Source organism: Halovulum dunhuangense (assembly GCF_013093415.1).
In the GTDB taxonomy this organism is placed as follows: domain Bacteria; phylum Pseudomonadota; class Alphaproteobacteria; order Rhodobacterales; family Rhodobacteraceae; genus Halovulum; species Halovulum dunhuangense.
Window position 1 is genome coordinate 1 of sequence record NZ_JABFBC010000001.1, and the last position, 111,565, is coordinate 111,565.

Here is a 111,565-nt window from a genome sequence, read left to right on the forward strand (position 1 = left end):
AGCAGAAAATGACAAAAAAATTGCAGTCCCATTCTAAGATCATGTTTTTGAACAATAATTTTTCAGGCGACCTGCCGCTGCCGTGTTCGGGCAGCCTTGCGCAGCGGCCGCCACGCCACCAGCCCCACCATGATTGCAAGGTAGAGGATCGGCTCGAGCGGCCAGGCTTTCACCAGCCACAGGTAATGCGCGGCCGCCCCGATGCTTGCGGGATAGACAAGCCAGTGAATCCGCCCCCACAGCGCCGAGCCGAGCCTTCTGACCGAGCGGTCGTTCGACGTGAGCGCCACCGGAATCAGCGCCAGCAGGCTGATCGCCCCTAGAATGATGTAGGGCCGCTTGGTCAGATCCTCGCCGATCTGCGCCCAGTTCAGACGCAGGTCCAGGAACAGGTACACGGCGAAATGCATCACAACGTAGAAGAAGGCGAGAAGCCCGATCATGCGCCGGAACCGGATCAGGTTGACCCGCGCCACCCACAGGATCGGGCTGACACACAGGCTTGCGACCAGCAGCTGGAGCGCGATCTTGCCCAGCTCGTGTTCCAGCGCCTTGACCGGCTCTGGTCCCAGCCCCCCGGTGAGGCCCAGGTACCAAAGCCATGCTGCCGGGATCACGCCCAGGACATAGCCCGGCCAGGTCGGAACCCGGCGCAGGCTGCCATTGATCCGCTGCGCGAGGGTCATCAGTAGAACTTCGACAGATCCATGCCGGCGTAAAGCCCGGCCACCTCGTCGGCATAGCCGTTGAACATCTCGGTATCGCGGCGCGCGGCGAACAGCCCGCCGCCCACAACGCGCTCTGTCGCCTGGGACCAGCGCGGGTGGCTCACCTCCGGGTTCACGTTGGAATAGAAGCCGTACTCGTTGGGCGCCTGGAGGTTCCAGGTCGCCGGCGGCTCGTCCTCTGTCAGGGTGATCCGCACGATCGACTTGATCGACTTGAAACCGTATTTCCACGGCACGACCAGTCGCAGGGGGGCGCCGTTCTGGTTCGGCAACTCCTCTCCGTAAAGGCCGTTCGCCAGGATCGTCAGCGGGTGCATCGCCTCGTCAAGACGCAGCCCCTCGACATAGGGCCAGTCGAGCGACTGGAAGAGACCCTTCTGGCCCGGCATCTCTTCCGGGCGCACCAGCGTCTCGAAGGCGACGTATTTCGCGGAACCAAGCGGCTCGACCCGGTTCAGCAGCGTTCGCAACTCGAAACCGATCCAGGGCACCACCATCGACCACGCCTCGACGCAGCGCAGGCGATAGATCCGCTCCTCCAGCGTTGCCGGGACCAGATCCTCCAGCGCATAGGTGCCGGGCTTCGCCACCAGCCCGTCGATCGTGACGGACCAGGGGCTGGTCGTCAGACCGCCGGCCAGCCGCTTCGGATCGTCCTTGCCAAGGCCGAACTCGTAGAAGTTGTTGTAGGAGGTGATGTCCTCGAAGCTGTTCAGCTCGCCCGGCCGCTCTCCGGCAAAGGGGCGGTAATCCAGCTTCGCCGCCGCCGTGCCTGGCAGCATCGACGCCCCGGCCAGCGCGGCGCCGCCCGCCATCAGGCTGCGACGGTCGAGATACACGTCCTTCGGTGTGATCTCGGAGGATCGGATCTTCGGCGCGTGTCTGATCAGCATGTCGGTCTCCCGCTTATCCTGTCTGTGTACTTAGCGCTTCAATGCCATCTTTCCGTGTTGCACGGTGTCACGATACCGCGCGCTCCCGCCGGCGTGATCCACTACCGGAAGATGCGGCCCGCCATTCAAAGGATATAGTTTGCCGGCATCCGGCAGACAGCAATAAGGCCCGCCCGGATTACCGGGCGGGCCTTTGCAACGAGGCGGGCAACGTGGCGCTCAGTGCACCGCCGCCACCTTCGGGCGTGCATCGTCCGAAAAAGCCTGCCCGTTGATGATCAGCCCCTCGGCACCCGTATCGACATGTGCCGTCTCTCCGTCGCGGATGTCGCCTTTCAGCAGCATCTCGGCCAGCGGGTTCTGCAGGTACTTCTGGATCACCCGTTTCAACGGGCGGGCGCCGTAGACCGGGTCGTAGCCACGGTCGCCCAGCCACTTTCGGGCTGCGTCCGTCAGCTCGAGACCGATCTTCCGCGCGCCCAGCCGCTTTTCCAGCAGGCCCAGCTGGATGTCGACGATGCCGGTCATGTTCTCGCGGCTCAGCCGGTCGAACACGATCTGCTCGTCGAGGCGGTTCAGGAATTCGGGGCGGAAATGGCCCCTGACCGCCGCAAGCACCTGCTCGCGCACCGCGCCCGCATCCGCGCCATCGGGCAATTCGCTCAGAAGATGCGAGCCAAGGTTCGATGTCAGGATGATCAGCGTGTTCTTGAAATCGACCACGCGCCCCTGTCCGTCCGTCAGCCGCCCGTCATCGAGCACCTGCAAGAGCACGTTGAACACGTCGGGATGCGCCTTTTCGACCTCGTCGAACAGGATCACCTGATAGGGCCGGCGGCGCACCGCTTCGGTCAGCACACCCCCCTCGTCATAGCCGACATAGCCCGGAGGCGCGCCGATCAGGCGGGCGACGGCGTGCTTTTCCATGAACTCGGACATGTCCACCCGGGTCATGGCGCTGTCATCGTCGAACAGGAACTCGGCCAGCGCCTTGGTCAATTCGGTCTTGCCGACCCCGGTCGGGCCGAGGAACAGGAAGCTGCCCATCGGCCGGTTCGGATCGCTCAGCCCCGCACGCGCGCGGCGCACGGCGTTCGAGACTGCGACCACCGCCTCGCGCTGGCCGATGACGCGGCGGCCCAGCGCCTCTTCCATGCGCAGAAGCTTGTCGCGCTCGCCCTCGAGCATCTTGTCGACCGGAACCCCGGTCCAGCGCTCGACCACTGCGGCGACATGCTCGGGCAGGACGCGCTCCTTGTCCGCGATCCCGCCGCTGCGGCTCTCGGCCTCGGCGAGCTGCTTCTCGAGCCCTGGGATCACGCCGAACTGCAATTCGCCCGCACGCGCCAGGTTGCCCTGGCGCTTGACGATCTCCAGCTCGTTGCGGGCCTGGTCCAGCTGTTCCTTCAGCGTCGCCTCGCCCCTCATCTTGTCACGCTCGGACTGCCACTGGGCGGTCATCGCGTCGGATTTCTCCTTGAGCACCGCCAGCTCCTCGGTCAGCGCGGTCAGCCTGTCCTTCGAGGCGGGGTCGTTTTCCTTCTTCAGCGCCTCGGCCTCGATCTCCTTCTGCAGGATCTCGCGGTCCAGGCTGTCCAGCGCCTCGGGCTTGCTGTCGACCTCCATGCGCAGGCGGCTTGCCGCCTCGTCCATCAGGTCGATGGCCTTGTCGGGCAGGAAGCGGTCGGCGATGTAGCGGTGGCTGAGCGTCGCCGCGGCCACCAGCGCCCGGTCCGAGATCGCCACCCCGTGATGGACCTCGTACTTCTCCTTGATGCCACGCAGGATCGAGATGGTGTCCTCGACCGTCGGCTCCTGCACGAAGACGGGCTGGAAACGCCGCGCCAGCGCCGCGTCCTTCTCGACATGCTTGCGATACTCGTCCAGCGTGGTCGCCCCGATGCAGTGCAGCTCGCCCCGCGCCAGCGCCGGTTTCAGCAGGTTCGACGCGTCCATCGCACCGTCCGCCTTGCCCGCGCCGACCAGCGTGTGCATCTCGTCGATGAAAAGGATGATCTCGCCCGCGGCGTGGGTCACTTCGTTCAGCACCGCCTTCAGCCGCTCCTCGAACTCGCCCCGATACTTCGCGCCGGCGATCAGCGCGCCCATGTCGAGCGCCATCAGGCGCTTGTTCTCCAGGCTCTCGGGGACGTCGCGGTTCACGATGCGCAGGGCCAGCCCCTCGGCGATGGCGGTCTTGCCGACGCCGGGTTCGCCGATCAGCACGGGGTTGTTCTTCGTGCGGCGGCTCAGCACCTGCATGGCGCGGCGGATTTCCTCGTCGCGGCCGATGATCGGGTCGATCTTGCCCTCGCGCGCCGCCTCGGTCAGGTCGCGGGCATATTTCTTCAGCGCCTCGAAACTGTCCTCGGCGCTGGCCGAATCCGCCGTGCGCCCCTTGCGCAGGTCCGCGATCGCGACTTCCAGCCCCTGCGGCGTGACACCGCCATCCTTGAGGGCGCGCCCCGCATCGGACTTGCCAAGCGCAAGCGCCACAAGCAGCCGCTCGACGGTAACGAAGCTGTCGCCGGCCTTCTTGGCCAGCGCCTCGGCCTCGCCCAGCACCTTGGCGGTAGCGGTGTCGATATAAAGCTGTCCGGCCCCCTCGACCTGGGGCTGCTTCGCGAGCGACGCATTCACCGCACCCTGCACGAAGGCCGGGTCGCCGCCCGCGCGGCGGATGAGGTTCGCGGCGAAACCCTGCTCGTCGTCGAGCAGCGCCTTCAGCAGATGTTCCGGAACAAGCCGCTGGTGGCTTTCGCGCGCGGCAATGGTCTGAGCGGCCTGCACGAAGCCGCGTGCACGCTCGGTGAACTTGTCGAAGTTCATCGCATTTCTCCTTGTCTGGCACCCGGGATACGCCCAACGCTGGCACGCCTCCCAGGCCTCTGCATTGAAATGGGTTCGTGTCCGCAGCCCTGCAAGACCCTTGCATCGCAACCGGCCCTGCGGCACACCCGGCCGGACCCAGCCCGGAGATACCGCCATGCAGAACCCCAACGATCGCCTCATCGTCGCGCTCGACCTGCCGAACGCGCTGGAAGGGCTGCGCATGGCCGAACGGCTCGGGCCCGACGTCACCTTCTACAAGATCGGACTGGGCATGCTGACCGGCGGGGGCCTCGCCCTTGCTGACGAACTCAAGCAGAAGGGCAAGCGCGTCTTTCTCGACATGAAGCTGTTCGACATCCCCGCCACGGTAGAGGCGGCGGTCACCGGGCTCTGCCGCTGGGACATCGACTTCCTGACCGTCCATGGCGACCCGAACGTGGTCTCCGCGGCCGCTGCGGGGCGCGGCGACAAGCAGACGAAGATCCTTGCGGTGACGGTGCTGACATCCTCGGACCGCACCGATCTGGACCTGGCGTTGATGCGCCCCGGATCGGTGGCGGATATCGTGCTGGAGCGGGCGCGGCTTGCCTTCCTTGCCGGCGCCGACGGCGTCATCGCCTCGGCCGAGGAAGCCCGCGCGATCCGCGATCTGCCAGAGGCCCGGGGCAAGCTGATCGTGACCCCCGGCATCCGCCCGCTGGGCAGCGCCAAGGGCGACCAGAAGCGTATCGCGACGCCCGCGGGCGCGATCAACAACGGTGCGGATCACATCGTGGTCGGCCGCCCCGTCTGGAACGCGCCCGACCCCGCCGAGGCCGCGCGGTCGATCCTGGCTGAACTGCCGTGACGCTTAACGCGGGACGGCCCGCCCGCTGACCGACTTCGCCGTCAGCTTGCGCGCCAGCACCATCTCTCTGGGCTGCCATGCATAGTCCGGGTCGCTCTTGACCGGCGCCCAGAACAGCACGCCACCCTGCCTCCACGGATCGAGCACCAGCCCCTCGGCATAGCCGTCGCCCGTTCGGCTGACGATCAGCGTGCTGTGATCGATGCGGAACGGGTTGTCGGCATTGGCGATGGCCCGATGCAGTGTCAGGGTCCGGAACCCCTCCTGCGCCAACCGCGCCTGCAGGTCGTCTGCCCACTGGTAGCACAGGCCGCGCGGCCGCAGGCCCAGATTCACCTTTGTGTTGTGGACAAGCGGCGGGTCCGTCACGCCATAGGCCAGCGCCAGGCTGTGGCTGTATTCCTTGGCGATCCGCGCCGCGCGCGCGGCCTCTTCCGGGTCCACGCCGGGCCCGAGATCGGCGATACCCCGCGTCAGCGCCTCGATCCCGGCAGCGGTCGGGGCGGGTGGCGGTCCTTCGGGGCGGGGGGCGCAGGCCCCCAGCAGCAAGGTCGTCAGCAAAAGGGCAAGGCGAAGCATCTGGTTCCGGTCGGCTCTGGCGTCTGCCCAGACTGTAGCGCCCCCGCGCCCACCGTTCCACGCCCCTTGCGCCAGTGCTATCGTGCCGGCATGGAAACGCTCTGCCGCGATTGCTGCCGCCTGATCCCGGCGCCGGGACGCTGCCCGCACTGCGGCAGCCCGCGGCTGCTGTCCCATCCGGAACTCACGCGGCTGTCGATCGCCCATATCGATTGCGACGCTTTCTACGCCTCGGTCGAGAAGCGCGACGATCCCGCGCTGCGCGACCGCCCGCTGATCGTGGGGGGCGGGCAGCGGGGCGTGGTGACCACCGCCTGCTATATCGCCCGGATCAAGGGCGTGCGGTCGGCCATGCCGATGTTCCAGGCCCTGAAACTCTGCCCCGAGGCCGCGGTGGTCCGTCCGCGGATGGATGCCTATGTCGCCGTTTCACGCCAGATCCGCGCCCTGATGGAAGATCTGACCCCGCTGGTCGAGCCGCTGTCGCTGGACGAGGCGTTTCTGGACCTGTCCGGCACCGACCGGCTGCATCATGCGCCACCCGCCGTGCTGATGGCGCGGCTGGTGCGCCGGATCGAAACAGAGATCGGCGTGACCGCCTCGGTCGGGCTGTCGCACAACAAGTTCCTCGCCAAGATCGCATCCGACCTGGAAAAGCCGCGCGGCTTCTCGGTGCTGGGTGTGGCCGAAGCGCCGGAATTCCTTGCGCGGCAGAAGGTCGGGATGATCTGGGGTGTCGGCGCATCGACCCGCGAAACGCTGGCACAGGACGGGATCCGGACCATCGCCGACCTGCTGCGCCGTGACCGGCGCGACCTGATCGCGCGTTACGGCCAGATGGGCGAACGGCTCTACCGGCTTGCTCGGGGGGAGGACACGCGCCCCGTATCGCCCGGATCGGCGGCGAAATCCGTGTCGAACGAGACGACTTTTTCACATGACATCACGGACCCCGACCTGCTGGACGGCCATCTCTGGAGGCTGGCGGACAAGGTATCGGCGCGGCTCAAGGCGCAGGACCTGGCCGGGCGCGTCGTCACGCTGAAACTGAAGCGCGCCGACCATCGCCTCCTGACACGCCGCGTGGCCCTGCCAGAGCCGACACAACTTGCGGGCGTGATCCATGCCAGTGCCGGGCCGCTGCTGGCACGCGCCCTGCCGGAAGCGCCGTTCCGGCTGCTGGGTATCGGACTGTCGGAACTGGGATCCGGCGCGCAGGCCGATCTGTCAGCGGATCTGCTGGACCCGGAGGCCAGGCGCCGGCACGCCGCCGAGCGGGCAGCGGACAGGATTCGCGCCCGTTTCGGCACGGATGCGATCGTGAAGGGGCGGGCACTGCGCTGATCATGCCGGCACAGGCGCTTGTGACCTGCCGCAGGTGCCTGTTTTTCGAACGAATGTGCCACAGGCTTGGGCAGTCAGCGCGCCTGGCGCATTTTCCGCACCTCATCACGTTCCGGCGCATTGACTATGCTGCGACGCACAATAATATCGGTCCAATGATGCGCTGCATCATACGCCCGTTCCGGGCGTTTCCTCCCCAGACTTGGGCCGCGCCTCGTGCGCGGCCTTTTTTTGTGGAGAGACAGGGCTATTCGGCAGCCAATGGGGTCGCCGCGTCGCCCAGCCGCGCCATCTGCGCAAGGATCGCGGAAAGCCGCGCCGCCACATCCTCGAAGCGGTCGTTCGGAACCAGCCGACGCTCATCCATGTAGAGCGCACGGTCGATCTCGATCTGAAGGGCATGCATGTTGCGCGACGGGCGGCCGTAATGCTGCGTGATATAGCCCCCCGCAAAGGGCGCATTGCGGGCCACGACGAAACCCTGCGCGGTGAACAACTCGGCCGCCGCCTCGATCACCCAGCGCGCGCAGGCCGCGCCGAAGCGGTCGCCCAGCACGACATCCGGCCGCCGCCCCCGAACCATCGGGGCGGAACACAGCGCGTCGTGCGGCATGGAGTGGCAGTCGAACAGAAGCGCCACGCCGAATGTATCGCGCTGGCGCGACAGAAGCGCCTCGAGCTGTTCGTGATAGGGGTGGTAGCCCAGGCGCAGCCGCTTGAGCGCCTCGCGCAGCGGGATCTTGCCCTGGCGGATCGGTCGCCCCTCGGCCACCACGCGCGGGATCACGCCCAGCCCGGCAGAGACCCTTGGATTGGCGCAACGCCGCTGCGCCCCGGCGATCAGGGCCGGATCCAGCTCGTCCGCGGCGCGGTTCACGTCGACATAGGCCCGTGGCAGGGTCGCCGCCAGAAGCGGCGCGCCATGATCCGGGGCCGCGGCATAGAGGCGGTCCACGAAGGCGTCCTCGGACGAACGGATCATCATGGGATCGAGATCCGCAGAGGCAAGGAAATCCGCGGGATAGGCCGTTCCCGAATGGGGCGAGCTGAACACCGCCGGAGATGTCCATTCGCGCGGTTCGCTCAGGATGAAAGGCTTTGTCACTGCCACGATGCTCCGGCTCGGTTGGAACGGAATGTAATGCAAAGCGGTGGCTGGCAAAAGGTCTTGAACCCGTCACCGACTCCTTTTATACGAACGCCTCACGCGGGGGTCGCTTCGGCCCTTGTGACCAGTTTCGGGCGTATAGCTCAGCGGGAGAGCACTTCGTTGACATCGAAGGGGTCACTGGTTCAATCCCAGTTACGCCCACCATTCACCCCGCCGCCGCAAGGCGCAAACCGCAACCAGGGCGCAGGCAACGCCGCGCGCCAAGAGAGACAAGGAGAACGACCATGAAGGTCAGGAACTCGCTTCGGTCCCTCAAGCAGCGCCACCGCGATTGCCGGATCGTGCGCCGCAAGGGTCGGGTCTATGTGATCAACAAGACCCAGCGCCGCTTCAAGGCCCGCCAAGGCTGAAACGCCGCCAGATAGATACGAAAAAGCCGCCCTCCGGGCGGCTTTCTTGTTTCAGGGCACCCACGGCAACCTTATCGCCCGCCCACCAGGCGCTGCATCGTATCGTTGTCCAGATAGCCGCTGACGGTCAGGCCGTTGCGGTCCTGGAAACTGCGGATAGCCCCGCGTGCCGTATCGTCGATGCGGCCATCGACCGTACCGGGATTGAAGCCCAGTAGCGCCAGCCGCGCCTCGATAAGCAGGATCGACGCGATGTTGAGACCCTGGCGACGCTCTTCCTCGCGGGCGCGTTCGACGGCGCGCTCTTCCTCCCTTGAGGCATCGCGCAGCGCCTCGATCCGATTCTCCGCGCGTTCGGCGAACATCCCGCGCGGGTAGCGGTCAAGATAGTCGCTATAGGCAGCGATCGTGTCCTGCGACTGCGCGGCGGCCCAGGTCTCGCGGTCGGCCCGCTCGCGCGGGGATTCGACGTCGCCGCCCAGCGCGACAATGCGTTCGCGCGCACGCTCGACGAACAGCCCGTCGGGATGCGCGTCGAGATAGCGGCGATAACCCGCGATCGTGTCTGCATCCTGGGCCCGCGCCCAGTCCTGCCGGTCGGCCCGCTCGGCCTCGAGCACGGCAATGCGCTCTTCGGCGCGCCGCGCGAATATCCCGCGCGGATAGCGGTCGAGATAGCGGCGATAGGCCTCGACCGAGTCGGTGCCCTGTGCCGTCGCCCAGGCGTCGCGGTCCGCGCGTTCCCTCGCGGCCTGCTCGGCGCGCGCGGCATCGGCGTCGCGCGCCAGCTGGTCGATCTCCCGGCGGGTCAGGTAGCCGTCCGCCTCGCGCCCGGCCTCTTCTTCCCATGCACGGATCGCGGCGCGGGTGCCGGGACCGAAGATGCCGTCGATCCCGCGGGTATTCTGGCCCAGCGCCGTCAGGTTGCGCTGGATTTCGCGCCGCTGTTCGACGCTCAGGCCCAGGGCCGCCTCCATCGCCTCGGGTGTCGCGGGCTCAGGCTCGGGGGATGGCGTCGGGGCCGGGGCGGCAGGCGTGCTGCCGGTGCGGCCCAGGCGCAGATCCGCGGAAAGATCACCCTCGAACACGACCCCGGCTGCCGTCGCGTCGATTGCCGTCGGCGGCAGACCGGCACCGATCATCGCCCCCGTCACCAGTCCGGACACCGTATCGGGCGCCCCCCGCATCACCACGACGCCGTCGGGAACGCTGAGCGTCAGGCCGGGCGCGTCCGGGGCGGCGGCCCGGCCAAGCGCCAAGAAGCTCTGCCCAGGGCTTTGAGTGGCGAAATCGAGAAACAGCCCGAGAGGCACGCCCGATGTCAGTAGCGCCGTACTGCTTTCCCCCTCCGCCTCGCGCGGAAGAAGGACCGGGACGCCGCCCGCCTGTTCCATCCGGCCGGTCAGGTGGATAACCAGGCGGTCGGCATCCTCAAGCTCGGCCTCGAAATCCTCGAGCAGGCGCGCGAGGTCAGCGCGGTCCAGATCGAAGCCCTCGGTTATGTCGTATCCCGCATCCCTGTAGGCGCGCACCCGCGCATCATGCGCGGGCTCCGCCCCCAGAAGCGCGCCGCTTTCGGTCAGAACCAGCGCCATGTCCGCCGCCCAGAGCGGCCCGGCCCCGAGAGCCAGCGCAAGCATCGAGGTCAGCGCGGTGCGTCGAGGGGTCATGGCGAGCATCCTTCATGTGTCAGTCATAACTGCGGCGATCGTCGATCACCTTGCCATCATTGGGCAAACTGCCCTGCGGCACAATCTCCACCCGGCCACGCAGCTTGAGAACGGCGGAAAGACTCTCGCCCAGCGCAGCCTCGTCCGCCGCGGCACCGTCAGCCTGGACCAGCATCGCGTCCTGCTCTCCCTCGCGGGTGACGACGATACGCAGCCGCCCCGCCTCCGGGTGGCGGGCAGCCAGTTGGGCGACCTGTTCGGGGCGCACGAACATGCCCTTGATCTTTGTCGTCTGGTCGGCCCGGCCCATCCAGCCCTTGATGCGCATGTTCGTTCGCCCGCAGGGACTTTCCCCCGGCAGAACCGCGGACAGATCGCCGGTGGCGAAACGGATCAGCGGATAGTCGGGGTTGAGCGTGGTCACCACGACCTCGCCCACCTCGCCGTCCGGGACCGGATCGCCGGTGCCGGGGCGCACGATCTCGACCAGCACCCCCTCGTCTACGATCATCCCCTCCATCGCGTCCGACTCGTAGGCGATCAGGCCCAGGTCGGCGGTGGCATAGCACTGGCGGCAGGTGATGCCGCGCCCCTCGTATGCCGCCCGCAGCGAGGGGAACAGCGCCCCGCCCGAGACGGCGGCCTTGCGGATCGACAGGCTCAGGCCCAGCGCATCCGCCCTGTCGAGGATCGCCTTCAGGAAATCGGGCGTGCCCGCATAGGCGGTGACGCCAAGCGCGGCGCCGGCCTGCGCCTGCAACTCCGTCTGTCCGGTGCCGGCTGGCACGACGGTCGCGGCCACCGCTGCGATGGCATTTTCGAACATCGCGCCCGCCGGGGTCAGGTGGTAGGAAAAGCAGTTCTGCACGATGTCGCCGGGGCCGATCCCGAGCGCGTGCAGGAAGCGGCCGAAGCGCCACCAGTCACGGGTCGTGTCGCCCGGCTCGAAGATGGGCCCGGGCGACATGTAGAGATGGTGGAACGCGGTCGCAGGCCGGGTGGCAAAGCCCCCCAGGGGCGGGTTCGCGGCCTGTGGTCCCATCAGGTCGGCCTTGCGCAACACCGGCAGCCGCGCCAGCGCCTGCCGGTCGGTGATCGTTGCGGCATCCACCTCTCCGAGAAGCGCCGCCATGGATGGCGCGCGTTCCTGTGCGTTGGCGATCTGCGCGGGCAGCGCGCGCGCCCAGTGCGCTTCGCGTTCCTCGGGGCTGCGGGTTTCCAGATCGTCGTAATGCGCCAAGCGTTCGGTCATCGCGCGCCTTTCTCTTTTTCGGTGATGCCCCACCCCCTTACGACAGCCAGCGTTTCCGGCGCCGATAGCTGCGCACGTCGCGGAAGGACTTCCGCCCCTTGTCGGACATGCCAAGGTAGAACTCCTTCACGTCCGGGTTCTCGCGCAGCTGTGTGGCGGGGCCATCCATCACGATCCGCCCCGACTCGAGGATATAGCCGTAATGGGCGAAACGCAGGGCGACGTTGGTGTTCTGCTCAGCCAGAAGGAAGCTGACACCCTCGTTCTCGTTCAGCGCCTTGACGATGCCGAAGATCTCCTCGACCAGTTGCGGCGCAAGCCCCATGGACGGCTCGTCCAGAAGCACCGTCTCGGGCCGGCTCATCAGGGCCCGGCCGATGGCGCACATCTGCTGCTCGCCGCCGGAGGTATAGCCGGCCTGGCTCTTGCGGCGCTCCTTCAGGCGGGGGAAATAGGCGTAGACCATTTCCAGATCCGCCGCGACCGCGCCCTTGCCGTCACGCCGGGTATAGGCCCCGGTCATCAGGTTTTCCTCGATGGTCAGGTGCTCGAAACAGTGGCGCCCCTCCATCACCTGGATGACGCCCTTCTTCACCAGGTCCGAGGGGCTGAGATTGCCCACCCTCTCGCCACGGTAGAGGATCGAGCCCTTCGTGATCTCTCCCCGCTCGGAGTGGAGAAGATTGGAAATCGCCTTGAGCGTGGTCGTCTTGCCCGCGCCGTTGCCGCCCAGAAGCGCGGTGACCCCGCCCTTTGGCACCGACAGGCTGACGCCCTTCAGCACCAGGATGACGTGGTTGTAGATCACCTCGATATTGTTGACCTCGAGCAGGGGCTGCTCGTCCGGGGTCGTGTCGCGCATCGGCTCCTCCGAGGGGTGCCGCGCCCCGCCATGGGGCGCGGCGGGTTGCGTCAGTTGCAGCTGCGCGGGGTGATGCCGCTTTCCGCGGCGAAGGCGGCGCTGTCCTCCTTCACGAGCACGTCGATCACGCTGCGATCGGCGGTCATGAAATCGGTGATCGCGTTCCACACCTTCGCCTCGGCGTCCCACTGCTGCACCAGCGCCTTGCCGGGGCCGGAATGGTTGGCACAGGTCACGGTGATCTCGGGGGCGAAATCGGGCAGCCCAAGCTCGGCCATCCGCGCCGAGGTGATCTCCAGCGCCTCCATCCCGTCGCGCATCATCGCGGGCGTGATGTCGGCCACGCCATGGATCTCCTGCGCCCTGCGCGCCGCCTCGGCGGCCAGCATCGCTGCATAGAGCCCACGGTTGTACTGCACCTGGCCGATGCTCTGCCCGTCACCGGCGGCAAGGCCCTTGTCCACGACATGGGTCTGGATGTCCTCGAAGATCGGGAAGCCGGTACCGACGCCGGTGAAGTTCACCGACTTGTAGCCATGCGCGCCCTGCCCTGCCGGCAGCACGTCGGGCTCGGCCCCGGACCACCACACGCCGATGAAGTTCTCCATCGGGTAGCGGATGTTCGCGGCCTCCTGCACGGCGACCTGGTTCATGACGCCCCAGCCCCAGAAGAACACGAAATCGGGCCGTTCGCGACGGATCTGAAGCCATTGCGACTTCTGCTCCTGCCCGGGGCTGTCCACCGGAATGAGGGTCAGGTTGTAACCCTCGTTCTTGGCGATCTCTTCCAGCGTGCGGATCGGCTCCTTGCCATAGGCGGAGTTGTGGTAGAGCAGCGCGATCGTCTTGCCCTCCAGGCTGCCGCCCGACACGTCCTTGGCGTGCTGGACCATGATCGCCGCGGCATCCCAGTAGGTTCCGGGATAGTTGAAGATCCAGTTGAACACGGTGCCATCCGCGGCCGAGGTGCGGCCATAGCCCATCGAGTGCATCGGGATCCCGTCGGCGGTCACCTTGGGGATCAGCTGGTAGGTGATGCCGGTCGAAAGCGGCTGGTAGACCAGCGCGCCCAGCCCCTTGGTCGCCTCGTAGCACTCGACACCCTTTTCGGTGTTGTAGGCGGTCTCGCATTCGGGCACCTGCACCCGCACGCCGCCGATGCCGCCATCCCGCTCGTTCAGAAGCGTGAAGTAGTCGGCATAGCCATCGGCGAAGGGGATGCCGCTCGCGGCGAAGGGGCCGGTCCGGTAGCTGAGCGACGGGAACACCAGATCCGCCAGCGCCGGGCTTGCGCCCATGACGCCGGCCAGCGCCAGCGTCGCCATTTTCTTCAGTCTCATGTCAATCCTCCCTTTGGATCGGTGATGTGCGCGCCCCGGGTTTTCCCGGTGGCTCATTTGGGCCCGCCCTAGTGCGGGAAGGGCCAGAGTCGCAGCTTCTCCTTCACGGTGCGCCAGAGGGCGGCCAGCCCATGCGGCTCGAGAATGAGAAAGACGATGATCAGCGCACCGAGGATGACGAACTCGAAATGCGCCGCGATGTCGGTGGGCCAGCCCAGGCCACCCACCATCACGTTCTTCAGGAACACCGGCAGCAGCACGATGAAGGCCGCCCCCGCGAAGGAGCCGAAGATCGAGCCGAGCCCGCCTATGATGATCATGAACAGTGCAAGGAAGGACTTGTTGATGCCGAAGGCCTCTCCGACCTCGACCGCGCCCAGATAGACCGAGAAGAACAGCGCGCCGCCGACGCCCACGAAGAAGGACGACACGGCAAAGGCCGACAGCTTGGCGCGGAGCGGGTTCACGCCGATGATCTCGGCGGCGATGTCCATGTCGCGAATGGCCATCCAGGACCGGCCCAGGCGGCCGCGCGTCAGGTTGCGCGCGACCCAGGCCATGGCGAACAGGATCACGAGGCAGAACAGGTATTTCGCTTCGGGCGCCGCGTTGGGGCCGGTCACGGCAAATCCGAGGACGGTCCGCTCCTGCGTGGTGATCTGGCCCGAGGCGGAGTAGTTGTAGAACCACGGCACCCGGTTGAAGAGCCAGACCAGGAAGAATTGCGCCGCCAGTGTCGCGACCGCCAGGTAGAAGCCCTTGATCCGAAGCGACGGCAGGCCGAACAGCATCCCCACCGCGGCGGTGACACCGCCCGACAGAAGCACGACGAACAGGATGTTCAGGTCCGGCACCGCCGTCATGATCTTGTAGGAGGCATAGGCGCCCACCGCCATGAACCCCCCGGTTCCCAGGCTGACCTGGCCGCAATACCCCGTCAGGATGTTCAGCCCGATAGCGATGATCGACCAGATCAGGAACGGGATCAGGACCGCGTTGGCGCTGTATTCCGTGATGAAGAGCGGAATGGCAAGGAAGGCCACCGCCAGCACCGCGTAATAGCGCCAGCGGTCAAATGCGATGGGAAAGGTCTGCCCGTCGGCCGCATAGCTCGTCTTGAAGTCGCCTGCCTCGCGGTAGAACATCGACTAGTGCCTCGCTCCCGTGTTCCCGGGCGTCTCGAACCAGGGAAAGACCTCGAACAATTCGCGGGCCCGCCACCACAGAAGCACGAGCCCGAGCACCAGCGCCGGCAGGAACCACAGCCCGAAGGCGGTTCCTCCGACCAGCAGCGCCAGCGCGAAGCCGCCCCAGACGACAAAGCGATCCGCGTCCGGGTGCCGCGGATCCATCATCGGCAGGAACTCCCGCAGGACGGCAAGACAGACGAGCGCCAGCGCCGCGATCATCGCGATACCCAGCACCGCGGCAGAGACAGGCCCCATGAACGGGCGCAGCAGAAGAAGCGCATAGGCGCCAAGGCCGGCCGCCACCACCACGCGAGGCGGCAGCGTCTCGTCCTCGGTGAACAGGCGGTCGATCAGCTTGCGCATCGTCCTCAGACCCTTTCGATGATCTTTTCGCCGAACAGGCCCTGCGGCCGGAACACGAGGAACAGAAGCGCCAGCACATAGGCGAACCAGTTCTCGGTCGCACCGCCGATCAGCGGGCCGACGGTGAACTCGAACAGCTTCTCGCCCACCCCGATGATCAACCCGCCCACGATGGCGCCGGGAATAGAGGTGAAGCCGCCCAGCATCAGCACCGGCAGCGCCTTGAGCGCGATCAGCGACAGCGAGAACTGCACCCCCAGCTTCGCACCCCACATGATGCCGGCGATCAGCGCGACGAAGCCCGCGATGGACCACACGATGACCCAGATGACCCGAAGCGAGATGCCCACCGACAGCGCCGCCTGGTGGTCGTCGGCCACCGCGCGCAGGGCGCGCCCGATCCGGGTGTATTGCGAGAACAGCATCAGCCCGATCACCAGCACCACGGCGATCATCGTGGCCCAGACGTCGAGCAGGTCGATATACATGCCGTAATAGTCGGTGCCCTCGGCTGCCCAGCCCATGGTCACTTCTTCCAGCCAGAAAGAGCCGCCCGACGGCAGGCCGACATCAAGCGACTTGATGTCCGAGCCCCACATCAGGTCGCCGAAGCCTTCCATGAAATAGGCAAGCCCGATGGTCGCCATGAACAGGATGATCGGCTCCTGGTTGACCAGGTGCTTCAGGACCAGCGCCTCGACCGCCCAGGCGAAAAGCACCATCACCGCCATCGTCAGCAGGATCGCCAGCAAGGTGGGCACGTTCCAGCCGAAGTCGTGAAGGTCGGTGCCCAGCGTCGCATTGATCAGATGCGCGAAAGGGATCTGCCCCTGCTGGATACCCACCAGCGTGAGGGCGGCGAACAGGGCCATGATGCCCTGCGCGTAGTTGAAGATGCCAGAGGCCTTGAAGATCAGCACGAAGCCCAGCGCCACCAGCGCGTAAAGCACACCGGCCATCAGGCCGTTCAGGATCACTTCCAGCAGATAAAGGAATTGCGGGCTCATTGACTCGGGGCGCTCCCTGCTGCGGGGTTTTCCTCGGTCCGGGTGAACAGGGCGCCCAGGCGCCCCTCGGGCAGGTTCGCGACATGGATGCGAACGTAGCCATCCGCGGCCGGCGCGTAGAGATAGAGCCCCCGCTGGTCGCGCGGGCCAAGCGGCAGTTCACCCTCCAGCACCAGGGCGCCGGAAGCGACCCTTTCGGCCAGCGCCGCCGACAGCGCGTCCCGGTCCACCCCCTCGGCCAGCACCTGGCACGCATGCGGCGCGGAGGGGCTGACGACCACGACGCCCGGATGCGAAGTGCGCCAGACGATCCCGTCGCCCGCCGGCAGCAGCGCGCTTGCCAGCGCCGGCTCGGCCGGACGGACGCCGAGGACGGGAAAGACCCCATCCGCGGCCAGCTTGGGCAGGCAGTTCTGTTCCATCGCCCGGATCATCTCCGTTGCCGCGTCCCTGTCACCGGCCACCTGCTGGGCGGCCGCGCTGCCCGCCACAAGCACGGCCAGCAGCATCATCACTCGCTGTCCCACACTCGACACCCTCGTTACGCCTGTTCCCGAAGCTTACACCCGTTTCGGGAATTCCCCCCGTCACATTCCGGGAGAAGGGCCCCCGAACCCGCCATCTGCCTCAATCATGTGCAACCCCCAGATAGGCGTCGATCACCTTGGGATCGTTGCGCACCTCATCGGGGGTTCCGTCACCGATCTTTGCCCCGTAATCCATCACCACCACCCGGTCCGAGATGTCCATGACGACGCCCATGTCATGCTCGATCAGCGCGATCGTGGTGCCGAACTCGTCGTTCACGTCCAGGATGAAGCGGCTCATGTCCTCCTTCTCCTCGACGTTCATCCCGGCCATCGGCTCGTCCAGAAGCAGAAGCTTCGGCTCGGCCGCCAGCGCCCGGCCGAGTTCCACGCGCTTCTGCAGGCCGTAGGGAAGCCGCCCGACCGGCGTCTTGCGGATGTGCTGGATTTCCAGGAAGTCGATGATCTTCTCGACGATCTCGCGGTTCGCCACTTCCTCGCGTTCGGCCGGGCCGGTCCACAGCGCCTGCTGCCACCACGGCGCGCGCATCTTGGTGAAACGGCCGGTCATGATGTTGTCGAGCGTGGACATCCCCTTGAACAGGGCGATGTTCTGAAAGGTGCGGGCGATCCCCAGATGCGCGATCTCGTGCGGCTTCATCGCCTTGCGGCGCTGGCCGCGGAACCAGATCTCGCCGTCCTGCGGGTGATAGAAGCCGTTGATGATATTGAGCATAGAGGACTTGCCCGCACCGTTCGGGCCGATGATGGCGCGGATCTCGCCCTCGCGGATGTCGAAGCTGATGTCCTTGATCGCGACGACCCCGCCGAACCGCAGGGTGATGTTCCGCAACTCCATCAGCACGCCGCCGATCTGGCGGCCATCGGGGGTCACGTTGCCTTCGGCGGTATCCAGGCTCATGCCGCGATCCATCTGGCTATGGGACGCAGGAACAACCCCGCCGCCAGCAGCGCCAGCAGCAGGAAATAGACCCGCACCGGGCGGATGTCGTATTCCTCGGTTTCCGGGTTGAAGCCCGTCAGCGCCCAGCCCAGCCCCACCTGAAGACCGCGTGGCGTAAGGCGGTTGCCGTCAAGGAACCACATCAGGCGCAGGGCGACATACCCCACGAAATAGGCGGCGATCAGCACCGCCAGCGTCAACGGGTGATAATCCGACAAGAGCAGCCAGCCGGTCGCACCCAGCAGGGCCAGCACTCCGACAAGGCGCAGCGCCGCGGCTTCCGCGTGCTGCCCGGGGCCCGGGTTGCGCGGGGTCATGCCGCCGCTCTCCGGGTATCGGCGGGCACCACGCGGGCGTCTCGGATCTCCAGCGTCGCCTTGATGCTGCCCTTTCGGCCATCCTCGTAGGTGACTTCGGTCTCGGTGTAGATACTGCTCGCCCCGCCATAGAGCGCCGCGATCAGTTCGGCGTATTTCTCCTCGATGATGCGCCGGCGGACTTTCTGGGTGCGGGTCAGTTCGCCGTCATCGGCGTCAAGCTGCTTGTGCAGGATCAGGAACCGGTGCACCTGGCAGCCCGACAGCATCTCGTCGCGGGCAAGGCTCTCGTTCACTTCCTCGACATGGCGCTGGAACATCTCGTAGACGCGCGGATGCGCCGCGAGTTCCTGGTAGCTGGCATACGCGATGTTGTTGCGCTCGGCCCAGTTGCCCACCGCCGTGAGGTCGATGTTGAGAAAGGCGCAGCACATCTCGCGCCCGGCGCCGAAGACCACCGCCTCCAGGATGTTGGGATAGAATTTCAGCTTGTTCTCGACGTATTTCGGCGCGAACAGCCGACCGTCGGCCAGCTTGCCCACATCCTTTGCGCGGTCGATGATCCGCAGATGGCCGGTGCCTTCCTCGATGAAGCCGGCATCGCCGGTGGCGACCCAGCCCTCGGCATCCTTGGTCGAGGCGGTGCTTTCGGGGTTCTTGTAATACTCCCGGAACACGCCGGGCGAGCGGTAGAACACCTCGCCATTCTCGGCGATGCGGATCTCGACCCCGGGCGTGGGCGTGCCCACGGTATCGACCCGCACGTCGCCATCGGCCTGCTGGGTGATGAACACGCTGGCCTCGGTCTGGCCGTAGAGCTGCTTCAGGTTGATGCCCAGCGAGCGGAAGAAATCGAACAGTTCGGGCCCGATCGCCTCGCCGGCGGTATAGCCGACCCGCACACGGCTCAGGCCCAGCGCATTCTTGAGCGGGCCATAGACCAGCGCCTCGCCCAGCCGGTAGTGCAGCCGGTCGACAGCCGAAACCGGCTTGCGATCCAGGATGCGCGGGCCGACCCTTCGGGCAAGTCGCATGAAATGGCGGTAAAGCGCCTGCTTGAAGCGCGCCGCATCCTCCATCCGGATGGTGACGTTGGTCAGAAGCCCCTCGAAGAAGCGGGGCGGTGCGAAAAAGAAGGTCGGCCCGATTTCCCTCAGGTCGGCCTGCATGGTGTCGGCGCTTTCCGGGCAGCAGACGCAGAAGCCGGTGCAATAGGCCTGCCCCACCGAAAAGATGAAATCCCCCACCCAGGCCATCGGCAGATAGGCAAGGACCGAATCCGCAGCGTTGAGCCCGTCCACCCCGGCAGAGGCGCGGGCGGTCCGGATGATGTTGTCATGGCTCAGCACCACGCCCTTCGGCCGCCCCGTGGTCCCGGAGGTGTAAAGCATGACGCAGGTATCATCGGCCGTCAGGGCGCCGCTTCGCAGGTCCATCTCGGCATCGAGTGCATGGGCCCGGCCCATTTCCTGCACGTCGCTGTAGCGGTGCAGATGGGAATGGTCGTATTTCCGCAGCCCCCTGGGGTCGAGATAGATGATGCGCTGAAGTCCGGGCAGGCGGCTCTGCACCTCCAGCACCTTGTCCACCTGCTCCTGGTCCTCGGCCACCACGAAGCGGGCGCCGCAGTGGTCCAGCACATAGGCCATCTCTTCGGCCACCGAGTCCTGGTACAGGGGAACCGGAATGCCGCCTGCCTTCTGCGTCGCGATCATCGCCCAGTAGAGATGCGGGCGATTCCGTCCGATCACCGCGACATGATCGCCCCGATCGAGCCCGAGCGCGATCAGCCCCTTGGCCAGGGCGTCGATCTCGGCCGCCACCTCGGTCCAGTTCCAGCCCTGCCAGATGCCGTATTCCTTCTCTCGATACGCGGGGCGCGCACCGAATTCGCGGACATTCCGCGCCAGCAGCTTTGGGAACGTGTCCAGCGCGCCGGACAGAGCCTGCGACGTCATCCGTTCTACCTCCCGTGTCGCAGGACGTTGCCTGCCGCCGCGCCCGGTTTTCCGGTTCGCGGTTTGCCTTTCCAAAGGCCACCACGGATCATGTTAGCAACAAAGTTTCGCAGGTCCATCGAAAAAATTGAACCATCGTTCATTTCCCCATTGCGGGTGACGGGCCCGACAAAAAATCACAGACTGCGACCAAGGAACCGGGCGCTGGCCGCGTCCAAGGGGCATGAGGATGGAGCCGAGCGATGCTGTTCTGGTGCGTGCCGCAAAGGCGGGGGACGGTCCGTCCTTCGGCCTGCTGGTCGCGCGGCACTACGACCGGATCTATCGCCTTGGCTACCGTGTCCTGGGCATCAGGGCCGAGGCCGAGGACCTGGCGCAGGACATCTGCGCGGCGCTGCCCGCAAGGCTGACGTCGTTCCGGGGCGAGGCCGCCTTCACCACCTGGCTGCACCGGCTGGTGCTGAACGCGGCGCGGGACAGATTGCGCCGGCAGGCCGCCAAGGCCCGCGCATCGGATGGCTGGGGCGAGGTCGAACATGCCCGCCGCGCCGAAGCGGCAGAAGCGCATGCAGCGCAGGCCTGGCTTGACGCGGCGCTGGCGGCTTTGCCCGGCGACCTGCGTGAAACCGTGGCGCTGGTGCTGGGCGAGGATCTGACCCATGCCCAGGCGGCCGAGGTGCTGGAGATATCCGAAGGCACCGTCAGCTGGCGCATGAGCGAGGTTCGCCGCCGCCTGCGCGCGCTGGCAGAAGAGGAGTTGCGAGCATGACCGAAGACCCGCTCGACCGCCTCCGGGGCGCGATGAAGGACGGCACGCCGCCTGCATCGGACGCGGCGCGCGACCGTGCGCTTCGCATCGCCGCGGAAAATTTTGCCCGCCACACCCAAGGATCGCAGGCGCAAGTGCGTCCCACACCAGACCGGCCCACGAAGGCGGCCGGGTTCTGGAAAGGAGTACGCGCCATGCTGAACACCCTGACCCCCACCCGCGCGCTGGTCGGCACCACCGCGCTGGCCAGCATCGCCGTCGCGGCGGTGCTGGTGCGGGACATCGACCCCACCCGCCCGGCCTTTGCGCCCAGCGAGTTCGACGCAAGCGACAGCCTTCTGGCCGAGCCGGCGATCAGCCCGCCGGCCCCGCAGGTCGTTCCGCCGCAGGCCCGCATGAGCAATGCCGCGCCCCCGGTTGCCGCGGTCAGCCCGATTGCGGAAAGCGACATGGCCGGCATGCCCATGCCTGAGGGCGAGCAGTTCCCGGAACTGACGGGCGCCGGGCTGAAGATCACGGCAGAGCATCCCGTCTCCACCTTCTCGATCGACGTGGACACGGCATCCTATGCGCTGCTTCGCTCCTCGCTCCAGGGCGGCTACAAGCTGCCCGCCGATGCAATCCGCATCGAGGAGATGCTCAACTATTTCGACTACGCCTATCCGCAGCCCGAGGGTGCCGACGCGCTGCGTCCGTCGGTATCGGTGGCGCCCACGCCCTGGAACCCGGACACGCGGCTTCTGCATGTGGCGATCACCAGCGCGATACCGGATGGCACGCGCCCCCCGCTCGACCTGGTGTTCCTGATCGACACCTCGGGCTCGATGGACATGCCGGACAAGCTGCCGCTTCTGCTGCGCTCCTTCGGCCTGCTGCTCGACCGGCTGGACGAGAATGACAGCGTCTCGATCGTGACCTATGCCGGGTCGGCGGGCATGGCGCTCGACCCGACACCGGCCAGCGAGCGGCAGACGATCCTCGCGGCACTCGGCCAACTCTCGGCCGGCGGTGGGACCGCGGGCGGCGCGGGGCTGGAAACGGCCTATGCGGTGGCCGAGCGCATGCAACGCGACGGGTCCGAGACGCGGGTGATCCTGGCGACCGACGGGGATTTCAACCTTGGTCTGTCGGATCCAGCGCGGCTGGAGGAATATATCGCGGAAAAGCGCGAAGGCGGCGTCAGCCTGTCGGTTCTGGGCTTTGGCCGCGGCAACATCAACGACGCGATCATGCAGAGCCTGGCGCAGAACGGAAACGGTTTCGCCGCCTATATCGACACCCTGTCCGAGGCCCGGCGCGTGCTGGTCGAGGACATGACCGCAAGCCTTGTCACCGCGGCAAGCGACGTGAAGGTGCAGATCGAGTTCAACCCGGCACAGGTCTCGGAATACCGGCTGATCGGCTACGAGACGCGGGCACTGGATCGCACGGATTTCGCGGACGATCGGGTGGATGCCGGAGAAGTGGGCGCCGGCCATCAGGTGACGGCGATCTACGAGATCACGCCGCGTGGGTCTGCCGCGGAACGCGCGCGCCCGCTCCGCTATGGAGAGGCGGCCCCGGTCGGCACCCCCTCGGACGAGCTGGCGTATCTTTCCCTGCGCTACAAGCAGCCCGGAGAGACGGAAAGCAAGCTGATCGATATGCCGATCCTGCCCGACGCCGCCGATATTCCCACCCGGGAGACCGAGTTCGCCGCCGCCGTCGCAGGCTTCGGACTGCTGTTGCGCGGCGAAGACCTGCCCGGATGGGACTGGCCGGAAGCCGAGGCGCTGGCACGCGGCGCCATCGGCGCGGACCCGTTCGGCTACCGGGCAGAACTGGTGCGGCTGATCGGTCTGGCCGGGATGATCGAATGAAAAAGGCCCGGCCGAAAGGCCGGGCCCCGTACAGAGGGACCTCAGGCGGCGATCAGTTCGCCGCTGGTTCCAGCGCCGGCGCCGTGGCGATCTCGATACGCCGCGGCTTCAGCTCTTCGGGCACCTCGCGGACAAGGTCCACATGCAGCAGGCCGTTCTCGGTCACGGCGCCGGTCGCGCGGACATGATCGGCCAGCTGGAAGCGCCGCTCGAAGGCACGGGTCGCGATCCCGCGGTGCAGGTAACGCCGGTCGCCATCCTCGGGCGCCTTCTTGCCGGAAATCACCAGCTGCCCGTCGCGGGCCTCGATCTCCAGTTCGGCTTCGGTGAACCCGGCCACGGCGACCGTGATGCGATAGGCGTTATCGCCGGTCTTCTCGATGTTGTAGGGGGGATATGTCTGCCCGCCGGTATCGTTGCTCAGGACGGTGTCGAGCATGTTGGCCAGCCGGTCGAAACCGACGGTCGAGCGGTACAGCGGGGAAAGGTCATAGCTACGCATGGTGCATCCTCCATCAGAAGCGATACGTTTCGCAGGGACCCTCCGGTATCGGACGGGTCCGGGTGTGTCGCCGGCCCCGACACGCGGCGACCGGCAACAGGAATTTGGGAAACCCCGCGCCGGGGTTCAAGAGGGGCGGATCAGCGGTCGATCTGCGGCAGCCCGTTGCTCGCGTCGCGCCCGAGCTGCAACGCGATGGAAGGGCGCGACCCGTCCTCGCTAGCGATGGTCGATCGGAATACCGGGTCGGTTTCCTCGAGCCGGGCAAGCAACGTCTCGAGCGGGGATCCGAGAGAGGCGGCCAGCGAAACCTCCTTCTCGCGCCACTGCGCCATCGCGGACACGATCGAGGCGATGCGCGGCCCGTCCTCGGACATGATGAAGGCCGGCGAGCCCGACGCGCCGAAGGTCACGTCGCAGGAATAGACCAGCACGTCACCGCGGATATCGAGCATGTTGCACTCTTCCTGCAGCGCCGGCGCATCCTCCCGCCCGGCAGCATAGCTGACCATCGTCACCCGGTCGCCCGAGCGGGGGTAGCGATGCGGCTGAAACGGCACGATGGTCGCGTTGCGGATCGGCAGGTCCAGTTCCACGATGGCAAGATCCGTCGCCACGCGCTTCAGCTTGTCCTCGTCGTCATAGCGGTACTCGTCATGCAGGATGAAGCGCCGCCCGCTCCGGGTCGCGGCGGCCCGCCCGTTGCGCAGCCCGGCCTGAAAGACGATGCGCTCGGGCGCGTAAAGCTCTCCGGTGCGGCGCGAGAACAGGCAATGGGCAGCTGTCAGCACATGGCGATCGGTGATCAAGGTGGCGGTGCAGAACCCCGCATCGGCCAGGTCCAGCCGCCCAACCCCTGCCCAGGCCCGAGCCTCGGTCGCATCGACCAGCAGGCGCGGCGCGCTCGGATCACTGGCGCCGGCCGGCAAGCCAAGCGTCGCAAGAGCCAGAAACGTTCCGATCAACCACCGCATGCAACCAGCATAAGCGGCAAGAAGGTTAACGGAAAATGATTTTCCGCAGGATTTGCCGCAGAAACTCGCGGCCTCACTCGGCCGCCAGCGGCACCCGCTGCTGCCACTTGCGCGGCACCGGGCCGCCGGTCGCCCAGTCCAGCAGTTCGACCGTGTGCACCACCGGGACCCCCGTGCCCGACCCGATCTGCATCATGCAGCCGATGTTGCCGGCCGCGATCACCTGCGGCGCCACCGCCTCCAGCGTCGCGACCTTGCGCGCCTTCAGCTCCTTCGAGATCTCGGGCTGCATCAGGTTGTAGGTGCCGGCACTGCCACAGCAAAGATGCGCGTTCGCGGGCTCCACCACCTCGAAGCCGGCATCCTTGAGCAGTTTCTTCGGATGGGTGGTGATCTTCTGCCCGTGCTGAAGCGAACAGGCGGCGTGATAGGCCACCCGCAGCTGCGGCGCATGGACCGCACCCCTCAGCCCGATCTGGGCCATCACCTCGGTCACGTCCCGCGCGATGGAAGACACGCGCGCCGCCTCCCCCGCCATCGGACCGGTGCGGAACATGTGGCCGTAATCCTTGACAGTGGTGCCGCAACCGGAGGTGTTGATGACGATGGCATCCAGGCCCGCACCATCCATCTCGCGCACCCAGGCGCGGATGTTCCTCGCGGCGGCCGAGTGGCTCTCGTCCTCGCGGCCCATGTGATGCGTCAGGGCCCCGCAGCACCCCGCCCCCTCGGCGATCACCACCTCGCAGCCATGCCGGCGCAGCAGCCGGATCGTCGCGTCATTGATGTCGGTATCGAGTGCGCGCTGCGCGCAGCCGGTCATCAGGGCAACCCGCATCCGCCGCTCGCCCATGGCCGGGAGAACCTGCGGATCGTCATTGCGCGACACGGGCGGGATCGTCGCGGGCGCCATCTCCAGCATGGCGCGCAGCCGCGGGTCGGGCAGGAAGCGGCGCAGCGGCCGGCCGATCCTGGCCCCCAGCAGCGCCAGCCGGAAGCGCCCCGGATAAGGCAGGATCCGCGCCAGAACCCAGCGCAACGCCCGGTCCATGAAGGGCCGGCGATAGGTCTTCTCGATATGCGCGCGGGCATGGTCGACCAGATGCATGTAATGCACGCCCGAGGGGCAGGTCGTCATGCAGGCAAGGCAGCTCAGGCACCGGTCGATATGCTTGACCGTCTTCGCATCCGCCGGACGGTCGTTCTCCAGCATGTCCTTGATCAGGTAGATCCGGCCGCGCGGGCTGTCCAACTCGTCGCCCAGCACCTGGTAGGTGGGACAGGTCGCCGTGCAGAAACCGCAATGGACGCAGGCGCGCAGCACCTCGTTGGCGCGCGCGATGGCGGGATCCTTCAGCTGTTCGGGGGTGAAGTTCGTCTGCATTCCCGTCGTCCTTCCTTCAGCCCATGCGCCCCGGATTCAGGATGCCGCGCGGATCGAACCTGGCCCGAAGCCCGGCCGCGATACGCGCCAGCGGCGGCGCCTCGGGCTGGAACACGCCCAGCCGCGCCTTGGTCGCAGCACTCGCGCGCACCAGCGTCGCATGGCCCGGGATGCCGGCCAGCGCCGCGCGCACATCCTGTCCCTCGGGCACGCGGGCCCAGATCAGCCCGCCGCCCCAGTCGAAATGGCTGACCGTCTCGGGCCCCAGGGCCGCCCGCGCCGCCGGCCCGTCGCCAGGCTTGACCGAAATCCGCCAGATGTCGCCCGCGCCGCCCGAAACGGCGCGCGCATCGCGCAGGCCGGCCCAGCGCGCCGCCACCTCGGTCGCGTCCGTCTCGATCTCGACCGGGCCGAACCGGCCCAGCTGGTCCCGCAGCGCCGCCGAGCGATAGGCGATGGACTTCTCGAAACCCTCCAGCCGGATCAGGGTCAGCGGCCCGTCCCCGGTCCCCGCCGGCAGATGCGCTGCCCCCGTCACGTCATAAGGAGAGCCCAGCGCCGCCGACATCGCCGCTACGGCCTCTGCATCGCCAAGCCCTGCAATCCGCAGCGTCGCGGCCGTCTCGGGTGCCGGCAGCAGCTTGAAGGACACCTCGGTCAGCACGCCCAGCGTGCCATGGCTGCCGGCCATCAGCTTCACCAGGTCGTAGCCGGTGACGTTCTTCATCACCCGCCCGCCATTCTTCAGGACCGCGCCGCTCCCGTCCACGAAGCGCACGCCGATCAGGCTGTCGCGGCAGGCGCCGGCCTGGACCCGCCGCGGGCCCGAGACGTTGGCGGCCACGACCCCGCCGATGGTCGGCGCACCATCGGTCCCGAACAGCAGCCGGTGGTCCATCGGCTCGAAAGGCAGCCGCTGCCCCTCGGCGGCCAGCGCCGCCTCGATCTCGTCCAGGGGCGTGCCCGCCCGCGCGACCAGCGTCAGCGCGCCCGGCTCGTAGAGCGTTATACCCGACACCCCCCGAAGCGACAGCGATGCGCCCTCGACCGGATGACCCAGCTCCTGGCGCGTGCCCCCGCCCTTGATGCAAAGCGCGCGCCCGGCCGCTGCCGCGTCCGCCACGATCCCGGCCAGTTCCGCCTCGTCCCTCGGTTCGATCACGCGCCTGCCTTCCACTTTCCTCAAATATCCTCAGGGGGTGAATTGCCCCCGGCTACCCGGGGGCAAGAGGGGGCGCGAGCGCCCCCTTCCCGCTCATGCCGCGCGCCGCGTCTCGGTCGTCTCCAGGGGGAATACCTTGGCCGGGTTCAGCAGCCATTTCGGGTCGAACACGTCCTTCACCCGCAGTTGCGCCTCGATATCCTCTGGCGTGTATTGCGCCAGCATCAGGTCGCGCTTCTCGACGCCCACCCCATGCTCGCCGGTCAGGCAGCCGCCCACCTCCACGCAGAGTTTCAGGATCTCGGCCCCGAATGCCTCGCACCGCTCCAGGTCGCCTGGTTTGTTGGCATCGAACAGGATCAGCGGGTGCATGTTGCCGTCGCCCGCATGGAACACGTTGGCGACGTCCAGGCCGAATTCCTTCGACATCTCGCCGATGCGGCGCAGGACATGCGGCAGCTGGCTGACCGGGATCGTTCCGTCGAGGCACATGTAGTCGTTGATCTGCCCCATCGCGCCAAAGGCGGACTTGCGGCCCTTCCAGATCGCGGCCGACTGCTCGGCCGACCGGCTTTCGCGCAGTTCGGTCGGGTTGTGGCGCAGGGCAATCTCCTTGATCTTCGCAAGCTGCTCCTCGATCTCGGCCTCAGAGCCCTCGACCTCGACGATCAGCAACGCCTCGACATCCGGGTAGCCGGCCTTGGCAAAGGCCTCGCAGGCGCGGATGCAGGGCCGGTCCATGAACTCGATCGCCACCGGCAGCACGCCTGCCTTGATGATGTCCGACACGCAGGCGCCCGCCACCTCGTTCGCGTCGAAGCCCATCATGATCGGCCGCGCGCCCTCGGGCTTGCGCAGGATCCTCAGCGTCGCTTCGGTCACGACGCCCAGTTGGCCCTCGGAACCGCAGAGAACGCCCAGCAGATCGTATCCGGCCGCATCCAGATGCGCGCCGCCAAGCTCCACGATCTCGCCCTGCATCGTCACCAGCTTGACGCCCAGCAGGTTGTTGGTGGTAACCCCGTATTTCAGGCAGTGCGCGCCGCCGGAATTCATGCCGATATTGCCGGCGATGGCGCAGGCAAGCTGGCTCGACGGGTCGGGCGCGTAGAAGAAGTCATCCGCCTCGACCGCGCCGGTCACGCTCAGGTTGGTGCGCCCGGTCTGCACCCGGATCACCCGGTTCGCGTAATCGGTTTCCAGCACCGCGTTCATCCGCGCGACGCCCAGGATGATGCTGTCGGCGGTCGGAAGCGCGCCACCGGCAAGCGATGTGCCCGAGCCGCGCGGCACCACCTTGACCCCCTGCTCGTGGCAGAAGCGCAGCACCGCGGCGACCTCTTCGGTGGTCGAGGGCAGGACCGCGGCCAGGGGCGGGCAGCGATAGGCGGTCAGCGCGTCGCATTCGTAGGCGCGCGTCTCCGCCGGATCCGAGATGACGGCGTCGGCGGGCAGGATGCGGCCCAGGCCCGCCACGATCGCCTCCTTGCGGGCGAGGACGCTCTGGTCGGGGTCGGGCATCTGCATCGGGCACCTCCGCGGGAAAATGCTGGCGTTATTGGTTAGGTTATCTGACCAATTTCAGGATTGCAAAGCCCATCTGCCCGCAGGATGCTGCGCCGATGCCCGATCGTGCCCTTACCCTGATGCAGCTCTTCGCGCCGCTCGACTGGGCTGCGCTGGTCCTGCTGCTGGGCGCGATGCTGGGCGCCACGCTGCTGATCGAGCATCCGCCGGCGCGCCGCCTCTCCACCCATGTCCTGATGCGGCGCTACCGGCGCGAATGGATGCTGGAGATGGCCGCCCGCGACGTTCGCATCTTCGATTCGCAGGTGCTGGCGATCCTGCGCCAGGGATCCAGTTTCTTCGCCTCGACCACGCTGATCGTGATCGGGGGTGGCGCGGCGCTGCTGGGCCAGCCCGAGCGGCTGCGCACCGTCGCCCTCGACATCGTGCCCGAGTTGACCGGGCCGCTGATCGTCTGGGAGATCAAGCTGCTCGTCGTGCTGCTGGTCCTGCTTGCCGCATTTCTGAAGTTCGTCTGGGCGATCCGGCTTTTCGGCTACTGCGCGGTGATGATCGCCTCGGTCCCGAACACCGCGCCCGACACCGCAGCCAGCCAGGATGCGCTGGCGCTTGCCCGGCGCGCCGGCGAGATCGGGATTCTCGCGGAACGCAGCTTCAACCGGGGGCTCAGGGCGGTCTATTTCTCGCTCGCCTCGATGGCTTGGCTTCTCGGGCCCGAGGCGCTGATCGCAGCCACACTCTTCACGCTCGGCATACTCTGGCGCCGCGAGTTCGGGTCGCGCACCCGCGCCGTGCTGCTGGCGGACGACCGCCCGCCGCGCTGAGAGCCGCCTATCGCCCCTCGATGCGCCAGGCGGCCAACACCAGCGCACCCGCCAGGAACAGCATGAGCCAGCCGGGCGCCAGCGCCGTCAGCCTTATGTCCTGCACGTCATAGGCGTCGCGTCGGACCAGGCCCAGCCAGCCGCGCCCTTCCGCGGTGCGGTTCTCGGCCACGCGCCGCAGATCCGGCGTGCCCACCTCGTCGAAACGCAGGATGCCGCCCCCGGTGGTGTCGGCCAGCGGGGCCAGAACGGCGCGGTCGGAGACCGGGTTCTCGAATTCCTTGGGCGCGGCGGGACCGACGGCGGTCACTGCCTCGATGGTTCCGTCGGACAGGCGGTAGATGCCGTTCTCGGTTGCCGCAAAGCGCGCCTGCCAGGTGCCGGGCGCGACTTCCGACAGGTTCAGCGCGAATGTCTCTCCCGACGGCCCCGTCACGGTCACGGGCGCGGCCGTGTCGCCCAGCGTGCGGCGCGTCACCGTCACCTCTGCCCCGTCGGGTTCGGCGCGCAGGACCTCCTCTTCGAGTTCCGGCTCCTGCATCAGCCAATGCGCCAGGCGGCGCAGCAGCTCCTGCTGCGGCCCGCCACCCTCGTAGCCGCGCGACCAGAGCCAGGCATGATCCGATGCAAGCATCGCGATCCGCCCTTCGCCGGGGCGATCCAGCACCAGAAGCGGCCGGCCCTCGGGCCCCTCCATCACCGTGTCCCCCGACATCGCCTCCATGTCGATCAGGCGGAACCAGCGGCCCCAGCCGGGGGTGCCATCCTCGGCGGTGGGACGTGGCGCGAAATCGGTCAGGCCGTTCGTCACCGGATGCCGCTCGCCGATCGCGGACACGCGCGGGACAAAACCCTCTTCCAGCACCCGCGCCGTGGGCGCAGCGGGCAGCACATCGCGCAACGGCGTGCGGTACAGGCTTTCGGCCCCGGCAAAGGCCGGACCCGAGGCGATCAGCACCGCGCCCCCCTCGCGCACATAGCGGGCGATGTTCTCGATATAGAGCGAGGGCAGCACCCCACGGCGGCGGTATCGGTCAAAGATGATCAGGTCGAACTCGTCGACCTTGTCCATGAACAGCTCGCGCGTGGGAAACGCGATCAGCGACAACTCGAACACCGGCACGCCGTCCTGCTTTTCCGGTGGGCGCAGGATGGTGAAATGAACCAGGTCCACCGCCGCATCGGACTTCAGCAGGTTGCGCCAGGTCCGCTCTCCCGCATAGGGCTCGCCCGACACGAGAAGCACGCGCAGCCGGTCGCGGATGCCGTTGATCGACAGAACCGCCTGGTTGTTGCGCTCGGTCAACTCGCCCTGCGCGGTCGGGACGGTGATCTGAAGGACATTCATGCCGCCCCGGTCCAGTTCCAGCGGCAAGGTCTGGCTGGTATCGGCCAGGATGTCGAAGCGCAGCGGTTCGGCGCCGTTCACCGATACTTCCAGCGGTACACGCTCGGGCAGGTCGGCAGGGGCGCGGCCAAGGGTCTCGATCCGCAGGCGCAACTCCACCTGCTCGCCGACGATGGCAAAGGCGGGCGCGGTTTCCATCACCAGCCGCCGGTCCCATTCATCGGCGCGCCCGGTCAGGATCACATGCACCGGCGCCGGAAACGCCGCCAGCGCCTCGGGGTCATGGACCTGCCCGTCGGTCACCAGGATGGCGCCGGCGATCCGGTCCTCGGACACCTCTGCCGCGGCCTCGGCCAGGGCGGAGAGCAGGCGGCTGCCCTGCGCCGCGTCGGCGCCGGCCGCGTCGGTTACACTGATCTCCCGTATCTCGAGCCCGGCCTCGGCCCGGGCGGCAAGCGCCTGAAGCCGGGCCGAAAGCTCAGGCATCAGCGCGCCCATCTGGTCGGGGCGCACATCGATGCCCTGGCTTGCCGTGGCGTCGGTCACGACGAAGGCGATGTCGGGCAGGTAGGCGCGATCCTCCTCGCGCCAGCGCGGGTCGGCCAGCGCCGCCAACAGGACCAGCGCCGCCAGCCCGCGCAGCCACCAGCCGGTCAGGCCGCGCCACACGGCAAAGGCGACAAGCCCCGCGCTGAGCAGGGCCAGGGCCGCAAGCAGGGGCAGTGGCAGAAGGGGCGCGAAGGTGATCGTGCTTTCCATCGCTCAGTTCCCCAGCCGTTCCAGCAGGGCCGGAACATGGACCTGGTCGGATTTGTAGTTGCCGGTCATCACATGCATGATCAGGTTCACGCCGAACCGAAAGGCCAGCTCGCGTTGCTGCGCGCCGCCACCGCCGCGCCCGACGGGGAACATCGGCTGGCCGCTTGCATCGACCGCCCAGGCCGCCGCCCAGTCGTTCGCGCCGATCACCACCGGGGTCACCCCGTCATTGAGGTTGCGGAACGGCATTCCCTCGACTTCCTCGACCACGGGGGCAGCTTCGACCCAGACCTCGCCACCGACATAACGCCCGGGGAAATCCTGCATCAGGTAGAAGGTCCGGGTCAGGACATGGTCGGGCGGGATACGTTCGAGGGGCGGAATGTCCAACCGCTCGGCGATCCGCTGGAGCATCCGGCCGTTCGCGGTTCCGCCACCCAGACGCCCGCCAAGATTTGCGTCCCGGGTATCGAACAGGATCATGCCGCCGGTGCGCAGATACTCGTTCAGCCGTGCATAGGCCGCCTCGGATGGCACTTGCTGGGTCTCGGTCACCGGCCAGTAGATGAAGGGGAAGAAGGCCAGCTCGTCCCGTTCCAGGTCGACCGCTACCGGCGCGATCGGCTCGATCGCCGTGCGACGTGTCAGCACCTGGCTCAGGCCGGTCAGCCCCGCCTCGCTGATCTGGTCCACGCGCGCGTCGCCCGTGGCGACATAGGCGAGCACCGTGTCGTTGGTGGCGTAAAGGGCAAAGGCCTCGGCGTCGTCGTCCTGCGCCCGGGCAGGGCCGGGCTGCCAGACAAGGGCCAGCGCCAGCAGCGCCGCGGCGCCGCGCGCGACCCGGGGGCCTGTCAGCCGCCCGCTCAGCCAGAGCGTTGCAAGGATGTCGACCGCAAGCGCCATCAGGGCCACGATCAGAAGCCAGGGCTTCAGAGGGGTTTCGGGCTGCACGTCCATGCCTTCGACGACCACGCCCGACGGCAGCGGGCCAAGCGGCGACAGGCTGTCGCCGGGGCGAAACAGGTTCACCGCGACCCGACGGCCAGCGGATTCGTAGATCCCCGGAGGCATCTCGGCCGAGGGGCGATCTTCGACCAGCCGGGCCCCGTCCACGCCGGACAGAAGCCGCGGCTCGGTCAGCGCACCGTAGCCGTCCAGCACCGCGACGGGTGTCCAGACCTGACCGGCCAGGTCCTCGGCGGCCGGCCGCGCCACCGCCGAGGAGACTGCGAGCCGCTCCAGCATCTGCACGAACAGCCCCGAGAGCGGCAGGCTCGACCATTCCGCATTCGCGGTGACGTGGAACAGCACGACACGCCCGTCGCCCTGCGCCTGTCCGGTCACCAGCGGTGTCCCATCCTCGAGCGCGGCCAGCACCCGGTCGGGCAGCGTCGGGTCCGGTTGCGCCATCACCTGGCTCATCACCGTCACCTCGCCAGGTGCGACCAGCCCGAAGAACGGGCTGTTCTCGGCAAAGGGCCGCAGCGCCTTGGGCGCGCCCCAGGACATGGCGCCGCCCACGGTGCGTCCGCCCGCGCGCAGGCGGACGGGCAGAAGCGGATCCTCGGCCAGTTGCCCCTCGCCCGAGGCGGCGAGCCGCGGCCCGGCAAAGCGCACCAGCGTGCCGCCATCGCGCACCCAGTCGGTCAGCGCGGGGCGGTCGACTTCCGGAATCGTGCCGATATCGGCCATGACGATCACGTCCGGCGCCGCGGCCAGGATGTCGGGCAGGGACGCCTCGATCAGGTCTGCATTCCCCTCCAGCGCGGTGCGCAGGTAATGCAGCGGATCGACCAGGCGCTGCGCCTCTCCCGCGTCGCCCCCGGCGATCAGCCCGACCTTGCGCCGCTTGAGTCCGTCATCGGCCAGCGCCACCGCCCCGGCAGAGCGCTGATCGGGGAGCGTGAGCCGCGCCACGCGGTTGCGCAGTTCCACCGGAAGATCGAGTTCCGCGTCCACCGTCGCCCCGTCCTCGGGCTCGAAGGTCAGACGCGTGCTGCCCAGAACCCGCTCGATCCCCAGCGGGTCGGGGCCGATCGCAGCGATCTCGACCGACGGGGCCGCGCCTTCGACGGTGCGCAGAAGCTGCGTGCGCAGCGCACCGTCCAGGAATTCGGGCGCGGCAAGCGCCAGGACCGGGCGATCGTCCCTGACCACGGTCAACCCGCCACGCGCGGTCAGCGCCTCGATCAGCGCCGCATCGTGCTCGGTCGCAAGCCCGTCAGAAAACCAGTAGCTCTGGAAATCCTCGTCACCGGCCGCGGCCAGCCGCTCGACAAATCCGGCACGGTCGGGGCTCCAGGGCCGCGGTGCCAGCCCTGCGATCCGCGCCCGCACCTCGGCCGCGTCGCGGAAACCGAGCGCTTCGTCCGCCGGCAACGGATCCGCGAGAGAAACGAGCGCCGCCGGACGCCCGTCGCGCGCGGCCTGGTCCAGGATCTCGGACGCTCGCGCCATGCGCTGTTCCCATCCCGGCGCACTGGCCCAGCCGCCATCCACGACGACCAGCACCGGCCCATCGCCACGCTCGGTCGTATCGGGGTTCAGCACCGGGTCGGCAAAGGCAAGGATCGCGGCCGCCAGCGCCCCCATGCGCAGCGCAAGCAGCCACCATGGCGTTCGCTCGGGCATCCGCTCGGGGTCCATGAGGCCCAGAAGCAGGCGCACGCCCGGAAAGGCGCGTCTGGCGGGCGCCGGCGGCACGGCGCGCAGCAGCCACCACAGCACCGGAAGCGCTATCAGCGCCGACAGAAGCCAAGGCGTCAGGAAACTGAGGGCACCGAGCGACAGCATTCAGCCATGCCCCCCGACGGCCATGTAAAGCCACAGAAGCGCCTTGCGCGGGCTTTCCGAGGTATGGTGCACGCCGAATTGCCAGCCCGTGCGACGCGCCATGTCGGAAATGCGCGCGCGCCGCTCTGTCAGGCGCTGGATATACGCATCTCGCAGGGCACGGGCGCGCTGCGTCTCGAACTCAACGCTGCCACCGACAGACCGGAACACCGTGCGCCCGTCGAAGGGAAAGCTTTCCTCGGTATCGTCGAGGATCTGCAGGAAGCAGCCCGAGACGTTGCGCTCGGCCGCATGGCCGAAGGCAGGAAGGATCTCGTCCGGGTCGCCCATGAAATCCGACAGGAACACCGCCTTGCCCGATGCGGCATAGCGCGCCTGCGGCGGCACGCCGAAATCCGGCCTGTCGTCGCGCCCTTGGGCCATCGCCAGCGCCATGCGGCGCAACTGCGTCTCGCCCGAGCGGGGCTGTGCGGCGCTGGTACCCAGCAGCGAGACGCGCTCGCCTGCCTTGACCAGAAGCACCGACAGCGCCAGCGCCAGCAGTCGCGCGCGCTCTGCCTTGGTGCGGGGGGCTTTCGGCCCGCGGTAGTCCATCGACAGCGCATCGTCGGCCCAGATCGATACGGTCTGCGCCGCTTCCCATTCCTTCTCGCGGATGAAAAGCGCGTCCGACCGGCCGGACCGGCGCCAATCCACCGCGCTCAGGACGTCGCCCGGCATGGCGCGGCGGTACTGCCAGAAATTCTCGCCCTGCCCCGCCCGCCTGCGGCCATGCACGCCGTAGGCCACTGTCATCGCCAGCCGCTCCGCCTCGGCCAGAAGGGGCGGCAGGCTGCCTGCCACCTTCTCGGCATCGCCGCGCAGCGCGACGGCGTGACGTGCGGTATCGGCGGGACTTTCGGTCACGCGGCGATATCCTCGCGCAGGGTTTCACGCACCAGCGCAGAGATCACGCTGTCCAGCGTCCGACCGGCGGCGCGGGCCGAGAAGCTGAGCGCCATTCGGTGCACCAGGATCGGATGCGCCAGCGCCGCCACATCGTCTATGCCGGGGGCAAGCCGTCCGTCCATCAGCGCCCGTGCGCGCACGGCCAGCATCAGCGCCTGCGCCGCCCGCGGGCCAGGCCCCCAGGCCACGTCGTCCGCCACCAGCGCGCTGGCCTCGGCCGTACCGGGGCGTGCCGCGCGCACCAGGTCGAGGATCGCGTCAACCACCTTCTCGCCCACCGGCATCCGCCGGATCAGCGCCTGCGCGGCGATCAGGCCAGCGGCGTCGAAGACGCGCTCGGCCTCGGCCTCCTCTGTCCCGGTGGTGGCAAGCAGGATCTCGCGCTCTGCCGCGCGGTCGGGGTAATCCACGTCGATCTGCAACAGGAACCGGTCGAGCTGCGCCTCGGGCAGCGGATAGGTGCCCTCCTGCTCGATCGGGTTCTGGGTGGCAAGCACATGGAACGGCCGGTCGAGCGGCCGCTCGGCCCCGGCGATGGTGACTTTCTTCTCCTGCATCGCCTGAAGAAGCGCGGACTGGGTGCGCGGGCTGGCGCGGTTGATCTCGTCCGCCATCAGAAGCTGGCAGAACACCGGACCCTGGATGAACTTGAAGGCGCGCGCGCCGTCGGCGCCGGTCTCCAGCACCTCGGCGCCCAGGATGTCGGATGGCATCAGGTCCGGCGTGAACTGCACCCTGTTCGCATCGAGCCCCATGACCGTGCCCAGCGCCTCGACAAGGCGTGTCTTGGCCAATCCGGGCGCGCCCACAAGCAGGGCGTGGCCGCCGCACAGAAGCGCCGTCAGCGTCAGGTCCACCACCTTCTGCTGGCCGATCACCCGCCGGGAGACCATCTCCCGCGCCGTGACCAGGCGCGCGGCCGCTGCCTCCAGGTCTGCGATCATGTCGCCGGTTTCGGGCTGATCCATCGAGGGCATGCGCTGCTCCTTTCGCCGGGAAATCATGGCATCGGGGCCATGCGCCACTATACTCATACTCGAAAAATCTAACGTGGTCGCGGGAAAGGGCAACGATGACCTCGGGCGATGAAAGGAAAGTGATGCCGTCCGCCGAAGGGCTTGCCGCTGCGGCGCAGACCGCCGGGCGCAAGGGTCCGCCGCCGGTGCATCTTTGGAACCCGCCCTTCTGCGGCGACATCGACATGCGCATCGCGGTGGACGGGACCTGGTTCTACCAGGGCACGCCGATCGGCCGCAAACCGCTGGTCCGGCTCTTCGCCTCGATCCTGAAGCGCGAGGGAGAGAAATTCTTCCTCGTCACCCCGGTGGAAAAGGTCGGCATCACGGTCGACGACGCCCCCTTCGTCGCGGTGGATTTCGACGTCAGCCGCCCCGGTGCCGCCGACCAGGTACTGTCCTTCCTGACCAATGTCGGCGACCGTGTCATCGCCGGCCCCGACAACCCGATCCGGGTCGAGCGCGCGCCGGACGGCACGCCGCGCCCCTACCTGCACGTCCGCGCGGGCCTTGAGGCGCTGATCGACCGCAAGAGCTTCTACCGGATGGTGGAACTCGGAGAGAGCCTGCACCGCGACGGGCGGGACTGGTTCGGGATACGCTCGGACAGGGCGTTCTTCCCGATGATCCCCGATACGGAACTGGCCTGAGCGTCAGGCCAGGTGCGGCGCGAACTCGTCCAGCACCTGCGCATAGACGGCACGCTTGAAGGGCACGATCGCGGCGATCAGCGCATCGGCCCGCATCCAGCGCCAGGCCCGGAATTCGGGATGCGGCGTGGCAAGATCGATCTGGCTCTCGTCCCCCACGAGCCGCAACAGGAACCAGAGCTGCTTCTGCCCGCGATAGCGCCCGCCCCAGGCCTTGCCGATCAGTTCGGGCGGCAGGTCATAGGTTACCCAGTCACGGGTCCGCGCCACCAGTTCCACCGCCCCCGCCGGAACCGAGATTTCCTCGGTCAACTCGCGCAGGGCGGCGCTCTCGGGGGTTTCACCTTCGTCGATGCCGCCCTGGGGCATCTGCCAGGCGCCGGGCGTGTCGATCCGCTCTGCGGCGAAAACCTCGCCGGCGCCGTTCATGAGAACGACGCCGACGCAAGGCCTGTAGGGAAGCGACGCGGGGTCAGTCATCCTGGGCAGGTGTCGCGGCCTTACTCGGCGCCGATGCCCAGGACCGAAAGGCCCTTGATCACGTCCAGCGCGTAGGCCAGCTGGTAATCCTCCAGCCGGCGGCGGGCGGCATCCTCGGCGGCCTGCTGCTCCTGCTCGAACTGCTGCTGCTCATCCTCGGACAGCGAGTCGTTGGACAGCGCACCGCGCAGGTCGGCCTCGCTGCGGCGCTGTGCTGCGGCCTCCGCCTCGGTCATCTCGGCGTCATCCGGCGCCGGCTGCTGTTCGACGATGATGTCCGGCGCGACGCCCAGGCTCTGGATCGACCGGCCCGACGGCGTGTAATAGCGGGCCGTGGTCAGCCGCATCGCGCCTTCGCCCTGAAGCGGCACGATGGTCTGAACCGACCCCTTGCCGAAGCTGCGGGTACCGACGACGATGGCGCGGCGGTGATCCTGCAACGCGCCCGCGACGATCTCCGACGCCGAAGCCGACCCGTTGTTGATCAGCACGACCACCGGCTTGCCCTCGGCCAGGTCGCCCGGCTCGGCATTGTAGCGGTCGCTGTCCTGCGGATCGCGGCCACGGGTCGACACGATCTCGCCCGCATCGAGGAAGGCATCCGACACCGCGACGGCCTGGTTCAGCAGGCCGCCCGGATTGTTGCGCAGGTCGACGACGAAGCCCTCGACATTCTCCATGCCGCCCAGCGCCTCGACCTGCTCCCGCAGGCCTTCCTCGAGGTTGGGATAGGTCTGGTCGGTGAAGGAACTGACGCGCAGCACCACGACATTGCCCTCGCTCCGGGCGCGCACGGCGGCCACGGTGATCGTGTCGCGGGTGAGCGTCAGGTCGAAGGGTTCCTCGACACCCTCGCGCACGATGGTGATGGTGATGTCCGAACCGACGGGCCCGCGCATCAGGTCCACCGCCTCGCTCAGGGTCAGGCCCAGCACCTGCTCTCCGTCGACATGGGTGATGAAGTCGCCCGGCTGGACGCCGGCCCGCGCGGCGGGGGTATCGTCGATCGGGGTCACGACCTTCACGAAGCCGTTTTCCTGCGTGACCTCGATCCCCAGCCCGCCGAACTCGCCACGGGTCTGCACCTGCATGTCGTCGAAATCCTGCGGCGGCAGATAGCTCGAATGCGGATCGAGCGAACTCAGCATCCCGTTGATCGCGCTTTCGATCAGGGCCTTCTCGTCCACCTCCTCGACATAGGTCGAGCGGATCCGTTCGAAGATGTCGCCGAACAGGTCGAGCTGCTGATACGTCTCCGCGTTGGTCTGCACTTCCTGCGCGACGATCGGGGCAGCGAACTGCGTCGTCAGCAGGAACCCTGCACCGGCCCCTGCGGCGGCTGCGATGATGAACTTTCTCATGCTCTCCCCGTCCTCAATCCGAACTTCCGATCCAGGGCGTCGGGTCGACCGGCCTCTGGTCGTGTCTCAATTCCATATAGAGCGTTTTCAGCTCGGGTTGACCAGAATCTGACCCGGAAACGGGCAAAAATTCTTCGTGATCCCCTCCGCCCGGCAGGAAGCCCAGCGGTGCGCCCGCCCCGACCAGCTCGGACGGCTCGACCAGGACTGTCTCCATCCCCGCCAGCACGAGAAGCGTGTTCAGTCCCGGCTCCAGGATCACCACGCGGCCATAACCGTCCAGTTCTCCGACGAAGCGGACGCTTGCCGGCACCGGCGCCGTCACCAGCCTGCCGCCCGGCGCTGCAAGCGCAAGGCCCGGACGCTCGACCCCGGCGGGATCCACCTCTCCGAAGCCGCGCTGGATCTCTCCGTCCACCGGCAGCGCAAGACCACCCGGCTCGAAGGGCAGCTCGATGATCTCTTCCTCCGAGGGGGTGGCGCTTTCCAGCGCGATCGCCAGCGCGGCCAGGTTGGCGGCATCCGGACCGATATCGGGAATGTCGGCGGTTGCCGCGCGGTCGGCATCCGCGCGGGCGATCAGGGTGTCCCGCACCTCTGCCAGCCGGCCCCGCGTCTGCGTGATGCGGGCAAGCGCCTCGTCCTGCCGGGCGCGCAGCATTTCAAGCGCATCGCGCGCGGCAGCGGCATTGCGCGCACGCAGGTCGGCAGCGCCCGCCGCGCGCTTCATCAGCAGCATGGCGCGCGCCCCGTCGATCGGGCTGGCGGCACCGGTCAGAACCAGCGGCTCGCTGATCGAGCCCATCCGCGCAACGCCACCCAGAAGCCGGCGCAGTCCCGCGCGTTCCTGTTCCAGCACCCGCTCGCGGTCGCGGATGCGACCGGCCACGGCCGCGATCTCGGTCCGCAGCGCCTGTTCCGCCTGCTCGTAGGCGCGGACCGCCTGACCAAGCGCGCGGCGCTGCGCGATGTTGGTATCGGCGGTGGAAATGGCAGCCTCGGCCTCGCGCAGGGCGTCGAGCCGCGCCTCGAGCGACTGCGCATGGACCGGCCCGGCCAGCACCAGCAACAGGACGAATGCCCGCGCGCCTTTCATCATCAGGCGGTCAGCAGCGATCGGCCGGTCATCTCGGCCGGCTGTTCGATTCCCATGAGTTGCAGCAGGCTTGGCGCAAGATCGCCCAGCGTGCCCCCCGACCGCAGCCCCGCACCTGCCGGGCCGTTGTAGAGAACCACGGGCACCGGGTTCAGCGTATGTGCGGTGTGCGGGCCACCCGTGTCGGGGTCGATCATCGTCTCGCAATTGCCGTGGTCGGCGGTCAGGATCATCGCACCGCCCGCATCGTCAAGTGCCGCCAGAAGCTGCCCGACACCGGCATCCACCGCCTCGCAGGCCGTGATGGCCGCCTCCAGCACGCCGGTATGGCCCACCATGTCGGGGTTCGCGTAGTTCACGACGATCAGCGCGTACTCTTCCGAGCGGACCGCAGCACAGAGATGCTCGGTCACCTCGGCCGCCGACATCTCGGGCTGAAGGTCATAGGTCTTCACCCTGGGGCTGGGCGCCATGTAGCGCACCTCGCCGTCCTCGGGGGTCTCGACACCGCCGTTCAGGAAAAAGGTGACATGTGGGTACTTCTCGGTCTCGGCGATGCGGAACTGCTTCAGCCCCTGCTTCGCCACCCAGTGGCCAAGCGTGTTCACGATCTCCTCGGCGGGGAACATCGCCTCCATGAAGCGGTTGTGCGCCTCGGAATACTCCACCATCCCGCAGACCGCCGCAAAGCGGGGCCGCGCCGATGCGTCGAAGGCATCGAAGTCGGGATCCGCGAGCGCCGACAGGATCTCGCGCGCACGGTCTGCGCGAAAGTTCAGAAACAGAAGCCCGTCGCCATCGGCCATGCCCGCATAGCCGCCGATGGCCGTGGGCGTCGCGAACTCGTCCGTGGCGCCGGCGGCATGGCTTGCCGCGATCGCCTCTGCGGCGTCGGTGGCGCTGGCGCCCTTGCCGGACACCACCAGGTCGAACGCCTCCTGCACCCGCTCCCAGCGGTTGTCGCGGTCCATGGCGAAGAAGCGCCCGCAGACCGTGGCGATGCGCGCGCCCTCGGGCAGGTCCGCCTCCAGCGAGGCGATCTGGCCCGCCGCCGATTTCGGGGCCACGTCGCGCCCGTCCAGGAACGCATGCACGGCCACCGGAATGCCCTGCGCGGCCAGCACGGCAGCGGCCCGCGCAATGTGACGCTGGTGCGAATGCACGCCGCCGGGGCTGGCCAGGCCCGCCAGATGCGCGGTGCCGCCCGATTTCTTCAGCGCGGCGGCAAAGCGCGCCAGCGCCGGGTTGGCGTCGAAGCTGCCATCGGCGATGGCGTTGTCGATCCGCGGCAGATCCATCCAGACCGTGCGGCCAGCGCCGATATTGGTGTGGCCCACCTCGGAATTGCCCATCTGCCCCTCGGGCAGCCCTACGGCGGGGCCGTGGGCGGTCAGCGTCGCGTTGGGGCACTCGGCCATCAGGCGATCGAAGTTGGGCGTATCGGCCTGCGCAACCGCGTTTCCCTCGCGCCGATCGCTCAGCCCCCAGCCATCCAGAATGCACAGCACCACCGGCCTGACCATGTCGAATTCTCCTGCCTGTCCTGGTTGGGGCGCACCCTAGTGCCCACCCCGGAAAATGAAAAGCGGCCGGCGTCAGTCCCGATGATAGGGCGTCCCGGCAAGGATCGAGGCCGCCCGGTAAAGCTGCTCTGCCAGCATCACCCGCACCAGCATGTGCGGCCAGACCATCCGACCGAAGGACAGCGAGAAATCCGCCCGGTCGCGCAGGTCCGGGGCCAGCCCATCCGCGCCCCCGATCATCAGGCACATGTCGCGCCGCCCCTCGTCGCGCCAGCCGGCGATCCGCTCGGCAAGGGCGGGCGAGTCAAGCTGCGCGCCACGTTCATCCAGCACGACACGCAAAGCGCCCTGCGGGCAGGCCCCCTCAAGCAGAGGCGCCTCGGCCCCCATGCCGCCGCCCTTCTTCGCCTCCACCTCCAGCAACGACAGCGGGCCCAGCCCCAGCGGCCGGCCCGTACGCTCGAAGCGCCTGGCGTAGTCGTCGAAGATATCCTTCTCCGGCCCGGCACGCAGCCGGCCGACGGCGGCAATCGTCACCCGCATCGAACAGGGGTCACGCGTCCGTGCGGACGCGCTTCAACTGCTCCTCGGCCGACAGCCACATCTTTTCCAGCTGGTAGAAGTCGCGCACCTCGGGGCGGAACACATGAACGATGGCGTCGCCGCAATCGATCAGCACCCAGTCCCCGGTGTCCTTGCCTTCCATGCGCACCGGCTCTCCGGTGGCCTGCTTCACGCGGTCCGCCAGCTTCTCCGAGATCGAGGCCACCTGCCGCGATGACCGGCCCGAGGCGACGACCATGTGGTCGGCCATCTCGGACTTGCCGCGAAGGTCGATCACGACCACGTCCTCGGCCTTGTCGTCATCCAGCGATGTCAGGATCAGGTTCAGAAGGTCTGTGTCGGACGCAGTCCCAGTCTGCGCCTCACGGGGCGTCGCGGCCGTCTGTGCCGCTTCTGCACGTTCACTCAGAACGATGTCCTCCTTCACGCGCGCCGGCTTCCCCCGGCGCAGGGTGCCCCAAAGGTAATGCGAAACCGCCCTCCACTCAAGGGAGGCGGGCGATCCGCTCTGTCAGAAGCGCGTAGAAGCCCTCATCGTCGACCCAGCGCAGATAGTGGACATTGGCCGGCCGGCCCGTCACCCCCCACCAGTCGGCAACGGTCATGCCCATGGTCAGTTCCGACGCGCACTCGACCTCCACGTTGATCATCCGCCCGGAATAGAGTTCGGGCTTCAGCAGCCAGGCGATCACGTTCGGATCGTGCAGCGGTCCGCCATCGGTGCCGTACTTGTGCTCGTCGAAACGCTCGAAGAAGTCGAGCAGCGCCGCCGTCGCGGTGCCGGTCCGGGTGCCCATCCGGCGGAACCGCTCGATCCTTTTCGCCGTCGTCAGGCAATGATGGGTCAGGTCGAGCGGGATCAGCGTGACGGGGCGGCCGCAACGGAACACGATCCGGGCCGCCTGCGGATCGACATGGATGTTGAACTCCGCCGCCGGGGTGGTGTTGCCGCCCTCGAACAGCCCACCGCCCATCGAGACGATCTCGCGGATGCGGGGCGCGATGTCGGGGGCGCGCTGCAAGGCGGTGGCGATGTTCGTCAGCGGGCCCAGCGCGCAAAGCGTGATCCCGTCATCCCGGGCCGCCCGCAGCGTGTCGATGATGAAATCCACGCCGTGTTTCGCCTGAAGCGGCATCTCGGGTTCCGGCAGGTCGGGTCCGTCCAGCCCGGTCTTGCCGTGGACATATTCCGCCGTCACCAGCGGGCGCACCAGCGGCCGGTCGCAGCCGGCAAAGACCGGCACATCCGTGCGCCCCGCCAGTTCCAGCGTCTTGCGCACGTTCTTCTCGGTCAGTGCCAGGGGCACGTTGCCCGCGACCGCGACGACACCCAGCACCTCGAGTTCGGGCGAGGCCAGCGCCATCAGGATCGCGACCGCGTCGTCCTGCCCGGGATCGGTGTCGATGATGATCTTGCGTGCCATGCCGTCCTGCCCCGACCATCCGTTCGGGCCAGCACAGTAGCGGGGCGCCCGGCGGTGAAAAGGGAAAAAACGCCCCCGCAGCGGTGCCAGGGGGACGCCAGGTTCAGGCCCGGGACCGAGGATGGCGATCCCTGCCCGGTGGGAGCCTCAGGCGAGGTAGCGGGCGATCTCGTCCTTCAGGGCCATGCGCTCCTTGCGCATCTCGGCCATGTGGAAATCGTCCGTCGGCTCGACATCCGTCTCGGCGCGATGGATCGCGCGGTTCAACTCGTGGTAGCGGTCGGCCAGCCCGGCGAAATGGGCGTCCTCCTGGCGAAGTTCGTGGATCCGGTCGGCCTTGCCGGGAAAATCGGCGGCCAGTTCATGGGGGACATGGGTCATCTGCTCGGGCTCCTTCATGGTCTGTCAGGAAGCCTTGCCGGAACCGTCCGGCGCCGCCCTTGACCTGGATCAAGCCCCGGAAACGACAGCGCCCGCCCCCTGGGGGGACGGGCGCAAGCGGGCGATGACGAAGGTCTCAGGCCCGGACCAGCTTCTCGTAATCCTCGGCGATCGAGCGGGTCAGCGCGCCCACCTCGAAGTTGTAGTCGCCGATCTGGCCCACCGGGGTGACCTCGGCGGCGGTGCCGGTCAGCCAGCACTGCTCGAAGCTCTCCATCTCGGACGGCTCGATATGGCGCTCGATCACGGTGATGCCCTTTTCCTTCAGCATCCCGATCACGGTCTGGCGGGTGATCCCGTTCAAAAAGCAATCGGGCTTGGGCGTGTGCACCTCGCCGTTCTTGACGAAGAACACGTTGGCGCCGGTCGCCTCGGCGACATAGCCGCGATAGTCCATCATCAGCGCGTCCGAGCAGCCTTTCTTCTCGGCCGCGTGCTTGGACATGGTGCAGATCATGTAGAGCCCGGCCGCCTTGGCGAAGCAGGGGATCGTCTCGGGCGACGGGCGCTTCCATTTCGAGATGTCGAGCTTCGCGCCCTTCATCTTGGCATCGCCGTAATAGGCGCCCCAGGCCCAGATCGCGATCGCCAGGTGGACCGGGTTCCGGGCCGAGGCGACGCCCATGTCCTCGCCCGAGCCGCGCCAGCACAGCGCGCGCACATAGGCATCCTTCAGGCCGCTGGCCTTCAGCGTCTCGTCCTTGGCCGCCTCGATCTGGTCGGCGGTATAGGGAATCGGGATATCCAGCTCACGCCCGGAGAACAGCAGCCGCTCGGAATGCTCGCGGCTCTTGAAGATCTTGCCGCCATAGGCGCGCTCGCCCTCGAACACCGACGAGGCATAGTGCATCGCATGGGTCAGGATATGCACCTTGGCATCGCGCCAGGGCGTCAGAACGCCATCCATCCAGATGACACCATCGCGATCATCATAAGCGGTGCCCATCGTCCATCCTCCAGAATTTTGCCGAATGTTGCGCCACCCGACGCCATCTCGACACAATGTTACGCTTTTCATCGACTCGGCTAACATTGCGCCCTTGGAAAGTCAACAAGGCTGACATAAATTGAACCGAGAACCGACAGGAGCGCCGCGATGCCCCAACCCCGCATGAAAGGCCCCGCCACCACTGGCGAGCAGCTTCTGTTCCTGACCGACGAGCAGCTTCGGCAGGGCATAGAACTGATGTTCTTCGCCTATCGCGGCTTCACCGCCGATCCGGACCGGATCCTCGAGGAATACGGTTACGGGCGGGCCCACCACCGGGTGTTGCATTTCGTGAACCGCAACCCCGGGCTGACCGTGAACGAGTTGCTGAACATCCTGGGCGTGACCAAGCAGTCCCTGAACCGGGTGCTGCGCCAGCTGGTCGAGGATGGGCTGGTGGACAGCCGGATCGGCCGCACAGACCGGCGCCAGCGCAACCTGTACCTGACCGAAAAGGGCAGCCGGCTGGAGGCTGAACTTTCCGCGACCCAGCGCGCCAGGATGCGCCGCGCCTATTCCGCCGCCGGGCCCGAGGCGGTACAGGGGTTTCGCGCGGTACTCGAACAGATGATGGAACCGGAGATGCGGACAAGGATAGAACGCGCGATGGAGAGCGGTTGATGACACCGAAACTGCCCGAGGCGCATATCCTGATCGTCGATGACGACGAGCGTATCCGCGACCTGCTGAAGAAGTTCCTCAGCCGCAACGGCTACCTCGTCAGCACCGCGCGCGACGCACGGCATGCGCGCCGGCTGCTCGACGGGCTGGAGTTCGACCTGCTGGTGGTGGACGTGATGATGCCGGGCGAGGATGGCTTCAGCCTGACCCGCGACCTGTCCGACCGGATCGCCACGCCAATCCTGCTGCTGACCGCCCGCGGCGAAAGCGAGGACCGGATCAGGGGGCTCGAGGCCGGGGCCGACGACTACCTGCCCAAGCCCTTCGAGCCGCGCGAGCTTCTGTTGCGGATCAACGCCATCCTGCGACGCATTCCCAAGGCCCCCTCGGGCAACGAGCCGCCCAAGACGCTTCACATGGGCGCCATCCGCTATGACCTGACCCGGGGCGAGCTGTGGCTGGGGCAGGAACTGATCCGCCTGACCGCCACCGAAAACCAGCTGATGCGGATCTTCTCTGCCCGCCCGAACGAGGCGATCAGCCGCGCGGAACTGGTCGCGGAACTGGGGCGCGATGACGGGCAGGCACAGGAACGCGCGGTGGATGTGCAGATCACCCGCCTGCGCCGCAAGATCGAGGCCGACCCGAAGGTGCCGCGCTACCTGCAGACCGTGCGCGGCGCGGGCTACATGCTGGCCCCGGACTGAACCGCCTCAGCCGGGCGTGCCAAGCTTCATCAGCACGATGCCCGCAAGGATCAGCGCGGCGGCTGCCACGCGCAGGACGCCCAGCGGCTCACCCAGCGTCACGACACCGACCACAAAGGCGCCCAGCGCCCCGATCCCCGTCCAGACCATGTAGGCGGTGCCGAGCGGCAGGCTCCGCATGGCCCAGGCCAGAAGGAAGAAGCTGGCGGCCATCGTGACCAGCGTCACGATCGTGGGGCCGGGCCGGGTGAACCCCTCGGACAGCTTCATCGAGCTTGCCCATACGATTTCCAGCAGACCGGCAAGAAGCACCGCGATCCAGGCCATGTCCGGCCCTCCGTTCCAATGGACCGGGCCGTCCCGGACAACACCACCCGCCAGCGCGGGCCGGGGTCGTGGCCCCGTGCAGGTCGAGCTAGGCCGCCGGCGCAGCCGGGGCAAGGGGGGCCGTCACGGCACCTGCATCGCCTCGATGTAGCGCGCAAGCGCCAGCAGCGGGATCGGCGTGGGGGTCAGGATGCCGTCGCCGGTATCGAAGGGGATCGTCTCGGCCTCGGCCAGCAGGTTGCCAAAGCGCGGCATGTCCCGCTCGGGCGACTTGTAGCCGTCGATCACACCCATGACATGGGCGAAATCGAACGCGCCGCCATTGCGTCGCGCGATGGTGGTCAGGTCCGCGGGCGGCGTCTCCAGCCCCGCGGCAAGCGGTCCGTCGCCGCGACCCGAGGGGCCGTGGCAGGCAGCGCAGTTCTCGGCGTAGTAGCGCCGCGCATCCGCGCGCTCGACCGGGTCGCAAGCCGCAAGCATGAGAAAGGGCGCCGCAAGGACGCCGGCGAATGCCACTCGATATGCCATCAATCTCTCCTTCTGACGAGGTTTGACGGAATACTAGCAGGCGCCACCGCTCTTGTCCGTCCCCCTTCCGGGGTCAGTCGCGGATCTCGTCCGGCGCCACACCCCAGATATCGGCCTTGGCGATCCATCCGGTGATCCCGTCGGTCGTCACCTCGCACCAGTCGGGCACGCATTCGTCCAGCCGGGCGACAACGCCACGCTCGGCCCGGGCGGCCAGCGGCGCATCCGGGGAAGGGTCGCGATGCAGCGCCGCGACCTCGGCCGTCACGAGGACATGGCGCACACCGGACAGAAGCGCGTAGTGCACCCAGCCGCCGGCCCCCTCGTGGTCGCGGACACGGCGCCAGTTGCCGTACTCGGCGGTGATCTCCACCGGCAGGTTGCGGCGCTGGAACACCCAGTCGATGCGGTGCGACAGGCTTGGCCCGCGCCGCACATTCGCCTCGCCGCCCTTGATCGACACGAAGCGCGGCAGCGGCAGGTTGGTCACGGGGCCAAGCTGCGGCGTCGGGTCCGCAACCCGCGGTGCATCGCCCTGCGCGGCCGCAAGACCCGCTGACATCGCCAGAATGACGGCCGCCAAGAACGCCCTGCGCATCGCCTGCTCTGCCCTTTTGCCGGGGGTTTCTGTCGCCGACCCCTCGTGCCATAACTTGAAGACCCTAGCGCCTCGGGCGCGCCAGATGGAGAAGGTTCGGCATGAGCGGTCATAAATTGAAGGTGATTGTGACCCGAAAGCTACCCGACCCGGTCGAGGCGCGGCTGGGAGAGCTGTTCGATACCGAGTTCAACACCGCCGACCTGCCCCTTCCGCGCGAGTCGCTGGCCGCCGCCATGGCGCGGGCAGACGTGCTTGTGCCGACCCTGACCGACCGGATCGATGCGGGGCTGCTGGGACAGGCGGGGCCACAGCTGAAACTGATCGCGAATTACGGCGCCGGCTTCGATCACATCGACGTGGCGACCGCGCTGGGGCGCGGGATCATCGTGACCAACACGCCCGGCGTTGCCACCGAGGACACCGCCGACATGGCGATGGCGCTGATCCTGGGCGTGCCGCGCCGGCTGAAGGAAGGCGCCGACCTGATGCAGTCCGGCGACTGGCGGGGCTGGTCGCCCACCGCGCTGATGGGGCACCGGATCGGCGGCAAGCGGCTGGGCATCCTCGGGATGGGGCGGATCGGGCAGGCGGTGGCGCGCCGCGCACGCGCCTTCGGACTGGAGATCCACTATCACAACCGCCGCCGCCTGCGCCCCGAGACGGAACAGGCGCTGGGCGCAACCTGGTGGGAAAGCCTCGACCAGATGCTGGCCCGGGTGGACATCCTCAGCGTGAACGCGCCGCACACGCCCTCCACGTTCCATCTGCTCAACGCCCGCCGGCTCAAGCTGATGAAGCCCAGCGCCTACGTCGTGAACACCTCGCGCGGCGAGGTGATCGACGAGAATGCCCTGACGCGGATGCTTCGGGCGGGCGAACTGGCGGGGGCGGGGCTCGACGTCTATGAGCATGGCCACAACGTGAACCCGCGCCTGCGCGAATTGCCGAACGTGCTGCTGCTGCCGCACATGGGATCGGCCACGGTCGAGGGCCGGCTGGAAATGGGCGAGAAGGTGATCATCAACATCAAGACCTTTGCCGACGGGCACCGGCCACCGGACCAGGTCGTGCCAAGCATGCTCTAGGGGCACGGGACGTTGGCCGAGGGGTTCTGGGCCTGGGGTCCGATGCCCACGCTTCAGCGCTGGGTCGATGCCAGCCGGGACTGGGTCGATCCGCTGATCGGACTTACGGTGCTTCTGGCGCTGGCGATCCTGGTCCTTGCCCTTGCCAGCAGGCCGCCGAGCACGCGCGACCACCTGCCGCCAGGCAGCCACTACACGGGCAAGGTCGATTTCTCGAAGGTAAAGTCGCTGGTCAACCCGCGCCGCGGCCGCCGCCCGAAGAACCGCAGAGAAATGGAGGCTGCCATCCGCCGGGCATCCGCCGCGCGGCGCAAGCGGGAGAGAGAGGGCAGGGACGGCTGAAGCGCCCTACTCCTCGATGCGGCGCGCCTCGTCGACCAGCATCACCGGGATCCCGTTCCGGATCGGGAACGCCAGGCCCGCCGCCTTCGAGATCAGTTCCTGCGCCGTGGCGTCATAGCTCAGCACCCCGCGCGTGACTGGGCAGACAAGCGCCTCCAGCACCTTGCGATCCAGCCTCTGCGGCCCGTCCTGCTGTTCCAGTTCGTCGGTCATTGCAGCGATCCCTCGTCGCTTCCGCCTCGCAGCGCGAATTCCATCAGCGTAACCAGCGTCTCGCGCCGGGTTTCCAGCGTCGGCGCCTCCAGCAGGGCCTGTTTTTCCTCGGGGTCGAATGGGCAGAGCATCGAGAGCGAATTCACCAGCAACTCCTCTTCGGCCTCTTTCAGGCTGTCCCAGTCCGAGGCCAGCTGCGCCGTCTCGAAATAGCGTCGCAGCACCCCCAGAAAGGCGTGCCGGTCGAAATTGTGGTCAAGCTCGCGTCGGCCCAGGTCCCGCTCGAAGCTGGACCAGTCCACGTCGGCGCGCAGATAGGGAGTAAAGCCCTCGTGCACATCCTTGATCCGGAACCGGCTGACGCCGCTCAGCGTGATCATGTAGCGCCCGTCCTCGGTTTCCTGGAAACCAGTCAGGCGACCCGCGCAGCCGATCCGATGCAGCCGCGCCGCCGCATCGCTGGCGGCACGCCCCTCCGGCATGGCCTGTGGCTGGACCATGCCGATCAGGCGATGCGGCGTCTTCATCGTATCATCCAGCATCGCAAGATAGCGCGGCTCGAAGATGTTGAGCGGCAGCCGGGCGCGCGGCAGCAGCAGGGCACCGGGCAGCGGGAAAACCGGAATGGTTTCCGGCATGTCCGCCAGGGCGAAATGTCTGCTCATGCGCCTTGCTGCCCCCCTGATGTCCCTTCGGACAACCTAGGCGAAAATCATCGATGACAAGCGCCGGCGGCCCTTTTGCACCACCGGATCCTTGGGACCCAGCGCATCGAACAGCTTGAAGAGCTGCGCCCGCGCGGCACCCTCGTTCCATTCGCGGTCCTTCGCGAACAAGGCAAGCAGCGTATCCACCGCCGCCTCGTGCTGGCGTGCCGCGATCTGGGCCAACGCCAGGTCCAGCCGCGCCTGAAGATCCTCGGGATCGGACTCGACCCGCGCGGCCAGTTCCGCCACCTCGCCCGCGCCCTCGGCATCGGCGGCAAGGTCGAGTTGCGCATAGACCGCCGCCAGCAGCGGATCGGCACGCTTCGCCTCGGGCGCGGTATCGAGTACCGCGCGCGCCTGATCGGCGTTGCCCAGCGCTATATGGGCGCGCGCCAGCCCCGCCAGCGCCTGAAGGTTGTCGGGCTCCTCACCCAGGATCGCGGCGAATGTCTGGGCCGCGTCCGTGACCGCGCCCTCGTCCAGCATCTGCTCGGCCGCTTCCAGCGCCTCTGCCAGCCCGCCGTCGCCAGCCGGGCTTTGCGCGATCAGGCGGTTGATGAAGTCCTTGACCTGGCTTGCAGGCTGGGCACCCATGAAGCCGTCCACCGGACGCCCACCGACAAAGCCATAGACGGCCGGGATCGACTGGACGCGCATCTGTGCCGCGATGCGCTGGTTCTCGTCCACGTTGACCTTGACCAGCTTCACCTTGCCGCGCGCCTCTTTCACGGCCCCCTCGATGATCGGGGTCAGCGACTTGCACGGGCCACACCAGGGCGCCCAGAAATCGACGATCACCGGCACCTCCATCGAGGCTTCGATCACGTCCTGCATGAATGTCGCCTCGGAGCTGTCCTTGATCAGATCCGCGTCCTGCGGCGCCCCGGCGCCCTGTCCGAATTCGAGCATTCTGAATGTCCCTTCCCGCGTTTACGGTTTCCGCCCTGACATATAGGCGGCAGCGCCCGGGCATGCCAGAGGGTCAGGCCCCCGTGTCGGGCAGGCGCGGCGTCGCTGCGAGCAGCGTGCGCGTATAGGCGTGTCGCGGCGCGGTGAACACCGCCTCTGTCGCCCCCTCCTCGACGATGCGCCCAGACTGCATGACCAGAACCCGGTCGGTGATCCGCCGCACCACATGCAGGTCGTGGCTGATGAACAGGTAGGACAGATCGAAGCGCCGCGTCAGGTCGGCCAGCAGGTCGAGGATCTGCGCCCTGACCCGCACATCGAGCGCCGAAACCGCCTCGTCCAGCACGATCAGCGCCGGCCGGATCACCAGGGCGCGCGCGATGGCGATGCGCTGGCGCTGCCCGCCCGAAAACTCGTGGATGTATTTGCCCGCATCCGACGCCTGCAGGCCCACGGCCTCCAGCGCCTCGGTCACGGCGGCCTCCCGCGCCTGGCCCTGCGGCGCATCCGGCAGCAGGTGGAACGGCTCTGCCAGCAGGCGTGCGACCCGGTGGCGCGGGTTGAACGAGCCGTAGGGGTCCTGGAACACCACCTGCATCCGCGCCCGCAGCGGCCCAGGCACGCCGGCGGCGGCGTCGATCGCCTCGCCACCCAGCCGGATGCGCCCGCCCTGCAACGGCTCGAGGCCCAGGATGGCCCGCGTCAGGGTCGATTTCCCGCAACCGCTTTCGCCCACCAGCCCCAGGCTTTCGCCTTTCCGCAGGGTGAAGCTGACAGCATCCACGGCCGTCTTGACGGTCGAGGCCCCGAAAAGCCCGCGCCGCCCCTCGTAACGGCGGGTGACGTTCTCCACCTCGAGCAGGGCTGCGCCGGGGTCGCGCCGGGGGCGTTCGGGCTGGTGGGTGGACGCGGCGAACAGGGCCCGCGTATAGGGATGCGCGCGCCGGGCGAACACCTCGGCGGTCGGTCCCGCCTCGACCACGGACCCGGCCCGCATGATGGCAACCTCTTCGGCAAGCCCCGAGACCACGGCCAGGTCGTGGGTGATCAGGATCGCACCCATCCCGTCCTCGTCCACCAGCCGCCGGATCAGCACCAGGATCTGCGCCTGCGTCGTCACGTCGAGCGCGGTCGTCGGCTCGTCCGCGATCAGGAGCTTCGGCCGCCGCGCGATGGCCATGGCGATCACCACCCGCTGGCGCTGCCCGCCCGACAGCTCGTGCGGATAGCGGCTCAGGGGAAATTCCGGCTCGGGCAGGCCAACGCGGTCCAGCACCGCGCGCGCGCGGCGCGCCGCCTCTGCCCGGCTCAGGCGGTCATGCAGGCGCAGCGTCTCGGCCACCTGCGCGCCGATCGTCTGCAAGGGGTTCAGCGCGGTCATCGGCTCCTGGAACACCATGCCGATGCCCGCACCCCGGATGCCGCCCATCCGCGCCTCGGACAGATGCGCCAGGTCCTGCCCCTCGAAGGCGATGCGCCCCGACAGCCGCGCGCCCCGGGGCAGAAGCCGCATCACCGACAGCGCCGTCATCGACTTGCCCGAGCCGCTCTCGCCGATCAGGCCCAGGATGCGCCCCGGCCGCACCCCGAGCGAGACACGCTCGAGAACGGGCTGCCCGGCGATGCTCAGGCCAAGATCGGCGATCTCCAGCAGGCTCATGCGCGTACCCGCCGCAGCCTGGGATCGAGATGGTCGCGCAGCCCGTCGCCCATCAGGTTCAACCCCAGCACCATCAGCACGATGGACAGGCCGGGGAACAGCGCCATGTGCGGTGCCAGCGCGATCATCGTCTGGCTTTCGGCCAGCATCCGCCCCCAGCTGGGCGTTGGCGGCTGCGCGCCAAGCCCGACATAGGACAGCGCCGCTTCGGCCAGGATCCCCAGGCTGAACTGGATCGTGCACTGGACGATCAGCAGGCTCGCGATGTTGGGCAGCACATGTTCCAGGCTGATCCGCGCCCGCCCCTTGCCGGCGACCCGCGCGGCCAGGATGAACTCCCGCGTCCAGAGCGACAGCGCCGCGCCCCGGGTCACGCGGGCGAAGACGGGTATGTTGAAGATGCCGATGGCGATGATCGCGTTGACCGCCGACGGGCCCAGGACGGCGGTGATCAGGATGGCGATGACCAGCGCCGGAAAGGCGAAGATCAGGTCGTTGCCGCGCATGATGGCCTCGTCCAGCCAGCTGCCACGCGCGGCCGCGGCCGCCAGCCCCAGCGGCACCCCCAGCCCCATGCCGATGCCGACCGCGACCAGCGCGACCGCGATGGACACGCGCGCCCCCACCATCAGCATCGACAGCATGTCGCGCCCGAAATGATCGGTCCCCAGCAGATGCGCGCCGCCCGGCGGGCGCATGCGGTTGGCTATGTCCACCCCGTCCACCGCAAAGGGCGTCCAGACGAAGGACAGCAGCGCCGCCGCCACGAAGGCGGCCGTGATCATGCCTCCCAGCCAGAGCGCCCGCATCAGCGCCCGCCCCTGAGCCGCGGATCGACCCAGGCATAGGCCAGGTCGACAAGAAAGGTGACAAGGATCACCGCGAAGACCAGCAGCATGACCACGCTTTCCACGACGATCAGGTCGCGCTGGGCGATCGCCTGGAACACCATCCGGCCCAGCCCGGGCAGGAAGAAGACATTCTCGATGATGATGGCCCCCGCCAGCAGGAACGAGAATTGCAGGCCCAGGATCGTCAGCACCGGGATCAGCGCGTTGCGCAAGGCATGGCGGCGCAGGGCCTGGCCCGGGCTCAGTCCCTTGGCGCGGGCGGTGCGCACGAAATCCTCGCCCAGCGTGTCGATCAACGCAGAACGCATGACGCGCGCCAGGATCGAGGCCTGCGGCAGCGCAAGCGCTATCGCCGGCAGCGTCAGCGCCTTCAGCCCTGCCAGCAGCCCCCCCTCCCATCCCGGGAAGCCCCCGGCCGAGAACCAGCCGAGATTGATCGCGAAGATGGCCACCAGGATCATCGCGAACCAGAAGTTGGGCACCGCGATGCCGATCTGCGTGACCCCGATGATCCCCAGATCCGCCGCCCCGCCCCGCCGGGCCGCGGCAAGGATGCCCACGGGAAAGGCGATCAGCGTGGACAGCGTCAGCGCATAGAGCGCCAGCGGCAAAGAGATCCAGAGCCGATCGGCAACCATCTCCGCGACCGGGGTGCGATAGGTGTAGGAAACTCCGAAATCCCCCCGCAGCATGCCGCCTGCCCAGTCCAGATATCGTGGCAGCAAGCCCTGATCGAGGCCAAGCTCGGCCCGCAGCGCGGCAAGCGTGTCCTCGGCCGCGTTGACCCCCAGCATCACCGCCGCGGGATCGCCGGGCACCACCTCGATGGCAAGGAAGATCACCACGCTGGCAACGCCCAGCGAGAGAAGCAGCGAAAGGAAGCGTCGGATCGCGTAGCGCAGCATCGGGCGGCCATGGTTTCGGTCGGACCGGAGCCTAGGCCGCGCCCGCGCCAAAGCCAAGGGCGGCCATCGCCGGCCGCCCCCGCCTTCCACTTTCTTCAAATATCCCCGCCGGAGGCATCCGGCGGCGGGGCCGGGCGCGTCACTCGGCCCAGCGCACCTGCGTCAGGTCGTTGGCCTGCGTCGGCGAGTTCTCCCACAGCCCCTCGATCCGGGCGTTGGCGACCCCCGTCTTGGCCAGCTGGAACAGGAAGCCCACGACGTACTGGCGGGCGATCCGGTCCTGCATGGCGCCAAGCACGACATTGCGGTCTTCGGGATTGGCCATGAACTCCAACCCGGTGTTCAGCGCCTGCATGACCGGATCGTCATACTGGAAGTAGTAATCCGGCCTTGCATATATGCCGATGTCCAGCGGCTCGGTATGGCTCACGATGGTCAGGCCGAAGTCCTTGCCGCGGAACACCTCTTCCAGCCATTGCGCCCATTCCAGGTTGACGATCTCGGCCTCAATGCCCACGGCGCGCAGCTGGGCCGCGATGATCTCTCCGCCCCGCCGCGCGTAGGAAGGCGGCGGCAGCTTCAGCGTCGTGGTGAAGCCGTCGGGATACCCCGCCTCGGCCAGCAGCTCCTTCGCCCGTTCGGGATCATGCGCGGACAGGCCGGTCAGATCGACATAGGCCGGGTGATGCGGGGCGAAATGCGTGCCGATGGGCGTGCCGTAGCCGAACATCGCCCCGTCGATCACCGCCTGCCGGTCGATGGCATGCGCCACCGCCTGCCGCACGCGGATATCATTGAAGGGCTCGACGCCGTTGTTCATCGACAGGATCGTCTCGCCCTCGGTCGAGCCGACAAGCACCCTGAAGCGCGGATCCGACTCGAACTGCGCCAGGTTCTCGGGTGCGGGATAGACCGGAAAGGCGTCTATGTCGCCCGCCATCATCGCGGCGAAGGCGGCGGTCGGATCCGAGATGAACTTGAAGGTCGCACGCTCCAGCGGGGCCGGCTCACCCCAGTAGTCGGGGTTGCGGACCAGCTCGACCCGATCCCCCTGCACCCAGTCGCTGAACATGAAGGGGCCGGTGCCGACGGGCTTGGTCTGCAACGTCTCTACGTCGGAGGGGTCGATGATGACCGCGTCGCCCCAGGCCAGGTTGAACAGGAGCGCGCCGTTCGGACGCTCCAGCGTGATCTCGACCGTCCTGTCGTCGATGACGTTCACGCTGTCGATGGCCGAGTAAAGCGCCTTCTGGGCATTCGTGGACTCGTCGGCCAGGATACGCTCGAAGGTGAATGCCACGTCGTCGGCGGTGAAGGTCGCTCCGTCATGGAACAGCACGCCCGGCCGCAGCGTGAACGTGTAGCTGAGCCCGTCATCCGCGATTTCCCAGCTTTCGGCCAGCCCCGGATGGATCGACCCGTCGGGGCCGAAGCGCGTCAACCCCTCGTATACGTTGGCGTAGACCACCTCGTCGATCGCCGCCGCCGCGGCCGAGGTCGGATCGAGATGCGGCGGCTCGAGCTGCATGCCGATGGTGATGGATGTCTGGGCCGCTGCCGCGGACCCGAGGGCCAGCGACAGCGTGGCGGCGGCAGTGAGCATGCGGTGCATCGGTGATTCCCCTTCCCTCCCCGGTCCTGCTCTCCTATCAAGCGCCGTGGGCCGCCGCATGGCAAGCCCTTGGTTGGATGGGCGGATTCAACGGTCCAGGTCGCGACTGCAAGTGACCGCGCCCGCAGGCGCACGGAGCGCCAGCACCGAGCGGAGAAACGGATGAGCGCATCGACCGGCATCAAGACCCCGACGCCCGCCGATATCCGGGCGCGAAAGGGCAAGACCCCGTTGGTCTGCCTGACCGCCTACACGACGCCCGTCGCGCGGCTGGTGGATCCGCATTGCGATATCGTGCTGGTGGGCGACAGCCTTGGCATGGTGCTGCACGGGCTTCCCTCGACGCTGGGTGTGACGATGGAGATGATGCTCCTGCACGGTCAGGCGGTCGCCCGCGGGCTGAGCCGCGCCATGCTGGTGATCGACATGCCCTTCGGCAGCTACGAGGAGGGGCCGGAGCAGGCCTTCCGCAACGCCGCCCGGCTGATGGCGGACACGGGTGCGGCCGCGGTCAAGCTGGAGGGCGGGGTCGCCATGGCCGCAACCATCGCCTTCCTGACCGCGCGCGGGATCCCGGTGATGGCCCATGTCGGGCTGACGCCGCAGGCAATCAACACGCTGGGCGGCTACAAGGTGCAGGGCCGTGGCCCGGACGCCGACCGCGTGCTGGCCGATGCCCGCGCGGTGGCCGGGGCCGGCGCCTTTGCGGTGGTGCTGGAAAAGATCCCCTCGCCGCTTGCGGACCGCATCACGGCTGATCTGCCGGTCCCCACTATCGGCATCGGCGCCTCGGCGCGTTGCGACGGACAGGTTCTGGTGGTGGACGACATGCTGGGGCTTTTCAGCGATTTCCGACCGAAATTCGTGAAGCGCTATGCAGAGCTCGCCGAGACCGCGGATGCAGCCATCGCCCGCTACGCCGAAGAGGTCCGCACCCGCTCGTTTCCGGGGCCAGAGCACGAATTCGGCGACGAAAAGGGCAAGCCGGCATGAGCGTCGCGCCCCCGCCGATCATCCGCAGCGTTGCCGAGCTTCGCGCGCTGACCGCCACCTGGCACCGCGCGGGAGAGCGGATCGGCCTGGTGCCGACGATGGGGGCGCTTCATGCCGGACATCTGAGCCTGGTCGCAGCGGCGAAGGCGGCGGCCGACCGGGTGGTTGTCACGATCTTCGTCAACCCGCGCCAGTTCAACGACCCCGAGGATTACGCCCGCTACCCGAGGACCGAGGCATCCGACGCCGAAAAGCTGGCGCCGTTCGGGGTGGATGCGGTCTATGTGCCCGCGCCGGACCAGGTCTACCCGGACGGGTTTGCCACGACGGTCAGCGTTGCAGGCGTCACCGAAGGGCTGTGCGGCGCCAGTCGCCCGGGGCATTTCGACGGGGTCGCGACGGTCGTGGCCAAGTTGTTCCTGCAAAGCGGGGCCGACATCGCCTTCTTCGGAGAAAAGGACTACCAGCAGCTTCAGCTGGTGAAGCGCCTTGCGCGGGATCTGGACATCCCCATAGAGGTGGCGGGCCATCCCACCGTGCGGGAAGCTGACGGGCTGGCCCTGTCCTCGCGGAACGCGCAGCTTTCCACCTCGGCCCGGCAGATGGCCCCGGCACTCTACGCGGCGCTGGTCGGGGCCGCAGGACGGATCCGGGCTGGTGACGCGGTTCCCGGCGTGCTGGACGACACCGCGCGGCGGATAACCGCTGCCGGATATCAGCGCGTCGAGTACCTGGAACTGCGCAGCGCCCAGGGCCTGCACCCGATGATCCGGCTCGACCAGCCCGCACGGCTTCTGGTGGCGGCGTGGCTGGACGGCGTGCGGCTGATCGACAACATCGCCGTCGGCCCCTGACGCATCAGCGCGGCAGAAGATCTGCCAGCGCCAGCGCCATCACCTGCGCCGATTGCACCATGTCCGCGATCCCGACCCATTCGTCGGGCTGGTGCGCCAGGTCGAGTATGCCCGGCCCGTAGGCGATGCAGTTCTTCATCCGCCCGATCCGGTCGATATGCTTCTGGTCATAGGTCCCCGGAGAGACGACATAGTCGGGGTCGGCGCCCAGAACCCGCCGGATGGCGGCGGCGACGGCCGTGACCACCGGCGCGTCGCGGTCGGTCATGGTCGGGCGCACCGAATGCATGTCGCGCAGGTCGTAGCGAAAGCCGGGGCGGCGCGCACTGATGCGTTCCAGCATCTCGGTAAATTCCGCCCGCACCTCTTCCAGTTCCTCCTCGATCAGGAAGCGGCGGTCGATCACCATGCGGCAGCTGTCGGGCACGACGGGGGCAGGAAAGCCGGTGAAGTCGCTCGGCAGTTCCTGCTGGCCGCCATGGATCGAGTTGATGTTCAGCGTCGATTGCCGCGCCCCCTCGGGCACCACCGGCATCGCGGTGCGGCGGGCGGCCAGTGCCGGGAACAGGTGTTGCTCCATCTCGGCGATGACGGCGCCCATGTGGCGCACGGCGCAGTCGCCCAGAAACGGCATCGAGCCGTGGCCGATGCGGCCGTGGGTTTCGAGTTCCGCCCACCACACGCCACGATGGCCAAGGCAGATGCGGTCCTTGTTCAGCGGCTCGGGAATGATGACGTGCTGCACCCGGTCGGGCGTGAAATATCCCTTCTCGGCCAGCCAGGCGACGCCGCCATAGCCGCCGGTTTCCTCGTCCGCGGTGGCCGATATCTCGATCGCGCCGCGAAACTGGGGGCACAGGTCGGCAAAGACCTCGGCCGCCACGATCGATGCGGCAAGCCCGCCCTTCATGTCGCAGGCGCCCCGACCATAGACACGGCCGTCGCGGATCAGGCCCTCGAACGGGTCCACCGTCCAGCCCTGGCCCACCTCGACCACGTCGATATGCGAATTGAAATGCACGCAGGGGCCCGGCGCCGCCCCCTCGCGCCGGGCGACCAGGTTCCAGCGCGGGTAGCGGTCGCTGTCGCCGCGCGCCCCTTCCGCGCGCAGCAGCTCGACGGCAAAGCCGCGCGCCGAGAGCCGCCGCGCGAGCAGGTCGCAGATCTCGCGGTAGTTCTCGCCCGGCGGGTTGATGGTGGGCACCCGGATCAGGTCGCGGGTCAGTTCGGCGATCCCGGTCTCGCGGTGGGCGATCTCGGCGTGCAGGCGGTCGGTCAGGGCCATCGGATCCTCTTTCTCGGGGACCATCTTCCGCGCCAGCCGAAGCGGCTGTCAAACATTCCCTTCGGCGCCCGCCCGCGCTATGTGCGGGGCAAGGGAGGACCGTCCATGTCGCTTGCAGAAATCACGTCCCGCATCCGCAAGGCCGAACAGGCCGCAGGCCGTGCCGAGGGGTCGGTCCGGCTGATCGCGGTGTCGAAGGTGCAGCCTCTCGATCGGATCGAGGCGGTGCTGGACCAGGGCCACCGCCTGTTCGGCGAGAACCGGGTGCAGGAGGCCGCCGGCAAGTGGCCCGATTTCCGCGCGCGTCACAACGGAGTCGAGGTGCACCTGATCGGCCCCTTGCAGTCCAACAAGGTCAAACAGGCGATGGACCTGTTCGAGGCGATCCATTCCGTGGACCGCGAGAAGCTGGCGCGCAGGATCGCCGACGAGGCGCAGGCGCGCGGCGCCTGCCCGGAGCTGTTCATCCAGGTCAACACCGGCGAAGAGCAGCAGAAAGCGGGGGTGATGCCCGCCGAGGTGGACGGCTTCGTCGCCGCCTGCCGCGCGATGGATCTGCCGGTGCGGGGCCTGATGTGCATTCCGCCGGTCGAGGAAGAACCAGCGCTGCATTTCGCTTTGCTGGCGAAATTCGCCGCCCGCAACGGACTCGACGGACTGTCGATGGGCATGAGCGGCGATTTCGAGAGCGCGATCGCGCTGGGCGCGACCCATGTGCGCGTCGGCTCGGCCATCTTCGGCGAACGGGTGAAACCCGCGTGACCGCCAGTCAGGCGGTCACGGCAAGATAGCCCAGATAGGCCCCGTAGGCGGCCAGCATCGCGATCCCCTCGCCCCGCGTGATCTTCCAGCCCGTCCGGGTGAACAGGAACATCGCCGCGGTTGCAGCCAGCACGACCCAGATGTCGAAGCGGATGATCTCGTCCGGCACGTCGAGCGGGATGACGACACCCACGGTCCCGAGAATGCCGAGGATGTTGTAGATGTTGCTGCCGACCACGTTGCCGAAGGCGATGTCGGCCTGCTTGCGGATCGCCGCGACCAGAGTCGTCACCAGTTCGGGAAGCGAGGTGCCGATCGCCACAACGGTCAGGCCGATCACCGTCTCGCTGACGCCCAGGGTGGTCGCGATGTCGATGGCGGCGGCCACCAGCCAGCGCGCGCCCAGGATCACAAGCACAAGACCGACGACGAAAAACAGCAGGCTGCGCCAGATCGGCCCGCCCTCGAAACTTTCCGCGCCTTCGGGATCGGGGGCGTTGCGCTCCTGCCGGTAGGCGACGAACAGGTATCCGGCCAGGCCCAGCAACAGACCCATGCCGGCCAGTCGTCCAAGGCCATCCACCAGCACGATCAGGAACAGTGCCAGCGTGGCCAGCCCCAGCGCCGGTCCGTCACGCCGGAAGGCACGCCCGTCGACATGGACCGGCGCGATCGCCGCGGCGACGCCAAGGATCAGCAGGATGTTGGCGATGTTGCTGCCGACGACATTGCCAACCGCGATGCCGGGCGAGCCGGAGAACCCCGCCTGAAGGCTGGTCACGAGCTCTGGCGCCGAGGTGCCGAAGCCGACCAGCGTCAGGCCGATCAGCAGCGGCGACAGGCCCAGCCGGGTCGCTATTGCCACGGCGCCGCGCACCAGAAGATCGCCTCCGATGACAAGCGCAACGAACCCTGCGAGAAACAGGATATAAGTCATGATGATATGGTTCCCTGCCGGCCAGTCCTTGCGTTGCGGCCACAGGTAGGCGCGCCCCCTGCATGCCGCAAGGGAAGGCCGCAGAAATGTCTCACCCCTTGACGATCAGCCGGTCGGCATGGCGCAGGCGGTTCACGATCCACAGCAGGTCGGGCAGCGCGAAGGCGACGCAACCTGCGGTCGGGTGGCGCGGCTTGCGCCAGACATGCACGAAGATGGCCGACCCCCGGCCTTTTTCGGCATATGGCCAGTTCCAGTCGGTCAGCAGGACGACATCGTAAAGCGGGTCGCGCCGCCGAAGCCGCTCGGTGCCATAGGGATGGTCGGGCGCGCCGGGCAGGTAGTGGTTGTAGTCCGGGTCGCGCGGATCGTCGGACCAGCGGTCAAAGGCGCCGATGGGCCGCGCCCAGTCGGGCAGCAGGCTGCGCGCGATCCGGTCGGGACGGTAGAGCAGGCCCACGAAGCCGTGCACGCCCGCGGGCGTCGCGCCATCGCCCTCGCGCTTGTCCCGGGTGATGCCGCCGCGCCCAACGGCGCAGGAAAGGCTGCGGCCGCGGAACCGCGCGCCCCGCGCGGTCACGACCAGGTCCTGCGCCCTCATAGCAGATGCCCCGACTTGCGGGCCTTGGTGGCCAGGTAATGCGCGTTCTCGGGCGTATGCCCTGCCTTGAGCGCCACCCGCTCGACCACGCGCACGCCCTGCCCCTCCATCCGGGCCACCTTGGCGGGGTTGTTCGTCATCAGCCGGACGGACGTGACGCCCATCGCCTTCAGCATCTCGGCCCCGATGCGGAAATCGCGCTCGTCATCCTCGAAGCCCAGGCGATGGTTCGCCTCGACCGTGTCGAAACCCTGATCCTGAAGCGCATAGGCCCGCATCTTGTTGGCAAGCCCGATGCCTCGCCCTTCCTGGTTGAGATACAGCAGGATGCCCGCGCCCGCTGTCGCGATGCGGTCCAGGGCGGCGGCAAGCTGCGGGCCGCAGTCGCATTTCAGGCTGCCGATCACGTCGCCGGTGAAACAGGCCGAATGAAGTCGCGCCAGCACCGGGCCCGGACGCGCGGGCGAGCCGATCTCGACCGCGTAATGCTCTTCCGATCCGTCGGCCGGGCGGAACACCCGCACCCGCCCAAGCTTCGACACGCCCAGCGGTACCCGCGCCGCCGCCACTTCCCGCAGGCCGAACGGCACAAGCGCGTGTTGGGCCAGGTCCAGCACCGTCAGGTCATGCGCACGCGCAAGCGCCTCGGCGTCGGCATGCGGCAGCACAAGGGCGGCGGGCAGCAGCCGCGCCTCCTTGCAAAGGGCGATGGCCGTGCGGTGCAGGGCAGCATCGCCGCCGCGCAGCACCTGGAACGGCCCCTTCATGGGGTAGTCCAGGTCGCGCGCGGGGTCCGCGACCGACCGGATCCAGCCGCAATCCGCATCGCCGGGAACCAGCATGCGGGCCAGATCGTCGTCATAGGCCGGCGCGTGCAACGTCTCGGCCCGCCAGCTGGTGATCGCCAGCTCAGGCGTGCCAAGCGAGCGCAAGGCCGACAGCCGATCGGGCGTTACACCTTCCGCGGCCAGCACCAGAGCCGCGCCGCCCGGGCCGCGCAGCACCGCGACCGCGCCGATCCGCAGGTCGGACCGCGCCCGCGCCACCCTTTCGGCAATCGTGAGATCGAGCCCCACCCGCGCGCCCTTTCGCGACACCGGCACGACCGCCCGCGCCGCAGGCCGTCTGTGCCGATCTTTCAAATCATTTCAGAGCTATATCCCGGCCTCGGGGAAAATGAAACAAAGCGCACGCGCGACACACTTGCGCGTGAGACCGGGTGCAATCGCGTTGTCGGCCCGCCTGCTCCGGCGCAGTTATGGCGCATCACAGCCCCGGAGCACGAGATGAGCAACCTGAAAAAGATCCTGATGGTGGACGATGACGAGGATCTGCGCGAGGCGCTGGCCGACCAACTCGTCCTGACCGAAGAATTCGACGTGTTCGAGGCCGGCGACGGCGCGCATGGGCTGGAAAAGGCCAAGGGCGAACACTTCGACCTGGTGATCCTGGATGTCGGCCTGCCCGACATGGACGGGCGCGAACTGTGCCGGCTGATGCGCAAGCAGGGGGTGAAGTGCCCGATCCTGATGCTGACCGGGCACAACACCGACGCCGACACGATCCTCGGCCTCGATGCAGGGGCAAACGATTATGTCGCCAAGCCCTTCAAGTTCCCGGTGCTGCTGGCCCGCATCCGCGCCCAGCTTCGCCAGCATGAACAGTCCGAGGATGCGGTCTTTGCCATCGGCCCCTACACCTTCAAGCCGGCGATGAAGATGCTGATCGATCAGAACGACAAGAAGATCCGCCTGACCGAGAAGGAAACCAACATTCTCAAGTATCTGTACCGCTCCGAGACCGGGGTCGTGGCCCGCGACACCCTTCTGCACGAGGTCTGGGGCTACAACGCTGGTGTCACAACGCACACACTCGAGACGCATATTTACCGCTTGCGCCAGAAAATCGAGCCCGACCCATCGAACGCGCGTATACTTGTGACTGAAAGCGGCGGCTACCGGCTGGCCGTCTGACGGACCCCCGCCGTGCCGGGGCTTGTGTTGGCACGGATCCTCCCTGTTGGACCTGGCCCGGGCCTTTGCCCGGGCTCTTTTTTGGCAATCGGCCGGGGTTGTGTCCCGCGCCGCGCAAGGCCATTCTCCGCCCGCCCGAAACCGACCAAGGCCGCAAGATGACCGTCACGATCTGCACCTGGAACATCAATTCCGTCCGCCTGAGAGAGCCGATCGTGCTGGACCTGCTGCGGCAGGAGGCGCCCGATATCCTGTGCCTTCAGGAAACCAAGTCGCCCGTGGACAAGATCCCGGTCGAGGGGTTTGCCGCGCTGGGCTACACCCACATGGTCGCGCGCGGGCAGAAGGGCTACAACGGCGTCGCGATCCTGTCGCGCCTGCCGATCGAGGATGCGGGCCAGATCGACTTCTGCAACAAGGGCGATGCGCGCCACGTCGCGGCACGGATGGCGGACGGCACGCTGATCCACAATCTCTATATTCCCGCCGGTGGCGACGAGCCCGACCGCGAGGTGAACGAGAAATTCGGCCACAAGCTGGATTTCCTGACCGAGTTGCGCGACCGCTTCCGCGAAGGCCGTCCCCAGCGCGCGATCCTCGTCGGCGACCTGAACATCGCCCCGCGCGAGGATGACGTCTGGTCCCACAAGCAGCTTCTGAAGGTGGTCAGCCACACCCCGATCGAGGTCGAGCATCTGGGCAACGCGCAGGAGGCCGGCGGCTGGGTCGACGTGACCCGGCAGGACATTCCCGAGGGGCAGCTCTATTCCTGGTGGTCCTACCGCGCGAAGGACTGGGACGCGGCGGATCGCGGGCGCAGGCTGGATCATGTCTGGGCCACGCCGGACCTTGCCTCGGGGGCGGGCGGCAGCCGCATCCTGCGCGCGGCACGCGGCTGGGAAAAGCCGTCGGACCACGTTCCCGTCTTCGCAAGCTTCACGCTGTGATCGAGACCGCCGCCGGGGGCCATGTCGCCCGGATCACGCTGGCCGCGCCCGAACGGCACAACGCGCTGGATCGCGCGGGGATCGCGGCCTTCCATGCGGCGCTGGATGCGCTGCAACCCGAGGCGCGGGTTCTGGTGATCACCGGGCGCGGCAAGAGTTTCTGTGCCGGGGCGGCGCTGGGCGATGTCGGCGCGAGCGACTGGACCGAGAACCCGCTGACCGCGCTGTGCGACCGGATCGAGGCGCTGGCCATGCCCACCGTCTGCGCCCTGAACGGCGGGGTCTATGGCGGCGGCGTGGAACTTGCGCTGTCGTGCGATTTCCGCATCGGCGTGACCGGAATGCGGATGTTCGCGCCACCGGCCGAGCTTGGCATCCACTACCCGCCCGAGGGCATGGCGCGCGCCGAGCGGCTTCTGGGTCTGCGCCTGACGCGGCAGATCTTTCTTCTGGCGCGCCGCTTCGGGGATGCCGAGTTGCTGGAGGCGGGCTTTCTCGACGAACTGGTCGCCCCCGAGGGGCTGGAGGCCGCGACCGGCACGCTTGTCGACCGGATCACGGCCCTTGCGCCATTGGCGGTGCAGGGGATGAAGCTGAGCCTGTACGAGCATGGCCGGGGCAGTGGCGAGCCCGATGCGGTGCGTGCCCGGATCGCCGCCTGCTTCGCCTCGGAGGATCACGCCGAAGCCCTGGCGGCGCGTGCGCAAAAGCGCCCGCCGGTATTCCGCGGGCGCTGAGCCGTCAGCGCCGCTGCCGCTCCCAGGCCAGCGCCTCGGTCTCGATGTTGAAGATGCGGGTGTTCATGCCCGTCACCGGCTCGAGCGTGTCGAGAACGACCCGGGTGCGGCTGCCCGACGCCTCTGTCACCGTCCACTCTGTCAGCGCGGGCGGGCTGTTGCGCAGCACCAGCGTCATCGACCCGTCGCGCGGCGCCTCGGGGTCCTGCATCACGACCGTGGTGAAACCGCCCTGCGACCCGGTCTCTCGCACAAGATTGCGCTGCGTCAGGTCGATCCGTTCGCGCAGCAGGTATTTCAGCGGCGTCTGGCTCAGCGGATAGCGCTGCACCTGCGCGTTCGACTTCGCATCGAAGATCGCGATGTTGATGCCGTCGGCAATCACCATCGCCTCGCCGCCATCATACTCGAAGCGGATGCGACCGGGGCGGCGCAGCCAGTAGCTGCCCGCCGAGCGGCTGTTGTCGGCGTTGATCTGGGTGAACCGGCCCCGGATCGAGGTGAGCTGGTTGAGATACTTGCCGACCTCCTCCAGCACGTTCGGCGTCTGCGCCCCGAGGGGCCATGCCGCCATCAGGGGTGCCGCCGCCAGAAGGGATATCGCTCTGCGTCTGTCCATGCCGCTCATATGGGTGATCCTGCCTTCGATTGAAGCATGTATTCCTGGGCCAAGGATAGAAACCGTCGCCCGCACTGTCCCGTCACATTCGCGGGCGGCCGATTGCAAGGCGGAAACACGCGGCCATGCAGGGTCACGTTGGCGTCACCGGCCCCGCAAGTTCGTGATGGATTCAGGGACGCATTGCCCTATCATCGCCGCAAGCCGTAGGGGGCAACGGTGAAACGCAAAACGAGCAGAGCACGGACGAGCTTTGGCCGAGAACATCACCGAGCTGATCGGGCGGGTCGCATTGCGGGACCGCTCAGCATTCCGGGCGCTCTATGCGGCGACGAGCGCGAAACTATTCGGCGTCTGCCTGCGTATCCTAAGGGACAGGGCAGAAGCCGAAGACGCGTTGCAAGAGATCTTCGTCCGGATCTGGAACAACGCCGACCGCTTCACCGCCTCGGATACCAGCCCGATGTCCTGGCTGATAGCGGTCGCGCGCAATCACGCGATCGACAGGATAAGGGCGCGCAAGCCGCAGGCCGTCGATATCGACGAGGCGGTGGGAATCGCCGACGACGCACCGTCCCCCGAACAGGAGGCGGTCGCCACCGACGAACGCTCGCGTATCCAGGCCTGCCTTGAGACTCTGGACGCCGCGCGGGCCGATGCCGTTCGCGGCGCCTACATGGAAGGATACAGTTACCAGGAACTCGCCGACAGACACGGCATTCCTGTGAACACGATGCGAACCTGGCTGCGACGCAGCCTCATGAAACTGAAAGAGTGCCTGACGCAATGACCGCCAACGGGCAAGATCTGGGTCGCTCCGACGACGCGTTGGCCGCCGAGTATGCGCTTGGCGTGCTTCCGCACGCCGAGCGCGTGGTGTTCGCCATGCGGCTCGAACACAGCGCGGCCCTGCGCGAGCGTGTCCGGTTCTGGGAAGAACGGCTGGCGGTCCTGTCGGATGACATTTCCCCGGTCCCCCCTCCTTCGCGGGTGCTCGATCGGACCGAGCGCCGGCTCTTCGGGGTGCCCGAAAAGCGGTCCGGCTGGTGGAACAGCGTGGGGCTCTGGCGCGGCCTGAGCTTCGCCTCGCTCGTGGCGGCGCTGGGCCTCGGGTTCATCGCCTGGCAGGAACTGCGGACGCCAGGGCAGGCAGGGCCCGGTGCAGCCTATGTGGCGGAACTGCGCGGCGACACCGGGGCAGTATCGCTGATGGCTCTCTTCGACGAGGGAACCGGGACACTCCGCATCAACCGCACAGCGGGCGACGCGACCGTGAACCGGGTGTTCCAGCTCTGGCTGATCGCGGGCGACAACCCGCCCGTCTCGCTGGGCCTGTTGCCGCAGGACGATGCGACCGGGGTGATCACGATTCCCGAGGACATCCGCGACGATATCGGCGACGGCACACTCGCCATCTCGGACGAACCCGAGGGGGGATCGCCCACCGGGCAGCCGACGGGTGACGTGCTCGCCCTGGGACAGATGGCACCGATCTGACCTGGCAGGCGCCTGTTCATCCGCGACTGACAAGCCCGTGATCGTCTGAAACGTGGGCGCGCCCGACGAAACTTATTCGAGTGCGGCGCCGTGTCTCCAGTGTTGCGCCGATGGTGGCGCCGAAACTGGAGGAATAATCGATGCGCAAGACCGCACTCACACTCGCCGCACTCGCGACCCTTGGCGTCGCGGGCACCGCCTTTGCCGCCGGCCATGCCATGCCGGGCGTCACCGCTTCGGATCAGGACGTGTCGGGCGGCACCGTGACCGCCGAAAGCATCGTCGCCGGCGAGAACGGCTGGCTGGTCGTGCACCGCACCGACGCCGAGATGAAGCCGGGCCCCGTGGTCGGCCACGCCCCGCTGAAGGCGGGCGAGAACATGGACGTCGCCGCGATCCTGACCGAGGAAGTGGCCTCGGGCGACATGCTGATGCTGATGGTTCACGCAGAGCAGGGCGGGTCGCAGACCGGCATCTTCGAATACACGCTGGGTGCGCCGGAAGACGGCCCGATCCGCATGGACGGCAACCTGGTGATGACCGTCATCACCGCCCAGTAAGCCCCTGCCGGACCCCTGATCGAGGGTCCGGCCTGTAACCACCGCGCAGTCGCCGGGACTGCCCCGTCACGAGTAAGCCCTCCCCCCTGAAGGGCCTTTTGGTGGTGATGCGGAACCCCGGCGCCGTGCGTATGTCTGCCTGCGAAGCCCAGCGGCTTCGCAGGTTTTTTTATTCCCTGCTTTGGATCAATGATCCGCCTGTGACAGGCTCGGGGCACAGGCCGATGATCCAGATCGCCTGCTGTCCTTCGCAACCCTGCCGGGCCAGCCGCTCTGCTGGTAAGGCGCGGTCTACTCGGTCGGGTATCTGGGCGTGTTCCTGTGGTTCCTGCTGCGACGGCGTGCACTCGGCTGGTCCTTGGCCGAGGTCTTCGAGTTCACCGTCCTGCTTGCGGCCCTGCCGATGATCGGCAGGCGGGTGCCGCCATGCTGTCGGTTCTGCTGCTCAGGCGCGTCACGCCACGTCCCATCCGCCCTGCAAGGCCGCGCGGGCCGAGACGCCGCCGCCGTGCGGCGCATCAGCGCTCGGGCACCAGCACCTCGCGCTTGCCGACATGGTTGGCGACGCTGACGACGCCCTCGTCCTCCATCTGCTCGACCAGCCGGGCGGCCTTGTTGTAGCCGATCCCCAGCTTGCGCTGGATGTAGGACGTGGAGCACTTGCGGTCCCTGGCCACGATCGCCACGGCCTGATCGTAAAGGGCATCGTCCCCGCTGGTGTTGCCGCCCAGGCCGAGGACCATGTCGATCTGGCTTTCCTCGTCGGCCTCGGGCCCCTCCTGCACGCCGGAGACGTAGTCGGGTTCGCCCTGCTGCTTGAGGAAGGTCACGATCTCCTCGACCTCCTCGTCGCTGACGAAGGGGCCGTGCACGCGCGTCACGCGCCCGCCGCCGGCCATGTAGAGCATGTCGCCCATGCCCAGAAGCTGTTCGGCGCCCTGCTCGCCCAGGATGGTGCGGCTGTCGATCTTCGACGTCACCTGGAAGCTGATCCGGGTCGGGAAGTTCGCCTTGATCGTCCCGGTGATGACATCGACCGATGGGCGCTGCGTCGCCATGATCAGGTGGATGCCGCTTGCCCGCGCCATCTGCGCCAGTCGCTGGATGCAGGCCTCGATCTCCTTGCCGGCGACCATCATCAGGTCGGCCATCTCGTCCACGATCACGACGATGAAGGGCATCTTCTCGGGCGCGTATTCCTCGGTCTCGAATACCGGCTCGCCGGTCTCGTCGTCGAAGCCGGTCTGCACCGTTCGGGTGAACGCCTCTCCCTTGTCCAGCGCCTCCTGCACGCGGGCGTTGTAGCCGTCGATGTTGCGCACGCCCATCTTGGACATCTTGCGATAGCGTTCTTCCATCTCGGCCACGACCCATTTCAGGGCCACCACGGCCTTTTTCGGGTCGGTGACGACGGGCGAGAGCAGATGCGGGATCCCGTCATAGACCGAAAGTTCCAGCATCTTCGGATCGATCATGATCAGCCGGCACTCGTCGGGCGAGAGCTTGTAGAGCAGGCTCATGATCATGGTGTTGATCGCCACCGACTTGCCCGACCCGGTGGTCCCCGCGATCAGCAGGTGCGGCATCCGCGCCAGGTTCGCCACGATCGGCTCGCCGGCGATGTCCTTGCCCAGCGCCAGCGGCAGGGCGTGGCGGCCGTCACCGAAGGCCTTGCAGGCGAGAAGTTCGCGCAGCAGCACCTTTTCGCGGTGCTCGTTGGGCAGTTCGATCCCGATGACGCTGCGGCCCGGAATGGTCGAGACGCGCGCGGCCAGCGCCGACATCGAGCGGGCGATATCGTCGGCCAGCCCGATCACGCGGCTGGCCTTCAGCCCGGCGGCGGGCTCGAGTTCGTACATCGTGACGACAGGACCGGGCCGCACCGAGACGATCTCGCCCCGCACGCCATAATCGTCGAGCACCGTCTCCAGCATGCGCGCATTCTGCTCCAGCGCGTCGTTGGACAGCTGGTGGCGGACGATGGTCGCAGGGTTCGCCAGCAGGGACAGTGGCGGGGTCTGATAGGTGTCGCCATCGCCCTCGTCCAGCGCAAGCCGCGGCTGTTCCTCGCGCCGGGCCTTCTCGCTTTTCGGTGCGCTGCGCGGCGGCGTCTGGCGGACAAGCGGCTCGGGCCGGGGTGGCGGCGGGGCTGCGTAGTCGAGGACATCGTCCTCGTCGCCGGGATCGGGCAGGTCTCCCGCCATCACGGGCACCGGCGCCGCGGCCATCGCGGCCTGCGCGGTCTGCATCTTGGCCTCGCGGTTGCGCACGGCGGCAGATATCCGGGCCATCACGCGGTCCCCGTCGCTGCCATCGTCGGGCGCGTCTGGCGCGACGACCCTAGGCTCGGTTCGCGCCTCTTCGGAATCGCCACGGCTGAACCCGCGCCGCACCCGGGGCTCGGACTTCTCCCGGGGGGCCGCGCGCTCTGCGGCGGCGACACGACGCTGGCGGTTGCGTTCGGCCGCCGTGATCAGCCGCCCGACGGCCCGAAGAACGGCCATCACGCCGGCCATCGCGTTGCGCAGCCCGGAAACGAGGCAGCGCAGGATCAGCCGCGACTCCGGCCCGTCGACGCCCAGCGCGATACCCGACAGAAGCAGAAAGACCCCGCCAAGCACCAGCGTGACCAGCGGCAGCGCACCATCGACCGGCATCGGGACGGCGCCCAGCAGCGTCAGGAACAGGCTGTCGCCGAACATGCCGCCCAGGCCGAACACATGCTCCCACGGACCAAGCGGCACATGGGCAGAGGCAAAGATCGCAGCCACCGCGATCGCCAGCGGGCTGAAGATCAGCCGGGTCAGGATCCGGTTCTCGCCGCGATGCGCGACCAGCCGCAGACCCCACACGACAAGTGTCAGCGGCAGCCCGAAGGCGGCAAGGCCTACCGCGCGGTAGAGCGGATCGGCAATCGAGGCGCCCACGATGCCCAGCGCATTCGTGGGCGACGCATCGGTCGCTGTGAACAGGCTGGGATCGGACGGGTCATAGGTCCAGATCATCGCGAAGACGAGGCATCCCAGCAGCACGAGGCCAAGGCCGATCGCCTCGACCCCACGCCTGCGCAGCGCGGTTTCGGTCTTTTCCTCCAGAAGCCGCGTCCGGGTCTGCTTGCGGCGCGTGCCGCGTGCCTTCGCCTGTGCCATCATCCCCACCTACCCCAGAACATCGCGGATCGCCTCCAGCCCGCGGGCGATTTCCGCTTCTTCGGCAACGAGTGCCACCCGGATATAGCCCCGCCCGGGATTGGTCCCGCCATCGGCCGCATCGCGCGAGAGATAGGCGCCGGGCAGAACCCGCACCCCCGCCTCGCGCCACAGCTTCAGCGCCGCCTCCTCGCCATCGGCCACCTTCAGCCACAGGAAGAAACCGGCATCGGGCGAGCGGTAGCCGGGCATGTTGCCGAGGATCTCGTCCGCCAGCGCGAACTTGCGGCGGTAAAGCTCGCGGTTCGCCTCGACATGGGCCTCGTCGCGCCAGAGCGCCTCGGCGGCGTGCTGAAGCGGCAACGGCAACGGCGCGCCGCCATAGTTGCGCAGTTGTTTCAGCGCTGCCATCGACCGCGGCCCCGCAACGGCGAAACCGGACCTGAGGCCGGGTACGCTGGAGCGCTTGGACAGCGAATGGAACACCGTGACCCGCTCGGGGTCGGCGCCGGCCTGCGCCACCGCCTCCAGCGCACCGGGCGGGGGCGTGTCGCGCCAGATCTCGGCATAGCACTCGTCGGCAAAGACACGGAAATCATGTGTCTCGGCCAGATGCAGCAGCCGGGTCCAGTAGCCCATGTCGGCCACCGCGCCCTGCGGGTTGGCGGGCGAGCAGATATAGACCAGCGCCGTGCGCGCCAGCAGCGCGGGATCGAGCCCCTCGAAATCGGGCAGGAACCCGTTCGTCTCGTCCGCGGCAACGTAGACCGGCTCGGCCCCGGCCGCCAGAGCGGCCACCGCGTAGCACTGGTAGAACGGGTTCGGCAGCAGCACGGCGGGGCGCTGGCCGTTCTTCGTCTCGGGACAAAGCGCGAGCGCCGCGTTGAACAGCCCCTCGCGGGTGCCGTTCAGGGGCAGCACGCAGCGGTCGGGATCGGGGGCAGCGATACCGTAGCGCCGCGCGACCCAGTCCGAGATCGCGCCCCGCAGCCCCGGCGTCCCCTCGTTCGGCGGATAGCGCGAGAATTCGTCGCCGTGGCGGGCGATGATCTCGGTCACGAAGTCGGGGAAGGGGTGGCGCGGCTCACCGATCGACATGGCAAGCGCCGGCCCCCCCGGCGCATGAGGGTCCAGCAACGCCCGAAGGCGCGGAAACGCGTATTCCGGCAGATCCGAGAAACGCCTCGGGTAATCCATGTGTCGCCCTTGCCTCGTGAAGGGGGTCTTCTGCCCCCTTTCAATCAGGCCCAGACGGTAGCCCCGACCGCCCGGTGCGTCCAGTCCCGCGTCACATTCCCGCCGCAGTTAGTGACTTTTCCATCGCAGCCCCCAGGCGCAGGATCCGCCGCTCCTGCCCCGCGGGCGCCAGCGCCATCAATCCGCAATGGGGCGTGCCGGTGGGCAGCGTCAGGCCGCACAGGTCCATCAGGTTGCCCACCCGTGTGTTGCGCAGGGTCTGCAGGTTTCGGGTCGTGAACAGCTCGGCATCCGCCAGCAGGTCGGCCACCTTCGGCGGCAGGATCGGGCAGCTGGGCAGCAGCACGGCATCATAACCCGCCGTCGCGGCCCGCCATTCCGCCCTGAGTGCGTCGAGCCTGCGCCAGTCCGCCACGAATTGCGGCCCGCTGACCGACAACCCGCTTTCGAAGCGCCTGCGGATCAGCGGATACATCAGGTCGCCCTTCGCCTCGATCAGATCGCCCCAGGTGCCATAGGCCTCGGCGGCAAAGACCGTGGCAGACAGCGGCATCGCCTCTTCCAGCGCGGGCACGCTGCCTTCCTCGATCGCGGCGCCGGCTGCGGAAAGCCGCGCGACCGCCCCCTCGAAGGCTGCCTGCGGCGCCTCTTCGATCGGCGCGACGGACGCGTTCTTCAGCACCAGGAACCGCGCGCCGGACAGACCGGCGCCCGACAGGTCCACGGGCTTGCCCCCACCCATCGCGGCGTAGATCAGCGCCGCATCCTCGACCGTGCGCGTCAGCGGACCGACCGTGTCGAAGCGGGTACAGAGCGGCACCACCCCGGCCAGCGGCAGGCTGCCCACGCCGGTCTTGAACCCCACGAGGTCGTTCCACGCGGCCGGCACCCGGACAGAACCCCCGGTATCCGACCCGATGCCGGCGGCGGCCAGTCCGAAGGCCACCGACGCCGCCGCCCCCGAGGAAGAACCACCCGGTGCCAGCGCGGGATCATGCCGGTTGGGCGGCGTCGCGGTCACCGGGTTCACGCCCAACCCGGAGAAAGCGAGTTCGGTCAGATGCGTCTTGCCCAGGCAGACCAGCCCGGCGGCGGTGGCGTTCGCCAGCACCTGCGCGTCGCTGTCGGGCACGCGACCCTGCAACATGGCGGTCCCCGCCTCGGTTCCGGTTCCGGCGGTGTCGAACAGGTCCTTCCAGCTGATCGGAACCCCGTCGAGCGCGCTGCGCCGCGTCCCCGCGTTCGCCCGCACGCGCGCCGCCCGGGCCTCGGCCCGGGCCCGGTCGGGGGTCGTGCGGGCATAGATCAGCTGCGCCTCGGGCGTCGTCTTGATCTCGGTCAGCAGGGCCTCGGTCAGCTCGACCGGGTCCAGCGTGCCCGCGGCGATGGCGCGCCCCATTTCGGCTGCGGGGGCGGTCAGGTCGAGTTGTGGCATGGCGGCTCTCCGGTCATTTTCGGCGCAGACCGTAGCGACAGCAGGGCGCGTGGACAATCACCCATCGCGCATCATAGTGGTGGCCGAAACGAAGGGACCGGACATGGGCGAGAGAAGCGACATCCTGATCGTGGGCGGCGGGCTGAACGGCCCGGCCCTGGCGCTGGCCGTGGCGGGTGCCGGGCTTTCCGCGCATGTGCTGGACGCAGCCCCCGCCGCGACGCTGGCGGCACCTGATTTCGACGGGCGCGCCTATGCGCTGGCGCTGTCCACCCGCCGGATGCTGGGCGCGCTGGGGATCTGGGACCATGTCAGCGCACAGGCACAGCCGATCGAGGATATCCGCGTCTCGGACGGCCGCGCCGGCGAGGGGGCGTCGCCCTTCCACCTGCATTTCGACCACCGCGAGATCGCCGAGGGCCCCGTGGGCCACATTCTCGAGGATCGGTACCTGCGGGCCGCGCTGAACGAGGCGGTGGCGCAGACGCAGGGGGTCACAATCGAGCACGGCGCCGAAGTCGTTGCGCAGGAGGTGATCCCGGGCGGCGCGCGCGTCACCCTGGCCGACGGCACCACGCGCGAGGGGCGGCTTCTGGTCGCCGCGGACGGGCGCGGCAGCCGGACGGTGCAACGCGCGGGCATCAGCCGGACCGGCTGGGCCTATGGCCAGACCAGTCTTGTGGCGGCGCTCGAAACCGAGTTGCCGCACAACGCCACCGCACACCAGATGTTCTTTCCCGAAGGCCCGCTTGCGGTGCTGCCGCTGACCGGCGACCGGGTTTCGATCGTGTGGACCGACAGCACGACCCGGGCCGATATCCTGAGCGGGCAGGACGAGGCGACCTATCTTTCGGTGCTGCGCCCCCGCTTCGGCAGCTTCCTGGGCGAGATCCGCCTGATCGGGCGCCGCTACTCCTATCCGCTGGGGCTGAGCCTTGCCAACCGGCTGGTCGCGGACCGGCTGGCACTGGTGGGGGACGCGGCGCATGGCATCCACCCGCTGGCCGGGCAGGGGCTGAACCTGGGCCTGCGGGACGTCGCGGCGCTGGCGCAGGTGCTGGCCGAGGCATGCCGGCGCGGCGAGGATATCGGCGCAATCGACGTGCTGGAACGCTACCGCGCCTGGCGGCAGTTCGACATCGCGATGCTGGCCACCGCGACCGACACGATCAACCGCGCCTTTTCCAACGCGAACCCGCTGTTGCGGCTGGGCCGGACGCTGGCGCTGGGGGCCATCGATGCGATGCCCGGACCAAGACGCCGCCTGATGCGCGAGGCGGCGGGCCTGACCGGGGATCTGCCGCTGCTGCTGCAGGGGCGCGCGATCTGATCAGGCGCCCCCGCCGGCGCTGTCGCAGACCGGGCAATCGGCGCGGCGGTTGAGCCGGATCTTGCGGCTTTCAGACCACAGCGCGTCATGGATCAGCATCTCGCCACGCAGCGTGTGGCCCGCGCCGGTCAGGTGCTTGATCGCCTCGCCCGCCATCATCGCCCCGATGATGCCGGCCAGCGCGCCCATCACGCCCGCCTCGGCGCAGCTGGGTGCCTGTCCGGGGGCGGGCGGATCGGGAAAGACGCAGGCATAGCAGGGCGTGCCGCGCGCGGGGTCGAACAGGCTTACCTGTCCTTCCCATTGGGCAATCGCGCCCGAGATCAGTGGAATTCCCAGCGCCGCGCAGGCTGCGTTGACGGTGGCGCGGGTGGCGAAACTGTCCGATCCGTCCAGCACCAGATCCACCCCTGCCAGCAAGTCGCGGGCATTCGCGGGATCGAGCCGGGTCTCTCGCGTGTCCAGCACGACATGGGGGTTGATCGCGGCCAGTGCCATACGGGCGCTGTCGGCCTTGGTCCGTCCGACGCGGTCCGTCGCATGAAGCACCTGGCGTTGCAGGTTCGACAGGCTAACGACGTCATCCTCGATCAGCCGGATCCGGCCGATCCCGGCAGCGGCCAGATACATCAGCGCGGGGCTTCCCAGCCCGCCAGCGCCGATCACCGCGACATGGGCCGCCTTCAGCTTCTGCTGACCGGGGCCGCCGATCTCGCGCAGGATGATGTGGCGGGCATAGCGCTCAAGTTCTTCGGGCGAGAAGCTCATGGAAAGGTCCTGCTCAGGCGGTGCAGGTCGGCAAGACAGGGCGCGGCGGACAGCCCCGCCTCGGACGCGGCGGCGGCGATGGCCCGGTCGCGCGTCTCCAGTTCCAGGGCCTTCGCGCCGCGCGCCCGCGCCTCCTGGCTGGCCGCGTCGATCAACTCGGCCACCAGCCCGGAAGCGACGTCGCTGACCCAGACCGGCGCGATACGGGCAAGTCCCGCCTCGATCCCCACGACAGCGCCCCCGACCAGCGTTCCGTCCGGCGCGCGGCGGACCAGGCCGAAACGCTCGGGCGTCTCGGCTTGCAGGCTGCCCGCAAGATCCCGGCCCAGCGCCTCTACCTCGGGCACCAGCGCCACGCGGCCGGTGACGGCCGGGGCGGCCGCCGTCGGTGGCGGGACATGACGCGCGCGCAGCCGTCGCAAGAGCCAGCGGTAGCCAAGGAAGGGGATCGCGGCGATGGCAAGGACGACAAGCGCGCGGATGCTGCCGCCCACGCTTTGCCGGAACGGCGCCTCGGGCGGCAGGGCCACCTGGCTGGCCAGCATGATGAGCACCACGACCAGCACGATCGCCTGCCCCGTCCAGCGCGGAGCGTCGAGCACCCGCGCGAAGCCCCAGGCCAGACCCGCGAACAACAGAAGTCCCAGCATGCCTATTGCCCCGGTGCCTGTCCCATGCCTCAGACCCCCGTCGAGCCGAAGCCGCCCGCGCCGCGCCGGCTGTCGGGCAGCATTTCAACCTCGGTCCAGGCCGCGCGCGTCACCGGCGCAAGCACCGCCTGGGCGATGCGATCGCCATGCGCGACGGTAAAGGCTTGTGTCCCGAGGTTCACGAGGATCACGCCGATCTCTCCGCGGTAGTCCGCATCGACGGTGCCGGGCGCGTTGGCCAGCGTGACCCCATGCTTCAGCGCAAGGCCAGAACGCGGGCGGATCTGCAACTCGAACCCCTCGGGCAGCGCGACCGACAGGCCGGTCGGCACCAGCGCCCGCCCCATCGGCGGCAGGACCAGCCCCTCGGCCCGCCGGTGCGCGGGAAGGTTCGCCCGCAGGTCCATCCCGGCGGCGCCCTCCGTCTCATAGGCCGGAAGCGGCACGGAGGGATCGGCTTCGGCCGTGCGGCGGATGGCGACGCTCACGCTCATGCCAGCGCCTCGGCGATGCGGGCGGCCAGCCGGCGCGCCGTCTCGGCCTTGGTCAGGCGCGGCCACTCATCTGCGCCGCCCTCGGTGATCAGCACGACGGCATTCTCGGGGCCGCCCATGATCCCGGTCTCGGGGCGCACGTCATTTGCAACGATCCAGTCGCAGCCCTTGCGCGCCCGCTTGGCGGTGGCATTGGCGATCACGTCGTCCGTCTCGGCCGCGAAGCCCACCACCAGCCGCGGGCGGCGGGCATGCGTGGACAGGGTCCGAAGGATGTCGGGATTCTCGGCGAAGTCCAGCGTCGGCGGCTTGCCGCTGCCATCCTTCTTGAGCTTGCTTCCCGCGGCCGAGGTGACGCGCCAATCGGCCACCGCGGCGGCGCAGATGGCGGCATCGGCGGGCAGCGCCGCGTCCGCCGCATCCAGCATCTGTTGCGCGGTCTCCACCTCGATCACCTGCACGCCGCGGGGGCGCGGCGCCGTGGCGGGGCCGGTCACGAAGGTCACGCGCGCGCCAAGTGCGGCCAGCGCCTCGGCAATCGCCGTGCCCTGCGCGCCAGAGGAGCGGTTGGCGATGTAGCGCACCGGGTCGATCGGCTCATGCGTCGGGCCCGAGGTCACGAGCACATGCCGCCCCTTCAGCGGGCCATCGGACAGGGCCGCTGCGATGGCGGCAAGGATCTCTGCCGGTTCGGCCATGCGCCCGGGGCCGAACTCGCCACAGGCCATGGCGCCGTCATTGGGGCCGACGAACAGGATACCGTCTGCCATCAGCGTGGAGACATTGCGCCGGGTCGCCGGATGCTCCCACATGCGGACATTCATCGCCGGCGCGACCAGGACGCGCTTGTCCGTCGCCATCAGAAGGGTCGAGGCCAGGTCGTCGGCGTGCCCCCCCACCATCTTGGCCATCAGGTCGGCGGTCGCCGGGGCCACCACCACAAGGTCGGCGGCACGGGACAACTCGATATGGCCCATCTCGGCCTCGTCGGTCAGGTCGAACAGGTCCTGATACAGCTTCTGCCCGGCCAGCGCCGAAACCGACAGCGGCGTCACGAACTGCGCACCGGCGCGGGTCAGCACCGGGGTCACTTCCGCCCCGGCGTCGCGCAGGCGGCGGATCAGCTCGAGGCTCTTGTAGGCGGCGATGCCACCCCCGATGATCAGCAGTACCTTGCGTCCCGCAAGCATGGGCGGCCCCTTGTCCTTCGCCTCGTCCGATGTTTACGCCCCCCACCACCGGGGGGCAAGCCGCGCTCAGCGCCCCGCGAAGGCGGCGCAGGGATCGTCGCGCTCGGGCGCGCCGGTCACATGCACCGCGTCATAAGGCAGATCGCCCTGCGGCGGCGCCTCCAGCTGGGCAAGCACGAAAAGCGACAGCTCCGGTGCCGCCAGCCGCAGCAAGGCCGGCGCACCGCTGTCATAGCCCGCGTGGCCGTTGCCCGCGATGACCAGCACCGGGCCATCACCCGGCAGCGCCACGGCGCGCAGCACCGCCTCGGCCAGCAGGGCGTCGCGCAGGCGCTGGGCCGCAACCATGCCGGGCAGCATTTCGGGCGGCAGCATGTCGCAATGCGCCTCGGCCTGAATCGTCTCCTGCGCGGCCTGCTCTTCGGAAGGCAGCGCCAGATCCAGCCCGAAGCGCGCCGCCCCCTCGCCGAAGGCGGCAGCGGCCCCTTCCGCCATCGCCGTTCTCAACTGCGCGCGGGGTGCCTCTGCGCCAAGGATCACCGCCCCCGCGGCCGCCTCCATGATGGGGGCATAGTAGTCGAAATCCGGCCAGCCGGAGTTTTCCCAGTTGAGCGCGCGGGCGATTTCCGCGCGCGAGGCGCCTTCGCCGCGCAGCCGGGCAAGGTCCGCCTCGGCCGATCGGGGGATCATCTCGAACACGATCGCGCGGGGGACAGGGCGGCGGCATAGGCGGCCTGGGTCGCATGATGTTCCGGGTTGTCGTGATACTCGCCGACCACCACCACCTCTGCGCCCCGGGCCGCATCGATCATCGGCGGGCCGGATGCGATGGCGGCGGCGGCACCAAGTACCACCGCCGCCACAATGCCGCAAAGCATCGTCAGTCTTCGGTCAGGCAAAGGCAAGCATCTCTGCCGCGTTGCCGGTCACGGCTTCCAGCCGCTTGCGCATCTTGCGCAGCGCCTGGGCTTCCAGCTGGCGGATGCGCTCCTTGGAAAGGCCAAGCTCGGTGCCGAGGCTTTCCAGCGTGCGCGGTTCATCGCGCAGCTTTCGCTCGATGATGATCATGCGCTCGCGCTGGTTCAGCGACTGCATAGCGTCCTTCAGCCAGCCGCGCGCCTTTTCCATGTCACGCTCGCGCTCGACCGTGAAGTCGGCTTGGGGCGCTTCGTCCTCGAGCGTCTCGACCCACTCGCGCCCATCCTCGCCCGCCTGCTGGGCGTTCAGCGAGAAATCCGAACCCGACAGCCGCGCATCCATCATCTCGACATCGCGCAGCGGCACGCCAACCTCGATGGCGATCTTCTCGCGCAGCTGCTGGCTGTCCAGCATCTCTCCGGCGGCACCGGCCTCGCGCTCGAACTTGGCGCGGACGCGGCGCAGGTTGAAGAACAGCGCCTTCTGCGACGAGGTGGAGCCGGTGCGCACCATCGACCAGTTGCGCATGACGTAATCCTGGATCGAGGCCTTGATCCACCACACCGCGTAGGTCGAGAAACGCACGCCACGGTCGGGATCGAACTTCTCGGCAGCCTTCATCAGGCCGACGCCTGCCTCCTGCACCAGGTCGGGCATCGGCGCGCCGTAGCGGCGATACTTCGCCGCCATCGACACGGCCAGCCGCATGTAGGCGTTGACCAGCCGGTGAAGGGCCTTCTCGTCGCCATGGTCGCGCCAGGCGCGTGCCAGCTCGAGTTCGGTTTCTGCATCGAGCATCTCGGCCGCCATGGCCTGACGGGCGACGCTGCGGATCCCTGTGCTGTCGTAGTTCATAACCCTCTCCGAGCGGCTGACTTACGCGTTTTCTGAAAAGGGTTACGGAGCGGATGCCGTGGCGGATCACTGTTGAGCATGCCGATTCAGAAAAAAGATGCCGAACGGTTCGTTTCCATATTCGAAACGCATGACCCACATCACGGATCTGCATTGGACGAATGAGGCGCGGACAGGCACATATCCGCAAGATTATGAGGGATCCTCCATGACCTATACACTGGCGATCACGGCTCGGACCTATTCCAGCTGGTCCCTGCGCGGCTGGCTGATGTTCGCGAAATTCGGTCTTTCGGCAGAGATCGTCGAAGCCCCGATGAAAACCCCCGCCTTCACCGCGATGCTTGCCGAATTCGGACCCGCGCGCACGGTGCCGGCGCTTCGCTTCGATGATGTCGCACTCTGGGACAGCCTTGCCATTGCCGAGACGCTGGCCGAACGCCATCCGCAGGCCGGGCACTGGCCCCGCGATCCGCGCCTGCGGGGTCTGGCGCGCAGCCTGGTTGCCGAGATGCATTCCGGTTTCACCGCGCTGCGCGGCGCCTGCCCGATGAACCTGCGGAACGTGAACCTGGGCTTCGTGCCGTCGGATGCGGTGCTGGCCGACCTGGACCGGCTTTCGACGCTCTGGGCCGCGGCCCGGGCTGCATCGGGCTCCACTGGCCCCTGGCTATTCGGGGATTACACGGCGGCCGACGCCTTCTTTGCCCCCGTCGCCGCCCGGATCACCGGCTATGGCCTGCCGGTCAACGACGCTGACGCGGCCTATGTGGCGGCCCAAATGGCGGATCCCGCCTTCGTCGCGTGGCGGGCCGAGGGGCTGGCGCGCGACGCGGTGATCGAGAGCTACGAACTCGGCTACGAGACGCGCGACTGGCCTTGACGGCTTAACCTGATCTTCACGCCGCTGGGGTGGGATCAGGGCATGATCGCACGCAGCTACACCGTCGCATTCGAAGGGATGGAGGCACGGCAGGTCGAGGTGCAATGCTCGATCCAGCCGGGGCTGCCCGGCTTCGCCATCGTGGGCCTGCCGGACAAGGCGGTATCCGAGGCGCGCGAAAGGGTGCGGGCGGCGATGTCGGAAATGGGCCTTGCCCTGCCCTCGCGCCGGATAACGGTCAACCTCTCGCCGGCCGACCTGCCGAAGGAAGGGTCGCATTTCGACCTGCCCATAGCGCTTGCCGTCCTGGCGGCGATGGATGTGCTTCCGCGGGATGAGGTGGCCGCGCATTGGGCAATGGGGGAGTTGTCGCTCGACGGGCGGCTGGTGGCGGTGCCGGGCGCGCTGCCAGCGGCCCTGGCCGCCGGCGGAGAAGAGCGGGGCCTGATCTGCCCCGCCGCCTGTGGCGCGGAAGCCGCCTGGGTGGAGGGCGTGGCGGTGATCGCCCCAGCCACCCTGCTGGAGGCGGTCAACCATTTCACCGGCCAGTCCGTCCTTTCCCCCGCCGAACCCGGAGAGGTCAGGCCCGGCCCGCCGGGGCGCGACCTGTCGGATGTGCGCGGCCAGGAAAAGGCCCGCCGGGCGCTGGAGATCGCCGCCGCCGGGCGGCATCACCTGCTGCTGGTCGGCCCGCCCGGGTCCGGAAAGTCGATGCTTGCGGCGCGGCTGCCGGGCATCCTGCCCCCGCTCGATCCGGCGGAGGCGCTGGAAACGTCGATGATCCAGTCGCTGTCGGGGCTGCTCGATGCAGGCGGCATCAGCCGCGAGAGACCCTATCGCAGCCCGCATCACACGGCATCCATGGCCGCCGTGGTGGGGGGCGGGCGCGGTGCCAAGCCCGGAGAGATCAGCCTTGCCCATAACGGCGTGCTGTTCCTGGACGAGCTGCCGGAGTTTCCCCGCGCCGTGCTGGAAACCCTGCGCCAGCCGATCGAGACGGGCGACGTGATCGTGGCCCGCGCCAACGCGCATGTGCGCTATCCCTGCCGCTTCATGCTGGTGGCAGCCGCCAACCCCTGCCGCTGCGGGATGATGGCAGATCCGGGCCGCGCCTGCACCCGGGCCCCGGCCTGCGGGGCAGAATACATGGGGCGCATCTCGGGCCCGCTGATGGACCGCTTCGACCTGCGCGTCGAAGTGCCGCCCGTGCGCATCGCCGAGATCGCCGACGCGACACCGGGCGAGTCGTCGGCCGTTGTCGCGGATCGCGTCGCCGCGGCGCGCGACCGGCAGGCGGCACGCTATGCGGGACTTGACGGTGTGCGCACCAATGCCGACGCGGAAGGCGACGTGCTCACGGCCCGGGCGGGTGCCGAGCCGGATGCCTTGGCGCTGCTGGAACGCGCGGCGGATCGTTTCGGGCTGAGCGCGCGGGCCTATCACAGGGTGCTGCGGGTGGCCCGCACCATCGCCGACCTGGAAGACAGCGCCGCTCTTGCCCGCGCCCATGTGGCCGAGGCGATCGCCTACCGCCTGAGCGCCGAGGATCGCCGCCCCGAGGCAGTGACCGATGAACCCGGTCGGGCAAGGACGCGCTAGGCGCGCAACCCGAGCACCCTTGCCGAGAAGGCGCAGGCCTCCTCGACGGCGGCTTCGGCCTCGGGCAGCCAGCCATGCAGGACCTGGAAGCCGTGCAGCGCATCCGGCAGCAGGGTAAGCCGCACCTCGGCCCCGGCTTCTTCTAGCGCCGCGGCCACAGCCTCTGCGTCCGAGCGCAGGATCTCGTCCCGGCCCACCTGGATCAGCACCGGACAGGCGGCAGGAAAGCGGCCGTGAACCGGGGATACCTCGGGCAGCATCGGGTCGGCACCGCCAAGATATTGCGACGCCACCCAGGGCAGGCGCTGTACGGGCAGCATGGGGTCGGCCTCGGCATTGTCCTGCCGCGACGGCCCCCCGTCGCCCAGGTCTGCCCAGGGCGAAAAGGCCAGCACCGCCGCCGGCAGGGGTCCGCCCCGCGCATGCAGCCGGTGCAGAAGCGACAGCGCCAGGCAGCCGCCGGCACTGTCACCGGCGACGACCACCGGGCCCTGCCCTGCGATGGCCAGATACGCCGCGTCGACCTGGTCCAGCGCGTGGGGAAAGACATGCTCGGGCGCGCGGCCGTAATCGGGCAATACCTGGCTCAGGCCCAAGGGGCGCGCCAGCCGTGCGGCAAGCCCCTGGTGGCTGCGGGCGGTGAACAGGGCAAATGCACCGCCATGGATCAGGAACAGCGTGCCGGGCCGCACCCCGTCCCGCACGCGGCAGGGCGTACCGCCCAGCGTCCGGGTGCGAAACCCGCGCGGGCTGCGCAGGAAGAGCCGCGCGCCCAGTTCGGTGCGAAACCGCTCGAACCGGTAGCTGGTCGCGCGGGACAGGTGCCGCTTCAGCGAACGCCGCGCCATCCAGCGCAGGACCCGCAGCCGAAACGACGCCCGGCTCATCCCCACGCGGCCCGGCGCCGCTCGATCGCTTCCCAGAGCTTCGCGGTCACGTTCACCTTGTCGAAACGCTCAAGCTCCTGAAGACCGGTGGGCGAGGTCACGTTGATCTCGGTCAGGTGGCGGCCGATCACGTCGATGCCCACGAAGATCTGCCCCTTCTCGCGCAGAAGCGGCCCGATCGCGGCGCAGATCTCGCGATCCCGGTCGGTCAGTTCCGCCTTTTCCGCGCGTCCTCCCACATGCATGTTCGACCGCGTCTCACCGGCGGCCGGCACGCGGTTGATCGCGCCCACCGGCTCTCCATCCACCAGGATCACCCGCTTGTCCCCGCCCGACACGTCGGGCAGGAACTTCTGCGCGATCAGCGGCTCGCGGCTGGTGCCGGTGAACAGCTCGTGAAGCGCGCTGAAGTTGCGGTCGTTCGGGTCGAGCCGGAACACGCCCGCGCCGCCATTGCCATAGAGCGGCTTGAGGATGATGTCCCCGTGGCGTTCCTTGAAGCTGCGCAGGGTGAACAGGTCGCGAGCGATCATGGTCGGCGGCGTCAGCTCGGGGAACTGAAGCACCAGCAACTTCTCGGGGTAGTTGCGAACCCAGAAGGGATCGTTGACCACAAGCGTCGTGTCCCGGATCAGGTCGAGAAGATGCGTGGTGGTTATGTAGTGCATGTCGAAGGGCGGATCCTGCCGCAGCCACACCACGTCGAACGTGCCCAGATCGACGGTCCGCTGCCCGCCCAGCGTGAAATGGTTGCCCGTCTCGCGCCGGACGGTCAGCGGCCAGCCGGTCGCCCTGACCCTACCCTCGTCGAAGGAAAGCTGGTCCGGGGTGTAGTAGAACAACTCGTGCCCGCGCGCCTGCGCTTCCTCGAGGATGCGGAAACTGCTGTCGGCATTGATGTTGACGGACTGGATCGGGTCCATCTGCATTGCAACCTTGAGGGGCATCGGGGCATTCCTTCGCGACATCTGGCTCGGCTCTGATCTGCACCCAAGGCAGGGCCATTGCAAGGGTGCGCGGCGTCAGAAGCCCAGCGCGTTCTCAAGCACCTGCGGCTGGCCCGTGGCATCCAGCGTGACCAGGTCGAACCGGATCGGCGTCAGGGCGGGCCGGCCCGTCGCGGCCAGCCAGGCCTCGGCCGCCGCGAGGATGCGGCCCTGCTGGCGCCGGGAAAGCGAGGCGGCGGCGGCAGCGTGGCTGCGCCGGGCCTTCACCTCGATGAAGACGATCTCCTCGCCCAACGCGACGATCAGGTCGATCTCTCCGGCGGGCGTCCGGGCGCGGCGGGCCAGCGTCACGGCGCCCTTTTCGGCATAGATCGCCTCGGCCGCCGCCTCGGCGGCGAGCCCGCCGTGAAAGGCGGCGCTTCCGCTCACCGCCCCGACAGTTCCAGCGCGCGGGCGTAGACGCGCTTCTTCGGCAGGCCGGTCGCCTCGGCGACCAGCGCGGCGGCATCCTTGACGGAATTCGCGCCAAGGGCTGCGCGCAGGGCATCGTCCAGCGTCTCGGCCGTGGCCTCGGTGCGGAGCGGCGGCCCGATCACGACAACCGCTTCGCCCTTGGGCGGGTCTTCGGCGGCATAGGCCTCGGCGAGGGCGGCAAGGGTATCGCGGCGCGTCTCCTCGAAGCGCTTGGTCAATTCGCGGCAGACCGCGGCGCGCCGCCCGCCCCCCAGAACGGCCGCCATGTCCGCAAGCACCGCCGCCAGCCGCCGCGGGGCTTCGTAGAAGACAAGCGTTGCCGGCACCGCGGCAAGTTCCGCAAGTTCGGTCCGGCGTGCGGCGGATTTCGGCGGCAGGAAGCCCGCAAACAGAAAGCGGTCCGTGGGCAGCCCCGCCACCGACAGCGCCGCAAGCACCGCCGATGCGCCGGGCACCGCCGTGACCGCAAGCCCCTCTGCGATGACGGCCTCGGCCAGCCGGTAGCCCGGGTCCGCGATCAGCGGCGTGCCGGCATCCGAGACGTAGGCCACGGACTTGCCCTCGCGCAGCGCCGCCAGGATCCGCGGGCGCTGCTGGGCGCCATTGTGGTCGTGATAGGGCAGGATCGGCCGCCCGGCCAAAGGGATGCCGTGGATCTCCATCAGCTTGCGCGCCTGTCGCGTATCCTCGGCCGCAAGCCAGTCCGCGCTGCGCAGCACGGCCAGCGCGCGCAGCGTGACATCGTCGGCCGTGCCGATCGGGGTGGCGACCAGGTAGAGGCCGGGGGCAAGCGCCATTGCGGGATTGTTCCGTTTACTTGAGCCGGTGCGGTAAGTAGTGTGCGCCGAAATCGGAAAGGCCCGCAAGAGCGAGAGGTTTCATGCCCAAGGTCCGCATCCTGACAAGGTTCGCCGCAGCCCTTTGCCTTGGCGCGCTGGCTGCATGCCAGCCGATGGCGCCGGGCACGCAGGTGGCGCAGGTGGACACCGACCAGCCGGTGCAGGTGGCGCTTCTGGTGCCGACCGGATCGGCGGACGGGCAGCGCGAGGCGCTGGGCCAGAGCCTGATCAACGCGGCACGGATGGCGCAGGCGGATCTGGCGGGGGTGCAACTTGACGTGCAGGTCTGGCCCACCGCGGGCGATCCCGCGCAGGCGGCCACGGCGGCGCAGCAGGCGCTGGATGCGGGGGCGGACGTGATCCTTGGGCCGCTGTTTTCCACCGCGACCGAAGCCGTCGCGCCGCTGGCCACCACGCGCGGCGTGCCGGTGCTGAGTTTCTCGAACAATCCCGACGTGGCCGGCGACGGCGTCTATGTGCTGGGCAACACCTTCGACACGGTGGCGAGCCGGATCACCGGCTACAGCCTGAACCGGGGCCTGACGAATTTCGCCGTGGTCCATCCCGACAACCCCGAGGGTATCCTTGCCCGCGACGCCGTGACCGCGGCCGTGCAGCGGCTGGGCGGCAGCGTGGTGGCGAACGGGGCCTATCCGCTGTCGGTTCAGGGCATCACCGACCAGGTGCCGGGCATCGCGCGGCAATTGCAGGGCTCGGGCGCGAATATCGTGGTGCTGACCGACGGGCCGACGGCGGGCCTGACCTTCGTGGCCGAGACGCTGCGCGGCATGGGCATCCGCGAGGAGGCGGTGCGTTTCGCGGGCCTCCAGCGATGGGATGCCAGCCCGCAGGCGATGGCGCAGCCGGGGCTGAACGGCGGCTGGTTCGCGGCCCCGGACCAGGCGCTCGCCACGCAGTTCGACAGCCGCTACAGCGCCGCCTACGGCAACGCGCCGCATCCGCTGGCGGGGCTGGCCTATGACGGCATCGCCGCGATCGGCGCGCTGGTGGCCGAGGCACAGGCCGAGGGGCGCAACGATCCCTTTTCTGCGGCGCGGCTGACCAAGCCCTCCGGCTTTGCCGGGGTGATGGGCGTGTTCCGCCTGGGCCCGAACGGTCAGGCCGAGCGCGGGCTTGCCATCTATGAGGTGATCGAGGGCGTGGCACAGCAGGTCGATCCTGCCCCGCGGAGTTTCGCACAAATTGGGTCCTGATACGCTGCCGACCACGACGGGCCTCGATCCCGAGGACGGGATCGACGAGGCGACGCTACTGGCCCGGATCGAGACCATCGCCCGGACCGACGCCCCCATCGAGACGCGGCGCGCCGATCTGGTCAAGCTGCTGCGCGAGACGAACCACACCGGCCGCGAGCGCATCGCCGAAGCCCTGTCCGGGCATCCCTACGCCGCGCGGCAGGCGACCCGTGCCTACACGCGGCTGACCGACGCGCTGGTGCGCGGGGCCTGGGCCTTCGTGACGCGCGCGATGCACCCGAACCCGAACCCGACCGCGGGCGAACAGCTGGCTGTGCTGGCGGTGGGCGGCTATGGCCGGGCGGAAATGGCGCCCTTCTCGGATGTGGACCTGCTGTTCCTGACCCCGTGGAAGCAGACCGCCTGGGGCGAGAGCACGATCGAAAGCATGCTTTACATCCTGTGGGATCTGAAGCTGAAGGTCGGCCAGGCGGTGCGCACGGTGGACGAGTGCATCCGGCTGGGGCGCAACGACCTGACCATCCGCACGGCGCTGCTGGAGCATCGGTTCCTGGTGGGCGACGACGCGCTGGCCGAGGAATTGCACAAACGGCTCTGGGACGAGCTTTTCGCCGGGACCGGCCCGGAATTCGTGGAGGCAAAGCTGGAAGAGCGCGCGCAGCGCCACAAGCGTGCCGGCGGATCGCGCTACCTGGTCGAGCCCAACGTCAAGGAAGGCAAGGGCGGCCTGCGCGATCTGCAGACACTGTTCTGGATCGCGAAATACCTGAACCGCGCGAAGACCCCCGCAGATCTGGTCGAGAGGGGCGTTTTCACCGCCGACGAGATGAAGACCTTTCTCGATGCCGAGAATTTTCTCTGGGCCGCGCGCTGCCAGCTGCACCTGGTCGCGGGCCGCCCGGCCGAGCAGCTGACCTTCGATTTCCAGGTCGAAGTGGCGCGGCGGCTGGGCTTTGCCGACACCGCCGGGCAGCGCGCGGTCGAGCGATTCATGCAGACCTATTTCACCTATGCCCGCCAGGTCGGAGAGCTGACGCGCATCTTCCTCGTCGCGCTCGAGGCGGAGCATGTGAAGAAACGCCCGGGCCTTGCGCGCAACCTGCTCAGCATGTTCAACTTCGGGTCCGATCAGGCGCCCGAGGGCTATGCCATCCGCAACGGGCGGCTCGACACGCTGGACCCGAAGCTGTTCGAAAAGGATGCGCTCAACATCCTGCGGCTGTTCAAGGCGGCGCTCTCCACGGGCTACCTGATCCATCCGGACGCGATGCGCCGCGTGACGGCCAGCCTGGACCTGATCGACGACCGGCTGCGCGCCGATCCGGAAGCGAACCGCATCTTCCTGGAGTTGCTGCTCGATCCCAACGACCCCGAGCGGGCGCTTCGGCGGATGAACGAGATGGGGGTGCTGGGCGCCTTCCTGCCCGAATTCGGGCGCATCGTCGCGATGATGCAGTTCAACATGTACCACCACTACACGGTGGACGAGCACACGATCCGCTGCATCGCCACGCTGCACGACGTCGAGATGGGCCGCCTGAAGGAAGAGTTGCCCGTCGCCTCGGGCATCCTGAAGCGGGGCGTGAACCGCCGGGCGCTGTACGTCGCGCTGCTGCTGCACGACGTGGGCAAGGGACAGCCGCGCGATCATTCCGAACTGGGTGCCGAGATCGCGCTGGAGGTCTGCCCGCGCCTGGGCCTGCCCGCGGACGAGGTGGATACCGTGGCCTGGCTGGTCCGGCATCACCTGGTGATGTCGGATTTCGCGCAGAAACGCGACCTGGCCGACGCGCGCACCGTGCGCGACTTCGCCAACATCGTGCAGAGCCCCGCGCGGCTGAAGCTGCTTACCGTGCTGACCGTCTGCGACATCCGCGGAGTCGGACCCGGCGTGTGGAACAACTGGAAGGCGATGCTGCTGCGCGAGCTTTACGCGCTGACGCTGGACTACCTGACCGGCGACACCGCCCGCCAGAGCCGCCCGGAGCGGATCGAGGAAGCCAGGGCCGCCTTCGCCGCCGCCCTGCCCGGATGGAGCGAAGACGCGATCGAGGCCGAGCAGGCCCGCCACTATGCCAGTTTCTGGCTGGGCCTGACGGTGGACACCCAGGTGATCTTTGCCAACCTGCTGCGCGAGGTGACGGCGGAAAAGCCCGCCATCCGCATCGACCAGGACGATGCCCGCGACGCGACCCGCGCCTGTTTCGCGATGTACGACCATCCGGGACTGTTCTCGCGGCTGGCCGGCGCGCTGGCGCTGGCAGGCGCGAACGTGGTGGACGCGCGGACCTATACCACCTCGGACGGAATCGCGACGCCGGTGTTCTGGATCCAGGACAAGGAGGGCAAGCCCTTCGAGACTGCGCGGCTTACGCGGCTTCAGCGGATGATAGAGCGCACGCTCGCCGGCGAGGTGGTCGCGCGCGAGGCCTTTGCCGAGCGGGACCGCGTCAAGAAGCGCGAGAAGGCCTTTACCGTTCCGACCGAGATCACCTTCGACAATGACGGGTCCGAGATCTATACCATGATCACCGTGGACACCCGCGACCGGCCCGGCCTGCTTTACGATCTCAGCCGGTCGCTGACCGCGGCGCATCTCCAGATATCGTCGGCGATCATCGCCACCTACGGCGAACAGGCGGTGGACACCTTCTACGTCAAGGACGCCTTCGGGCTGAAGATCAGTTCCAAGTCGAAGCAGCAGCAGGTGGAAACCATGCTGCGGGACGCGATCCGCCGGGGGGCCGAAAGGGCCGAGGGATGACCCGCCCGTTCCGGCTGGCCGCCGCCTTCATGACCGTGGGCGGCTGGACGCTGGCAAGTCGCGTCATGGGGTTTGCCCGCGACATCCTGATCGCGCGCTACCTGGGCGCGGGCGCCGCGGCCGAGGCGTTCCTGGTGGCCTTTGCCCTGCCCAACATGTTCCGCCGCTTCTTCGCCGAGGGCGCATTCAACATGGCCTTCGTGCCGCTGTTCTCGAAGCGGCTGGAACGGGGCGAGGATCCGCAGGGCTTTGCCGGCGATGCCGCGACGGCGCTGGCCATCATCCTGGTCGCGCTGACCCTGCTGGCACAGGTCTTCATGCCCTGGCTGGTGCTGGCCATGGCCTCGGGCTTTGCCGGCGACGCGCGTTTCGGCCTGGCGGTCGAGATGGGGCGCATCGCCTTTCCCTACATCCTGTTCATCTCGCTTGCCGCGCTTGTCAGCGGCGTGCTGAACGCGCTTGGCCGGTTCTGGGTGGCCGCAGCGGCGCCGGTGGCGCTGAACGTGATCCTGGTGGGCGCGATGGTCGGCGCGGCCGGGCTTGGCGCCGATATCGGCATGGCGCTGGCATGGGCGGTGCCCGTGGCCGGCATCGCGCAGCTTGCGCTGGTCTGGGGCGCGGCGCGGCGCGCGGGCTTCACGGTGCGCCTGCGCCGCCCGAGACTGACGCCCGAGTTGAAGCGGCTGCTGGTGATCGCGGCGCCGGCGGCACTGGCGGGCGGCGTGATGCAGGTCAACCTGCTGGTGGGCCGGCAGGTCGCATCCTTTACCGAGGGCGCGGTCGCCTGGCTGGGCTATGCCGACCGGCTTTACCAGTTGCCGCTGGGCGTGGTCGGCATCGCCATCGGCGTCGTGCTGCTGCCCGACCTGTCGCGGCGGCTGGCGGCGGGGGACCGGGCCGGCGGGATCGACGCGATCAACCGCGCGGCAGAGTTCTCGCTGGTGCTGACGCTGCCAGCGGCTGCCGCGCTTGTGGTGATCCCCTTGCCGCTGATCTCGGTCCTGTTCGAGCGGGGCGCCTTCGGCCCCGAGGACAGTGCCGCGACCGCGGCGGCGCTGGCGATCTATGGGCTGGGCCTGCCCGCCTTCGTGCTGCAAAAGGTGTTCCAGCCCGTTTTCTTCGCCCGCGAGGATACCCGCAGCCCCTTTCGCTACGCGGTCGTGGCGATGGTGGTGAACGCGGCGCTGGCCATCGGGCTGATGCCGGTGCTGGGTTACATCGCGGCCGCGCTGGCCACGACGGGGGCCGCCTGGGTGATGCTGGTGCTGCTGGTCCGGGGCGCGCGGCGGATCGACGGCGCGGTGGAACTCGATGACCGCCTGCGCCGGATCCTGCCCCGGATCGTGCTGTCCACGGTCGTGATGGCCGCCGGGCTCTGGCTTGCGACGATCCCGCTGGCAGGGGCGCTGGGGGCGCCGGGGCTGCGTTACGCGGCGCTGCTCGCCCTGGTCGTGCTGGGGCCGACACTCTATTTCGGGACGGCCATTGCCAGTGGCGCATTCTCGCTGGCGCAGGCCCGGAAGTTCCTGCGCCGGGGCTGAGCCCTCAGCCGCCCTGCAACTTGCGCCGCAACCGTCTCAGGCCACCCGGTGCAAGCGGGGTCGCGATCAGGAATCCCGCGACGAAGCCCGCGATCTCGGACCAGAGGCTGGCCCAGGTGCCGTCGATAAGGATGAATATGACCTGTATCCCGACCAGAACCCCGATCAGCCGGAACGCCGCGTAGGGGTTCGTCCCCAGCTTGTCGGCCGCCGCCCACAGCGCCCAGGTATAGAGGCCGAGCAGCCCGTAGACCGCCGGGTAGGCGCCAAAAAGCGGCGCCTCGCTGTCGATGACCAGCGCATGGACCAGCGCGCCCGAAACGGCCGAGACCGCATAGGCCAGCAGGATCGCGGCGGGATGGAACAGTCGCGCGGTGAAATTGCCCAGCGCAAGCAGCAGGACTGCGGCGAACAGGGTATGGGTCAGGTTGTAATGGATGAAGCTGTAGGTGACGAAGCGCCACAGGCCATCGATGCGCCAGTCGCCGCTCTGGACCATGTAGTCGAAATAGCGCGAGAAGAAGCCGAAGTTCCGCAACGCCTCCAGCCGCCAGCCCACCGCCTCGGGCCCGCCGACAAGTCCGCGCGCGCCGGCCTGGAACAGAAGCTCCACCGCGACCACCAGGGCCACCAGTGCCATGACCACCGGCGGGATAGGGTTCACCGGCGAGGCGTTGTGGTCCGGGTCATACATCCGCATCGGTCCGCTCCTGTTGACGCGGGCTGGGCGAGCCGCGATAAGCAGCCCGGTTTAACCACAGACGCAGGCGCTTGACCATGTCCCAGACCACCCACACCCAGCGCGTCTTTTCCGGCGTGCAGCCCACCGGTGGGCTGACGCTCGGCAATTACCTCGGCGCGGTGAAGCGGTTCGTGGAACTGCAGGAAAGGGACTGGGAAACCATCTACTGCGTGGTGGACCTGCACGCGGTCACGGTGACCTGGCCCGGGCGCGAGAAGATGGCCGCCGCCACGCGCGAGCTGGCCGCCGCCTTCATCGCCTGCGGGCTGGATCCGAAACGCTCGATCCTGTTCAACCAGAGCCAGGTTCCCGCCCATACCCAGCTGGCCTGGGTGTTCAATTGCGTCGCGCGGCTCGGCTGGGCCAACCGCATGACCCAGTTCAAGGACAAGGCAGGGAAGAACGCCGAAAAGGCGTCGATCGGGCTGTATACCTACCCGGCCCTGATGGCGGCGGACATCCTTGCATACCAGGCGACGCATGTGCCCGTGGGCGAGGATCAGAAGCAGCACCTGGAATTCGCCCGCGACATCGCGGCGAAGTTCAACCTGGATTTCGACGCGCTGGACTTCTTTCCCCTGCCAGAGCCGCTGATCGAGGGCGCGGCCACCCGCGTGATGAGCCTGCGGGACGGCACCAAGAAGATGTCCAAGTCCGACCCCTCGGACATGAGCCGGATCAACCTGACCGACGACGCGGACACCATCGCCAGAAAGATCCGCAAGGCCAAGACCGACCCCGAGCCACTGCCCGAGACCCTCGAGGGGCTGGAGGAACGGCCGGAGGCACGCAACCTGGTGAACATCTATGCGGCGCTGGCGGAAGTGACGCCCGGTGCGGTGATGGCAGAGCATGGCGGCCAGCCCTTCTCGGCCTTCAAGCCGGCGCTGGCGGATCTGGCGGTGGAGAAGCTGTCCCATATCGGCACGAAGATGTCCGAGTTGATGGCAGACCCGGCCGAGATCGACCGCATCCTGGGCGATGGTGCCGACCGCGCCGCCGCCATAGCAGAGCCGGTGCTGGACAAGACCTACGAACTCCTGGGCTTCATCCGGAGCAGATAGTCTGCGGTGGCGCCACGCGGCGAGGGTCGCGCTGGCGCTGCTGTGTCCAGGCTGGGTATTGCGGACCGGAGGGTGGGCGCACTGTCCGGGCCAATGATCGGTATGGACCCACCGAACGCGCGGTATCTGGCGAACAGGGGGGAGCCGCAGGACAGGCCCGTGTGACGCGGGACTGACTTGCATGCCCAACCCGGATCGGGAATGATCCGCGGGCAATACCGGAGGTGATCCTTGCGCAAGTTTCTCGTGGTTCTCGATGACACGCCCGAATGCCTTGTGGCGATGCGCTTCGCCGCGATCCGCGCCTCCAAGACAGGGGGCGGGGTCGAGTTGCTGGGTATCGTGTCGCCCGAGGAGTTCCAGCACTGGATCGGCGTCGGCGAGATGATGCGCGCCGAGGCGCGGGAAAAGATCGAGGCCCATTTCGAGGTGTTCCGCGAGCGGATGGAAAAGGTCGAGGGCATCCGCCCCACTTTGGCCATCCGCGAGGGCGAGAAGGCCCGCGAGATCATCGAGCACATAAAGGCCGACCCCGAGATCGGCGTGCTCGTGCTGGGGGCCGGCACCAAGGGCGATGGCCCCGGCCCGCTGGTCACGGAACTGACCGGGCGACGGATCGGCGAGATGCCGGTGCCGATCACGGTCGTTCCGGGCAACATGACCAAGGAGGACATCATCGCGGTGTCCTGAGACAACAGCCCGAAACGGGCACCCGACACGGGAGGACATCCGATGTTCGAGGATTTCGAGCACCACCGCCTGACCACGGCCACGGCCGAGATCGACCTTGTGGCCGCCGGCGAGGGCTTTCCGGTGCTTCTGCTGCACGGCTTTCCGCAGACCCGCGCCGCATGGCACCTGGTCGCGCCGCAACTGGCGCGGCATTACCGGGTGATCGTGCCCGACCTTCCAGGCTACGGCGCAAGCCGCGGGCCCACGCCCAGCGCCGACGGCGCGACCCATTCCAAGCGTTCGATGGCCGCGGCGATGGTCGAGGTGATGGAATCGCTCGGCCACGACGAATTCGCGGTCGCGGGGCATGACCGCGGCGGACGGGTTGCCTACCGGATGGCACTGGATCATCCCAACCGGGTAAACCGGCTGGCGGTCATGGACATCATGACCACCATCGACACCTGGGAAGAGATGGACTGGAAAGCGGCGCTGCGCAGCTATCACTGGCCGCTCCTGGCACAGGACGCGCCGGTGGTGGAGCGTCTGCTGGGCGCCGATCCCGGCTTCTACCTCGATCACCTTCTGAACCGCTGGAAGGGCGAGGGGGCGGAACTCGACCCCGCGGCCGTGGCCGAATATCGCGCGGCGATGGAACGGCCGGAGGTTCGCGCGGCGATGGCCGCGGATTACCGCGCCGGGGCCGGGATCGACCGTGAACTGGACGAGGCCGACCGGGATGCCCGGCACTTCATCGCCTGTCCGATGCTTCTGATAAGGGGCCGGCAATACGAGCCGCGCTCACTGCTCGATGCCTGGACCGGCTGGGGCGAGGCGCTGGCCGAGGAGGTGTTCGACTGCGGGCATTTCCTGGCCGAGGAGAAGCCCGAGCAGACCACCGCGGCGCTGGCAGCCTTCTTCGGGGCGGTTTAGAACAATTCCAGATTGCTTGACTTAATCGCTCGGGAGTCCCATGTTCGAGCCAAACCGCACGAGGGCACCTTCCATGTTCATCCAGACCGAATCGACCCCGAACCCCGCCACGCTGAAATTCCTGCCCGGGCAGGCAGTGATGCCGGCCGGCACGGCGGACTTCCCCAGCGCCGACGCCGCAGGCAACTCTCCGCTCGCAAGCCGCGTGTTCGGGGTGGAGGGTGTGACCGGTGTGTTCCTCGGGCCCGATTTCGTCACCGTGACCAAGGGTGCCGACATCGAGTGGGCGCATATCAAGCCCGCCGTGCTGGGTGCGATCATGGAACATTACCAGTCCGGCCTGCCGGTGATCGAGGGCGACGGCGGCGCGGTCGGCCATGCCGAGCATGACGGCCCCGACGCCCATATCGTCAGCCAGATCAAGGAACTGCTGGACACCCGCGTGCGTCCCGCCGTGGCTCAGGATGGCGGCGACATCACCTTCCACGGGTTCGAGCGGGGCGTCGTCTATCTGCACATGCAGGGCGCTTGCGCGGGCTGCCCGTCCTCGACCATGACGCTGAAGATGGGCATCGAGAACCTGCTGCGGCACTACATACCGGAAGTGACGGAAGTCCGACCGGTCGCTGCCTGACGGGCGCCATGCGCATCCTCGCCATCGATACAGCCGCCGCGCATTGCGCGGCGGCTTTGCTTGAGGACGGCGTCGTTCGCGGCACGCTGAGCGAGGTCATGGGCCGGGGACAGGCCGAGCGGCTGGTCCCCATGGCGCAATCCCTGCTGGAGGCAGCGGGCACCGACTTTCGCCACCTCGACGCCATTGCCGTGGGCATCGGCCCCGGCAACTTCACCGGAATCCGCATTTCGGTCTCGACCGCGCGCGGGCTGGCGCTGGCGCTTGGCATTCCCGCAATCGGGGTCAGCACCTTCGAGGCGCTGGCCTGGGGGCATGACGGGCCCGTGCTGGTCGCGCTGGATGCCGGGCGTGACCGTCTTTACGTCCAGGGCTTCCGCGGCGCCGACCTGTCGCCCCGCCTGACCGACCGCACCGCGCTGCATCATGTGGCGCTGCCGCCCTCGACGCTGGTGCTGGGCCATGACGCGACGCGTCTGGCCGGGATCGTGGACGCGCGGCCGGGATCGGGCAATACCGTCCCGGCGCCCGAGATCTTCGCCATGATCGCGGCCACGAGGGCGGCACCTCACGCCCCGCCCGCGCCGCTCTACCTGAGGACGGCGGACGCGGCCCTTCCGGCCGAGGGGCCGCCAACGCTGCTGGACTGATGCCATGACGCCCGAGGCCCTGGCGGCGCTGCATGCGCGCGCCTTTCCCGGCCCGCCCCGCCCCTGGAGCGCGGCCGAATTCGCCGAAGTGCTTGCCCTGCCCGGCGTCGCCCTCTTCACCGCTGGAACGGCCGCTTTCCTGATCGCCCGCCGCGCCGGCCCCGAAGCCGAGATCCTGACCCTCTGCACCGCACCCGATGCCCGGCGGCAGGGACACGCCGCGCGGCTTCTGGCGGAAATGCAGCGCTGGGCCGAGGCCAGCGGCGTCGAGGAACTGTTCCTCGAGGTGGCCGAAACCAATATCGCCGCGCGGGCGCTTTATGCGGCAGCGGGCTTTGTTCCGCGCGGTCATCGGAAGGACTACTACGACGCCGGCGGGCGTGTGCGCGTCCATGCCCATGTGATGGGCAAATGCCTTGCGCCAAAGGGCTGAAACGCAGCGTTAGGGGAAGAAAAACCCATTGACCGGCCCTGCTGGCTGCGCCTTACTGGCGCGAGTTTCCCCTGCCGGTTGAGGGCCTCGCCAGCGCGATATTCGCCGCGCGACGCGCACCTGGCCTTGGCCGGTGGAACGGACCAACATTGGAGGACACCGAATGAAGATGCTTTCCGCCGTCGCAGGCATCGCCGCGCTGCTTGGCTCTGCCGCCACCGCGCTGGCCGACGGCCACACGAATTTCAACCCGGCCGTCATCTTCGACCTGGGCGGCAAGTTCGACCGCTCGTTCAACCAGGCCGCCTATGAGGGCGCGGAGCGCTTCAAGGAAGAATTCGGCGTCGAGTACCGCGAATTCGAAATCCAGTCCGACGCCCAGCGCGAGCAGGCGCTGCGCCGCTTCGCCGAGGCTGGCAACAACCCGATCGTCGTGGCGGGCTTCGCCCAGGCCAGCGCCATGGAAGCGGTCGCGGCCGAATTCCCCGACACCCAGTTCCAGATCATCGACGCGGTCGTGGACCTGCCGAACGTGCGGTCGGTCGTCTTCAAGGAAGAAGAAGGCTCCTACCTGGTCGGCATGCTTGCGGCGATGAAGTCCGAAACCGGCACCGTCGGTTTCGTCGGCGGCATGGACATCCCGCTGATCCGCGCCTTCGCCTGCGGCTATGTGCAGGGTGCAAAGGCGGTGAACCCCGACATCACCGTGATCCAGAACATGACCGGCACCACCGGCGCGGCCTGGAACGACCCCGTGCGCGGCGGTGAACTGGCCACCGGCCAGATCCAGCAGGGAGCGGACGTGGTCTATCACGCGGCCGGTGGCACCGGGCGCGGCGTGCTGCAGGCGGCGGCGGATGCCGGGGCCTTCGGGATCGGCGTCGACTCGAACCAGAACTACCTGCATCCCGGCAGCGTCCTGACCTCGATGCTGAAGCGCGTGGACGTCGCCACCTACAACGCGTTCAAGGATGCGATGGACGGCAACTTCACCGTTGGCGTGCAGACGCTGGGCCTGGCGCAGGAAGGCGTGGGCTACGCGGTGGATGACAACAACCGGGCGCTGCTGACCGACGAGATGACGGCCGCCGTGGAAGAGGCCAAGGCGAAGATCGTCTCGGGCGAGATCTCGGTCCACGACTACCGCAGCGACGACAGCTGCCCGGTCTCCTGACGCGCAGATGACCACAGCGGAAACCATGACGGGGCAGCCGGAAACGGCTGCCCCTGACGCACCGGCCATCGAGCTTGTCGGCATCTCGAAGGCGTTCGGCCCGGTGCAGGCCAACAAGGACATCTCGCTCAAGGTGCGTCGCGGCACCATCCACGGCATCGTCGGAGAGAACGGCGCCGGGAAATCCACGCTGATGTCCATTCTCTACGGCTTCTACACGGCCGACCGGGGCGAGATACGCATCGGCGGCGTGCCGACGAAGATCCAGAATTCCGACGACGCGATCCGCGCCGGCATCGGCATGGTCCACCAGCATTTCATGCTGGTGCAGCCCTTCACCGTGCTTGAAAACGTCGTCCTCGGCGCCGAGGAGGGACGGCTTCTCAAGCCCTCTCTCGCCAGGGCGCGCAAGCTTCTGACGGACCTCGCACGCGAATACGAGCTTGAGGTGGACCCGGACGCCGTGGTGGGCGATCTGGCGGTCGGTTTCCAGCAGCGGGTCGAGATCCTCAAGGCGCTCTACCGGCAGGCAGACATCCTGATCCTGGACGAGCCGACAGGCGTGCTGACCCCGTCCGAGGCGGATCACCTGTTCCGCATCCTCGAGGGGCTGAAGGCGCAGGGCAAGACGATCATCCTGATCACCCACAAGCTGCGCGAGATCATGGCCGTGACCGACACGGTCAGCGTGATGCGCCGCGGCGAGATGACGGCGACGGTGCAGACGGCGGATACCTCTCCCGCGCAGCTGGCAGAGCTGATGGTGGGCCGGCGCGTGCTCCTGCGGGTCGAAAAGACACCGGCCGTACCGGGCGAGACGGTGATGCAGGTGCGTGGACTGAAGGTGACCGACGGTCACGGGGTCGAGCGGCTGAAGGGCATCGACCTGGACCTGCGCGCCGGCGAGGTGCTGGGCATCGCGGGCGTCGCCGGCAACGGGCAGTCGCAGCTTCTGGAGGTGCTGGCCGGGATAGCACCCGCATCCGGCGGCAGCGTCAGCTTCAAGGGGCAGCCGCTGGATCTGAGCCGTACCGCCGATCCGAAATACCGCCGCAGGCTGGGCATCGCCCATGTACCCGAGGATCGGCACCGGCTGGGGCTTATCATGCCCTTCGCCGAATGGGAGAACAACTGCTTCGGCTATCACGACCGCCCGCGCTACCAGGCGCGCTGGGGTCTGATGGACCGCAACGCCATGCGCGACGACGCGCGCGAGCGGATCGAGAAATACGACATCCGCCCGCCCAGCTGCGACCTGAAGGCCGCGAATTTCTCGGGCGGCAACCAGCAGAAGATCGTGATCGCGCGCGAGATCGAGAATGACCCCGACGTGCTGCTGATCGGCCAGCCGACCCGCGGCGTGGATATCGGCGCGATCGAGTTCATCCACAACCAGATCGTCGCCATGCGCGACCGCGGCAAGGCGATCCTGCTGGTGTCGGTCGAACTGGACGAAATCCTAGGCCTGTCCGACCGGATCCTGGTGATGTTCGACGGCGCGATCTCGGGCGAGCGGCTGTCGCGGGAAACCGACGAAGGCGAACTCGGCCTGCTGATGGCCGGCATCGACCCGAAAAGGGCTTCGACATGAGCAAGACCCTTCCCCGCTGGGCGGATCTCATCCTGATCCCGGCGATCAACGTGCTGCTGGCCTTTTTCGTGGCGGGCCTGGTTGTGATGTTCATTGGCGAGGATCCGGTGCACGCCATGGGCATCATGATCCGCGGCGCGCTCGGCTCGGATTACGGCATCGGCTACACGCTCTTCTACGCCACCAGCTTCATCTGCACGGGGCTTGCCGTGGCGGTCGCGTTCCACGCCTCGATCTTCAACATCGGGGGCGAGGGGCAGGCCGGCGTCGCCGGGATCGGCGTGGCGCTGGTCTGTCTGACGCTGGACCAGACGCACTGGCTGCTGACGCTGCCGCTGGCGATCCTGGGCGCGATGGCCTTCGGGGCGGCCTGGGCCGCGGTGCCCGCGTATCTTCAGGCACGGCGCGGCAGCCACATCGTGATCACCACGATCATGTTCAACTACATCGCCTCGGCGCTGCTGGTCTATCTGCTGACCAACATCTTCAAGATGCCCGGCTCCATGGCCCCGGAAAGCCGCCGCTTCGAGGATGGCGCGAACATCCCGCGGCTTGACCAGATGGCCGACTGGATCGGCCTCGACATGGCGCGGTCGCCCGCGAATATCAGCCTGTTCGTCGCGCTGATCGCCTGCGTGCTGGTCTGGCTGCTGATCTGGCGCTCGCGCCTCGGCTACGAAATCCGGGCCTTCGGTTTTTCCGACAAGGCGGCGGTCTATGCCGGGATCTCTCCGTTCCGGATCACCATGATCACGATGCTGATCTCGGGGGCGCTGGCCGGACTGATGGCGATAAACACGGTGATGGGCGACCTGCAACGCCTGAACCTCGACAGCGTGCTGGGGGCGGGCTTCGTCGGCATCGCCGTCGCCCTCATGGGGCGGTCGCACCCGGTGGGCGTGGTGCTGGCGGCATTGCTGTTCGGCGTGCTCTACCAGGGCGGCGCAGAGCTTGCCTTCGAGATCCCGGCCATCCCCAGCCAGATGATCCTGACCATCCAGGCGCTGGTGATCCTGTTCACCGGCAGCCTTGAAAACATGGTGCGCTTCCCGATGGAGCGGCTGTTCCTGTTCATCAACCGGGGGCGCGCGTGATGGATCTGGCGGAACTCTTCCAGCTTTTCGACAGCACCATGCGCAACGCGGCGCCGCTGCTTCTGGCCTGCCTTGCGGGCCTGTTTTCCGAACGTTCGGGCATCTTCGACATCGGGCTCGAGGGCAAGATGCTGGCCGCGGCCTTTGCCTCGGCCGCGGTAGCGGCCTGGGCGGCGGCACCCTATGTCGCCGATCCCTTCCCCGGCCAGATCTCGGGCCTCGGACTGGGCTGGGCGGCGGCCTGGCTCGGGGTCACTGCCGGTATGCTGGCGGCCATCGCGATGTCGGCACTGCACGGCTTCGCCTCGATCACGCTGAGGGGAAACCAGCTGATCTCGGGCGTGGCGATCAACTTCCTGGCCGCAGGCGTCACCGTGCTGGTGGGCGAGGCGCTGTTCTCGATGGGCGGGCAGACGCCGCAGCTGACCGGCGCCGCCCGCTTCACCGCGATCGAGCTACCGCTGGCGGAAACCCGGCGCGGCATCCCCGTCATCGGCCCGTTCTACGCCGACGTGATCTCGGGACAGGTGATCCTGGTCTACATCGCGCTTCTGGCGGTGCCGTTGACGGCGTGGATCCTGTTCTCGACCCGCTTCGGCCTGCGCCTGCGCGCCGTGGGCGAGAATCCGGGCGCGGTGGACACGGCGGGCATCTCGGTCACGCGGCAGCGCTATTCGGCGGTGCTGATCTGCGGCGTGCTGTGCGGGATCGCGGGCGCCTACCTGTCGATGGGCACGTCGGCCGCGGGATTCGTGAAGGACATGACCGCCGGGCGCGGCTTCATCGCGCTGGCGGCGCTGATCTTCGCCAAGTGGCGCCCCTGGCCCGCGCTCTGGGCCTGCCTGCTGTTCGGGCTGCTCGAGGCCATCGGCTCGAAATACCAGAACGTCGATGTCGGCGCCTTCGTGATCCCGGTTCAGTTCATGCAGGCCCTGCCCTACATCCTGACCGTGGTGATCCTGGCCGGCTTCATCGGCAAGGCGATCCCGCCCAAGGCGGGCGGCCAGCCCTATGTGAAGGAGCGTTGAGTTGGACGATCTTCTTGCAACCATCCGCCGGCGGGCGGGCGATGCGCCGGTGCGTGTCGGCCTGATCCTCGGCTCGGGCCTGGGCCACCTGGCCGAAAGCGTGGACGGGGTGGCCATCGACTACGCCGACCTGCCGGGATTTCCCCATGCCGGGGTGTCCGGGCACAGCCCGAAACTGGTGATCGGCAACCTGGAGGGTGTCCGCGTGGCGGTCCTGGGCGGGCGGGCACATTACTACGAGAAGGGCGACGCGCAGGCGATGCGCCTGCCGCTGGAGGTGCTGAAGGCGCTGGGGGCGGAACAGCTGCTGCTGACCAACGCCGCCGGTTCGCTGCGCGACGGCATGGGTCCGGGGGAGCTGATGATGCTGTCCGATCACATCAACTTCTCGGGCCGCAATCCGCTGATCGGCGAACCGACCGACGCGCGCTTCGTCAACATGACGGACGCCTATGACCGCGGCATCCGCACGGCACTGGACGCGGCCGCACGCGCGGCCGGCGTGACCCTGCACACCGGGGTCTATGCCTGGTATTCCGGCCCCAGCTTCGAGACCCCGGCCGAGATCCGCGCCCTGCGGATCCTGGGCTCGGACGCGGTCGGCATGTCCACCGCGCCCGAGGTGATCCTGGCGCGGTTTCTCGGGCTGAAGGTGGGCGCCATCTCGACCATCACCAACATGGCCGCGGGCATGTCGTCCGAGGTGCTGAGCCACGAACATACCAAGGCCATGGCGCCGATCGGGGCGGCCAAGCTGGAAAAGGTGCTGCGCGGCTACCTGGCCAGCCTGGACTGACGGCGCGCCCCCTCGGGACGGGACACACTGCATCACCTTGATGCGTTTTCGACACCGCCCCCTTTTCAAGCGGGGGTGTCGGGGGCTATGCAGGGTAAAGCCCCCCGACCGGTGCCGCACATGCAAATCTATCTGCCCATAGCCGAGGTCTCCGTGAACGCGTTCCTGCTTCTCGGACTTGGCGGGATGGTGGGCGTGATGTCGGGCATGTTCGGCGTCGGTGGCGGCTTCATCCTGACGCCGCTTCTGTTCTTCATCGGCATCCCGCCGGCGGTAGCGGTCGCCACGCAGGCGAACCAGATCGTCGCGTCGTCCTTCTCGGGCGTGCTGGCGCATTTCCAGCGCCGGACCGTCGATCTGAAGATGGGGACCGTGCTTCTTGTCGGGGGCCTGCTGGGGTCCGCCATAGGGGTGCGCATCTTCACCTGGATGAAGGCGCTGGGCCAGGTCGAGCTGTTCGTCACGCTTTGCTACGTCGTGCTGCTGGGCACCGTCGGCACGCTGATGTTCTTCGAAAGCCTGAACGCCATCCGCCGCGCGCGCGAGCCGCTGGCAAAGCCGCGCCCGCGCAAGCATCACAGCTGGGTGCACGGACTGCCCTTCAAGATGCGCTTCCGGCAAAGCCAGCTTTACATCTCGGCCATCCCGGTGCTGCTGATCGGCGCGACCGTGGGCGTGCTGGCCGCGGTCATGGGCGTGGGCGGCGGCTTCATCATGATCCCGGCGATGATCTACATCCTCGGCATGCCGACAAAGGTCGTGATCGGCACATCGCTGTTCCAGATCATCTTCGTCACCGGCTTCACGACGCTGCTGCACGCGCTGGAAACGCAGACCGTGGACGCGATCCTGGCGCTTCTTCTCATCATCGGGGGCGTTATCGGGGCACAGATCGGAACGCGGCTGGGGATGCGCCTGCGGGCAGAGCAGCTGCGCATCCTGCTGGCGATCCTGGTGCTCGTGGTCTGCGCCAAGCTGGCATACGACCTGATCGCAACCCCGCGCGAGCTGTACTCGCTGGGGAGTGCCACGTCTTGAGGCGTTGGCTTGCCGCCATGGCGCTGTGGGCCCTGCCCTGCGCGGCCCCGGCGCAGGACGGGCTGGAGCAGGTGATCGGTGCGCTGAGCCAGAACCGGGTGGCGATCACCGCGAATTTCGACGGCTCGGAGATCTTCGTCTATGGCGCGGTAAAGCGCGACGCGCCGGTCCCCCGGACGGCCGAGCCGCTCGAGGTGGTCATCACCGTCAAGGGCCCCAGCCGTCCCGTCGTCGTCCGCCGCAAGGAGCGCGTCTTCGGCATCTGGATGAACACCGACACCGTCACCGTCGACGAGGCGCCCAGCTTCTATGCCATCGCCTCGACCGGGCCGCTGGAAGAGGTGATGAGCGAGACGGAACGCCTGCGGCACAGGATCGGCTTCGACCAGTCCGTGCGCACCATCGGCGCCAGCGCCGAAGTCGAGGATCCGGACAACTTCACCGAAGCGGTGGTGCGCATCCGTCGCGACAACGGGCTCTACGCGCAGGAAGACGGCGCCGTGAACCTGCGCGAGGAGACGCTGTTCTCCACCAGCTTCGCCTTGCCGGCAAACCTTGTCGAAGGGGAATACGAAACCCGGATGTTCCTTCTGCGCGATCGTCAGGTGGTGAACCTGTCAGAGGCTGCGATCACCGTGCGCAAGGAAGGGCTGGAGCGCTGGATCTATGTCACCGCCCATGAACGCCCGTTGTTCTATGGCGTCCTGTCGCTGGCGGTGGCGCTGTTCGCGGGGTGGGCGGCGTCGGCCGGGTTCAGGCTGCTGCGCAGGTAGGCCGCGTCAGGGCGCGTCATACATGCGCCGGCGCTTCTCTCCCATCAGGCAGTCGCTGAGCGAGGCCGGGCGCAGCCTTTCGGTCGGAGGGCGCAGGCCCGAGACTTCCAGTACGAGCTTCTGCCGGATCGAGACGACCAGCCGTTCAAGCTCATAGATCGGGATCACGAAGGCACTGTCGCCGGCGATCACGCAGTCCTCGTAATAGAGATCGAGGTCCGGGATGGAATAGACTCCGTCCGGGCGCTTGAACATGAAGGGCAGGCCGTTGATCTCGATCCCGGCGGCGGCCAGCTCGTCACGCACCTCGGCGACCGGGCGGCCGGCATTGTTCGGCCCGTCGCCAGAAACGTCGACCACCCGCCGCGTCCCGTCGAACGCGTTCGAGTCGATCTCGAGCGCCGCGCGCTCCAGCGCCGAAGAGATGCTGGTCCCGCGCAGCGACCGGACCGGCGCGAAGCGCAGGGTCGAGGCAATGGCGGCGGCCGATTCCGGGCTGTCGATCACGGTCCAGTCCACCAGCACCCGGTGGGCGCCCGGCCCGCCCCATTCCATGAACAGGATGGCGGCGCGCCCTTCGCGCCCCATGGTCAGGGCCGAGGATACCGCCGGATGCTCCAGCGCAGAGGCATAGCCCTCGCGCTGAAGGATCAGTTCATCCTCGTCCATCGAGCGGGAGACATCCACCGCCAGAACGAGTTCCAGATCGACCGCCAGACGCTCTTGCGCTGCGGCTGGAAGGCCAGCGGTGAGGGATACGAGAAGGGCAGCGAACCAGCGCATGAAGGGACGCTAGCACGGCTCGAGGATTCGCAGAAATGCGGGACGTCACGTCACTCCGCCTCGAGCGTCAGGGGCGCGGGGGCGATGTCGCGCAGGTCGTCGGTCGAAAGCGGTCCGCCCGGGCGGCCCAGCATGTAGCGGGTGACCCAGTGCAGCCGCGTCTCGGCGCGGGTGATGGCGACATAGGCAAGCCGCTTCCACAGGGGGATGCCGGCCTCGGACCGGCCCGCGCGGGCGGCGGCGTAAAGATCGGGGGCAAAGACCTGTACCTCGGGCCATTGCGAGCCCTGCGCCTTGTGGATGGTACAGGCCGCCCCGTGGATGAAGGCCGCCCCCATGGTCGCGGCCGATGGGATGAAGGGCTCTTCCTCGTCCGGCTTCTCGATCTTGATGATCGTGGCGGCGTTGACCTGCGGCTCTTCGGCACCCATCACGTGCAGCCGCGAAAAGCCGGGCCGCCGGCCCGGGCCGAGAAAGATCACCTGCGCCCCCTTGATAAGGCCCCGCGCCTCCAGGTCGAGGCGCTTCTTGCGGTGCTTGAGCGGCAGCTCGATCCCGTCGCAGATCAGCGGCTCACCGGGCAGAAGCCGGTCCTCGGGCGCATCGAAGGCGGCGCGAAATGCCTGGATCAGGCGGATGCGCGTCGCGTTGCGCCAGACCAGCACCGGCGCGCGGGCCATCATCTGCGCATCGACCCGCGGGGCCAGCACGACGCGGTCGTCGCGGGCGGCGGCCTGCTCGATCCGCCGTTCGAATTCCGGAAAGTCCAGCGCCGGGTCGCTCAGCGCATGGGCCAGATCCAGGATCGGGTTGTCCGCCGCCTGCCGGTGGATCCGCGCGAGTGTCAGCTTGCGCGGTGCAGGCAGCGCATCGAAGCACATGGCGCCCGACTGGCCCACGGGGGCAAGCTGGGCAGGGTCGCCGAACAGGATGAGGGTGGAAAAGATCTCCTGGAGATCGTCGAACTGCCGGTCGTCCAGCATCGAGGCCTCGTCGATGAAGCCGATATCCAGCGGCTCGTCGCGCCGCTTCCAGCCGGTGATGAAATCCGATCCGCGCAACCCGGCCGCCGCCAGCGCGCCGGGGATCGACTTGATCCCCTCGTAAAACGCCTTGGCCCGATCCAGCGCCTCGGGCGTCAGCCCCTCGACTTCGGGCCTGGGCCCGCCCTCGGCCAGCCATATGGCGATCTTTTCGTATTCCGGGTCATAGACCGGGGTATAGAGGATGCGGTGGATCGTGGTGGCCTGCACGCCCCGTTGACGCAGCACCGATGCCGCCTTGTTCGTGGGGGCAAGGATCGCAAGCGTGCGACGGTCGCGCCTGCGGCGCCCCTCGTAATCGCCCGAGATCACTTCCACCCCGGCATCGGAAAGCGCAGTGACCAGCTTCGCCAGCAGCATGGTCTTGCCCGATCCCGCCTTGCCCAGCACGGCAAGCGTGCCCTTGCGCCCCTCCTGCGGGGGCAGAAGCGTCGCCTCCGACAGGTCCACGCCGGCCGAGGCCAGCATGGCGGCAATCGCATCCTGGGCCTGGACCTGATCGGGGGAGAGTTCTAGCGCGGCGACGTTCATGCATGTGCTTCTACCCCGGGCGCACGGGCCTGCGCCACGGGGAACGACAGCGCGGGGGCAGGAATGTGGCCTCAGGCGGCGATGGCGGCGACGCCCGACGGAAAGGCCGCGTCGAACCACGGCGCCACGATGTCCGGGGACAGGCCCGCGCGTTCGGCGATGCGGTCGCGGATATCGGGACCGAAGGGCCAGATACCAAGGCAGATGCGGCCCCGCCCCTCGCCTTCGGCGCCGATCTGCGACGGCTCCCATCCGATGCCACGATAGATGCGGGCCATGTGCGCCTCGTAGACGCCCAGCGCGCGGGTCAGGCCAAGGCGCAGGCCAAGCTCCTGCCCGGCCAGCATCAGCAGCCCGGCGCGGTTGCGGCTTTCCGTCGGATTGCCGGGCGCAAGACAGAAGCGGGTGCATTCCCAGACAAAGGGCGCGCGGATCTGGATACCATTATTGAGGTGGGAGAAATGGTCATTGACCATGGTGCGCCCCAGCGTCGGCATGACCCGCATGGAAGCCGCGTGCCGCCCGGCGCCATCCTCCAGGATGACATAGAGCGGGTTCATCGCGTCATAGGCATCCCGCTCTCCGCCTTCGCTGTCGGCGTTCAGATCCCAGCCCAGCCGGGTGATGAACTGCGCGGTGCGGTCGCGGAACATGGTGCGGGCAAGTTCGGGGTGAAGGGCAAGCTGCGAGGCGTAGAGAAAGCGGATCATGGCCGGGCTCCGTCATGGGGGAGCCCGAGGCCTATCGGTCAGCGGGTTAACTATGTTCGACCGTGCGCCGGAACAGTTTTCGCGCAACGCCCGCTCAGGGGATGACCAGCCCGCGCGAGACCGCGACCGCGATGGCGTGGATCGAGTTCATGGCGCCAAGCTTGATCCGCGCGCTGTCCAGATAGGCGCGCAAGGTATGCTCGGATATTCCCAGCTTCTCGGCCGCCTCGCCGCGCGAACGTCCAAGCGAAAGATGGGTCAGCACGTCGCGTTCCCGCGGGGCGAGGGCGATGTCGGGCAACGCGCCGGATGCGCCTTGCAGCTCGTGGGCGCGCTGATGGATGAAATGCGCCGCCAGAACCAGTCCGCGAAGGTTTTCTTGCCCGAAACGGGTCCAGCGATCCTCGCTGTCGTAGCTGGTGACGGAAAACAGCGCGAACTGGCCATGGGCACCGCGAATGGGCACGGAATGGCCCTGTTTCCCGATACCGCCCTCCACCGCCTCGCCGATCAGGCGTCGCGCGGGGGCGCCGCTCCAGTCAAGGTTGCGCCAGTCCACGGGACCGGTCGCGGCGAAGGCGGCCTTTACCACGGGATCGATGCGGTAATACCGGTTGCGGATGTAGTGTTCGACCCAGCCCTGGTCGTAGGTCAGCGCCCCGTATTCGCGCCCCGTATCGCCGACGACGTGATAGATCGCGTGCTCGATCCCCAGCGTGTCGCGCAGGCCGGTGACAAGCGCCTGGATCCCCTCAAGGGAATTCGTGGCTTCGAGCCGGTCCAGAAAGTCCATCGTCCAATGCATCGCCAACACCCGCGCCTGTCGTCCCGCAGATGCCGGACCGCAGTTCACGCGCGGCGATCAGCAGCGCGTCGTCGAGATGCTCCGACAACTCGAACATCGCGTTCCGCGCCGCGACGTTCCGAATATCGGCGAGGAGGTCCAGCATCCATTCATTCGACATGTTCATCACTCGCGGCGATTGGTTAACGGATCATTAATACAACCATAGCACGAAAAGAATACCAGAAAAAATCGCGACAATCGCCCCCCCTGAAATGGCGGTGGTCTGCACTGTAAACCCATGATTTCAAATGCTGGCGCCCCGGAATTACCCGGGGCGCTGTGATTCCATGCGGGCAAGAATCGGGCTCAGGGGCGGACCGCCGCGTCGCGCGCGTCCTCGACGGTGCGCAGACCGGCGCGCGGCGCGCCGACCAGCACCGCCATGTTTCCGGGCCTGTGGGCGTTGCGCAGCATCATCATGTGCGCCTCGGGGATCTGGTCCCAGGGAAAGACGTCCGACAGGCAGGGATCGAGCCGGCGCTCGATCATCAGCTGGTTGGCCGCCGATGCCTGCTTGAGATTGGCGAAATGGCTGCCCTGCACGCGCTTCTGGTGCATCCACAGGTAGCGCGCGTCCAGCGTCAGGTTGTAGCCCGAGGTACCGGCGCAGATCACCACCATGCCGCCCTTCTTCACCACGAAGGTCGACACCGGAAAGGTCGCCTCGCCGGGATGCTCGAACACCATGTCCACGTTCACGCCCTTGCCGGTGATGTCCCAGATCGCCTTGCCGAACTTGCGCGCCTCGGCGAACCAGGCCTTGTATTCGGGGCTGTTGACGGTCGGCATCTGGCCCCAGCAGTCGAAATCCCTGCGGTTGATGACGCCCTTTGCGCCCAGCGACAGGACGAAATCGCGCTTGCTCTCGTCCGATATCACCCCGATCGCGTTGGCCCCGGCGGTCGTGATCAGCTGGATGGCATAGGAGCCGAGTCCGCCGGAAGCGCCCCACACCAGCACGTTCTGGCCCGGGCGCAGTTCGTGCGGGGTATGGCCGAACAGCATGCGATAGGCGGTCGCCAGCGTCAGCGTATAGCACGCCGCCTCTTCCCAGCTCAGGTGCCTGGGGCGCGGCATCAGCTGCTGGGACTGGACGCAGGTGAACTGGGCAAAGCTGCCGTCGGGCGTCTCGTAGCCCCAGATCCGCTGGCTGGGCGAATACATCGGATCGCCGCCGTTGCAGTGCTCGTCGTCGCCGTCGTCCTGGTTGCAGTGGATCACCACCTCGTCGCCGACCTTCCAGCGGCGGACCTTGTCGCCCACGGCCCAGACGATGCCAGAGGCGTCGGACCCGGCGATGTGGAACTCGGCCCCGTGCACGTCGAAGGGAGAGATCGGCACCCCCAGCCCGGCCCAGACGCCGTTGTAGTTCACGCCAGCCGCCATCACGAGGACGACGACCTCGTTGCTGTCGGGCTTCGGCGTGTCCACCACCTCGACCTGGAAGGACTTGTCCGGTTCTCCGTGGCGCTCGCGGCGGATGGTCCAGGCGAACATCCGTTCGGGCAGGTGCCCCAGCGGCGGGATCTGGCCCACGGCGAACAGCGTCTTGCCGTCAGGCGGGGGCAGGGTCTGGGGATCGCTGTCGAGCATGGCTCTCTCCTCGAATCAATGCGCAACTATCTTGCGCCATATTTATCCAAACTGACTTCCTATTTTGTAATTTTATTGCTCACAGATTTCAAGGATGTTTTTGCGTTGCAGCAGACAGCGCCAGTGCGATCGGCCGCGCCCGGCATCCCGAAGGCCGCGAACAGACCCGCTGCGCAGCAATATGGCAAGAATGTTCCCAGGAATTTATCTCTTGCGTAATTTTGTTGCCGTCCTATTTTCCAATCATGCTGCAACGCAAGAGGAGTCCCATCATGGCCGCGCACCAGAAGGACAAGCCCTGGATCTTCCGGACCTATGCCGGGCACTCGACCGCGGCGGCCTCGAACGCGCTCTACCGGGGCAATCTTGCCAAGGGACAGACCGGCCTGTCGGTGGCCTTCGACCTGCCGACCCAGACCGGCTATGACAGCGACCACCCCCTTGCCCAGGGAGAGGTGGGCAAGGTCGGCGTCCCGATCTGCCATCTGGGCGACATGGAGACGCTGTTCGACGCGATCCCGCTCGAGCGGATGAACACCTCGATGACGATCAACGCCACCGCGCCGTGGCTGCTTGCGCTCTATATCGCGGCGGCCGAACGGCAGGGGGGCGACATCGCGACGCTGCAAGGAACGGTGCAGAACGACATCATCAAGGAATATCTCAGCCGCGGCACCCATATCTTCCCACCCGCGCCCAGCCTGAAGCTGATCGGCGACGTGGCCGAATACTGCTACCGCGCGGTGCCGAAATGGAACCCGATGAATGTCTGCTCCTACCACCTGCAAGAGGCGGGGGCGACGCCCGAACAGGAACTGGCCTATGCGCTGGCCACCGCCTGCGCGGTGCTGGACCAGGTGCGGGGCCAGGTGCCGGCCGAGGATTTCCCGCAGGTCGTGGGCCGTATCAGCTTTTTCGTGAATGCCGGCATCCGCTTCGTCACCGAGATGTGCAAGATGCGCGCCTTCGTCGATCTGTGGGACGAGATCTGCCGGGATCGCTACGGGGTTAAGGATCCGAAGCTGCGCCGCTTCCGTTACGGCGTGCAGGTCAACTCGCTCGGCCTGACCGAACAGCAGCCCGAGAACAACGTGCCGCGCATCCTGCTGGAAATGCTGGCCGTCACGCTGTCGAAACATGCCCGCGCCCGGGCGGTGCAATTGCCCGCCTGGAACGAGGCGCTGGGCCTGCCCCGCCCGTGGGACCAGCAATGGTCGCTTCGGATGCAGCAGATCCTGGCGCTGGAAACGGATCTTCTGGAACATGATGACCTGTTCGACGGCAACCCGGCGGTCGAGGCAAAGGTCGCCGCGCTGAAGTCCGCCGCGCGCGAGGAACTTGCCCAGATCGACGGGATGGGCGGCGCGGTCGCGGCCATCGACTACATGAAATCCGCCCTCGTCGCCTCGAACGCCACCCGCCTGACGCGCATCGAACGCGGAGAGACGGTCGTTGTCGGCGTGAACCGCTACGAGCAGGGCGAGCCAAGCCCCCTGACCGCGGGGCAGGACGGCATCCTGCGCGTCGATCCCGGTGTCGAGGCGGACCAGATCGCCCGGCTCCGGACCTGGCGCGAAGGCCGCGACGCCCATGCCGTGGCCCAGGCGCTGCGCGGCTTGCGTGCGGCGGCCCTTGGGGGGGACAACGTCATGCCCGCCTCGATCGCCGCCGCGAAGGCGGGGGTGACGACCGGCGAATGGGCCGCCACCCTGCGCGAGGTGTTCGGCGAGTATCGCGCGCCGACCGGGGTGGGCGAGGCGGTCTCGAACTCGGCCGAGGGGCTGGAGGACACACGCGCGGGCGTTGCCACCCACGCGGCACGGCTGGGCGGACAGATCCGGCTTCTGATCGGCAAGCCCGGTCTCGACGGCCATTCGAACGGCGCCGAACAGATCGCCGTGCGCGCCCGCGATGTCGGCATGAAGGTGTTCTACGAAGGTATCCGCATGACCCCGACAGCCCTTGTCCAGGCCGCGCGCACGCACGAGGTCCACATCATCGGCCTGTCGATCCTGTCGGGCTCTCACCTGCCCCTGGCCGAGGCGTTCATGGCCCAGCTGCATGCCGCGGGGCTGGGCCATGTGCCGGTCATCGCGGGCGGCATCATACCCGCCGAAGACGCGGTGCGGCTGCGGGAACTGGGGATCTCGCGCATCTACACGCCCAAGGATTTCGACCTGAACGCGATCATGGCGGATATCGCCCGGCTGGCCGCGGGCGCGGATCTGGCGGCCGCCGAATAGCCCTCAACGGGGGCGCGGATAGCCCAGCATATCGTAATGGAACCATTCCAGCGCTTCGAGCCTGGCACAAAGCGCGTCGGGCAGCATCGCGGGTGACAGCGGCACGGTGCGGTCCGACGCGTTTATCGCCGGCGGTGCCGCGGCAAGCTCTGCGAGTGCCGCTTGCGGATCCCGCATGTGCCGCCGCAGCGGTCCGGCGATCAGCGCCGACAGATCCGCGGCCAGGCTTTCCTGCCGGATGACGGCCCGCGGCAGGCCGAACCGGGCATAGGCGCGCCCGATGTCCCCCGCGCCGGACGCACCCGGCAGGCGCCTGCGGGCGCCGGGAAGCGTCTGGCGCAGGAACCGCACCCCCATCAGCCCCAGATGGGGACTGTGATAGCCTAGCGCCGATGGGGGCAGGTACCGGGCGCGGTCCTCTCCCAGCATCGCGTCCAGCCAGCGGATGAAACCATCGGGCCGCCGATCATACGCGGAAAGCAGTTCCGACCCCGTCCGCGCCAGGTGTCCGCGCACGACGCCGCCGCCGTCGCAGCCATAGGACCAGAGCGAGGCGTAGCTGTCGAACGGATCGCGGGCCGACGCGAAGTAGAACTTGCGCCAGCGGAACGCCAGTCGCGGCACGCGGTGCTTGGTA

Annotated in this window: 111 protein-coding genes and 1 tRNA gene (1 of these 112 cut by a window edge); 41 read left to right on the forward strand and 71 right to left on the reverse strand. The window is 68.1% G+C overall.

Features of this window, described 5'->3' with window-relative positions:
- Positions 1–62 precede the first annotated feature (62 nt).
- The 3 genes from msrQ to clpB form a co-directional block, all read right to left on the reverse strand.
- Complete coding sequence (gene msrQ, locus HMH01_RS00005) at positions 63–686, reverse strand: protein-methionine-sulfoxide reductase heme-binding subunit MsrQ (RefSeq protein WP_171321228.1); 624 nt, start codon at positions 684–686, stop codon at positions 63–65.
- Entirely contained in the window at positions 686–1,621 is a 936-nt protein-coding gene (msrP, locus tag HMH01_RS00010; protein ID WP_171321230.1) for a protein-methionine-sulfoxide reductase catalytic subunit MsrP, read from the reverse strand. The genes msrQ and msrP overlap by 1 nt, the downstream gene beginning before the upstream one ends.
- 219 nt (positions 1,622–1,840) lie before the next feature.
- Positions 1,841–4,450: an ATP-dependent chaperone ClpB gene (gene clpB, locus HMH01_RS00015; RefSeq protein WP_171321232.1), complete on the reverse strand. Its 2,610-nt coding sequence runs from the start codon at positions 4,448–4,450 to the stop codon at positions 1,841–1,843.
- Between the two features lie 157 nt (positions 4,451–4,607).
- On the opposite strand from clpB, the gene pyrF reads away from it, so the two are divergent.
- The gene (gene pyrF, locus HMH01_RS00020; protein WP_171321233.1) at positions 4,608–5,300 is read left to right on the forward strand and encodes an orotidine-5'-phosphate decarboxylase; all 693 of its coding nucleotides are present in this window, start codon (positions 4,608–4,610) and stop codon (positions 5,298–5,300) included.
- A 3-nt stretch (positions 5,301–5,303) separates the two neighbouring features.
- Here the strand turns inward: pyrF and HMH01_RS00025 are convergent, their stop codons facing one another.
- A complete protein-coding gene (locus HMH01_RS00025) occupies positions 5,304–5,879 on the reverse strand; it encodes a hypothetical protein (RefSeq protein ID WP_171321235.1) in 576 nt (191 codons plus the stop codon).
- A gap of 90 nt (positions 5,880–5,969) precedes the next feature.
- Here HMH01_RS00025 and HMH01_RS00030 point away from each other — a divergent pair, with 90 nt between their 5' ends.
- Positions 5,970–7,223 (forward strand): DNA polymerase IV, encoded by a 1,254-nt coding sequence (locus HMH01_RS00030; RefSeq protein WP_171321237.1) that lies wholly within the window; start codon positions 5,970–5,972, stop codon positions 7,221–7,223.
- Between the two features lie 247 nt (positions 7,224–7,470).
- Here the strand turns inward: HMH01_RS00030 and HMH01_RS00035 are convergent, their stop codons facing one another.
- A complete protein-coding gene (locus HMH01_RS00035; protein WP_171321239.1) occupies positions 7,471–8,328 on the reverse strand; it encodes an N-formylglutamate amidohydrolase in 858 nt (285 codons plus the stop codon).
- 135 nt (positions 8,329–8,463) lie between these two features.
- Here HMH01_RS00035 and HMH01_RS00040 point away from each other — a divergent pair.
- Together HMH01_RS00040 and ykgO are read left to right on the forward strand one after the other, a co-directional pair.
- Positions 8,464–8,538, forward strand: a tRNA-Val gene (locus HMH01_RS00040).
- 80 nt (positions 8,539–8,618) lie between these two features.
- A complete protein-coding gene (gene ykgO / locus HMH01_RS00045) occupies positions 8,619–8,744 on the forward strand; it encodes a type B 50S ribosomal protein L36 (RefSeq protein ID WP_008231708.1) in 126 nt (41 codons plus the stop codon).
- Positions 8,745–8,815: 71 nt separating this feature from the next.
- Here ykgO and HMH01_RS00050 read toward each other — a convergent pair whose 3' ends face one another.
- The 11 genes from HMH01_RS00050 to HMH01_RS00100 form a co-directional block, all read right to left on the reverse strand.
- Positions 8,816–10,414, reverse strand: coding sequence for a peptidoglycan-binding protein (locus HMH01_RS00050; RefSeq protein ID WP_171321248.1), 1,599 nt, complete (start codon positions 10,412–10,414; stop codon positions 8,816–8,818).
- Between the two features lie 19 nt (positions 10,415–10,433).
- Complete coding sequence (locus HMH01_RS00055; RefSeq protein WP_171325104.1) at positions 10,434–11,654, reverse strand: phenylacetate--CoA ligase family protein; 1,221 nt, start codon at positions 11,652–11,654, stop codon at positions 10,434–10,436.
- 49 nt (positions 11,655–11,703) lie between these two features.
- A complete protein-coding gene (locus HMH01_RS00060) occupies positions 11,704–12,528 on the reverse strand; it encodes an ABC transporter ATP-binding protein (protein WP_171321250.1) in 825 nt (274 codons plus the stop codon).
- Positions 12,529–12,578: 50 nt separating this feature from the next.
- Complete coding sequence (locus tag HMH01_RS00065; protein ID WP_171321252.1) at positions 12,579–13,868, reverse strand: ABC transporter substrate-binding protein; 1,290 nt, start codon at positions 13,866–13,868, stop codon at positions 12,579–12,581.
- Between the two features lie 68 nt (positions 13,869–13,936).
- Positions 13,937–15,013 (reverse strand): branched-chain amino acid ABC transporter permease, encoded by a 1,077-nt coding sequence (locus HMH01_RS00070; RefSeq protein WP_171321254.1) that lies wholly within the window; start codon positions 15,011–15,013, stop codon positions 13,937–13,939.
- A gap of 3 nt (positions 15,014–15,016) precedes the next feature.
- Positions 15,017–15,421: a hypothetical protein gene (locus HMH01_RS00075; protein ID WP_171321256.1), complete on the reverse strand. Its 405-nt coding sequence runs from the start codon at positions 15,419–15,421 to the stop codon at positions 15,017–15,019.
- A gap of 5 nt (positions 15,422–15,426) precedes the next feature.
- A complete protein-coding gene (locus HMH01_RS00080; RefSeq protein ID WP_171321258.1) occupies positions 15,427–16,428 on the reverse strand; it encodes a branched-chain amino acid ABC transporter permease in 1,002 nt (333 codons plus the stop codon).
- Positions 16,425–16,940 carry a hypothetical protein gene (locus tag HMH01_RS00085; protein WP_171321260.1) on the reverse strand — a complete coding sequence of 172 codons (516 nt, stop codon included), beginning with the start codon at positions 16,938–16,940 and terminating at the stop codon, positions 16,425–16,427. Before HMH01_RS00085 ends, HMH01_RS00080 begins: the two co-directional genes overlap by 4 nt.
- A 115-nt stretch (positions 16,941–17,055) precedes the next feature.
- On the reverse strand, positions 17,056–17,877 hold the full coding sequence (locus HMH01_RS00090) for an ABC transporter ATP-binding protein (protein WP_171321262.1): 822 nt from the start codon (positions 17,875–17,877) through the stop codon (positions 17,056–17,058).
- On the reverse strand, positions 17,874–18,236 hold the full coding sequence (locus HMH01_RS00095) for a hypothetical protein (protein ID WP_171321264.1): 363 nt from the start codon (positions 18,234–18,236) through the stop codon (positions 17,874–17,876). The genes HMH01_RS00090 and HMH01_RS00095 overlap by 4 nt, the downstream gene beginning before the upstream one ends.
- The gene (locus tag HMH01_RS00100) at positions 18,233–20,194 is read right to left on the reverse strand and encodes an AMP-binding protein (protein WP_171321266.1); all 1,962 of its coding nucleotides are present in this window, start codon (positions 20,192–20,194) and stop codon (positions 18,233–18,235) included. Before HMH01_RS00100 ends, HMH01_RS00095 begins: the two co-directional genes overlap by 4 nt.
- A 229-nt stretch (positions 20,195–20,423) precedes the next feature.
- Here HMH01_RS00100 and HMH01_RS00105 point away from each other — a divergent pair, with 229 nt between their 5' ends.
- Positions 20,424–20,963 (forward strand): RNA polymerase sigma factor, encoded by a 540-nt coding sequence (locus HMH01_RS00105; protein WP_171321268.1) that lies wholly within the window; start codon positions 20,424–20,426, stop codon positions 20,961–20,963.
- A complete protein-coding gene (locus tag HMH01_RS00110) occupies positions 20,960–22,822 on the forward strand; it encodes a vWA domain-containing protein (RefSeq protein ID WP_171321270.1) in 1,863 nt (620 codons plus the stop codon). The genes HMH01_RS00105 and HMH01_RS00110 overlap by 4 nt, the downstream gene beginning before the upstream one ends.
- A gap of 52 nt (positions 22,823–22,874) precedes the next feature.
- Here HMH01_RS00110 and HMH01_RS00115 read toward each other — a convergent pair whose 3' ends face one another.
- From HMH01_RS00115 to HMH01_RS00135, 5 genes are all read right to left on the reverse strand, one after another.
- Positions 22,875–23,324 carry an Hsp20 family protein gene (locus HMH01_RS00115; protein WP_171321272.1) on the reverse strand — a complete coding sequence of 150 codons (450 nt, stop codon included), beginning with the start codon at positions 23,322–23,324 and terminating at the stop codon, positions 22,875–22,877.
- Between the two features lie 140 nt (positions 23,325–23,464).
- Positions 23,465–24,298: a trypsin-like serine peptidase gene (locus HMH01_RS00120; protein ID WP_171321274.1), complete on the reverse strand. Its 834-nt coding sequence runs from the start codon at positions 24,296–24,298 to the stop codon at positions 23,465–23,467.
- Between the two features lie 73 nt (positions 24,299–24,371).
- Complete coding sequence (gene glcF, locus HMH01_RS00125) at positions 24,372–25,682, reverse strand: glycolate oxidase subunit GlcF (RefSeq protein ID WP_171321276.1); 1,311 nt, start codon at positions 25,680–25,682, stop codon at positions 24,372–24,374.
- A 16-nt stretch (positions 25,683–25,698) separates the two neighbouring features.
- Positions 25,699–26,841, reverse strand: coding sequence for a glycolate oxidase subunit GlcE (gene glcE, locus HMH01_RS00130; RefSeq protein ID WP_171325105.1), 1,143 nt, complete (start codon positions 26,839–26,841; stop codon positions 25,699–25,701).
- Between the two features lie 96 nt (positions 26,842–26,937).
- Positions 26,938–28,371 carry an FAD-linked oxidase C-terminal domain-containing protein gene (locus HMH01_RS00135; protein ID WP_171321278.1) on the reverse strand — a complete coding sequence of 478 codons (1,434 nt, stop codon included), beginning with the start codon at positions 28,369–28,371 and terminating at the stop codon, positions 26,938–26,940.
- 95 nt (positions 28,372–28,466) lie between these two features.
- On the opposite strand from HMH01_RS00135, the gene HMH01_RS00140 reads away from it, so the two are divergent.
- Complete coding sequence (locus HMH01_RS00140; RefSeq protein ID WP_171321280.1) at positions 28,467–29,195, forward strand: DUF599 domain-containing protein; 729 nt, start codon at positions 28,467–28,469, stop codon at positions 29,193–29,195.
- Positions 29,196–29,202: 7 nt separating this feature from the next.
- Here HMH01_RS00140 and HMH01_RS00145 read toward each other — a convergent pair whose 3' ends face one another.
- The 4 genes from HMH01_RS00145 to HMH01_RS00160 are packed head-to-tail and all read right to left on the reverse strand — an operon-like array spanning position 29,203 to position 36,011.
- On the reverse strand, positions 29,203–31,302 hold the full coding sequence (locus HMH01_RS00145) for a hypothetical protein (RefSeq protein WP_171321283.1): 2,100 nt from the start codon (positions 31,300–31,302) through the stop codon (positions 29,203–29,205).
- A gap of 3 nt (positions 31,303–31,305) precedes the next feature.
- Positions 31,306–34,095 carry a DUF4159 domain-containing protein gene (locus HMH01_RS00150; protein WP_171321285.1) on the reverse strand — a complete coding sequence of 930 codons (2,790 nt, stop codon included), beginning with the start codon at positions 34,093–34,095 and terminating at the stop codon, positions 31,306–31,308.
- Positions 34,096–35,001, reverse strand: a complete 906-nt coding sequence (locus HMH01_RS00155; RefSeq protein WP_343035108.1) for a DUF58 domain-containing protein — start codon at positions 34,999–35,001, stop codon at positions 34,096–34,098.
- Entirely contained in the window at positions 34,998–36,011 is a 1,014-nt protein-coding gene (locus HMH01_RS00160; RefSeq protein WP_425483596.1) for an AAA family ATPase, read from the reverse strand. Before HMH01_RS00160 ends, HMH01_RS00155 begins: the two co-directional genes overlap by 4 nt.
- Before the next feature lie 131 nt (positions 36,012–36,142).
- On the opposite strand from HMH01_RS00160, the gene HMH01_RS00165 reads away from it, so the two are divergent.
- The gene (locus HMH01_RS00165) at positions 36,143–36,709 is read left to right on the forward strand and encodes a DUF1285 domain-containing protein (RefSeq protein WP_246237246.1); all 567 of its coding nucleotides are present in this window, start codon (positions 36,143–36,145) and stop codon (positions 36,707–36,709) included.
- A 3-nt stretch (positions 36,710–36,712) separates the two neighbouring features.
- Here the strand turns inward: HMH01_RS00165 and HMH01_RS00170 are convergent, their stop codons facing one another.
- The 9 genes from HMH01_RS00170 to HMH01_RS00210 form a co-directional block, all read right to left on the reverse strand.
- Positions 36,713–37,198, reverse strand: a complete 486-nt coding sequence (locus HMH01_RS00170) for an RNA pyrophosphohydrolase (protein ID WP_171325107.1) — start codon at positions 37,196–37,198, stop codon at positions 36,713–36,715.
- Positions 37,199–37,209: 11 nt separating this feature from the next.
- Positions 37,210–38,550 (reverse strand): S41 family peptidase, encoded by a 1,341-nt coding sequence (locus HMH01_RS00175; protein ID WP_171321290.1) that lies wholly within the window; start codon positions 38,548–38,550, stop codon positions 37,210–37,212.
- A gap of 13 nt (positions 38,551–38,563) precedes the next feature.
- Positions 38,564–39,649: a murein hydrolase activator EnvC family protein gene (locus tag HMH01_RS00180; RefSeq protein ID WP_171321292.1), complete on the reverse strand. Its 1,086-nt coding sequence runs from the start codon at positions 39,647–39,649 to the stop codon at positions 38,564–38,566.
- On the reverse strand, positions 39,649–41,169 hold the full coding sequence (gpmI, locus tag HMH01_RS00185) for a 2,3-bisphosphoglycerate-independent phosphoglycerate mutase (protein ID WP_171321294.1): 1,521 nt from the start codon (positions 41,167–41,169) through the stop codon (positions 39,649–39,651). Before gpmI ends, HMH01_RS00180 begins: the two co-directional genes overlap by 1 nt.
- Before the next feature lie 72 nt (positions 41,170–41,241).
- A complete protein-coding gene (gene rlmH / locus HMH01_RS00190) occupies positions 41,242–41,712 on the reverse strand; it encodes a 23S rRNA (pseudouridine(1915)-N(3))-methyltransferase RlmH (RefSeq protein ID WP_171321295.1) in 471 nt (156 codons plus the stop codon).
- 10 nt (positions 41,713–41,722) lie between these two features.
- On the reverse strand, positions 41,723–42,160 hold the full coding sequence (gene rsfS, locus HMH01_RS00195; RefSeq protein WP_171321297.1) for a ribosome silencing factor: 438 nt from the start codon (positions 42,158–42,160) through the stop codon (positions 41,723–41,725).
- Positions 42,161–42,218: 58 nt separating this feature from the next.
- Positions 42,219–43,157 (reverse strand): nucleoside hydrolase, encoded by a 939-nt coding sequence (locus tag HMH01_RS00200; RefSeq protein ID WP_171321299.1) that lies wholly within the window; start codon positions 43,155–43,157, stop codon positions 42,219–42,221.
- A gap of 147 nt (positions 43,158–43,304) precedes the next feature.
- Positions 43,305–43,538, reverse strand: coding sequence for an HP1242/YdcH family protein (locus HMH01_RS00205; RefSeq protein ID WP_171321301.1), 234 nt, complete (start codon positions 43,536–43,538; stop codon positions 43,305–43,307).
- Positions 43,539–43,674: 136 nt separating this feature from the next.
- Positions 43,675–44,544: a branched-chain amino acid aminotransferase gene (locus HMH01_RS00210; RefSeq protein WP_171321303.1), complete on the reverse strand. Its 870-nt coding sequence runs from the start codon at positions 44,542–44,544 to the stop codon at positions 43,675–43,677.
- A gap of 150 nt (positions 44,545–44,694) precedes the next feature.
- Here HMH01_RS00210 and HMH01_RS00215 point away from each other — a divergent pair, with 150 nt between their 5' ends.
- On the forward strand, positions 44,695–45,207 hold the full coding sequence (locus HMH01_RS00215; protein ID WP_171321305.1) for a MarR family winged helix-turn-helix transcriptional regulator: 513 nt from the start codon (positions 44,695–44,697) through the stop codon (positions 45,205–45,207).
- Positions 45,207–45,914 carry a response regulator gene (locus HMH01_RS00220; protein WP_171321307.1) on the forward strand — a complete coding sequence of 236 codons (708 nt, stop codon included), beginning with the start codon at positions 45,207–45,209 and terminating at the stop codon, positions 45,912–45,914. The genes HMH01_RS00215 and HMH01_RS00220 overlap by 1 nt, the downstream gene beginning before the upstream one ends.
- 6 nt (positions 45,915–45,920) lie before the next feature.
- Here the strand turns inward: HMH01_RS00220 and HMH01_RS00225 are convergent, their stop codons facing one another.
- The 3 genes from HMH01_RS00225 to HMH01_RS00235 form a co-directional block, all read right to left on the reverse strand.
- The gene (locus HMH01_RS00225) at positions 45,921–46,241 is read right to left on the reverse strand and encodes a DMT family transporter (RefSeq protein ID WP_171321309.1); all 321 of its coding nucleotides are present in this window, start codon (positions 46,239–46,241) and stop codon (positions 45,921–45,923) included.
- 123 nt (positions 46,242–46,364) lie between these two features.
- Entirely contained in the window at positions 46,365–46,769 is a 405-nt protein-coding gene (locus tag HMH01_RS00230) for a c-type cytochrome (protein ID WP_171321311.1), read from the reverse strand.
- A gap of 73 nt (positions 46,770–46,842) precedes the next feature.
- Positions 46,843–47,331 carry an SH3 domain-containing protein gene (locus HMH01_RS00235; RefSeq protein ID WP_343035110.1) on the reverse strand — a complete coding sequence of 163 codons (489 nt, stop codon included), beginning with the start codon at positions 47,329–47,331 and terminating at the stop codon, positions 46,843–46,845.
- 137 nt (positions 47,332–47,468) lie between these two features.
- Between HMH01_RS00235 and HMH01_RS00240 the strand changes: the two genes are divergently transcribed.
- The gene (locus HMH01_RS00240; RefSeq protein ID WP_171321316.1) at positions 47,469–48,455 is read left to right on the forward strand and encodes a 2-hydroxyacid dehydrogenase; all 987 of its coding nucleotides are present in this window, start codon (positions 47,469–47,471) and stop codon (positions 48,453–48,455) included.
- A gap of 12 nt (positions 48,456–48,467) precedes the next feature.
- On the forward strand, positions 48,468–48,797 hold the full coding sequence (locus HMH01_RS00245; RefSeq protein ID WP_171321318.1) for a hypothetical protein: 330 nt from the start codon (positions 48,468–48,470) through the stop codon (positions 48,795–48,797).
- Positions 48,798–48,803: 6 nt separating this feature from the next.
- Here the strand turns inward: HMH01_RS00245 and HMH01_RS00250 are convergent, their stop codons facing one another.
- From HMH01_RS00250 to HMH01_RS00280, 7 genes are all read right to left on the reverse strand, one after another.
- Positions 48,804–49,010, reverse strand: coding sequence for a Trm112 family protein (locus tag HMH01_RS00250; RefSeq protein WP_171321320.1), 207 nt, complete (start codon positions 49,008–49,010; stop codon positions 48,804–48,806).
- Positions 49,007–49,675 (reverse strand): LON peptidase substrate-binding domain-containing protein, encoded by a 669-nt coding sequence (locus HMH01_RS00255; RefSeq protein WP_171321322.1) that lies wholly within the window; start codon positions 49,673–49,675, stop codon positions 49,007–49,009. Before HMH01_RS00255 ends, HMH01_RS00250 begins: the two co-directional genes overlap by 4 nt.
- Positions 49,676–49,711: 36 nt before the next feature.
- Positions 49,712–50,626: a thioredoxin gene (gene trxA, locus HMH01_RS00260; RefSeq protein ID WP_171321324.1), complete on the reverse strand. Its 915-nt coding sequence runs from the start codon at positions 50,624–50,626 to the stop codon at positions 49,712–49,714.
- Positions 50,627–50,699: 73 nt separating this feature from the next.
- Complete coding sequence (locus HMH01_RS00265; RefSeq protein ID WP_171321326.1) at positions 50,700–52,286, reverse strand: ABC transporter ATP-binding protein; 1,587 nt, start codon at positions 52,284–52,286, stop codon at positions 50,700–50,702.
- Positions 52,283–53,098, reverse strand: a complete 816-nt coding sequence (locus HMH01_RS00270; protein ID WP_171325108.1) for an ABC transporter permease — start codon at positions 53,096–53,098, stop codon at positions 52,283–52,285. Before HMH01_RS00270 ends, HMH01_RS00265 begins: the two co-directional genes overlap by 4 nt.
- Positions 53,095–54,042: an ABC transporter permease gene (locus HMH01_RS00275; protein WP_171321328.1), complete on the reverse strand. Its 948-nt coding sequence runs from the start codon at positions 54,040–54,042 to the stop codon at positions 53,095–53,097. Before HMH01_RS00275 ends, HMH01_RS00270 begins: the two co-directional genes overlap by 4 nt.
- Before the next feature lie 139 nt (positions 54,043–54,181).
- On the reverse strand, positions 54,182–55,654 hold the full coding sequence (locus HMH01_RS00280; RefSeq protein ID WP_171321330.1) for an ABC transporter substrate-binding protein: 1,473 nt from the start codon (positions 55,652–55,654) through the stop codon (positions 54,182–54,184).
- Positions 55,655–55,816: 162 nt separating this feature from the next.
- Between HMH01_RS00280 and panB the strand changes: the two genes are divergently transcribed.
- Together panB and panC are read left to right on the forward strand one after the other, a co-directional pair.
- Positions 55,817–56,647 carry a 3-methyl-2-oxobutanoate hydroxymethyltransferase gene (gene panB / locus HMH01_RS00285; RefSeq protein WP_171321332.1) on the forward strand — a complete coding sequence of 277 codons (831 nt, stop codon included), beginning with the start codon at positions 55,817–55,819 and terminating at the stop codon, positions 56,645–56,647.
- Positions 56,644–57,501 (forward strand): pantoate--beta-alanine ligase, encoded by an 858-nt coding sequence (panC, locus tag HMH01_RS00290; protein WP_171321334.1) that lies wholly within the window; start codon positions 56,644–56,646, stop codon positions 57,499–57,501. Before panB ends, panC begins: the two co-directional genes overlap by 4 nt.
- 4 nt (positions 57,502–57,505) lie before the next feature.
- Here the strand turns inward: panC and HMH01_RS00295 are convergent, their stop codons facing one another.
- Positions 57,506–58,786, reverse strand: a complete 1,281-nt coding sequence (locus tag HMH01_RS00295) for an acetylornithine deacetylase/succinyl-diaminopimelate desuccinylase family protein (RefSeq protein ID WP_171325109.1) — start codon at positions 58,784–58,786, stop codon at positions 57,506–57,508.
- Positions 58,787–58,891: 105 nt separating this feature from the next.
- On the opposite strand from HMH01_RS00295, the gene HMH01_RS00300 reads away from it, so the two are divergent.
- Positions 58,892–59,548 (forward strand): YggS family pyridoxal phosphate-dependent enzyme, encoded by a 657-nt coding sequence (locus HMH01_RS00300; RefSeq protein ID WP_171321336.1) that lies wholly within the window; start codon positions 58,892–58,894, stop codon positions 59,546–59,548.
- 7 nt (positions 59,549–59,555) lie between these two features.
- Here the strand turns inward: HMH01_RS00300 and HMH01_RS00305 are convergent, their stop codons facing one another.
- The 3 genes from HMH01_RS00305 to ribA form a co-directional block, all read right to left on the reverse strand.
- Complete coding sequence (locus tag HMH01_RS00305; RefSeq protein WP_171321338.1) at positions 59,556–60,485, reverse strand: calcium/sodium antiporter; 930 nt, start codon at positions 60,483–60,485, stop codon at positions 59,556–59,558.
- A gap of 91 nt (positions 60,486–60,576) precedes the next feature.
- Positions 60,577–61,086 (reverse strand): L,D-transpeptidase family protein, encoded by a 510-nt coding sequence (locus HMH01_RS00310; protein WP_171321340.1) that lies wholly within the window; start codon positions 61,084–61,086, stop codon positions 60,577–60,579.
- Positions 61,083–62,162: a GTP cyclohydrolase II gene (gene ribA, locus HMH01_RS00315; RefSeq protein WP_171325110.1), complete on the reverse strand. Its 1,080-nt coding sequence runs from the start codon at positions 62,160–62,162 to the stop codon at positions 61,083–61,085. Before ribA ends, HMH01_RS00310 begins: the two co-directional genes overlap by 4 nt.
- A gap of 210 nt (positions 62,163–62,372) precedes the next feature.
- Here ribA and HMH01_RS00320 point away from each other — a divergent pair, with 210 nt between their 5' ends.
- The 3 genes from HMH01_RS00320 (at position 62,373) to HMH01_RS00330 (ending at position 64,743) form a co-directional block, all read left to right on the forward strand.
- On the forward strand, positions 62,373–63,059 hold the full coding sequence (locus tag HMH01_RS00320) for a response regulator transcription factor (protein ID WP_171321342.1): 687 nt from the start codon (positions 62,373–62,375) through the stop codon (positions 63,057–63,059).
- Positions 63,060–63,217: 158 nt separating this feature from the next.
- Positions 63,218–64,006: an exodeoxyribonuclease III gene (locus tag HMH01_RS00325; RefSeq protein ID WP_171321344.1), complete on the forward strand. Its 789-nt coding sequence runs from the start codon at positions 63,218–63,220 to the stop codon at positions 64,004–64,006.
- Complete coding sequence (locus HMH01_RS00330) at positions 64,003–64,743, forward strand: enoyl-CoA hydratase-related protein (RefSeq protein WP_171321346.1); 741 nt, start codon at positions 64,003–64,005, stop codon at positions 64,741–64,743. Before HMH01_RS00325 ends, HMH01_RS00330 begins: the two co-directional genes overlap by 4 nt.
- 4 nt (positions 64,744–64,747) lie before the next feature.
- Here the strand turns inward: HMH01_RS00330 and HMH01_RS00335 are convergent, their stop codons facing one another.
- The gene (locus HMH01_RS00335; RefSeq protein ID WP_171321348.1) at positions 64,748–65,362 is read right to left on the reverse strand and encodes a LolA family protein; all 615 of its coding nucleotides are present in this window, start codon (positions 65,360–65,362) and stop codon (positions 64,748–64,750) included.
- A 253-nt stretch (positions 65,363–65,615) separates the two neighbouring features.
- Here HMH01_RS00335 and HMH01_RS00340 point away from each other — a divergent pair, with 253 nt between their 5' ends.
- The 3 genes from HMH01_RS00340 (at position 65,616) to HMH01_RS00350 (ending at position 67,419) form a co-directional block, all read left to right on the forward strand.
- Positions 65,616–66,152 (forward strand): sigma-70 family RNA polymerase sigma factor, encoded by a 537-nt coding sequence (locus HMH01_RS00340; RefSeq protein WP_171321350.1) that lies wholly within the window; start codon positions 65,616–65,618, stop codon positions 66,150–66,152.
- Positions 66,149–66,859: an anti-sigma factor gene (locus HMH01_RS00345; protein WP_171321352.1), complete on the forward strand. Its 711-nt coding sequence runs from the start codon at positions 66,149–66,151 to the stop codon at positions 66,857–66,859. The genes HMH01_RS00340 and HMH01_RS00345 overlap by 4 nt, the downstream gene beginning before the upstream one ends.
- A gap of 140 nt (positions 66,860–66,999) precedes the next feature.
- Positions 67,000–67,419 (forward strand): DUF7282 domain-containing protein, encoded by a 420-nt coding sequence (locus HMH01_RS00350; RefSeq protein ID WP_171321354.1) that lies wholly within the window; start codon positions 67,000–67,002, stop codon positions 67,417–67,419.
- Positions 67,420–67,937: 518 nt separating this feature from the next.
- On the opposite strand, the gene HMH01_RS00355 is transcribed toward HMH01_RS00350, so the two are convergent.
- From HMH01_RS00355 to HMH01_RS00365, 3 genes are all read right to left on the reverse strand, one after another.
- Positions 67,938–70,568, reverse strand: a complete 2,631-nt coding sequence (locus HMH01_RS00355) for a DNA translocase FtsK (protein ID WP_171321364.1) — start codon at positions 70,566–70,568, stop codon at positions 67,938–67,940.
- A 9-nt stretch (positions 70,569–70,577) separates the two neighbouring features.
- Complete coding sequence (locus tag HMH01_RS00360) at positions 70,578–71,765, reverse strand: aminotransferase class I/II-fold pyridoxal phosphate-dependent enzyme (RefSeq protein WP_171321366.1); 1,188 nt, start codon at positions 71,763–71,765, stop codon at positions 70,578–70,580.
- A 91-nt stretch (positions 71,766–71,856) separates the two neighbouring features.
- Positions 71,857–73,200, reverse strand: a complete 1,344-nt coding sequence (locus HMH01_RS00365) for an amidase (RefSeq protein ID WP_171321368.1) — start codon at positions 73,198–73,200, stop codon at positions 71,857–71,859.
- Positions 73,201–73,303: 103 nt separating this feature from the next.
- Here HMH01_RS00365 and HMH01_RS00370 point away from each other — a divergent pair, with 103 nt between their 5' ends.
- Positions 73,304–74,530 (forward strand): UbiH/UbiF/VisC/COQ6 family ubiquinone biosynthesis hydroxylase, encoded by a 1,227-nt coding sequence (locus HMH01_RS00370; RefSeq protein WP_171321370.1) that lies wholly within the window; start codon positions 73,304–73,306, stop codon positions 74,528–74,530.
- Here HMH01_RS00370 and HMH01_RS00375 read toward each other — a convergent pair whose 3' ends face one another.
- The 7 genes from HMH01_RS00375 to HMH01_RS00405 all read right to left on the reverse strand — a co-directional run bounded on the left by HMH01_RS00375 (position 74,531) and on the right by HMH01_RS00405 (position 79,405).
- Positions 74,531–75,298, reverse strand: a complete 768-nt coding sequence (locus HMH01_RS00375) for a HesA/MoeB/ThiF family protein (RefSeq protein WP_171321372.1) — start codon at positions 75,296–75,298, stop codon at positions 74,531–74,533.
- Entirely contained in the window at positions 75,295–75,948 is a 654-nt protein-coding gene (locus tag HMH01_RS00380) for a GNAT family N-acetyltransferase (protein ID WP_171321374.1), read from the reverse strand. The genes HMH01_RS00375 and HMH01_RS00380 overlap by 4 nt, the downstream gene beginning before the upstream one ends.
- Before the next feature lie 29 nt (positions 75,949–75,977).
- A complete protein-coding gene (dut, locus tag HMH01_RS00385; protein WP_171321376.1) occupies positions 75,978–76,442 on the reverse strand; it encodes a dUTP diphosphatase in 465 nt (154 codons plus the stop codon).
- The gene (coaBC, locus tag HMH01_RS00390; RefSeq protein WP_171321378.1) at positions 76,439–77,632 is read right to left on the reverse strand and encodes a bifunctional phosphopantothenoylcysteine decarboxylase/phosphopantothenate--cysteine ligase CoaBC; all 1,194 of its coding nucleotides are present in this window, start codon (positions 77,630–77,632) and stop codon (positions 76,439–76,441) included. Before coaBC ends, dut begins: the two co-directional genes overlap by 4 nt.
- Before the next feature lie 66 nt (positions 77,633–77,698).
- The gene (locus HMH01_RS00395) at positions 77,699–78,322 is read right to left on the reverse strand and encodes a ChaN family lipoprotein (protein ID WP_281365956.1); all 624 of its coding nucleotides are present in this window, start codon (positions 78,320–78,322) and stop codon (positions 77,699–77,701) included.
- Entirely contained in the window at positions 78,319–78,510 is a 192-nt protein-coding gene (locus tag HMH01_RS17900) for a ChaN family lipoprotein (protein WP_171321382.1), read from the reverse strand. Before HMH01_RS17900 ends, HMH01_RS00395 begins: the two co-directional genes overlap by 4 nt.
- A 13-nt stretch (positions 78,511–78,523) precedes the next feature.
- Positions 78,524–79,405 carry an RNA polymerase factor sigma-32 gene (locus HMH01_RS00405; RefSeq protein ID WP_171321385.1) on the reverse strand — a complete coding sequence of 294 codons (882 nt, stop codon included), beginning with the start codon at positions 79,403–79,405 and terminating at the stop codon, positions 78,524–78,526.
- A 208-nt stretch (positions 79,406–79,613) separates the two neighbouring features.
- On the opposite strand from HMH01_RS00405, the gene HMH01_RS00410 reads away from it, so the two are divergent.
- Both HMH01_RS00410 and HMH01_RS00415 read left to right on the forward strand, forming a co-directional pair.
- Positions 79,614–80,288 (forward strand): glutathione S-transferase, encoded by a 675-nt coding sequence (locus HMH01_RS00410; RefSeq protein WP_171321387.1) that lies wholly within the window; start codon positions 79,614–79,616, stop codon positions 80,286–80,288.
- Positions 80,289–80,330: 42 nt separating this feature from the next.
- Positions 80,331–81,887, forward strand: coding sequence for a YifB family Mg chelatase-like AAA ATPase (locus HMH01_RS00415; protein ID WP_171321389.1), 1,557 nt, complete (start codon positions 80,331–80,333; stop codon positions 81,885–81,887).
- Here the strand turns inward: HMH01_RS00415 and HMH01_RS00420 are convergent.
- The 4 genes from HMH01_RS00420 to rsmI form a co-directional block, all read right to left on the reverse strand.
- Entirely contained in the window at positions 81,884–82,774 is an 891-nt protein-coding gene (locus tag HMH01_RS00420; RefSeq protein ID WP_171321392.1) for an alpha/beta hydrolase fold domain-containing protein, read from the reverse strand. The two genes, HMH01_RS00415 and HMH01_RS00420, sit on opposite strands and share 4 nt — an antisense overlap.
- Positions 82,771–83,721 carry a glutathione synthase gene (gene gshB, locus HMH01_RS00425; RefSeq protein WP_171321394.1) on the reverse strand — a complete coding sequence of 317 codons (951 nt, stop codon included), beginning with the start codon at positions 83,719–83,721 and terminating at the stop codon, positions 82,771–82,773. Before gshB ends, HMH01_RS00420 begins: the two co-directional genes overlap by 4 nt.
- A gap of 75 nt (positions 83,722–83,796) precedes the next feature.
- Entirely contained in the window at positions 83,797–84,150 is a 354-nt protein-coding gene (locus tag HMH01_RS00430; RefSeq protein ID WP_171321397.1) for a YraN family protein, read from the reverse strand.
- Positions 84,147–84,992, reverse strand: a complete 846-nt coding sequence (gene rsmI / locus HMH01_RS00435; protein ID WP_171321400.1) for a 16S rRNA (cytidine(1402)-2'-O)-methyltransferase — start codon at positions 84,990–84,992, stop codon at positions 84,147–84,149. Before rsmI ends, HMH01_RS00430 begins: the two co-directional genes overlap by 4 nt.
- An 83-nt stretch (positions 84,993–85,075) precedes the next feature.
- Here rsmI and HMH01_RS00440 point away from each other — a divergent pair, with 83 nt between their 5' ends.
- Genes HMH01_RS00440 through murJ form a run of 3 tightly spaced genes read left to right on the forward strand, consistent with a single transcriptional unit; the run spans position 85,076 to position 90,556 of the window.
- Entirely contained in the window at positions 85,076–86,248 is a 1,173-nt protein-coding gene (locus tag HMH01_RS00440) for a penicillin-binding protein activator (RefSeq protein ID WP_171321403.1), read from the forward strand.
- Positions 86,238–89,015 carry a [protein-PII] uridylyltransferase gene (locus tag HMH01_RS00445; protein ID WP_171321406.1) on the forward strand — a complete coding sequence of 926 codons (2,778 nt, stop codon included), beginning with the start codon at positions 86,238–86,240 and terminating at the stop codon, positions 89,013–89,015. The genes HMH01_RS00440 and HMH01_RS00445 overlap by 11 nt, the downstream gene beginning before the upstream one ends.
- On the forward strand, positions 89,012–90,556 hold the full coding sequence (gene murJ / locus HMH01_RS00450; protein WP_171321408.1) for a murein biosynthesis integral membrane protein MurJ: 1,545 nt from the start codon (positions 89,012–89,014) through the stop codon (positions 90,554–90,556). The genes HMH01_RS00445 and murJ overlap by 4 nt, the downstream gene beginning before the upstream one ends.
- A gap of 4 nt (positions 90,557–90,560) precedes the next feature.
- Here murJ and HMH01_RS00455 read toward each other — a convergent pair whose 3' ends face one another.
- Positions 90,561–91,256 carry a rhomboid family intramembrane serine protease gene (locus HMH01_RS00455; RefSeq protein ID WP_171321410.1) on the reverse strand — a complete coding sequence of 232 codons (696 nt, stop codon included), beginning with the start codon at positions 91,254–91,256 and terminating at the stop codon, positions 90,561–90,563.
- A gap of 77 nt (positions 91,257–91,333) precedes the next feature.
- Here HMH01_RS00455 and trpS point away from each other — a divergent pair, with 77 nt between their 5' ends.
- From trpS to HMH01_RS00520, 13 genes are all read left to right on the forward strand, one after another.
- Positions 91,334–92,362, forward strand: coding sequence for a tryptophan--tRNA ligase (trpS, locus tag HMH01_RS00460; RefSeq protein WP_171321412.1), 1,029 nt, complete (start codon positions 91,334–91,336; stop codon positions 92,360–92,362).
- A gap of 231 nt (positions 92,363–92,593) precedes the next feature.
- Positions 92,594–93,052 (forward strand): universal stress protein, encoded by a 459-nt coding sequence (locus tag HMH01_RS00465; RefSeq protein WP_171321415.1) that lies wholly within the window; start codon positions 92,594–92,596, stop codon positions 93,050–93,052.
- A 42-nt stretch (positions 93,053–93,094) separates the two neighbouring features.
- Positions 93,095–93,967 (forward strand): alpha/beta fold hydrolase, encoded by an 873-nt coding sequence (locus tag HMH01_RS00470; RefSeq protein ID WP_171321418.1) that lies wholly within the window; start codon positions 93,095–93,097, stop codon positions 93,965–93,967.
- A gap of 73 nt (positions 93,968–94,040) precedes the next feature.
- Positions 94,041–94,601, forward strand: coding sequence for a NifU family protein (locus tag HMH01_RS00475; protein WP_171321419.1), 561 nt, complete (start codon positions 94,041–94,043; stop codon positions 94,599–94,601).
- A gap of 8 nt (positions 94,602–94,609) precedes the next feature.
- The gene (tsaB, locus tag HMH01_RS00480) at positions 94,610–95,251 is read left to right on the forward strand and encodes a tRNA (adenosine(37)-N6)-threonylcarbamoyltransferase complex dimerization subunit type 1 TsaB (protein ID WP_171321421.1); all 642 of its coding nucleotides are present in this window, start codon (positions 94,610–94,612) and stop codon (positions 95,249–95,251) included.
- A 4-nt stretch (positions 95,252–95,255) separates the two neighbouring features.
- Positions 95,256–95,684, forward strand: a complete 429-nt coding sequence (locus tag HMH01_RS00485; protein ID WP_171321424.1) for a GNAT family N-acetyltransferase — start codon at positions 95,256–95,258, stop codon at positions 95,682–95,684.
- Between the two features lie 163 nt (positions 95,685–95,847).
- Positions 95,848–96,858, forward strand: coding sequence for a BMP family lipoprotein (locus HMH01_RS00490; protein WP_216366736.1), 1,011 nt, complete (start codon positions 95,848–95,850; stop codon positions 96,856–96,858).
- Positions 96,859–96,865: 7 nt separating this feature from the next.
- Positions 96,866–98,449 (forward strand): ABC transporter ATP-binding protein, encoded by a 1,584-nt coding sequence (locus HMH01_RS00495; protein WP_246237247.1) that lies wholly within the window; start codon positions 96,866–96,868, stop codon positions 98,447–98,449.
- Positions 98,446–99,543: an ABC transporter permease gene (locus tag HMH01_RS00500; protein ID WP_171321427.1), complete on the forward strand. Its 1,098-nt coding sequence runs from the start codon at positions 98,446–98,448 to the stop codon at positions 99,541–99,543. Before HMH01_RS00495 ends, HMH01_RS00500 begins: the two co-directional genes overlap by 4 nt.
- Entirely contained in the window at positions 99,543–100,571 is a 1,029-nt protein-coding gene (locus HMH01_RS00505) for an ABC transporter permease (protein ID WP_171321430.1), read from the forward strand. The genes HMH01_RS00500 and HMH01_RS00505 overlap by 1 nt, the downstream gene beginning before the upstream one ends.
- Before the next feature lies 1 nt (position 100,572).
- The gene (locus HMH01_RS00510; RefSeq protein ID WP_171321433.1) at positions 100,573–101,367 is read left to right on the forward strand and encodes a purine-nucleoside phosphorylase; all 795 of its coding nucleotides are present in this window, start codon (positions 100,573–100,575) and stop codon (positions 101,365–101,367) included.
- Positions 101,368–101,487: 120 nt separating this feature from the next.
- Entirely contained in the window at positions 101,488–102,405 is a 918-nt protein-coding gene (locus HMH01_RS00515) for a sulfite exporter TauE/SafE family protein (protein WP_171321434.1), read from the forward strand.
- Entirely contained in the window at positions 102,402–103,178 is a 777-nt protein-coding gene (locus tag HMH01_RS00520) for a TIGR02186 family protein (RefSeq protein WP_246237248.1), read from the forward strand. The genes HMH01_RS00515 and HMH01_RS00520 overlap by 4 nt, the downstream gene beginning before the upstream one ends.
- A 6-nt stretch (positions 103,179–103,184) precedes the next feature.
- Here HMH01_RS00520 and HMH01_RS00525 read toward each other — a convergent pair whose 3' ends face one another.
- From HMH01_RS00525 to ccrA, 6 genes are all read right to left on the reverse strand, one after another.
- Entirely contained in the window at positions 103,185–103,961 is a 777-nt protein-coding gene (locus HMH01_RS00525; protein ID WP_171321436.1) for a DUF1194 domain-containing protein, read from the reverse strand.
- Positions 103,962–104,011: 50 nt separating this feature from the next.
- A complete protein-coding gene (locus HMH01_RS00530; protein ID WP_171321438.1) occupies positions 104,012–105,535 on the reverse strand; it encodes an ATP-dependent DNA helicase in 1,524 nt (507 codons plus the stop codon).
- A gap of 71 nt (positions 105,536–105,606) precedes the next feature.
- A complete protein-coding gene (locus HMH01_RS00535; RefSeq protein ID WP_171321440.1) occupies positions 105,607–106,245 on the reverse strand; it encodes an acyl-homoserine-lactone synthase in 639 nt (212 codons plus the stop codon).
- Positions 106,246–106,339: 94 nt separating this feature from the next.
- Positions 106,340–107,038, reverse strand: a complete 699-nt coding sequence (locus HMH01_RS00540) for a helix-turn-helix transcriptional regulator (RefSeq protein ID WP_171321442.1) — start codon at positions 107,036–107,038, stop codon at positions 106,340–106,342.
- On the reverse strand, positions 106,998–107,216 hold the full coding sequence (locus HMH01_RS00545) for a hypothetical protein (protein ID WP_171321445.1): 219 nt from the start codon (positions 107,214–107,216) through the stop codon (positions 106,998–107,000). Before HMH01_RS00545 ends, HMH01_RS00540 begins: the two co-directional genes overlap by 41 nt.
- A gap of 182 nt (positions 107,217–107,398) precedes the next feature.
- On the reverse strand, positions 107,399–108,685 hold the full coding sequence (gene ccrA, locus HMH01_RS00550) for a crotonyl-CoA carboxylase/reductase (RefSeq protein ID WP_171321447.1): 1,287 nt from the start codon (positions 108,683–108,685) through the stop codon (positions 107,399–107,401).
- 272 nt (positions 108,686–108,957) lie between these two features.
- Between ccrA and HMH01_RS00555 the strand changes: the two genes are divergently transcribed.
- Positions 108,958–110,928 carry a methylmalonyl-CoA mutase family protein gene (locus HMH01_RS00555; RefSeq protein WP_171321449.1) on the forward strand — a complete coding sequence of 657 codons (1,971 nt, stop codon included), beginning with the start codon at positions 108,958–108,960 and terminating at the stop codon, positions 110,926–110,928.
- 3 nt (positions 110,929–110,931) lie between these two features.
- Here HMH01_RS00555 and HMH01_RS00560 read toward each other — a convergent pair whose 3' ends face one another.
- On the reverse strand, positions 110,932–111,565 hold the 3' portion of the coding sequence (locus HMH01_RS00560; protein ID WP_171321451.1) for a hypothetical protein. Its footprint extends 104 nt past the window's final position; only the last 634 of its 738 coding nucleotides appear in the window; its start codon lies off the right edge, out of view — the gene reads right to left on this strand; its stop codon occupies positions 110,932–110,934.

Coding starts and splice junctions, on each gene's coding strand:
- msrQ (WP_171321228.1), bottom strand. CDS start 686: ATGACCCTCGCGCAGCGGATCAATGGCAGCCTGCGCCGGGTTCCGACC.
- msrP (WP_171321230.1), bottom strand. CDS start 1,621: ATGCTGATCAGACACGCGCCGAAGATCCGATCCTCCGAGATCACACCG.
- clpB (WP_171321232.1), bottom strand. CDS start 4,450: ATGAACTTCGACAAGTTCACCGAGCGTGCACGCGGCTTCGTGCAGGCC.
- pyrF (WP_171321233.1), top strand. CDS start 4,608: ATGCAGAACCCCAACGATCGCCTCATCGTCGCGCTCGACCTGCCGAAC.
- HMH01_RS00025 (WP_171321235.1), bottom strand. CDS start 5,879: ATGCTTCGCCTTGCCCTTTTGCTGACGACCTTGCTGCTGGGGGCCTGC.
- HMH01_RS00030 (WP_171321237.1), top strand. CDS start 5,970: ATGGAAACGCTCTGCCGCGATTGCTGCCGCCTGATCCCGGCGCCGGGA.
- ykgO (WP_008231708.1), top strand. CDS start 8,619: ATGAAGGTCAGGAACTCGCTTCGGTCCCTCAAGCAGCGCCACCGCGAT.
- HMH01_RS00050 (WP_171321248.1), bottom strand. CDS start 10,414: ATGACCCCTCGACGCACCGCGCTGACCTCGATGCTTGCGCTGGCTCTC.
- HMH01_RS00060 (WP_171321250.1), bottom strand. CDS start 12,528: ATGCGCGACACGACCCCGGACGAGCAGCCCCTGCTCGAGGTCAACAAT.
- HMH01_RS00065 (WP_171321252.1), bottom strand. CDS start 13,868: ATGAGACTGAAGAAAATGGCGACGCTGGCGCTGGCCGGCGTCATGGGC.
- HMH01_RS00070 (WP_171321254.1), bottom strand. CDS start 15,013: ATGTTCTACCGCGAGGCAGGCGACTTCAAGACGAGCTATGCGGCCGAC.
- HMH01_RS00075 (WP_171321256.1), bottom strand. CDS start 15,421: ATGCGCAAGCTGATCGACCGCCTGTTCACCGAGGACGAGACGCTGCCG.
- HMH01_RS00080 (WP_171321258.1), bottom strand. CDS start 16,428: ATGAGCCCGCAATTCCTTTATCTGCTGGAAGTGATCCTGAACGGCCTG.
- HMH01_RS00085 (WP_171321260.1), bottom strand. CDS start 16,940: ATGATGCTGCTGGCCGTGCTTGTGGCGGGCAGCGCGGCCGCCCAGCAG.
- HMH01_RS00090 (WP_171321262.1), bottom strand. CDS start 17,877: ATGAGCCTGGATACCGCCGAAGGCAACGTGACCCCCGATGGCCGCCAG.
- HMH01_RS00095 (WP_171321264.1), bottom strand. CDS start 18,236: ATGACCCCGCGCAACCCGGGCCCCGGGCAGCACGCGGAAGCCGCGGCG.
- HMH01_RS00100 (WP_171321266.1), bottom strand. CDS start 20,194: ATGACGTCGCAGGCTCTGTCCGGCGCGCTGGACACGTTCCCAAAGCTG.
- HMH01_RS00105 (WP_171321268.1), top strand. CDS start 20,424: ATGGAGCCGAGCGATGCTGTTCTGGTGCGTGCCGCAAAGGCGGGGGAC.
- HMH01_RS00110 (WP_171321270.1), top strand. CDS start 20,960: ATGACCGAAGACCCGCTCGACCGCCTCCGGGGCGCGATGAAGGACGGC.
- HMH01_RS00115 (WP_171321272.1), bottom strand. CDS start 23,324: ATGCGTAGCTATGACCTTTCCCCGCTGTACCGCTCGACCGTCGGTTTC.
- HMH01_RS00120 (WP_171321274.1), bottom strand. CDS start 24,298: ATGCGGTGGTTGATCGGAACGTTTCTGGCTCTTGCGACGCTTGGCTTG.
- glcF (WP_171321276.1), bottom strand. CDS start 25,682: ATGCAGACGAACTTCACCCCCGAACAGCTGAAGGATCCCGCCATCGCG.
- HMH01_RS00135 (WP_171321278.1), bottom strand. CDS start 28,371: ATGCAGATGCCCGACCCCGACCAGAGCGTCCTCGCCCGCAAGGAGGCG.
- HMH01_RS00140 (WP_171321280.1), top strand. CDS start 28,467: ATGCCCGATCGTGCCCTTACCCTGATGCAGCTCTTCGCGCCGCTCGAC.
- HMH01_RS00145 (WP_171321283.1), bottom strand. CDS start 31,302: ATGGAAAGCACGATCACCTTCGCGCCCCTTCTGCCACTGCCCCTGCTT.
- HMH01_RS00150 (WP_171321285.1), bottom strand. CDS start 34,095: ATGCTGTCGCTCGGTGCCCTCAGTTTCCTGACGCCTTGGCTTCTGTCG.
- HMH01_RS00160 (WP_425483596.1), bottom strand. CDS start 36,011: ATGGATCAGCCCGAAACCGGCGACATGATCGCAGACCTGGAGGCAGCG.
- HMH01_RS00165 (WP_246237246.1), top strand. CDS start 36,143: ATGCCGTCCGCCGAAGGGCTTGCCGCTGCGGCGCAGACCGCCGGGCGC.
- HMH01_RS00175 (WP_171321290.1), bottom strand. CDS start 38,550: ATGAGAAAGTTCATCATCGCAGCCGCCGCAGGGGCCGGTGCAGGGTTC.
- HMH01_RS00180 (WP_171321292.1), bottom strand. CDS start 39,649: ATGATGAAAGGCGCGCGGGCATTCGTCCTGTTGCTGGTGCTGGCCGGG.
- gpmI (WP_171321294.1), bottom strand. CDS start 41,169: ATGGTCAGGCCGGTGGTGCTGTGCATTCTGGATGGCTGGGGGCTGAGC.
- rlmH (WP_171321295.1), bottom strand. CDS start 41,712: ATGCGGGTGACGATTGCCGCCGTCGGCCGGCTGCGTGCCGGGCCGGAG.
- HMH01_RS00200 (WP_171321299.1), bottom strand. CDS start 43,157: ATGGCACGCAAGATCATCATCGACACCGATCCCGGGCAGGACGACGCG.
- HMH01_RS00205 (WP_171321301.1), bottom strand. CDS start 43,538: ATGACCCATGTCCCCCATGAACTGGCCGCCGATTTTCCCGGCAAGGCC.
- HMH01_RS00210 (WP_171321303.1), bottom strand. CDS start 44,544: ATGGGCACCGCTTATGATGATCGCGATGGTGTCATCTGGATGGATGGC.
- HMH01_RS00215 (WP_171321305.1), top strand. CDS start 44,695: ATGCCCCAACCCCGCATGAAAGGCCCCGCCACCACTGGCGAGCAGCTT.
- HMH01_RS00220 (WP_171321307.1), top strand. CDS start 45,207: ATGACACCGAAACTGCCCGAGGCGCATATCCTGATCGTCGATGACGAC.
- HMH01_RS00225 (WP_171321309.1), bottom strand. CDS start 46,241: ATGGCCTGGATCGCGGTGCTTCTTGCCGGTCTGCTGGAAATCGTATGG.
- HMH01_RS00230 (WP_171321311.1), bottom strand. CDS start 46,769: ATGGCATATCGAGTGGCATTCGCCGGCGTCCTTGCGGCGCCCTTTCTC.
- HMH01_RS00235 (WP_343035110.1), bottom strand. CDS start 47,331: ATGTCAGCGGGTCTTGCGGCCGCGCAGGGCGATGCACCGCGGGTTGCG.
- HMH01_RS00240 (WP_171321316.1), top strand. CDS start 47,469: ATGAGCGGTCATAAATTGAAGGTGATTGTGACCCGAAAGCTACCCGAC.
- HMH01_RS00250 (WP_171321320.1), bottom strand. CDS start 49,010: ATGACCGACGAACTGGAACAGCAGGACGGGCCGCAGAGGCTGGATCGC.
- HMH01_RS00255 (WP_171321322.1), bottom strand. CDS start 49,675: ATGAGCAGACATTTCGCCCTGGCGGACATGCCGGAAACCATTCCGGTT.
- trxA (WP_171321324.1), bottom strand. CDS start 50,626: ATGCTCGAATTCGGACAGGGCGCCGGGGCGCCGCAGGACGCGGATCTG.
- HMH01_RS00265 (WP_171321326.1), bottom strand. CDS start 52,286: ATGAGCCTGCTGGAGATCGCCGATCTTGGCCTGAGCATCGCCGGGCAG.
- HMH01_RS00275 (WP_171321328.1), bottom strand. CDS start 54,042: ATGCTGCGCTACGCGATCCGACGCTTCCTTTCGCTGCTTCTCTCGCTG.
- HMH01_RS00280 (WP_171321330.1), bottom strand. CDS start 55,654: ATGCACCGCATGCTCACTGCCGCCGCCACGCTGTCGCTGGCCCTCGGG.
- panB (WP_171321332.1), top strand. CDS start 55,817: ATGAGCGCATCGACCGGCATCAAGACCCCGACGCCCGCCGATATCCGG.
- panC (WP_171321334.1), top strand. CDS start 56,644: ATGAGCGTCGCGCCCCCGCCGATCATCCGCAGCGTTGCCGAGCTTCGC.
- HMH01_RS00295 (WP_171325109.1), bottom strand. CDS start 58,786: ATGGCCCTGACCGACCGCCTGCACGCCGAGATCGCCCACCGCGAGACC.
- HMH01_RS00300 (WP_171321336.1), top strand. CDS start 58,892: ATGTCGCTTGCAGAAATCACGTCCCGCATCCGCAAGGCCGAACAGGCC.
- HMH01_RS00305 (WP_171321338.1), bottom strand. CDS start 60,485: ATGACTTATATCCTGTTTCTCGCAGGGTTCGTTGCGCTTGTCATCGGA.
- HMH01_RS00310 (WP_171321340.1), bottom strand. CDS start 61,086: ATGAGGGCGCAGGACCTGGTCGTGACCGCGCGGGGCGCGCGGTTCCGC.
- HMH01_RS00320 (WP_171321342.1), top strand. CDS start 62,373: ATGAGCAACCTGAAAAAGATCCTGATGGTGGACGATGACGAGGATCTG.
- HMH01_RS00325 (WP_171321344.1), top strand. CDS start 63,218: ATGACCGTCACGATCTGCACCTGGAACATCAATTCCGTCCGCCTGAGA.
- HMH01_RS00335 (WP_171321348.1), bottom strand. CDS start 65,362: ATGGACAGACGCAGAGCGATATCCCTTCTGGCGGCGGCACCCCTGATG.
- HMH01_RS00345 (WP_171321352.1), top strand. CDS start 66,149: ATGACCGCCAACGGGCAAGATCTGGGTCGCTCCGACGACGCGTTGGCC.
- HMH01_RS00350 (WP_171321354.1), top strand. CDS start 67,000: ATGCGCAAGACCGCACTCACACTCGCCGCACTCGCGACCCTTGGCGTC.
- HMH01_RS00355 (WP_171321364.1), bottom strand. CDS start 70,568: ATGGCACAGGCGAAGGCACGCGGCACGCGCCGCAAGCAGACCCGGACG.
- HMH01_RS00360 (WP_171321366.1), bottom strand. CDS start 71,765: ATGGATTACCCGAGGCGTTTCTCGGATCTGCCGGAATACGCGTTTCCG.
- HMH01_RS00365 (WP_171321368.1), bottom strand. CDS start 73,200: ATGCCACAACTCGACCTGACCGCCCCCGCAGCCGAAATGGGGCGCGCC.
- HMH01_RS00370 (WP_171321370.1), top strand. CDS start 73,304: ATGGGCGAGAGAAGCGACATCCTGATCGTGGGCGGCGGGCTGAACGGC.
- HMH01_RS00375 (WP_171321372.1), bottom strand. CDS start 75,298: ATGAGCTTCTCGCCCGAAGAACTTGAGCGCTATGCCCGCCACATCATC.
- HMH01_RS00380 (WP_171321374.1), bottom strand. CDS start 75,948: ATGCTGGGACTTCTGTTGTTCGCGGGTCTGGCCTGGGGCTTCGCGCGG.
- dut (WP_171321376.1), bottom strand. CDS start 76,442: ATGAGCGTGAGCGTCGCCATCCGCCGCACGGCCGAAGCCGATCCCTCC.
- coaBC (WP_171321378.1), bottom strand. CDS start 77,632: ATGCTTGCGGGACGCAAGGTACTGCTGATCATCGGGGGTGGCATCGCC.
- HMH01_RS00395 (WP_281365956.1), bottom strand. CDS start 78,322: ATGATCCCCCGATCGGCCGAGGCGGACCTTGCCCGGCTGCGCGGCGAA.
- HMH01_RS17900 (WP_171321382.1), bottom strand. CDS start 78,510: ATGCTTTGCGGCATTGTGGCGGCGGTGGTACTTGGTGCCGCCGCCGCC.
- HMH01_RS00405 (WP_171321385.1), bottom strand. CDS start 79,405: ATGAACTACGACAGCACAGGGATCCGCAGCGTCGCCCGTCAGGCCATG.
- HMH01_RS00410 (WP_171321387.1), top strand. CDS start 79,614: ATGACCTATACACTGGCGATCACGGCTCGGACCTATTCCAGCTGGTCC.
- HMH01_RS00415 (WP_171321389.1), top strand. CDS start 80,331: ATGATCGCACGCAGCTACACCGTCGCATTCGAAGGGATGGAGGCACGG.
- HMH01_RS00420 (WP_171321392.1), bottom strand. CDS start 82,774: ATGAGCCGGGCGTCGTTTCGGCTGCGGGTCCTGCGCTGGATGGCGCGG.
- gshB (WP_171321394.1), bottom strand. CDS start 83,721: ATGCCCCTCAAGGTTGCAATGCAGATGGACCCGATCCAGTCCGTCAAC.
- rsmI (WP_171321400.1), bottom strand. CDS start 84,992: ATGGCGCTTGCCCCCGGCCTCTACCTGGTCGCCACCCCGATCGGCACG.
- HMH01_RS00440 (WP_171321403.1), top strand. CDS start 85,076: ATGCCCAAGGTCCGCATCCTGACAAGGTTCGCCGCAGCCCTTTGCCTT.
- murJ (WP_171321408.1), top strand. CDS start 89,012: ATGACCCGCCCGTTCCGGCTGGCCGCCGCCTTCATGACCGTGGGCGGC.
- HMH01_RS00455 (WP_171321410.1), bottom strand. CDS start 91,256: ATGCGGATGTATGACCCGGACCACAACGCCTCGCCGGTGAACCCTATC.
- trpS (WP_171321412.1), top strand. CDS start 91,334: ATGTCCCAGACCACCCACACCCAGCGCGTCTTTTCCGGCGTGCAGCCC.
- HMH01_RS00470 (WP_171321418.1), top strand. CDS start 93,095: ATGTTCGAGGATTTCGAGCACCACCGCCTGACCACGGCCACGGCCGAG.
- HMH01_RS00475 (WP_171321419.1), top strand. CDS start 94,041: ATGTTCATCCAGACCGAATCGACCCCGAACCCCGCCACGCTGAAATTC.
- tsaB (WP_171321421.1), top strand. CDS start 94,610: ATGCGCATCCTCGCCATCGATACAGCCGCCGCGCATTGCGCGGCGGCT.
- HMH01_RS00485 (WP_171321424.1), top strand. CDS start 95,256: ATGACGCCCGAGGCCCTGGCGGCGCTGCATGCGCGCGCCTTTCCCGGC.
- HMH01_RS00490 (WP_216366736.1), top strand. CDS start 95,848: ATGAAGATGCTTTCCGCCGTCGCAGGCATCGCCGCGCTGCTTGGCTCT.
- HMH01_RS00495 (WP_246237247.1), top strand. CDS start 96,866: ATGACCACAGCGGAAACCATGACGGGGCAGCCGGAAACGGCTGCCCCT.
- HMH01_RS00500 (WP_171321427.1), top strand. CDS start 98,446: ATGAGCAAGACCCTTCCCCGCTGGGCGGATCTCATCCTGATCCCGGCG.
- HMH01_RS00505 (WP_171321430.1), top strand. CDS start 99,543: ATGGATCTGGCGGAACTCTTCCAGCTTTTCGACAGCACCATGCGCAAC.
- HMH01_RS00515 (WP_171321434.1), top strand. CDS start 101,488: ATGCAAATCTATCTGCCCATAGCCGAGGTCTCCGTGAACGCGTTCCTG.
- HMH01_RS00525 (WP_171321436.1), bottom strand. CDS start 103,961: ATGCGCTGGTTCGCTGCCCTTCTCGTATCCCTCACCGCTGGCCTTCCA.
- HMH01_RS00530 (WP_171321438.1), bottom strand. CDS start 105,535: ATGAACGTCGCCGCGCTAGAACTCTCCCCCGATCAGGTCCAGGCCCAG.
- HMH01_RS00535 (WP_171321440.1), bottom strand. CDS start 106,245: ATGATCCGCTTTCTCTACGCCTCGCAGCTTGCCCTTCACCCCGAACTT.
- HMH01_RS00540 (WP_171321442.1), bottom strand. CDS start 107,038: ATGGACTTTCTGGACCGGCTCGAAGCCACGAATTCCCTTGAGGGGATC.
- HMH01_RS00545 (WP_171321445.1), bottom strand. CDS start 107,216: ATGAACATGTCGAATGAATGGATGCTGGACCTCCTCGCCGATATTCGG.
- ccrA (WP_171321447.1), bottom strand. CDS start 108,685: ATGCTCGACAGCGATCCCCAGACCCTGCCCCCGCCTGACGGCAAGACG.
- HMH01_RS00555 (WP_171321449.1), top strand. CDS start 108,958: ATGGCCGCGCACCAGAAGGACAAGCCCTGGATCTTCCGGACCTATGCC.